Here is a 115,343-nt window from a genome sequence, read left to right on the forward strand (position 1 = left end):
ACCATCATGCTAATTATAATAGTGGCATACGTGATCGTGTAGGTGTTGGTCAGTGGGAAATTGAGTTTAGAGATAACAATTGGATTTACATTAAAGATAAAGGTTGGGTAGAATTTGACGAAAAAATTATCCGTTGGATTCGATAATAAAAGAGACGGCTCTTATTGAAGTGACGCCCAAAAGTTAGACAGTTTATTACATTAGGCAGCTTCTTGGGCATGGGTCCGATATTGTAAAGGACTCATGCCTTTTTTAATTTTACCGTAATTCTTAGGGAGTGCTTTTTATTATGCGTGCCCAGCTAAGCTGGGCACTGCTTACTGATGAAAGTCCAGTCTAGGTAAGAACCAAGTCGCCTAGTAGCTGACAGGCAACTGGTGGAGAAATCCTAAGGTTGAAGCCCTGTGACAAAGTAACTTCTAATAGAAGTGCGAGCGAATCAGCAGACCGTAATATAAAGTGAACCTTGCCGCCTCGTCAAAAACAAACTAGGAATAGGACAAGGGGAAGTCGAGCTTGGAGAATATAGGTGAAGACCATGGAAGCGCAGCATCGAGGAATCCCTCGGGGTACGGAGGACGGTATGTTGAGAAAGTAGTTGAAAGCCAAAGAAAGAAGAACATCGGAAAGCCGTATGAGGGAAAACCTCACGTACGGTTTGATGAGGGGAAGCTGGAACAGAAAAGAGATGGCAAAGCCATCTCCAAAGAAATCTGTTTCAGTTTTCTACTCTACGAAAGGAGATGAGAACTATAGGTGAGGAATATATGAAATTAGTTAATAAATCGATAGCCGATTTGAGTTAGAAAAAAATCAACAGTATTAGAACCGAAACTATTATGGGAGGTGGCATTATGCCATTGGAATCATTATCAAATATTTTAAATAAAAAATTCGAGAATTTCTTAGAGCATCAAAAAGTTTTGTATTCTACTAATATCTTGCTTGATGGCCAGTTAGATTTTCCTCAAGGATTCGCTATAAATCAGGAAAAAAATGAGTTGTATATATCCCGGCAGATAAACGGTGGAACAGATGTTAAAATCAGTAGATATTCCCTGCCAAATTGTGATTTGATAGACACAAAGTCATTCGCAAAATCAAAGGGTGCTTTTCAAGAAGGATTACCATTCTATTATGATATTAACAACAAGTTATGTTTCCTAGTTCGGACTACTTATGATAAGAATCTAGCCATCTTTAATTACGATGATGGAGTATTAGGAGATAATATTCCTGTTTTAGGAGGTTCAAAACTAGGGAAAGATAAAGATAATAAGTATTTAGTTACTTCTTTTGGTAGTGCAGATCGAACAGAGGGTGTGTATATTTATGATTTTAAATCTGTTGTAAATAGTGAACCCATTTTAATTAAAACCATCTTTTTTAGCAACGTTATCGCTAATGGTGAAAAAACACAAGGTCTTACAATTATTGACGATAAAATTGTATTAGGACGTGGGAAAACATACCCTGTCTTAACGGTTATTGATTTTAATAACACTATATTAAGTACTATTGAACTTAACAAAAAAGAGTTAGGAGCGTTAGTTAGAAGATTTGATAACCAAAATATAGACATTAATAATTTTAGGTATGAAAACGAAGGTGTGACATTCTATGAATACAATGGCAGCTTCGTCCCTGTTGTATGTCATATTATTGGTAGTAAAATGTATTTCTCGTTATGTGGATTACTGGAGTTCGAAAAAATTAACACTTCTTTGAATACAGAAATTTCGGTTTCTAATTCAATTAAATGGATTGATGCAACTCTAGAACCAGGCGTAACTAACTATGGTGTTGACGTTTCTGTAAGGTACGGAAAAGATAGTAATGGAATTGTATATTTCGAAGGAGTATGTACCCATTCTTATACAAGTCAAGATCCTAATTTAGTATTGTTTAAATTGCCTTTTCCATATGCTCCTAAACGTAATAAGTTTCACAATACCCAAGCTTCTGGTGGAGCAGACAAGCGAAATAGAATTGAAATAAAAACGAATGGGGATGTGATTTTAGTTACTACCACATCAACAACAACAAAACCATTCACTGCTTTAGATGGTATATTTTTTAATGTGGAGTGAGGAATTGTTTTTAAGCAAAGAGGGACAAATCGTCTCTCTTTTTATTTTGAAAGGAGATGCAAACAATTGGATCGTATCGATGTATTAACTAAATCATTTATAGCTGCCTTCGGTGGCTTTTGCGGTTATTTTTTAGGGGGGTGGGATGTGTCGCTGAAAATTCTAATTACGATGGCTGCAATTGACTATATTACTGGAATGATTGCTGCAGGATATAACGGGGAGTTAAAAAGTAAAATCGGATTTCGAGGCATTGCCAAAAAGGTAGTGCTTTTTTTATTGGTCGGAGCTGCTGCTCAAGTAGATGCCATGTTTGGAAGTAACAGTGCAATTCGTGAGGCAACTATTTTTTTCTTTGCAGGAAATGAATTGTTATCAATCTTAGAAAATGCAGGTCGTATGGGTATTAAGTTACCAGCAGCACTAACAAACGCTGTTGAGATTTTAAATAACAAAAACAAAGGAGAGAATAAATAATGACTAAACGTATTATTGATATTTCATACCACAACGAAAATCCAGATTGGGATGTATTAGCACCACAATTAGATTTAGCTATTTGTCGTGTGCAATATGGTTCAAGTAAGAAAGATATTAAATACAACGAATATGTGGAGGCATTAGAATCATATGGCATTCCACATGCTGCATATGCTTATGGTTGCTATGTGTCTGTAAATGATGCAATTGTGGAAGCAAAAGACTTTTTAGCGCGTGTAAATCCAAATGCCAAATTCCTAGTGTTAGATTGTGAGAAAGATACATTAGCTGCATGTGGTGGTGCAAATTTAGCAGCGGCTTCTCAAGCATTTATTGACACTTTAAAAGTGGCTGGTTGGAAAGTAGGGTTCTATGTATCTCATGAATTGTATCCTCTTTACAATTTACAAAGCGTAAAAGCAGATTTCTTATGGATTCCACGATACAGTACAAATCCACCAAAATATGCTTGTGACATTTGGCAATATGCAGACGGTGAAACAGGCGGATGGCTTGATGGTATCGGAAAGGTAGACTTAAATTACTTAAATGGGGACAAGCCTTTATCTTGGTTTATTAGTAAGAAAAACAACCTTCCAGAAGAAAATGTTGTTCTTCCACCAGATTGGCAAGATAACAACCTTGGCGGTATCACTGTAACAGCAGATGTTGCAAATGTACGGGAAAATCCATCTACTGACGGAGTAATTAAGCGACAAGTATTAAAGGGTAGTAATCATGTATACTTAGCATGGCATCATGACGGATCTCATTTTTGGTATAAAATCGCAGAAGGTAACTGGATTCGTGATGATGTAGCTAAAATTAATAAGGATGGCAAATCACAAGGTGTCGTTTGGGTAAATGGTGTGGATATTAACTTACGTAAAGGTGCAAGTACTGGCGATGTTGTCATCAATAAAATTACAAAACGTTCTGCTTATGAAGTACATTATCGATATGTTGACTGGATTTATGTCGCAGGTGAAGGTGTTGAAGGTTGGATGTATTTTGATGAATCTTATGTAAATTGGCTTAGATAAGACGAGAGCCGGCTCTTATGAGTCGGATTTTTTATTTTTTCTGTATTTTTGTTTTTAAAATCACGTAGTGAGGGGAAATCTTTTATATTACGGCTAGTAATATAAGTATATAACAATGTAATAGTATATAACTTTAACTGTTTCTATAAAAAGGAGAGATAACATGATTCATCAAATAGATAATAATTCAAATAAATCCTTAGGTAACGAGAATATTGAAATGGAAACTAATGTGAAAACTGAGGACTCAACTTTTCCTTATGTTGATGTAAGAATGTATGGTGCAAAAGCAGACGGAACACAAGGTACATTAACAACCGAAGCTATACAAAAAGCATTAGATATTGCATTACATGAAGGAGGAGTTGATATTTTTATTCCTTCAGGTATTTATCGTATAACAAAATATTTAACTGTTTACAAAAATACGAAAATACGTCTAGGGAAAAATGCGATTTTATTAAGAGGGCATCCAGGAGGTATTGTGAAAAATGGAAATTCAGGAAATTTGTTTGAAGGTTATAATGGTAACGGCAACATAAGTATTGAAGGTGGAACGTTTGATGGTAATGTCCTTGAGTTCCCCCAAGGATTTAACATGACAGGATGGGCTCGGGGGGAAAATCTAACGTTTAGAGATATTACTTTCAAAGATGTTATTAATGCTCATATGATGGATATTAACGCTTGTCGTAATGTTGTAATTGAGAGATGTAAGTTTTTAGGATACAAAGATGCAACCACGGATAAATCAAGAGGGTATGCAGAATCTATTCAAATCTCTAACCATACTAAGTTAGGATTTTCTGATTTTGGAGCATGGGATGGAGAACATTGTGATAATATAACTATTCGTGACTGTTATTTTGGTAGTAGTGATACGAAAGGGATGAATCCGATAGCTACGGGAATAGGAAATCATTCTTCTGTAATGTTCCTTTTCAATAGAAATATTAAAGTTATCAATAATACATTTGAGAATGCAACTTATGCAGGTGTTCGTGCTTTGAAATTTGGCGATATGACTATACAAGGAAATACATTCTTAAATTGTGAGAGAGCTATAGCACATTCGAATCCTGATGGAAGTCCTGGTGAGGGGCAAAAAGACCGCGAAGGTAATGACACAGGAATGCCAGAATCAGGTTATAACTTTGTTGTAAAAGAAAATACATTCTCAGGAACAAGACGAGAGGATATCTATATTGTTGGATGGCAAAATGATAAGAAAGCAGCTTTCTTTGATAGCGTTAAAATTATTGATAATGAATTTAAAGAGAGGAATTCACCCGAAGATTTTGCTACTATCGTACTTTCGTATGTTGACAGATGTAAAATTAGAGGCAATACATTCAAGAAATCATTTAGACATATTTTTTTCAAACAATGTAGAAAGTTAGAAATTAAATATAATTCTTTTGAAGATTCACGAAATGAATTCATCTATAATACAGCATTAACTTCTTCAGATAACACTGATTTTTTAGAGGATGTTGATATTTCTAATAATATTATGATTAACTCAGGTCGTGTAGGAATCTTCCTCCAATCTATTACAAGATTCTTTATTGATAAGAATAACATTCGCAATACTTCGCTTGAAGCTGACAATCAACGTAGTGCTATTTTAGTTGGTAGTGCTTCTAAAGAAGGGTACATTCGTGATAATAGAGTGAGGATGTCAACTACCGAAAATAAAAATAAATATGGGATTGAAGTTACTCCTACATGTTCTAATGTACAAGTATTTAATAATGATGTGGAAGGGAAAACAGGTTGTGTTTTAGTATCCTCATCTGCAGGATTTGTTGGTTTCTTCGCTTATGATACGAATGGTGTAAAAAGAAAAGTAACCATTGACAATAATGGTACTTTAGTTTCTAGCCCTGTATAAGTAGAGGACGAGATGGAAAAAAACCGGCTCTTATTGAGTCGGCTTTTTTACTATGTATTAAACTTTAGCATTCATAAGTAACTCTTTTAATTCTTCTGTAGATAATTTACTTTCTAACGCTTTACTTAAGTCAAGTATAGGAGTTTTATAATCTACTGCTACTTGTAAATTATCAGTCTTCTTTTTTTCTGCATTGTCTTTAGAACAACCTACCCCACTAATTAACATGATTGGAAGTGCTAACGTTACAAGTTTCTTTGCTTTCATATTTCTATTACCCCTTATTAGTTGAATGATTGTATGTATAATTACAAGTTACTCTATTACTTTGTACGTTCTTCCATTTTCTTATCAAGTGCTTTGGCGTAGGCATCTTTGGTTTCCTGATTTAACTTATAAATTGCTTCTCTCCACTGTTCTCCATCTACACCTGACATATGTGGAGAACTTTTTAATACAGCTTCTTGAATCTTCAGTCCATCGTCTTTATCAGCGTCTTTTATTAACTTTGTTCCTTTTCTTGCATCTGTTATCCCTTCTTGTACGAGTTTATGAATGTCTTTGTATTTATCAGGTACTATTATGTTCTCCATACGGTCTAAGGCTTCATCCATATCGTTTGCTGTTTTAAATACATCTTTATATTTCTTATTATCTTTTGAAGCTTCTCCTAGTTTTAACAATATTTCATCCTTCTTGAATTGAAACTCTACCAGTTGCTCACAAATATAATACGGATACTGTTTTTCAGATATTACTGTTTTCGACATTGCTTTACTAGTTTCCTCAGTCTTAGGGATAGAATCTTTATCTCCTACCCCACAACCTACTAATAATAGAACAGGTATTGCTAATGATACGAGTTTCGTTGCTTTCATTATGCATTCTCCTTAAAATATAAATTAATGAAAAGATAACCTATTAAATAAGAGGTTTCTGAAAAAGTTTCAATCTTTAGTAAACAACAGAAATTTTATCAATATAGGGGTAATTCAAAATATTAGCTTGATGAGCATGGGGTCACCATATTAAAAAAAGAAAATTATACGTTTAGAAACAATTTAACCGATTCCCTGTACGTTAAGGAATTAGTTATATATTTTACTCCTTTTAAAGAATTTTTATCTTGTAATTAAGGTTTCTATAGAAGACATATGAAGTGTTCAGCCAATTGCAATTACAAAACAAATTCCTTTATTCATTTATAATTCCAATAATCATATTTTTCAACTTATTTTATAAGATTTAACCTCCTTAAATTTACCATAAAATGGTATTTAAATTATGCTGTTGAATATTTTTTAAAGGGGGAGGCGATCTTCATGAATCTATAGAAGAAACCATTCCCGCATGATAACAACTTCTAAAAGGAGGAAGGTTTATGCAAAGAATTTTTAAATTCCTGTTCACGTCTGTTTTTTCTTTGATTTGTGTTTTGTACTTTCAAACGAACGCTTTTGCCGCACCAGCATACGAAGGAGTTGTCAAAATGGAGCAACCGTCAGGCGAATCGTTTCAAGCCACGGTACATGGAGATGAATGGTTCCATTGGGCAAGCACAAAGGATGGCGACGTACTTTTACAAGATGAGAAGGGGTATTGGAATTACGCTGAACTTACATCAGACGAACTGAAATCGACGGGGAAAAAATATAAAATTGACAAGAAGCCTGCAAAAGCGGTAAATGAGAACAATTTGAACAAATGGATAAAGAAATACAACCCTCAAGCAAAGAAAAAACAGGAGCTCATGAAAGAATTTACGGGATCACCAGAAAATGTTGACGGAACTGTCACTCCAGTTTTAGGAACCAAAAAATTACTTGTTTTGTCAATTGGGTTTACAGATGTTGATATCGCATATAACGACAACGATTGGAGTAACAAATTCTTTTCTGCAAATCAAAAGTCAGTAAAGAATTACTATAATGAAGTCAGTAATGGAAAATTACAGATCACTCCGGCATCCGAAACATATGGTACGCAAAATGATGGGGTGGTTAAAGTGAAATTAGATTACGCTCATCCGGATACATCGGGAAAAGACATTAGAACGGTTATAACAGATGCACTGGCTAAAGCTGATCCTACGGTGAATTTTGCTAGTTTTGATACTAATAATGATCAAGTCATCGACTCTAAAGATGGCTTCTACATTGTAACTGTTCTTGCTGGCAATGAAGAGGCTAGTGGTGGTTCAGCGCCAAATATTTGGGCACATCAGTGGTATGCTCCTAACACAAATCACGATGGTGTTACAGTATCAGGTATGTATACGACGCAGGGTGAAAAACAATATGGTCATATGGCAACGATTGGTGTTACTGCTCATGAATTGGGTCATTCCTTTGGCCTTCCAGATTTATATGGCGTTAATAATCATGTGGGTGGTCTAAGTATAATGGCTAATGGAGCTTGGAATAGTCTTCAAGGAGAAGATTATGGAGCTACACCCGATCATATGGATGCCTGGTCAAAAGTAAAATTAGGATTTGTAACACCAACTGTAGTAAATACCACCAACAATTTTACTCTAAATACGATCCCTAATAACTATAATGTTTTAAAGATTCCTTTAAAGGATAATACGTATTTTTTAGTTGAGAATCGCCAAAAGGTTGGGTATGATGCAAGCTTGCCAACAAATTCTGGTGGCATCGCGGTTTGGCATATTGATGAATCCATGAATAATATTGATAATGACCCTCATCCTTTCATTGATATAGAGCAATCTATCAGTGAATATCAAGACCCATTCTATTACACGAATCAAAATCATGCTGCTTCCTTTGGTCCAGACACCAATCCGAATAGTAATACCTACACTGGAGAAAAATCGGGAGTAACGATTACGACGACAAGCACAAGTGGTTCTGCCATGAATGTAGCAGTCACAACAAAAGAAGCTAATTGGATTCCGCAAACAAATTGGACACTAAAATATGTAGACAGCTATAATTCGTACAATTTGGGTACGTATGCCTTTGATGGAAACAAAAACACGTTTTGGCATACGAACTGGAGCCCCGTAGCTCCAATGCCGCACGAGATTCAAATTGATTTAGGTGCAACCTATAGCCTCTCCAAATTCAACTACCTGCCAAGACAAGACGGCCAAGTGAACGGAACGATTAAGGGCTATGAGTTCTACGTCAGTAGTGATGGAGTGAATTGGGGAACAGCTGTAGCCACAGGTACCTTTACAAATGATACCACTTTGAAAGAAGTCAGCTTTGCAACCAAGACAGGTCGCTATATTAAATTGCGTGCCTTAAGCGAGATAAACAATAATCCATGGACAAGTGCGGCTGAAATCAATGTATTTGGAACGGCGCAATAAGGTATTTGTAAAGGTAGCTATTGAAATCATTGATAAGCTATCACAAAAGTACCCACAAAATGCCCACAAAATATTGAAACGATATTCTTTATTTTGAGTTTGTGATTTTAAAGAATTTTGATAAATATAGGTTTCATAGTTATTTCGATTTTATGGTGTGAAGCTTGTTCCGTACGCAAGTTCACCAATGGGAACTCGATCAATATATGACTCTTTATTAAGAGTGAGAGGCCTTGATACTACTGGTATCGGGGCTTTTTTCTTTTTGTGGATAAAACATTTTTCAATGAGTTAGAACACATTCATCCACAAAAAATGCAAAGATAAACATCACCTCAAAACGTTATTCATGTATGCTTCAAATTCAGCGATAGATCTTTTATCAATTTTATCGCTAATATGGGAATAGACATTTGGTGTAAATACATTATCGATATGCTGACTGGATTTACATTGCAGGTGAAGGCGTTGAAGGTTGGATGTATTTTGATGAGGAATATGTACATTGGCTTAGATAATAAAATAGTCAGCTCTAATTAAAGTGCATCTCCAATTGTTAGACTGTGTCTAGCAATTGGGATGCACTTCAGTGTACGGTGACCCCATTTAGCTACTTTTGCTTTACTTGTATGTCTAACGCTCCATCTTGATGAATAGACTTAATAACGATATCTATTGTACCTTTACCTTTGCCTTCAAAATAACCAAAGATAACCACTTTTTGCATTTTTTTATTATTATCTTGATAATTTAAAGTTAAACTATTTTCTCCTACGTCTTTTAAATCGATTTTAGTTTTATATTGTTTATTAGAATCAATAGTAGGTATTGTAATTTGTTTAGTTTTACGACCATCAATAATTATAAGATTTTTAATATCTTGATCTGTTTTGTTAGTAATTGTAATATCAAAACCATGATAAAAAAATACAATATACAATATCCCTATAGTTGAGACACTTAATATTGCTAAAATTGTATAAAACCATTTGTTTTTTTTCATCATTTAAACTCTTTTCTTGTTTATAATTTTTTTGTTTAAAAGATAAAATAGAATTTAATACCAAGTAGGTCTTAAGTCTCCATTCCCATCAAATACTCTAAACTAACCCCATCTTGCTAATTCTCTTAATTTATCATGTCCTTGACCAGCATGCGCTCTTCCGACAGCATTATTGTGTAAATCCATCGCTTTATCCCGCATTAACGGGCAGTAAGACCCCCACCTCAAGATTCAGAGAGAAACAAAGAAGATAGGTGGGGGATAAAGAAAACCCCCACTGACGGAAGTTTCACTTTATCATTTCCACTACTAGTTGATTCATGGGCAGTAGCAAATTCAGCAGCTAAACCTTGTCCAATTCGATGCGCCATGTGTTCGTTCCAGTGAGCATGTCTAAAAGCATCTTGTTTTGCCTCAAACTGTATTTGTTGTTCACTTAAAGACGGTTCATTAGTTTCAGCATAAACATTATTAGTAACTGCTCCTAATGATAAAAACATAGATATTGCTTCTACTGTTATTCCTACTTTTTTTACATATGTATCCCGCTTGATATTTTATAACTTGAAAAAATTTTATATTCTGAATATATTTTTTTCAAGTAAAATTTTCCTTTTTTTTTTAAAAAGTATTTTTTAACATCTTCGAAAACATTCCTTTTCTACAGATGGAAGAAATAAAGAACGGTCGCTTATTTAGTTGTCACCCTATTGGGCGGGCTTTCCGTCAGTGGGGGATGAAGAAAACCCCCACTGACGGAAGTTTCACTTTACTAAGCTAATAAAACAAAGTGCCTTCTAAAGTGAAAAAATACGCTATTCTTTCTATAGAATCATAGGAAAGGATAGTGTTTTTTTAACACTTGGAGGTAGTTGATATTTTTAAGTTCATGGGCATGTGATGTGATTCTAAGTAATTTAAACTATATTTGAGTAAAACTTATTAATTATTAGGAGCTTGTCCATTTCACTTTCTTCCTTTTTTCATAGTTTATATAGAGTTTGATAGAAAGGGGGAAGTGAAATGGTAGTAACTTGTATTGCACAAGTCACTGATCAATTTTTCCTAGTTACCGAAGTTGATGGAGTTGAAATTAGAATTCATATTTCAGCTCAATTGGCAGCAATTTTGAAGGCATTAGGTGTACCATCATGCGAATAGTAAGTGATAAGTGACATTTCTTCATATTGAATGAAATGTAATAAAGAAAGCCGCTCATTTTTAGGTGGGCGGCTTGTTCTTTAACTCTATTAAAGTGTTACGCTTGTGGTGTAGGAAGATCAGCATGACTATAAGAAGGTGCGGGCGTATCGCCTTCAGCATTAGCTAGCATTGGCGGTCTCCCATGATCATAAGCTGGAGACCAAGTTGTATAAGCTAAATCAGGTTTTTTGGGCGCAGGTGGTCTACCGTGGTCAGCTTGTTATGAATATGAAACTGAAACTGAAACATTACCTATAGTTAGAACTGCAGCAAAACCAACAAAACCAATTAATAATTTTTTCATTTTAATGCACTCCTTTGTGTAAGCGTCTGCTTTGCTTCATAGGCAATATTAAAATATTTACTAGCCTTTTCAGAATTACCTTCTTTATAGAAATGTCTTGCAAGATGTCCTGCGTACTCTTCAATAAAACCGTAAAGTTGTTGTGTTTCAAAGTAATTAATGCCTGCTACAATAGAAGATTCTAGGTTTTGCTTATATTCTACGTCATATAAAGCTTGTACTATGCGGAAATGATGTATATATTCTGTATCAGCCAACTGCATACCTTCTTTTAAAAGAGTATTAGCTTTTTCAATCTGTTTTAGCTTATAGTATTCCTGTGCTAACAAGAATAATGTCTTATGATATGGTTTTTCATTGTTATAAACATCTGTTAGATAACGTATAGCGGTTTCCGATATATTTTGTTTTGCATATAGAAAACCTAAATTGTAACGAATTAACATAACTAAATTTTCATGATTTTGCTTTTGAGCAGATTCTAAGCTTTTTACAAAATATTCTTCAGAAGGTAAGTATTCTAAAAATAGACAGTATGTAATACTAGACGATAACAATAATGAAAAAATAAAGTTTAATGATATAGAAAAATTGAAGAGTTATATGTACAGCTGCTGGATGGGAATGATCAGCGGTGTAATCATTGTGAAAGAAGCATAGGAGGAAGTGAAAGCTCTATAAAGAAAATCAGCTGTATCCAATGGGGATAGCTGATTTTAAAAATATTTAGAAAATCCAGTTGACACCCCCTGCTACTTGGTGTTACGATGTACCTGTAATAAGCAATACTGAATAGCGTGTTTTCCCAAAAGCTATTCAGTAAAAATTTCCCTCAGTACTCTGTTATACTGAATATAAGTCAGACAAAATAGAGGAGGTAGAGGAGGATCTGAACATGGAAAATTTAACTGAAATGTTGAAGGGTTCGCTGGAAGGTTGCGTGCTGGAAATCATCAGCCGTCATGAAACCTATGGCTACGAGATTACCCGCCGCCTGAACGAGCTTGGGTTTACCGAAGTCGTGGAAGGGACGGTCTATACCATCCTCGTGCGATTAGAAAAGAAAAAACTTGTGAACATGGAAAAGAAACCGTCAGATATGGGACCGCCCCGTAAGTTTTACTCACTTAATGAGGCTGGCCGCCAGGAGCTTGAATTGTTTTGGAAAAAATGGGATTTTGTATCATCAAAAATCAACGTCTTAAAGTCAATCTAGCTTCATAAGATATTCCGTCCGATATTTTTGGAGTGTCTTGCTCAGCTTTATAAAAAAGGAGGAAAAATAACATGATGGAAATGTTCAAAAAAATAATTGGTGATAAAAAAGAATACAAGATGATGATGGCACGGGTTGAAGCCCTGCCAGAGGACTACCAGTTTGTATTTAAGAAAATTCAAAACTACATGTGGAATTTCTCAGCGGGCAACGGGATGGATATGCTACACATACAGTATGAATTAATCGAGTTGTTCGAAACCGGTGCGGCGGAAGGTAGACAAGTGCTGGAAATCACTGGAGACGACGTAGCGTCCTTTGCCGACGAACTAGTGGCAAACGCTAAAACCTATGTCGCCAAGTATCGTGAAGATTTGAATCAGAGTATCATGAAGCGATTGGGGAAAAAATAAATTCAATAGATAATACCGACTGATTAGCTGGTTACAAATGTGAATTGCAACCTTCGCTATTCAGTTATATTTTTAACTCGGTACTAAGTTATACAGATTATCAGTCAGACTAAATAGAAGAGTATAGGCAATCTAGCTCCGCAAGGTGCTTTTTATAAGGAGGAAAAAAGTATGAGCAATGCAGCGATTTCTGTAAAAGGGTTAAAAAAATCCTTTAAAGACAAGGAAGTCTTAAAGGGGGTGGATTTTGAGGTGCGGCGTGGCGAAATTTTTGCACTGCTGGGCTCAAATGGAGCGGGTAAGACAACGACGGTCAACATCCTCTCGACGCTGATGAAGCCCGATGGCGGCGAAGTAGGTATCTGCGGCTTTGACGTCCAACGTCAACCGGATCATGTTCGCCAGAGCATCAGTCTGACAGGGCAGTTCGCAGCTTTAGACGGCATGCTCACCGGACGGGAAAACCTGATGATGATCGCTAAGTTGCGTGGAGTTTCCAATCCCACGCAAATCGTCGACAATCTGCTTGCAAGATTCAGCCTGACCGATGCGGCCAACCGCCGGGCAGACAAATATTCCGGCGGGATGAAGCGCCGGCTTGACATCGCCATGAGCCTGATCGGGACGCCAGCAGTCATTTTTCTCGACGAGCCAACGACAGGGCTTGACCCCGAAGCGCGGATTGAAGTCTGGGATACCGTCAAGGAACTTGCCGGCGGTGGCACAACCATCTTGCTGACAACCCAGTACCTGGAGGAAGCCGAACAATTGGCGGACCGTATCGCCATCCTACATGGCGGAAAAATCATCACGACCGGTACCCTTACCGAACTCAAAGAGATGTTCCCGCCAGCGAAAGTGGAGTACATCGAGAAGCAACCGACATTGGAGGAAATTTTCCTCGCGATTATCGGCAAAAAGGAGGAGATGTAAATGAAAAGTAAAACAGGGGTATTACTAGGGCGTTTAATGCGCAACATCATGCGTAGCCCGGATACGATTATCACGGTGGCGATTACGCCGATTATGATGCTGCTGCTGTTTGTCTACGTATTTGGCGGCGCCATAGAGACAGGTACGGACAACTATGTAAATTATTTATTGCCGGGAATCTTACTGATGGCTATCGCATCCGGCGTCGCTTACACTTCCGTGCGGCTGTTTACGGATGTAAAGAGCGGGCTAATGGCGCGTTTCATTACCATGCCCATCAAGCGCTCGTCGGTATTGTGGGCTCACGTATTGACCTCGCTTGTTTCCAATGCGCTTACTATCGTGGTGGTTATCCTCGTTGCGCTCTTGATGGGCTTCCGTTCCAGCGCTGATATCCTGGATTGGCTCGCGGTAGCTGGGATACTCGGGGTGTTTACACTGGCGCTGACATGGCTGGCTATCATTCCCGGATTGACAGCGGGATCTATGGAAGGGGCGACAGCCTACTCGTACCCGCTGATTTTCCTGCCGTTTATCAGTTCGGCCTTTGTCCCGACCGAAACCATGCCTAAAATTGTCCGTGCATTCGCTGAGAACCAGCCCGTGACTTCAATCGTGAATGCTATTCGTGCCCTCTTGTATGAAGGGTCTGTTGGCAACGATATCTGGATCGCGCTTGCTTGGTGCGTCGGCATCATGGTCATCGCTTACTTCTTCGCCAGTAAAGCATTTAAACGCCAGTTAGGATAAGTACACTATCGGTTCGGTTACGTTATGTTAATTATTGATGTATGGGGTATACAAAAAGAAAATTCATGTCCTTCTTTAACAGTCGAATTGCGCTCTGGAGTTTGAATATTGCAAAAATAATGTATTTGAACCTCTTCTTCTTTCCGAGGTTCAAATACATAAAAAGGCTATCAATAATAGACAAGCGTAGATTTATTTGCCAACACTCATCAATATATATTGTTAATGTAACCACATTTAATGTTCAGAGCGATTTGCTTTGTTACATGTGTAGGAGACTGTAATAAAAATTTCATTTTGTAGTGAAGTGAGGGGGAAGTACTGGACAAATAAATGAAGACACTCGAATTGAGTGCCTTTTCTTAGCCTTAGCAGCCAAATCCACCTCCAAAACAACTACAACCGATTATGATTAATAAGATAAATAACACAATCAGTAAGGCGAATCCGCCGCCGAAGCCACCACAACCAGCAAAACCCATGATCTATTCCTCCTTTTAGTGAGGAAAAAAACTATGTGGGCTGTCGTTATAGGTATTCCAGCGGATTTACATTACATTATGTGACGTGGATCTAAAGAGTGCATGTATGTAAAGAAATTTAATTTAGCAGTTCTAATTATAATTTGAAGAAGATGCATTGAAAAGAGCAGCCAGCAAAAGCTAACTGCTCGTCCTCGAGGGGGAGGAAAGTAAAACTACAAATGGAGTACAGCTATGAGTGGCCTGTTTGTAATATGTGCAGATTTTGAAAAGTTATGCATAAGGGGAGTTAAAAAAATAAAAAAGGCTATTGGGATTTTCAAACGACACGTTTCGGCATCTTGTTTTCTCCTCTCTTAATCAAGTTTATAGATTACACTGATTAATTATATCGTCTATTTTAAAGAGCAACGCTGATGCGTTGTTAGGTTATATAACTGTTATGATAGTAGTATGGATATTTTAACGAAAGGTCAACTGATACATGGTTGTCCTTTTTTATAGGTATTTCTTTTTTGACTTATACAGTTACTCATAATTTTCGTATTGTGTAACGCAAAAAAGAAATGCTTATAAATTCACTTGTATAAATGGGTGTGACGTTTAGGGCAGTTACACAAAATATAAGATATGGGTAAGTGAAGCAACGGTATAAAAAAGAAGCTTAGTTTGTCAAATGGACGTACCGCTCTATTATTATCAAGTTAAGGAATTAATTGTTTCCGAATAGTATCCGTTTTTATATGAATTATTATTGGATTTGAAAAATTAAAAAATCGCCTTATTAAAGGCGATTCATAGTTTATCTATGTTTCATTCGTTTGATAAATAAGTATCTTTTAAAGTTAAATACAATGTTCTACATTAACGTGTTTCTTTTTCTTTTCTTCTAAGACCGAATAAACCTAATAATCCTAATAAACCAAGCCATGCCCAATTATTATCATTATCACGATCATTATTCAAATCATTTGTTGTATTCACATTTCGAGTTCTAGTATCATCATTAACTCTATTCATGTTATTGTCATTAACTCGAGTTGTAATATCATTATTGTTAACTCTATCCCTATTATTACTATCGTATTCAGCGTGGACACTTGTACCAAAAAACATAATAGTTAGTAATAGAGCACTTAAAATAGATGAGAATTTTTTCTTCATAGTTGTCCCTCCTTTCATATTTAGTAATGTCTCCAGTTCCTTTAGATAATATTCTTTTAAAAATATATAAATCCATTTGAGTTGAAATTAGGATAAACATCTTTAATTTCTATTATTAAAAATACTGGTAATAATGGATTATGTTAATTGAAATATATGTGTTATTTATAAGAATAAATTTTTTGTAACAGTATATTCTATGAGAGATAATTACTGTATTTGGTAAAGTGTTCCTTATAAGTTATAGGAACTTATTTTCTTTAATCCAGAACATGATTGGGAAAATTTTTTCTATCACTTGATGTCGTATCGATTGACGTGCAGCGGAATATATCAACATTAAATGATTGAGAGAAGGATAAAACTTCACGTACCGTATTTATAGTAATAGTATAAAGATTTAATGAAAGGGCAACTGTGTATAGTTACTTTTTCACATTTTGAGAAGGGTGAGCATATATTGAAGTATAGGGAAGAGATAATGTAATCACCTTTTCTATTCAATATCAACACTTCTTAACACATTGAGAGCATCCACTAGATGGATTGCTCTTTTTATTATGTGAAAAAGGATGAATACGGGCTTCGGCTTTCTTTAGCTTCTCATCAGATGATAATGATTTTGTAGAAGGACGCCCTGTACTTCCTTTTCCACGACGCTCTGTATAAAAACCTTCTTCACCACAAATTGTTCATATGTCTTTCTCCAACGTTTTAAACATTGATTCGGTTTTTTCTCACCGATAATGTCCAAATCGAATCCATTCTCTAAAAAGATTTGATTTGGACCTTTTCCTTTTTGATTTTCTTTCACAGCTTTTATCTTAAAATCTAGACAATAGCTAATAGAACGTTCTGATACTTTTAATACATTTTCATTCTTCTCTAGTTGTTTCATTTAGCTTTCGTTAAAAATAATTTTACTCATTTTCTGTACCTCACTTTTATCATTATCTTCATTATAACGAGGAATGCTTATCAAAATACATAAAAACCCCGAATCATGGACTTTTTTTAAGTGTCCACGATTCGGGGTACAGTTCAATAAGTGCTCTTATAAGAATTTGCATAATTTTGTCTAATGTTAATAGTAGTTAACAAAAAGAAATTGGAATTTTCTCGTTTTTATATAAGATAAAGAAAACTTACTATTTCTTATGTTGCTAGCAGAAATCTTAATGAAATTGTTGTTGAGTGCTCATTTGTTGCCCTTGTTGGTTACCCATTTGTTGCCCTTGTTGGTTACCCATTTGTTGCCCTTGTTGGTTACCCATTTGTTGCCCTTGTTGGTTACCCATTTGTTGTCCTTGTTGGTTACCCATTTGTTGCCCTTGTTGGCCGCCCATTTGCTGTCCAGGTTGACCACCTATTTGTGATTGAGCCTGAGAAATAGCTTGATTTACTTGGCTTAGTGTTTGATTAGCCTGTAGATACTGTAATCCTTGATTTAGTGTTTGAATAGCTTGTTGAATAGTTTGCTGTAATTGTTGATCAGCTTGTTGCATTTGTTGTTGAGATTGTTGACTAAACTGCTGAAGTTGTTGCATTAGTTGATTAGCCTGTTGTAACCCTTGCTGTGGTTGCTGCCCTTGTTGTTGTCCTTGAGAAGCTTGAGATAAAGAATGTTGTAACTGTTGAATTTGATTTTTAAGGTTAGTTAATTCTTGTGAAACTTCTAAATCAGCAGCTTTACGTGCCACGGCTTCAACTTTTTTCTCTGTTCGTTTGTCCATTTTAAAATCCTCCTTTTGTGCTCACATATTAGTGAGGAACATCTTTATAATGTTACAAACTTTTGTATTTAATACAAAAAAAATAAATTTTAAATATAGAGAATAGGAAAATAAAAAATATAGATTCAAATGCAAACAGGATAAGTTAAATCGCTTGTCCTATGAGGAGTAAAATAACTTAGGAAGATTTTCAAAACGCTCAAATGACTTGTATTGGTAAACTGGTTCATGAATAGTATGATTCAAATCAAAAAAGCTATACAAAAAATAGCAGGCAAAGATTCCTTGCCTGCCTGTGGGTTCAATGGGTTTCCCAATTAAATAAGTTGGTTTCCTCATTGCAAAAAAGAGTGAAGCCGCTAGTTCGAACGGCCTATAGATAACATGTGCATTCTCTTTAGAAAATATGTAAGAAAGATTAAAGGTCTTGTTTTCTTAATAAAAGAGCAGCTAGCAAAAGCCAACTGCTTGGTTGAAGAGAGGATTCAAGAATGGCTGTCGCTACGGGGTAGCTTATGTGTAGTATGTGTTGATGATGAAACGTTATACGAAAAAAGGCAGTCAGCAAAAGCTAACTGCTCATCCTCGAGGGGGAGGACAGATAGGCAAATAAAGTTGCAATACAAGGAGTTGCCTGTTTGTAGCATGTGCATATTTTGTAAAGTTATACATGATGTGAGTTCAATAAATGGAACAAGCTGTTTGGATTATAAAATGACATATTTCGACATTGAAATAGCTGTTAGAAATACAGTGAATTGACGTTATTTTTATATTTGAATGCCAATGGTCTAGGAAGTAATAAAACGTCTTAAAACGAAAAATAAACGTATTTTACGAGATTTACTGTTTTGAGTAAAAGTGAGGTTGATAAGTCATAAGCTGTCTGACATCCTAAGTTCATACCTTTGGAATAGTATTAAAACAATATGTATTAGATGTGGAAGAACAGGGAATATGTATGGATCAAATTTCTACAAAAAGCAAGATCCCAAATACCTTACTTTTTTTATTAGATTGTTGTAAGTATACACTTTAGTTGTAATATAATTTTTCACACAAAAAAACGAGGTCAGGCATATATATAATAAGATGAAAAACATACAAATAAATTCATAAGAAAGGATTTTTATGTGTAAAAAACTATCCATTATTATTCCTGTTTACAATGAAGAAAAAACATTACAAGACGTTTTACAAACATATCAACAACTAAACCCTTTTGAAATTATTGTTGTTGCTAATGGATGTAATGACAAATCTGTTGAAATTGCAAAGGATAATCATTGTAGGGTATTAATTTATGATGAACCACTTGGACATAATGTAGGTCGTGCAATAGGTGCAAAGGAAGCAAAAGGTGATATTTTATTATTTGTCGATGCCGACTTTACAATTGATCCTGCTACATTAGAACAATTTCTTAAACCATTAATGGAGAGAAAAACAGATGTAGTATTAAACAACTTAAACTATATATTCTATAAAAGACAAATACCTCATTCAACGACTATTTGGCGACAAGTTACTAATCGTTTTTTTCATCGTTCTGATTTAGGAATCGATTCATTAGTGTCTGTTCCCAATGCAATGACAAAAGAGGTGATTGATAAAATTGGAGTTGATAGTTTAGCAAACCCAACTTTAGCTCATTTAAGAATTATTCAACAAAAATTCCGAATTTTTAATGATATGCAAATAGACGTTATTTCAGTTAATCGTTTTAGTACTCAGCAACATTTAAATACTGCTAAAACTCTTTCTGTTTCAGAAAAACGGATTATAGGTAACCATATTGAAGCAATGGCTGCATGGTTTAAGGATGTTCAACATCCAAGGGCTAATTATTCAGATGGAGATAGAAAACGAGATATTGTAGAAGGTTTAAAATTAAAAAAGCAAGAGTATATGCCTAAAATCATTGGCGGTTGGGGAAAACGATCTCAGAACTATGGAGGAAAACAAGTATCTATTATTATTCCCGTACAAAATGAAGAAAATGTAATAGGAGCTATCATTAAAGAAGTTCGAAAGATAGATCCTTTTGAAATTATTATTGTAGTGAATGGAACAACAGATAAAACAGCAGAGGTTGCCAAAAGCTATGGAGCGACTATTATTGTTTATGAAGAAGAACTTGGGAATGATACTGGTCGCGCTGTTGGTGCATATTTTGCTAAAGGAGATATTTTGCTTTTTATTGATGGAGATTTTGTTATTCCTGCAACTGATTTATTACCATTTATTTATGAGGTCCAACATGGTGTTGACTTGGCATTAAATAATTTAGAACATTATTTGGCTTATCGTTTTCCGTTTCATATTGTTACAGCTTGCAAGTATGCAATTAATTTGGCATGTGATCGTAAGGATTTAGGAATTGGTTCAACAACAGCTATACCTCATGCATTTAGTAAAAAATGTATTGATGAAATTGGTTTTGAGACACTTGTTTCACCCGTGTATAGTCAAATGAAAACAATTCTAGACGGATACAATGTTAAAAATGTTCACCGTGTAGAAGTAGATCAAATGAATAAAATTCGGCCAGATAAACATTTTGCTAAAAATAAAGGAGAATTACCTCCATCTACAACAAGAATAGTAGGTGATCACATAGAAGGTATCTCATATTTAATTAAAAGGATGGGAAAGCGCGGCTTATTCTAATAGAAGTATCAAGAAGCATATAAAATTTTTCCCTAGATATAAAATAGTTCCAGTACCTTTTGATGCGTTAATAGATATAAAAATGTATAGGGTTATTCTTCTTCCAGTTACTGAACGCTGAGTGCGTAGCTAATAGTCTATTGTGCAGTGATTGAGAAAAGCTCGAAATCATACAGGGAGATTGAACCAGGTGTCTCATTGATATGAAAATGACAATAGCAAAAAAGTGAAACAGAAACAGTATCCCAAACGGGTGCTTTTGTCACATTTTGAGAAGGACGAGCATATATTAGAGTATAGGACAAGCTAATCGCTTGTTCTATTCAATACTCACACTCCTTGTCACATTGAGAGCATCCACTGGTTCGGGTGCTCTTGTTTATTATGTAGAAATTACACAATGAACGAGAATAGGACAAAATTAGTATTTGAAATAAAAAGATTGTGGTTTGTTATATGGAAATAAATTACTTATAATAATTTGAAGATAAAAGTTTAAAATTGTCTCATAATGTATTTTGGGGGTGGAGAATCTCTGAATAAGAAAAAGGGGTTAGTTAAAGATTGGCTTGTATTGTCAGGAATACTATTTACAATAATAATGTTTTTTACAGCTTGGTATTATGATATAGACTCTAAAATAGCGGCTAGTGTATCTTCAATTGTTATAGCGTGTATTTCAATATTTATCACATTAAAAATAGGTTGGAATGATGAAGAGGAAAGTGAATAAACCAAAAGTAATTATTTTAGGCGCTGCCATTATTGGTACAGCGCCTTATTTGTTGTTAAGGGAAGATAAGGGGTGAGTGTCTTACAACAATGTAAGGTGGATGTAAGGGAAATGAATGTTTACATTGAAGCATAATAGCTAAACTAACAATATATGAATCGACTAAAAGATAGTAAGTGATAAGGAGTAAGCGCATGATCTTGTTAGTGTTAATCATCGTATATGGATTGTTTTTGTTATATTGTGTTCGCACGGCCGAGGAAGTAGATGAATGGTTGGATATTTAGCGAAACAAGCTAAATATAGTGGTTATGTTTACCTTGCTTGGCACCATGACCACTCTCATTTCTGGTATAAAATTGCGGAAAACAACTGAGTTCGTGATGATGTAGAAAAAATTAATAAAGACGGGAAAGACAAAGGTATCGTTTGAATAAATGGTATTGATATCAACCTTAGAAAAGGTGCAAGTACTGGTGATGCTGTTATAAATAAAATTACAAAACGTTCTGCTTATGAAGTGCATTATCGATACGCTGACTGGATTTATGTTGTGGGTGAAGGCGTTGAAGGCTGGATGTATTTTGATGAGTTTTATGTGAATTGGCTTAGATAATAAACAGAACGTATTTTAATGAAGACAAGTTAGAAATATTATGTTATAGAAACAAAGAAATAGGGAGGAGTGACTTAAATTCCGCCCTAATAGAAATAAAATTAGATTATGCTTTTAATACTTTAAATGCTTCTCTTATTTTTCTAGCAAATTCTAATGGTGGTTCAATGGATTCAAAATGCATATACATAGCTCGTGGCTCTTCAAATAACCAATGATTATGAAGTGCCGTAACTATAATGTTTCTTTTTCGAAGTTCAGTTAATAACGGGTTAACCTCTTCTTGTAAAAGAACGGTTTCGCCTAAGTTCAAAGCATTGCCATTACGATCGACATCTTCAAACGAGAAAAATTGAGGGTTAACTAGCGGAGATTTTGTTCTACGTCCAAGAATAGTAAATCTGATATTACGAAATTTTTGTACTAAGCATACCCCTTCTGGAGTAACCATTCCAGATCCATTTAAGATCCTCGCAAATTCGTTACATAAGTTGCTTTTGGAGTCATTTGAGTGGCAACTATTTGAAGACATAAAAAAAACCTTCTTTCCATATATAATTATGACTTATATAACTAGTTCTCTCTAGTAAAATATTCATATTACGGAGAAAAGGCTTGGACTAAGTACTTATTCTTAAACAAGATGTACTAAAGAATTTTTGAAGCCTAAAGCCTTTAATTCAATTATGACCAACAATTTTTAAGATATAAGATAGTTTATACGTAAAAATATCATTTCGATATGGTCAGGCTAAATATTCAATTGTATTTTTTCTGGGGACAAGTTGATACATTTTAATTCAGACATGCATATCGTATATTGAAATCTAAAAGAGAAGAGGTGAAAAACATGTGCAAAAAACATAAATGTGGTTGCAAAAACAAAAAGAAACGTTGCCACTGTAAAAAATAATATTAGGAATCACTTTATTGAATGAGTATTTTGTTAAGTCAGAAATACAATTTTCTTATTTTGCGTAGGGCTTATTTTTTGATAAGGTAACCTCTTCTAAAAACTCATTTTCGCATAGAAAAATGAGTTTTTATCTATTTGCGCCAATTTATTCCGTATACAAGTCCATCAATGGGAACGCGATCAATATATGACTCTTTACTAAGAGTGAGAGACCTTGATACTATTGGTATCGGGGCTTTTTTCTTTTTGTGGCTAAAACACTTTTCCATGCAATAAAGCTCATCCACCCACAAAAACATCATATTTACCCCAATATGTTATTCATATAAGCTTCAAACCCTAAAATAGAATTTTTATTAATTTTATCGCTCATATGAGAGTAAATGTTAGAAATGATTTCAATGCTTTTATGTCCTACTAGATCAATTGAATTTATATATACGACCACGTTGTATTAGTGTCGTGGTCTTTATGTTTCTAAATGGATTAAGAAAGCCCTCTTAGCTCACAAGACACATAAAACATTTAAAATGGTTTTGTCATGTATTATTGGCGAAGATTTGAATGAAATGTATGAAAGAGTAAAGAAAGATGATTTAAGAATATAGCATCCAAAACCGTTGCTTTTTTTCACATTTAGAAAAGGACAAGCATATATTGGAGTATAGGATAAGCTAACCGCTATCCTATTCAATACTCACACTCTCTTTCACATTGAGGGCATCCACTTAATTGGGTGCTCTTTTTTATTCGTTTTTATAAGTCCGCAAATTTGTTCATCTCTTTCTGTTTTTAGTAAAGAAGGATCGACTTCGTAAAGTATCAGTCTATCAAAATCTAAACCATTTACAGTTTAAGGGGAACATAATTTTTTGTTGATTAAGTCAGGAAGGTTAAAAAAAGAAGCCCCGTGGTATACGGGACTTCTAAGGGTAATGTGTCAAGTAATGGCGTACTTGACTAAGTAAATTTAACATGAATTTTCGAAAAATAATATTGGTAAATGTGTCCAAATGCAGGTAAATAAGGGGATTTTAGATTTTATACAAGTTGAACTTTATTAAAAAGTGACGGTTGGAAATGAAGGTTTTAGAATGTGGAGGGTATTTTGATTATATAAGATTTATAAGTATATAGACATAATGTAAAAAATTATAATTAAAGATTTCCATTGAATCCATTTTGCTTATCCGTTCATATAATACAACTATATGAAAATGAAATAAAAGATGGAAGGAGAAATAAAACTAGATGAGTGTACAGGAATTATGGATATCTAGGACCAATACGGCTGTAGTAATGAAATCAGGAAATGATTCAACAGCTTTCATTGGAGGAAATCCTTTTAAAACAATTAATGGTGCTATAACAGCAATTAACGCAATAGGGGCTACAGGAATTACAATTCTTGTATTTCCTGGAGTTTATGATGAAACAGTAGTTATTCCCAATGGAAATTCATTACGAGGGATTAGTTTATTAACGGTAATAATTCGTCAGCAGAATGTAATATCGAATACCACTGTACTCACAATGGGTGAAAATACAAGGGTAGAGGATGTTACCGTACTATTAACTTCGTCTAACCATGTGAATTTAACAGGAGTTGCTTTTCCTGGAACAACATCACAAAACGCTAGATTAAGAACGGCAGTAATCACTGTAGATAATTCGACAGCCTCAACAAGTGGAACTTCCAATGTTTATGCGATTCATTCTTTTGGGACAGGCACTCCAGATGATAGCATAAGTGCTGTAAGAGCAACGACTATCACAACAAGATCAGTTGGTTTAGGGAATAAAAGAGCAATATTAGTTGATACGAATCCACATAATTTTCATTGTCGGGATGTTAATTTGACCACTACTAGTTTAGGGGGAGCAGGATCTTGTATTGGGGCAGAAGTGAATCGGGCGGGGGCAGAATTAAGTTTGCGTTTAGTATCGGTTCAAGGGACTACAGCGGATGTATCTCAAACAGCTGGAACGATGATTTTAAGTTCAGCGAATCTTATAAATTCCAATGCTAACAATTTAAGTTTTTCTACAGTTTTACAGCCTACTACTATTCTTTGGGCAGATCCTGCTGGTTTACCAACTGGTGGAACTCGTTTTTACAGGCCAGGTACAGCATCTGTTTCAGCTACAGAGGTCTTTGTAAGATTGAGTCAAAAAGCCGTTATCAAATCATTAGCAATACGAGCTCGAGTTGCTCCTGGAGGGACAAGCACAGATACTTGGACTATTCGAAAAAATGGGGTAGATACACCTCTTACAGTTTCATTAACTGGTGCTCAGACGTCTAATATAAATAATAATGTTTCTGTAACATTTCAAGCAGGAGATAGCATTTCGTTAAAATTAACAGCTTCTACAGGAAGTAATATAACAGATACTGTCATACAAGTGGATGTTTTCTAAGATTTAAGTAATAAAATTCCGTGGATTTTTAAAACGAGCTTGGTATTAAGTTTTTCATAGGGCGAGCCCTGAGAGGAGTATCCACATCTTTTATCAAAAATTGAAAGAAGAGTACGATATGGAACTATATATAATCAAATTAGGCAGTTAAGCATCTATTCGGATGCTTTTGTCACATTTTGAGAAGGATGAGCATATATTAGAGTATAGGACAAGCTAATCACTTGTTCTATTCAATACTCACACTCCTTGTCACATTGAGAGCATCCACTAGATCGGGTGCTCTTTTTCACATTTTTACAAGAACGAGCATATACTGCTTGTACCTCTTAACTTTCGTTAAAAGGAATATCGTAATCCAAATCCCAAAGAAGAGCGCTTGCGGAAACAGGTGCTCTTTTTATTTGTAGGATTTAGTGGATTTTTGTCGAATAAACTAATTAAGTGACGAAAAATATGGGAAATGAGGAATGATATCATGATGTGGTTAAGTTTCTTTATCGGATATATTGTAGGTACAATTATTTGTTTAATCATTATGATTCAGTTTCTTAAAGCGAAAGAAGTTAAGGACTTGGATTATGATATTGATTCTTCAATTAAGAAAGAAATGGAACAGTTGAAAGAGATAAAGAATGATAATGACATAGAAAATAAGACGAGAATTAGAATTACTTATTGTAAAAAGTGTGGAAGGCCAGTATGAAATCGAAGGGTCTTTTTATTATTTCAGTTTGCTGTGGAATAGAGTATCGATAAGGAAAGATAAGGAGTGACCATTGACCCTATAAATAAAAACTCTACTCTCTATATAATGAGAGTAGAGTTCATGGATGCAGTTGCTGACTTCTCGGGATGGTGTCAGCAACTAAATAATATCATGAGTATTCAGAAAAAACATTAAATAAATATTTCCTATTTTTCGAATAATAGTTAAATTAAGTGAAATGTACAAAAGCGTTATTTGAAGAGGCAAATAGGAAAAAGCTCTAACTTTAATACAGCTAGAGCTTTTTATTTTTTAACAAAATATGGCTTTGGCGCGGAAGTAATCAGAATATATTCACAATAAAAAAACCGCCTCATAATATATAGAGATTGCAATGTCTTAAGTTCTAAAGGATGTGAATACATGGAAGACATAGAAGATTTAAATGGAAAATTAGAGAACCTAAGAATAGAACAAAAAGAAATTATGAGAGATATTCGTAATCTAGAAACTCGTGTAACTATTAGTGAAAAAGATATTACTACAATCAATAAACAATTAGAGAAAATTAGCGTAAATACGACTTGGATTTTAAGAATCATAATCAGTGCTATTGTCATGGGGGTATTAGGACTGTTAATGAAAGTCGGATTATGAGATATTGATTGTATTTAAAAGAGGGACAAGTGTCTCTCTTTGGATACTTTTGTCACATTTTGATAAGGACAAGCTAACCGCTTATTCTATTCAATACTCACCTCCTTAACACATTGAGGGCATCCACTAGTTCGGGTGCTCCTTTTTTATTAAATAAAATGGACATTAGAAATAAAAAGGGTGTTATTTCTAATCCTGCTGCGGGAAAATGGTTTATAGATGCTAAAGAAGAAGAAAAACGCTGTATGAGGCAAAGAACACTGTAAAAAAGCATTGCTTTTTTATTTTCACTAAATTATAATGGCACTGATGGATACCATTCCACATTTCAATACTGGGCAATATCAAGGATATGTAGATATCAAACTAGTAATTTTAGTCGCTACAGGTGTTATTTCTAATCCTGATGCGGGAAAACGATTTGTTGAAAAGGTGCTAAAGAAGAATAAAAACGCTGTATGAGGCAAAGAGCACTGTCCAAAGGCATTGCTTTTTTATTTTTATTATTATCTAAATATAGGGAGATAACGAATAATGAATAAAAACATCGTAGACATATCAAAATACAATGACAAAATTAATTGGAACGTAGCTGCTCCGAATCTTGATTTAGCAATTTGTCGTGTGCAATATGGTTCAAATAAAGTAGATAATCTATATAAACAGCATGTAGCGAATCTAGAAGCGCGCGGAATTCCTCATGCTGCTTATGCATATGGTTGCTATGTATCTGTGGAAGATGCAATTGTAGAAGCAAAGGACTTTATGGCTCGTGTTAGCCCTAACGCTAAATTTCTAGTGCTAGATGTTGAAGATGACACTTTAGCTAGTTGCGGTTCTACTAACCTAGCAAAAGCGTCACAAGTGTTCATCGATACTTGTAAAGCGGCAGGATGGAAAGTAGGTTTCTACGTATCTCATCATATGTACAGCTCTTATGGATTACAAAATGTAAAAGCTGATTTCCTTTGGATTCCTCGCTATGGAGCAAAACCGGTATATGCATGTGATTTGTGGCAATATGCTGATAATGCAACAGGTGGTTACGTTGAAGGAATTGGGAATTGTGATGTAAACCGTTTAAATAGTGATAAAACCTTAGAATGGTTTATTGGTAAGGGAAGTAACAACATTGCAGGAGATAATGAAAATGTTGTTTTACCTCCAGATTGGAAAACAAATAATTTGGGCGGTATCACTGTAACAGCAGATATTGCAAATGTACGAGAAAATCCATCTACTGATGCAAAAGCTATGCGTCAAGTAAAAAAGGGAAGCGGTCACGTTTACCTTGATTGGCATTACGATGGCTCTTATTTCTGGTACAAAATTGCGGAGAAGAACTGGTTACGTGCTGATGTTTGTAAAATCAATAAAGACGGAAAAAATAAAGGTGTCGTTTGGGTAAATGGTACTGATATCAATCTCAGAAAAGGTGCAAGTACAGGTGATGCTGTTGTTGAGCAGATTAATAATGCTGGAGCATATGATGTACACTATCGTTACGAAAATTGGATTTTCGTAAATGGCGGCGGATTGAAAACTGGTGGTTGGATGTATTTTGATGAATCTTATGTAAACTGGATTAGATAATGAAGAAAGCCGCTCCTTTTTCGGGAGCGGCTTTCTCTTTACATATTTTACTTTTTTCTTTCTTGTAGTTCCAAACAATCTCTACTACTTCTTTGGGCGTCAAATCTCTAAAATCCCAGAAAATTAGGTCTGAAACAGCAGGGTGAATTTGCTTATTTCTATATTCACCAAGTTCTCTTAGGGTTGTAAAAATTATACAATATCGTTAGTTGAAACAATAAATGGAATTTTTGTTTTAAATATCTCGTTGTTATCAATAGATGCGGATATACCCATTTCATCGTGGTGTTTACCAGTATAACTAATGTGTAAATAGTAATAGTTATTAACGAAATCTATGTTAGAAAAATCATCATCTATAGGAATTTGGAATTCAATATGATCAATATCTTTGCTAGTGTAGCCTTGTTCTGGATCATATTCAACGATATATCTTTTAACAATAGTTGTTTCTTTTCCTCCAAGTTGGTGATATAAGGTGAACCATATTGCTACATAATCAGGAGTTTCATGAATGTAAGGGAGTGTTCTTTGAGTAAGCCCTCCAATTGTACATGAAACACTAAGAGCATTATCTTTTCCTTTATATAATATTAATTCTGAGGAATCTTTTTTTGTGTGTAAATGAATAGATGTTATTGCCGGAGAAAAATTACTCGAACTCATATATAAAGCCCTCCTTTAATTATTTAAAAGTAACTATTTTTCTGGAGAAATATCACAGTATGTTCCGAACTTCTTTTTCTTTCATCAAATTCTTTTTTATATCTCTTAAATTCAGCCTTATCGACTTTTGGTTTTTTTACCAGTAGTCATATTTTTTCCTAAATATGTTTTGGATGCAAATTCTTTTATTAAAAAATAAATTGCACATAATACAAGAAATAATCCGAGTGTTAGAATGGATGAAAAAACTACAGTTAGAATGAATAGGGCAGCTAAAATTGTAACTACTCTCTTTAAGACTAATCTATTACTTACAGTAGCTTCTGCTTGCTGTAGTTGTTGCGTACGTTACAGCGAAGCGACTGTATCATAATTCATAAAATCCCCTCCCCGATATAATAAATCTATTGTATCAAAATTTTGGAAATTTCACTGTTCATGCAGCAGATTTTAGAAATTTGTAAAAGAGAAGAGCTTCCAATGATAGCGCAATTTTATTTCGCAGAAGAATCACCATATGTTGAAGAAGATGGTTCGCCAGTTGTATGGTCTTTTATTATTTGGAAGGTTGATTAAAAACAGCAGCTAGCAAATGCTAACTGCTGTTTCTTAGAGTACTTTTAATCTATTGTTTTTTATCCCGCATTAACGGGCAGTAAGACCCCCACTTCAAGATTCGGTGAGAAACGAGGAAGATAGGTGGTGGATAACTGCCCGTAAAAGCCCGATTGGTTCAACTAACCATCAGTGGGAGATGAAAAAACTTTCCACTGATGGAAGTTTCATTTTATTAGTATTCAATAATGGAGGTGATAATTTTGGTGATAAAAAAAGACACTCCTATGAGTGTCGTCATCCATCTTATTGCTTTCGAGGTTTGAAAAGGGAAGTAATGAAAAAGAAACCTTTTACAAATCAAATTTATCATGTATGGAATATATAGTAAATTGAGAAAAAATATACGGAAAATTTAGTATAGATACTTTTCACTATTAATATGAAGAAAATCAGCTATTCTTCACATTTTTTAAAGCCTCAGGTAAATCTTACATCTTATAATTTTAATTTATAAAAATATAAATATTTCATTAGTAGAGGGGGTTTTGTTCCTCATCCATCAGGTTCAGTGTAGTATGAAATTGTTGAGAAAAGGCTGTGTAACAAGTCAGGATGCCCAAATTTATAGAAAAAGAATCTGTATAAGAGAGAAAAGTATTTATAGAATATTTATGTTGACTTGTTCTGTATAAAGAACTAAAATTTATTTTAAATAGAACACTTGTATTTTATTAAGTCATCGTTTTATGCATGGATAAATTATACATCAAAATGTTTTATGAGTGAGGTCGGTTTAAAAAGTTCGATTCATTTGTAAAAAATGTAGGGGGAAATTATGGAAAAGGAAATAAATCTTAAAAATTTATTTGCTGTGATAAGAAGACGACTATGGATAATTGTCGTAGTTACACTAACGATTACGTTAGTAGGAGCGATTTATAGTATCTTCTTAAAAACTCCATTATACGCATCTTCTGCGAGAATACTTATTCAAGCAAATAGTGAAAGTATGAACACGCTTAAAGTAATGATAAATGAACCGGTTGTGATGGAGAAAGTCGCTGCAGAATTAAATAATAGTAGACCAGCAGGTGCGTTAAGTGGACAAATAAGCGCTGAAATTGTTCAAGGTTCACAGATTGTGAAAATCAATGTGGTTGATCCAAATCCTGTAATGGCGGCTAAAATTGCAAATGTTACAGCAGCTGTTTATAAGAAAGAGGCTGCAAGAATATTAAATTTTAATAGTGTTAACATTTTAACAGAAGCAAAAGCTCAGAAATACGCTGTACCAATAAACATAAAGCATATCAATACGATAATGACTGCTTTCATTGTTGGTTTGGTGTTAAGCGTTGGTTTCGTATTTTTACTAGATTCTTTGGATGATACGATTAAATCAGAGCGAGCTATTGAAAAATTATTAGATATCCCTACTTTAGGAAGTATTTCTAAAATGGATGAGAGAAGTATGGTAGATAAATACAGTGAAAAGAAATCTATATCATTAAGGGGGATAGGCAAGTGGTTTTCAAAAACAGAAGAAAAAGAGACAAAGGAAAGAATGAAAGCCTAGTTACTCATACTGTGCCAAATTCCAAAGTTGCTGAAGAATATCGTACGATTCGTACCAATCTTCAGTTTTCATCTGTCAATAGTAAAGACAAGACGATAGTTATTACTTCTCCGAGATTTGGGGAAGGAAAATCAACAGTTGCAGCGAATCTTGCTGTTTCTATAGCTCAACAAGGTGAGAAAGTATTACTAATTGATGCTGACCTACGGAAGCCGGCCATTCACGAAATATTCCAACTTGAAAATACAATTGGGTTAACAAATGTTTTAAGTGGCGAAAAAGTAATGGAGGGGGCTGTAAAGAAAACAGGAATTGGAAGACTGCACGTATTAACAAGTGGTCCAGTTCCGTTTAACCCCGCTGAGCTACTTAGTTCGGTAGTAATGGAGACCTTAATTCAAAAAGTAATGGAGCAGTATGATATCATATTAATCGACTCTCCGCCGATTTTAGAGGTAGCAGATACAAGTATTTTAGCTGATCGATGTGATGGAGCATTATTAGTAATAAACTATAATCATACTATGAATGAGGATGCGATCGAAGCTAAAAGAATATTAAGTTTTACAAAAGGAAAATTAGTAGGAGCTATATTAAACAATAAGGTATAATGATTTTTGTTTAATATAGCTATATAAATCCAAATTTGAAAAACGACATAAAACCATTCTTTTTTAGGGGGAAAGAGCATCTGGCCATGCATTGAAGTGGTCGGAGCCTTTTTCTGCCACATGCGCAGTGAGAACCGGAGAGAAAGCAGGTGCAGGTCACTTTTTCTACATAGCAGCGATCGACTTCTATATTGAAAAATTAAAGTGAATTTATATAAATTGAACTAAATATTTTTTTATAAGTCCTCTCATCGCCAAGTTCCTTAAAACACATTGTCTTATAAAGGGAATTTGAATGGTGATTGGTTACTCAATTGAGAAGTGTAAAAATTAAGTTCAATTTATCTATAGGAGTATTCGGGAAATATAAAGGTTATCTATTTAACGGGATAAAAGGATTTTAAACTAACTCGTTCTTTATAAAGTACATAAATAGTTCTTTTAGAAGATTCAATATGGTGATGCCTCTTTACCAATATCAATGGAGGCACTCGGCTATACTGTGGGTTGAAATAAACCTTAGATGCTAGTCGTCAAGAGTGTGGTGTGAGGTTGGGTTAGATGCCCAAATTTTATTAAAGCTTTTAACTATGGGTTTTTGGAAAGATCTCATAGTTAAAAGTTTTAATTTTTTCAAAGTCATGATTAAAAAGGTGGGAATTTTATGACGTACCGGCAAAGGTTGTCGTTATTGCTTTTAATGGATTCACTTATAGTATTGGGTGCAATTTATTTTAGTTATTTTTTTGTAAATGGTAGTTTTCGAGTTATTACATTAACATCTGTAATTAGCTCTATAACTTTACTACTTAGCCATCATTTTTTTGCTTTTCTTTATAAGTTGTATAAAAAGGCATGGGAATATGCAAGTATAGGGGAATTATTAATTATTTTTAAAGCTATTACATTGACTATCGTTACTACAGCTTTTGTACAAAAAATAGTGATACACGAAGTTTACTTTCGTTTACTTGCTGTAACTTGGATGATACACATTTTGTTAATTGGAGGGTCCCGTTTTATTTGGCGGATGTTCCGGGATGCGTATTTTAAAAATGATGATACGAAAAAGAGAACTTTAATTATTGGGGCTGGTTCTGCGGGGACAATGGTCGTAAGACAATTGCTACAGAACAATGATACAGAATTATTACCTGTTGCATTTATTGATGATAATGTGAAGAAGCATAATCTTGATATTCTGGGAATTCCAGTAATTGGAGGAGTAAATCAGATTGAGCGTGTTGTTGAAGAATTTAATATTGAGAGTATTATAATTGCCATCCCTTCTCTTAGAAAAAAAAGATTGAATGCCATTTTTAAAGAGTGCTCAAAAACAAAAGCAAAGACGCAAATTCTTCCTATGTTAGAAGATTTAGTAACAGGGAAAGTTTCAGTTAATGAATTCCGCGATGTTCAAGTAGAAGACTTGCTAGGACGCAGTCCGGTTGAGCTGGATATGAATAGCATTTCAGAATATATAACTGATAAAGTCATTTTAGTGACTGGTGCTGGTGGTTCAATCGGTTCAGAGATTTGTAGACAAGTCGCAAAGTTCAATCCAAAACAGTTAATTTTATTAGGCCATGGGGAAAATAGCATTTACTCCATTGAAATGGAATTGAGAGAGTTATATGGTAATACAGAGATTATATTTATTCCAGAAATTGCAGACATACAAGACAGTCAGAAAATGATGTCAGTGATGAATAAATATCACCCGCACGTTGTCTATCATGCTGCTGCACATAAACATGTCCCATTAATGGAATATAATCCGGAAGAAGCTGTGAAAAATAACTTGATGGGAACGATGAATGTTGCAAAAGCAGCAAGTTGGCACGATGTTGAAACGTTTGTTATGATTTCTTCTGATAAAGCAGTAAATCCAACAAATGTTATGGGAGCAACGAAAAGATTGGCTGAAATGATTGTTCAATATACAAATAAAACAAGTCATACAAAGTTCGTTGCGGTTCGTTTTGGAAATGTATTAGGAAGTAGAGGTAGTGTAATTCCGTTATTCAAGAAGCAAATTCAAAAAGGCGGACCAGTTACAGTTACTCATCCAGATATGGTTCGTTACTTTATGACTATTCCGGAAGCATCAAGGCTAGTTATGCAGGCCGGGGCTTTAGCTAAGGGCGGAGAAATTTTTGTATTAGATATGGGAGAACCAGTGAAAATTGTCGACCTGGCTAAAAATTTAATTAAACTATCAGGAAATTCTGTTGAAGAAATTGGTATAGAATTTACTGGGACGAGACCGGGAGAAAAGCTTTTTGAAGAGCTATTAAAAGATGATGAAATGATTGAACAACAAATTTATCCGAGAATTTATGTAGGAAAAGAAACTAATATTTATATAGAAGAAATTGAAAAAATTATTTCTACACACTCTGATTTGGATAAAGAAGAGTTACGAAACATATTATTAGATTTGGCTAATAAACATAACGCTTCAAAAATATTAACACCAACATTGGGTTAACGGTTTGTGGAAGCTGTACTTGAATCAAAAATATAGTTGAATGGGTGTGTGATTTAATTGCCTAAGAAAGTGTTGTTTTGTGCAACAGTAGATTACCATTTTAAAGCATTTCACTTACCGTATATGAAATGGTTTGCGGAGCAGGGATGGGAGGTACATGTTGCTGCAAGTGGTAATATGCACCTTCCATATGTACATGAAAAATATGATATTCCTATTCAGAGATCACCTTTTAAAAAGCAAAACTTCCAGGCATATAAGAAGCTTACATCAATTATCAATAAAAATAAGTACAGCATTATTCATTGTCATACACCTATGGGAGGAGTGCTTGCCCGCTTAGCTGCAAGAAAAGCGAGAAGACAAGGAACTAAGGTGATTTACACAGCTCATGGATTTCATTTTTGTAAGGGTGCACCTCTTATAAATTGGCTTGCATATTATCCAATTGAAAGAGGATTAGCTTCTTATACAGATTGTCTCATAACAATCAATACAGAAGATTACAATCTTGCAGCGAAACATCGATTTAAAGCAAAGTGTATTGAACACGTTCATGGAATAGGTGTAGATACGGAACAATTCAAATTGGTAAAAGAAGAAGATAAACGAGATTTAAAGATGAAATTTGGATACAAACCAGATGATTTCCTAATGTTCTATGCTGCTGAATTTAACAAAAATAAAAATCAGCAATTTTTGCTTCGTTCGTTAGCCCTACTAAAGGATGAAGCTCCTAACGCAAAGCTTTTACTCGCAGGAAAAGGTCCATTAATGGAAGATTGTAAGAGCTTGGCTATTGAGCTTGGAATTGCCGATATGGTTCATTTTCTTGGATATCGAACGGATATTGCTTCATTAGTACCAATGTGTGATATTGCCGTTGCATCTAGCCTTCGAGAAGGTTTGCCAGTTAACATTATGGAAGCTATGGCTTGTGGTCTTCCAGTTGTAGCTACTGATAATAGAGGACACAGGGAGCTTATAAAGGATACAATAAATGGTTATATTGTATCGCCAAAAGAGGAAGAACTTTTGGCCACGCGAATACTGGAGTGTATTCAGTCAAGAACACTGCGTGAAAAAATTGGGATTGAAAATGTAAATAGAGTAAAAAAATACTCAATTGCCCAAGTAGGTGCAGAATTGAATAATATTTATACACAATATATGTTGAGGGATGTAGATGAAACCAAAAGTCAGTGTGATAGTGCCTATATATAATGTTGAACAATACGTAAGTAGATGCTTGGATAGTTTGTTATCACAAAATTTTAGTGATATCGAAATTATAGCTGTAAATGATGGTTCAACAGATGGAAGTGCAAAAATACTTAATGATTATGCAAAAAAAGATAGTCGTATTATGGTGATAGAAAAGGAAAATGGTGGTGTTTCTTCAGCTAGGAATGAGGGGATACGCGCGGCAAACGGGGAATATATTGGTTTTGTTGACCCAGATGATTGGGTCGATAAAGATATGTATGAGTCAATGTATAATAGTGCAGTTGATGAAAAAGCCGATATTGTTATGTGTACGTATACTCGAGAGTTTGGCAGTCATTCAAAGATAAAAGAATTCAACCTTCCTGAAAAAGTTTGTTATCACAATGAAGAAGTCCAATTAAAAGTTATGAGACGCTTGGTTGGTCCTTTAAATGAAGAAATAGCAAATCCAGAACTTCTCGATGCATGGGGGACGGTATGGTCAAAGTTATATCGCTCAGATATTCTTAAAGAAAATAATATTGAATTTGTGGACCTTAGTACTATAGGGACTAATGAAGATTCTCTTTTTAATATTTATGCTTTTTATTATGCAAAAACTTTTGTTTTTATCAATAAACCTTATTATCATTATTGGAGGGTAAACACTACATCAGTTACATCGTCTTATAAGCCTAGTTTAATGAATCAGTGGTTTCATCTTTACAGTGTAATTGAAAATTTCTTAGATGATAAAAACATGGGAAAAGATTTTTATATAGCCTTAAATAATCGCATATGTCTTAGTACATTAGGGCTCGGCTTAAACACAATAAGCAAAGAAAATAAAGTATCTGCTTTGATGAAAATCAGCAAGTTACATTCGATTTTAAAGGATAAACGTATCAAACAATCCTTTAGGCAATTTGAAATGAAATATTTTTCAGTTGCTTGGAGGGCATTTTATTTTTGTGCGAAGTTTCGATTCACACTAGGATTTTATTTCATTTTAGTAGCAATTGATAAACTCAGAAAAATAGTTAGATAGGAGGGGGAATATTGGAACCTAATCGTATATTGCAAGTAGTGACGATCATGAATCGTGGCGGGCTTGAAACGATGTTAATGAATTATTACCGAAAGCTGGATCGTAATAAGATACAGTTTGACTTCATGGTACATAGAGAAGAAAAAGGGCATTATGATGATGAGATATTGAGTCTTGGCGGAAGAATTTATCGAATGCCGCAAATAAGACCTGGTAATTATCGTTCATATTTCAAACTACTTGATAAATTCTTTACTGCTCATCCTGAATATAAAGTAGTACATTCCCATATTAACGAAAATAGCAGTTTTGTACTTGGAGCAGCCAAACGTGCGGGTGTTCCTTGCCGTATTGCGCATAGTCATTTAAGCGATTTGGGTATAGATATAAAGCTACCTTTTCGTTTGTATGCGAGATTTTCGATGAAGGATAATCCAAGCAAGTATTTTGCATGTTCAAAAAATGCAGGACAATGGTTATTTGGACGGAAAACATGTGAGGCTAAGGGAGTAACTGTTCTTAACAATGCAGTTAATGTAGAAGAATTTCAATATGATGAAGAAATTAGGAAGCAAATAAGGAAAGAAATAGGTGCAGAAGATAAATTAGTATTAGGACATATCGGAAGATTTAACAAGCAAAAAAATCATGATTTTCTAATTGATGTGTTTAAAGCTGTACATGATAAGAATCCTAATTCCCTGCTTGTTATGGTAGGGGATGGTCAATTACGACCATTGATAGAAAAGAAGGTAGCTACCTTAGGGTTATCGTCACATGTGAGGTTCTTAGGGGTTAGAGGAGATATATCATCCCTTATGCAAGGGTTCGATTTATTTCTGTTTCCTTCGCTTTTTGAAGGGTTGCCGGTTGTGTTGGTTGAAGCGCAGGCTGCCGGTTTAAAATGTGTTATATCCGACACTATAACAGATGAAACGGATGTGTCCGGTCGAATGGAGTTTGTGAGCTTAAAGGAAACGCCGGAGGTCTGGGCAGAAAAAATTCTTACTTCATCATATGACCATGAAGATACGTCTGATTTATTACGTAAAAACGGATATGATACTGCTACGATGGCAAAATGGCTAACGGATTATTATTTAGATCATAGTTACATATAAAACAAACTTAGATTTCTGGAGGTTTTGTGATGGGTCCTACTTTAACTGTCTTTACACCTGCGTTTAATCGTGCGTACACATTACATCTATGCTACGACAGTTTGAAAAGACAAACTTCTAAAGACTTTATTTGGTTAATTATTGATGATGGATCTACAGATAACACAAAGGAACTTGTGGAAAAGTGGATTTCAGAGGGTTTCGTTCCAATTCGTTATTATTATCAGGAAAATCAAGGAATGCATGGGGCCCACAATACTGCTTATGAATTAATTGATACAGAACTAAATGTTTGTATAGACTCTGATGATTATATGGCTGATGACGCTGTGGAGAAAATCCTTTCATTTTGGAAACAAAATGGAAGTGATCGTTATGCTGGTATAGTTGGATTGGATGCAAATCAGAATGGAAACATTATCGGAACTAAAATGCCGTCTGATTTAAGAGAATCTAAACTTTCAGATTTATATGTAAAACATAAAGTGAAAGGGGATAAAAAACTTGTATATCGATCCGAACTTACACGTAACTCCCCGCCCTATCCAATATTTCCAGGGGAAAAGTATTGTCCACTTAGTTATAAGTATATTCTGATTGATCAAGAATGTCCCTTACTTATTATGAATGAAGTGCTGTGTTTTGTAGAATATTTAGATGATGGGTCAAGTATGAACATTATTAAGCAGTATAAGAAAAATCCACGTGGTTTTTCTTTTTTTAGGAAAATAGCCATGCAATATGCACCTTCATTTAAAGACAGATTTAGAGAAGCCATGCATTATGTGTCCAGTAATTTCATGATAAAAAACTATAAATTTTTAAAAGAGTCTCCATGTAAATGGACTACTTTCGTGGCAACGCCTTTGGGGTTTTTGCTTTATTGTTATATTCTGAATACACATAGAACTACTGTTTTGAAAAAAAATAAAACGAGTAGAGGTACAGGTAAAGAAGAATAGGGATGGAGTTATATACACTTAAGATATGGAAGTGATTGGTGAATGACTGTATTATGGGTGAATCTTGCTTTAGTTTATTGTTTTTCTTTTTTTGCAAGGTATTTTTCTAAACCGATTATTATGAGGGGATCTTTTATCCGACCAAATAAATTTTTAGTGTTTTGTGCTATGACCACATTAATATTAGTATCGGGCCTTCGTAATAATATTGGAGATACTTTTGCCTATATGCATTCATATGCCACTCTCAATTTTAGCTGGGAAATGATTAAGTCGGAAAAGGACATTGGATTTAATATTTATCAAATGTTTTTACAAAATTTTTCCCATGATCCGCAACTGCTGATTTTTGTAACAGCATTGATTACAAACCTATTGATAGTGCTTGTTTTATATAAATATGCAAGAATGTTTGAGTTAAGTTTATTTGTATATATAACAGGTGGCATGTTTTTAACTTCGATGAATGGAATAAGGCAATTTTTGGCAGCTGCAATTGTATTTGCGGCAACAAAATATATATTTGAAGGTAATTGGAAAAAGTATATTTTAATTATCCTACTTGCATCAACTGTACACCAGACAGCGCTTATCCTCATTCCTATTTATTTTATAGTTAGGAAAGAGGCTTGGTCAAAGCAAACGTATATTCTTCTTGTTTGCGCGGTACTTATCGTTATAGGATTTAACCAATTTATGGATGCTTTATTTGCAGTTATAGAGAATAGTCAATATAGTGAGTACAAAAACTTTTCTGAGGGCGGTGCAAATATACTCAGGGTTATTGTTTATGCCGTACCGATTATTCTCGCTTACTTAGGGAAAGATAGATTAAGGGAGTTGTTTCCTAAAAGTGATCCTGTTGTAAATATGTCTATATTAGGGCTTGTCTTTATGATTATCTCAACCCAAAACTGGATATTTGCTAGATTTTCTATTTATTTTGGATTGTATCAACTCATATTAATTTCTTGGGTTGTAAAATTATTTACTGAAAAAGATCGAAAGCTTATTTATTATGGGATTTTAATATTCTATCTTGTGTATTACTACTATGAATGTGTAGTAAGCCTTGCAGGCGTTGGATATGGAAGTAACTTTATAAAACTTTAGAGTTATATATAAATCCGAATTAAAAACCTGACATAAACCCCTTTTCTTTTTAGGTGGTCGGGAGCATCTGGCCATGCGTAGAAGCGGTCAGTACCTATTTCTGTCACATGCGAAGTTCAAACAAAGAGAGACAGAAAGTAGCGGGTTATGTTTTGCTTGGCATGGCGGCGACTTGTGTGTTGGAAAGCCAAGTTGGATTTATATATGAATAAGTATAACGAATAGAGCATAAAAAAAGGGACTTCCTACTTTAAAGAGGAGGCTTTAAAGTGAAAAAACTTAAAAAAATACCCAGGACTATACATTACTGCTGGTTTGGAGGAAAAGACAAACCTGACATTGTCAAAAAATGCATAGAGAGTTGGAAAAAGAATCTACCAGAATATGAAATACTAGAATGGAATGAAGATAATTTTGATATAAATTGTAATTCATATGTAAAAGAGGCATACAAAGCTGGCAAATTTGCATTTGTAAGTGATTATGTTAGGGTACATGCTTTATATTATTATGGCGGTATTTATTTGGATACTGATGTGGAGGTATTTAAATCTTTTAATAATCTATTGCATCATGATTCATTTTGGGGATTTGAACAAGAAAATTACATAGCTACAAGCACAATAGGAGCGGCTAAAGAAAATAAGCTTATAAAAACATTTCTAGATTCATATGAAGAGAAGGGTTTCATTAAAGAGGATGGAAGCTATGATGATTTGACGAATGTAGCTATTGTGACAGAGATATTAAAAAATATAGGATTAAAAACAAACGGAGAGTATCAGGAAATAGAGGGAATAGGAACTTTCTATCCCCAAACATATTTCTCACCATATGACTATATTAATTGCAGAAAATTTATAACAGAAAATACACATGCTATGCATCATTTTTATAAGAGCTGGTTACCACCTAAAGCGCGGATAAAGGGTAAAATAAAATTAATTTTAGCCAAAATCATAGGTGGGGATAATATTGCTAAGTTGAGACAACATGCGGGGCGAAAAGAAGCTTTTAAGGAGAAAATGCATGATTAATATATTAAAAAAAATATTCCAAACGCTAGTTACAGAAAGTCGTAACAGAGGGTTATATTTTGCAGTGTTGATGAATCTTTCACACTTAATCGGTGTATTAAGAGGTGTTTTCTATAAGTTAATATACTTCCGTAATATAAATTGCTCAATTTTTGCACTCCAAACAAAAAGTAGGATAGAGGTTTTTAATAAGCATTCAAAAATCAATATTGGAAAATTTGTGTTTGTCAGAAGAAATACGAGTATTCGAATTGATTTTAATGGGGTACTAGATATAGGTGAGAAAGTGTTCATTAATGATAACTGTAACATTAACTGTATAAATAAAATATCAATTGGAAAAAACACAAAGATAGCTCCTAATGTAAGTATTAACGATCATGACCATAATTATAAGAACATTGAAGATGAGCACTTAATAAAGGGTGAAGTAAAGATAGGAGAGAATGTTTGGATTGGTTCTAATGTAGTTATATTGAGGGATACGTTTATAGGTGATAATACTGTGATAGCTGCTGGAAGTGTTGTAAAAGGAAATATTCCTTCAAATACACTGTTTGTAAATAAACGAGAAAACGTATGTATCAATCGCACGAGTTGAAGCAGTTCATGTGAAAGTGTCGTCTATATAATTTCATAATGTATAATGATTTCACTCATATCAAGAACAAAATATGAACGCGGGGAATTACATGAAGAAAAATATTTTAATTTCTATGTATGATATGGAAATTGGCGGTGCGGAAAGAAGCTTAATTAATATGCTAGAAACCTTTGACTACAACACATATAACGTAGATTTACTAATATTAAATCACACAGGAGATTTCATGCATTTAATCCCTGATAAAGTTAATGTGTTACCTCAAATAGGTAAATACACCGTATTTAGAAAATCCATTAGGCAATGCATACGGGAAGGCTATTTTTTAGCATCAATTATAAGAATAGTAAGCAAGTATATCGCAGGTAGAAAATCAAAACAACGGCAATTAAAAGAAGGATCAGGATATATTCAGATGCAACTTGTTTCAAAATATGTATCATACTTCTTGCCTAAACAGAAAAAAAAGTATGACTTTGCAATTAGTTATGCATGGCCACACGATATTTTAGCTGATAATGTAAATGCTGATAAAAAAATAGCTTGGATCCATACAGATTACAGTACGTTAGAAATTGATAATGAATTAGATCTTACTATGTGGAATAAGTTTGATTATATTGCATCTATATCAGATGAATGCACAAAAGCGTTCTTGACTGTATATCCATCATTGAAAGAGAAAATCTTGCTTATAGAGAATATTACTTCACCAGAGTTTATTCGGAAAATGGCTGCTAATGTTGTAGATTTTAATAAGCAAGATAATGGTACTTTTAATATCGTATCGGTTGGAAGATTGTCGTATGCCAAAGGGTTTGATCGTGCTATAAAAGCACTTAGAATGTTGCACGACAAAGGATTTAATAATATAAAGTGGTATGTGATAGGATATGGCTCAGATGAATCTATTCTTAGAGAACTAATAGCAGAGAACAATTTAGAAAATAGTTTTATATTATTAGGCAAACAAACCAATCCATATCCATATATGAAAGCATGCGATTTATACGTGCAGCCGTCTCGATATGAAGGAAAAGCAGTTACAGTGACAGAGGCTAAAATACTTGAGAGTCCTATATTGATTACGAATTATCCTACTGCAGCTAGTCAGTTGGAAGATGGATTTGAAGGTATAATATGCGATTCAAGTATTGAGGGGTTAGTTAAAGGGATTGAAACTCTATATAAAGATGATAAGCTCAGAAATACATTGATTCATCATCTGAAAAGTAGGGAATATAGTAATAGTTATGAGTTAGATAAGTTATATAAAATTATTGAAACCTAAAACAAAAGGAGCAAGCAAGTAGCGGTTATGTTGTATTCTACATAGCAGCGACTTATAAAGAAAAGCGGAGCTGACTGTTTAGGCCTGTTGGCTAAGGTTCTTCACCGTAACATGGGGTTGATTTTTTCGAAAATGAAACATTTTTCATACACGGAACGGAGAGTGGCAACTCCTGCGGGAATAGCGAGGAAAGTGAGATCCCGCAGGCTTGCCGAGGAGGCTCGCTCTCGCCCGCGGAAAGCGTCCACTCGGAGTGGAGTGTACATCTATCTATATGTTACCCCCGTCTTTTGGTGATGAACCGATCATAATAAAAATGTATGGATTATTATAATGCAGGGTTTCCTGGTAGAGGCGGGATTTAGGCATGAGCATAAAAGTAAGTGTAATAATACCGGTTTATAATGCAGGAAAATATATTACACAGTGTGTAGAATCACTTTTAAATCAAACACTTCAACAATGTGAATTTATATTTATTAATGATGGTTCGACGGACAATAGTAGAGAAGTTATTGAGCGTTATAAAGAATTAGATAATAGGATAATACTTATAAATCAAGAAAATCAGGGCGTAAGCATTGCCAGGAACAAAGGGTTATGTTTAGCGACTGGGGAATATGTTGGATTTGTTGATGCTGATGATTACATAGAGAGAGCAATGTATGAAGTATTATATAACTCTGCAAAGCAAGATGATTGTGATGTAGTTATATCAAATATTAACGGTGAAATGGAAGGACATAAGGTAGCAATAAGGTATCCATTTCCAGTAGATACTGTTCTTAAAAAAGAATATATAGATCAAGAACTATTGCCTTATTTTCTTAAGACAGATCATTTAAATACTGCTGTGAATAAAATTTATAAAAATAATATAATAAATGAAAATGATGTGAAATTTCCAGAAAAAGTTGCATTAGGAGAAGACGGAATGTTTAACATCGAATTCTTTAGTAATGCAACTAGTATGAAATATATAAATTATGCTGGATACCACTATAGAGAGGTAACTGGCAGTGCTACTAGAAATATAGTAGAAAAAGATTATTTTAAGAGAGCCGTAGAAGTGTATAACATGGAATTGCCACAAATATATACTGATAAGGTCGACAAAGTAAAGGCGCACCAGTTAAAATCAATAAAATTTATAAATAGTGTAATGTCATATATATATATTTATTTTACCCCATCTAAAGATGTAAGTTTTAGTACGAGGTATAGATATGTAAAAAATATGATTCGAAATAAATATGTTAGAGAAGCGTTACCTGTTTATTGCAGTGAAAATTACAGTAAATTAGGAAGATATGAGAAAGCTGTGATAGACATGATAAGGAAAAAGTCGGCAATTGGACTATATTGTGCTGTTGCTTACAGTAGATTTCGAAGTAAATAGTTATTGGGAGAGGCTAATATGAAAATTATGATGTTTGCCCATGGAGGCAGTTTAAATAGAGGATGCGAAGCAATAGTTCGTTCTTCTACGAATATTATCAAAGAAAAAACAGATGACACAAAGGTGTACTTAGTATCAAGTAAACCAGAAACGGACAAGATAATTCCTCAGTTGGATGAAATATATGAGGGTTCTAGCAGTAGTATAAAGAAGTATTCATATGATTGGTGGATGGCTTTACTTAAGGTAAAGTTTTTTAATGATGAATCTTATGCATTAGCTAAAATGGAAAATAACATCATTAAACGTATAAAAGATGTAGATGTATGCTTATCTATAGGAGGAGATAACTATTGCTATGGAGAGCAGCCTGCATTGTATGAGATAGATAGAAGAGTAAAGGCACAAGGGAAAAAATTGGTTTTATGGGGATGTTCTATCGGTGACGAGGACATGTCTGAGAAAAAATTAGAAGACTTAAAGCTGTTTGATGCAATACTAGCTCGTGAAAGCCTTACTTATAATATGTTAAAAAGTAAGGGGCTCAATAATGTTAAATTATGTGCTGATCCAGCATTTACTATGGAAAAAGAAGAGCTGGAATTGCCTAAGGGATGGCAAGAAGGAAATACAGTTGGATTAAACTTTAGCCCACTTGTCTGGGAGAGAAATAAAGACTCCCAAGCGGCAGTAAGAGAATTAATAAATCATATATTAAATACTACAGATTTAACAATTGCTCTCACACCTCATGTAATAATGGATGGAAATAACGATTATGAAGTTTTATATAAATATTATGAGGAATTTAAAAATACTGGGAGAGTAATCATACTGCCAAATGACTTAAATGCAATACAATATAAGGGGTATATTGCTAGAATGAGATTTTTCATAGGAGCTAGAACACATGCGACTATAGCAGCTTATTCGAATTGTGTTCCAACTATGGTATTAGGGTATAGCATAAAGTCAAAAGGAATATCGAAAGATATATTCGGAGAAGAAAAATTAGTTTTAGGGTTAGAAGAGATATCAAGCAGTGAGAAGCTAAAGGCTAAATTTGATGAGATGGTAAGCGAAGAAACAGAATTGAGACAAACATTACAGAAATCTATCCCTAATATAAAGAAAATGTCGTATAAAGCGGTAGAATATTTAGCTGAACTAGTTAAGTGAGGTGTATCAATGAAAAAGAATTTATTATTTGTTATACCTAGTTTAACAGCTGCTGGTGGAGAAAAGAGTTTAGTAAATTTATTATCTCAAATAGACTACAACTTATATAATGTAGATTTGTTTTTATTAAAACATGATGGAATGTTTATGGAATTTGTACCAAAAGAGGTACAAATTCTATCACTTCCAGAAACTTACCACTTATTTGCTTTACCACTATTTAAATCTATTAAGCAGCTCATATTAAAGCGTGAAATGACACTAGCATATAATCGAGTGATGTTTGCTATAAGAAATAGAAATGCTAGAAATATATCAATAAGGGAACAATATAACTGGAAATATGTCTCCAAGTCTTTGGAAAAATTACCCAAAAAATATGATGTAGCTATAGGATTTTTAGAAAAAACATCTACATATTTTTGTGTAGACAAAGTAAATGCTTTTAAAAAAATAGGATGGGTTCATATTGATTATGACAAATTAGGTATGGATCCAAATTTTGATATTGATTACTTTAAAGAGTTAGACCATATCGTTACTGTTTCGGAAGAATGCGCAAATAAACTAAAAAATAGATTTCCGAGCCAAAAGAATAAAGTAAGAGTTATATATAATATCGTTTCACCGACAATGATAAATAAAATGGCCAATCAAAATAATATCGATGTGTATGATAGAAAGGATAATGAAATTGTACTACTTTCTATTGGGAGATTACATTATCAGAAGGCTTTTGAATTGGCTATAGAATCTTGTAAGAAACTAATTGATAGAGGATATAACATAAAGTGGAATATTATTGGCGAAGGGGAAGAGAGAGAGAAATTAACGAATTTAATTAAAGAAAATAAATTAGAAGGAACGTTTCGTTTATTGGGCTTAAAGTCCAATCCATATCCATATATAAAGCAAGCCGATATATATATACAGACATCTAGATTTGAAGGAAAGTCTATAGCTATAGATGAAGCAAAAATATTAAACAAACCTATAATTGTAACTAATTTCAGTACAGCAAAAGATCAGATAAATGATGGCATAGATGGCCTAATTGTAGATATGGATGCAGATGCTGTTGCAAATGGGGTTGAAAAGCTTGTAAAAGATATAAGTTTAAGAGAACGTTTAGCATATAATTTATCCCAATTGAAATTAGGGACAGAAGGAGAAATAAATAAGCTGTATGAGACTTTTTAGTGGGTGGGACTCATGAAAAAAAAATTATTATTTGTAATGAATAATCTAACTTGTGGCGGGGCTGAGAAATCGCTAATATCCTTATTGGAAACGATAGATTATTCTTTGTACAGTGTAGATTTGTTTTTATTCAAGCATGAAGGGATATTTATAAATAAGCTACCAAAAGAAGTTCATTTACTACCTGAGCCTATGAACTATAAATATTTTGATATGCCTATAAAGAAATCATTAATAGAGTTAATTAAAAAAAGAGATTTTAAAACATCTTTTAATAGGATTGTATTAGGATATTTAGCTAAGACAGAAAATAATGGCGCTATTATTGAACAAAAGTTATGGAAATATATGTCAAATTCAATAAGTGAAATCAATAAAGAGTATGATGCAGCTATAGGGTTCCAAGAAAAAAACCCTATATATTTTTGTGTAGATAAGGTAAAAGCAAAAAGAAAAATTGGATGGATACATACAGATTATAATAAGTTAGGGATTGATTATAAAAAAGAGAAAGTTTATTTTGGTAAATTAGATTACGTAGTTACTGTATCAGAAGAATTAGTTAATATTCTAAAAAAGAACTTTCCTGAATATGAAAAAAAATTTGTATGTATACACAATATCGTTTCTTCAAAAATGATAAGGAAAATGTCATTAGAGAAGGTAGAATTTAAAACAGAAGGTGACAAAAGCATATCGTTAATTTCTGTAGGTAGATTGGCTAAAGAAAAGGGATTAGATATTTCCTTAGAAGCAGTCGATAGGCTTGTTAAAAAAGGGTATGACATTAAGTGGTATATCATTGGAGAAGGTAATGTAAGAAAAGAATTACAAAGAGGTATAAAAGAAAGAAATTTAGAAGAAAGAATAATACTATTAGGTTTAAAAGAAAATCCATACCCGTATATAAGGCAATCAGATATATACATACAAACTTCGAGATATGAAGGAAAATCAATTTCTATAGATGAAGCAAAAATATTAGCAAAACCAATAGTAATTACTAATTTCGAAACAGCTGATAATCATATAAAAAATAATATCGATGGGTTGATTGCAGAAATGGATTCCATCTCAGTAGCTGATAATCTTGAGATATTAATAAGTGATGAAATGTTAAGAGCGAAGTTTATTAATAATCTTGCAGAAGAAGACTTGGGAACAGAAGGTGAAATTGATAATTTATATAAATTAATAAACAGTAAAATATAATATGAAAAAAATTATGGGGGGTAACAATGTTTAATCGCATAAAAAAGTCGTTAATGATAAGATTAGGAATGCTATCCCGTGAAGAACTAACAGTAGAAGCGTGTTTGCAACGAGGTATGAAGGTAGGGAAAAATTGTTCCGGGTTAGCTGGGAGTACAATTGATTATGCACATTGCTGGTTAATAGAAATTGGTGATAATGTTACGTTTGCGCCCCAAGTGTATCTTCTTGCACATGACGCTAGTACGAAACGATATTTAGATTATACAAAAATAGCAAAAATAAAAATAGAAGACAATTCATTTATAGGAGCAAGGGTCTTAATTATGCCTGGGGTTACAATAGGGAAGAATGCTATTGTAGCTGCAGGAAGTATCGTAACTAAATCGGTACCTGAAGGGTCTATAGTTGGCGGTAACCCAGCAAGAATAATCGGGAAAACTGAGGATTATATTAACAAGCATAGATTAAATATGGAAACTGCTCATGTTTATGATAAAAATTGGACAATAGGCGGGAATATAACGCTAGACATGTGTAATAAGATGGCCGAAGAGTTGGAGAATACTGTAGGATATGTTAAGTAAACTAAACTATTTCTATATCGAAAGGGCTTTATAGAGATGATATTTCAAATTTTGAGTTGTACGATAATTATTATTCTTTTAATAACGATAGCAATAGACTTAGTACCTTTAATAAAAGACTGGACACTAAGAATTCATATGGGAAGATACGATGATAAATCGTTATGGAATAAAGCTATTACTAATAAAGGATCTAAATTTTTATTGAATGTACCAAAAATAAAGGTAACAGATAATACAAGATTAGTCGTAATAGATATGCTGAAGAAAAATTATACAAAAAGTACTATACAACATTGGCAAGAAGCATCTTTAGTTTTAGGGTTATCTGAGTACTTAAAATATAATGATGATCAGGAAGTAAAAAAAGCAGTTGTAAAATTTTTGGATGCGAAATTTGATAGTAATGGTCAATGGAGAGAAAAACCAAAGTATGTAGATGGAGCTATACTAGCATATTCTATTATGAAGATAGATTTTATAGAGACAGATAAGTATAGGAAAGCATTGGACTATACTTGGGAAATGATAAAAGAGCATATAGGTGAAGATGGATCAGTAGAGTATAGAAAGTATATGAAAAGTTATAGGTATGTAGATACTATAGGCTTTATATGTCCATTTTTAGTAGCTTACGGTACGAAATATAACAAAGACGAGTGTGTAGATTTAGCAGTGAAGCAAATTAAAGAGTATGAGCAGTATGGAATGTTAGACGAACATTATATTCCAAGTCATGTATACAAGTTAGAAAATAAAGTACCCCTTGGATTATATGGATGGGGAAGAGGTCTTGGTTGGTTTGCTATAGGCCTTATAGATGCATGGGGTGAATTACCACAAGACAATCAATATAAACTTGTTTTAGAAGAATGTGTAAAGAGATTTGCAAAAGCTGCTATGAACTTTCAACAAGATAATGGAAGCTGGAACTGGACGGTAACTAGAAGTGAATGTAGGCCGGATTCTTCTGCTACAGCTACATTAGGCTGGTTTCTGTTAAACGCATCAAAAATAGATGAGATTTCTAAAGAATGTTTAAATAGTACAGATAAAGCTATAAGTTATTTGATGAAGGTTACGAGGAAAAATGGGGCAGTTGACTTTTCACAAGGAGATACAAAAGACATAGGAGTATATTCGATGTTGTTCAATATATTGCCGTTTACGCAAGGATTTTGTATGAGATTAATCAATTTATATGTAAGTAAGAGATAAACTTTTGCTTATATTTGTATAAGGAATATCCATTAACAAAGGTAATAGCTAGTTTGAGAATTCAAATAAATTGTTTTTGGAGAAGTCAAAAAGGAGGAATTTATTTGCTAAATTCTTTAACGTCATTTAGATTTATTGCTGCATTAATGGTGTTCTTATTCCATATGCGGGTGTTCAGTCAATATCAATTAGGTTCAGCGGGCGTTCAGTTTTTCTTTGTTTTATCTGGTTTTATATTAGCCTATAACTATCATTCTAAGTTTATAGAAATCAATAAAAATAATATCAAAAAGTTTTATAAAGCAAGATTTTCAAGAATATATCCCGTTCATGTATTAACTTTTTTGCTCTCTGTACCATTGGTTATTTTGTACTTTCACCCCAATAGTTTATATTTTGTAAAACTTACTTTTATGTCAATGATCAATTTGCTATTGTTACAAAGTTTTTTTCCGAGTCAAGGAACTTATTTTAATTTTAATGGTGTTTCATGGACGTTATCAGTTGAAACGTTCTTTTATTTTATGTTTCCTTTTCTGCTATGGATATTTATAAAACTTAAAGTTAACAAAAATATAGTTAAATCTGTATTGATATTTTGGATAGTGTGGGGCGTTTTATTTCTATTAAATAAAAATTTGGATGGAGATAATCCATTTTATATTTGGTTACTACATATCTTCCCAGGAGTTAGATTGTTTGAATTTTCAACAGGGATGCTTTTAGGATTGATTTATATTGAAAAATCCAATAAAGAAAATTTAAACAAGGCTATATTTACTGTTTTAGAACTACTAAGTTTATTGTTATTCATTGTCTTATTATTGTATTCGGCAAACTTAGACGTAGGAATCGTTCGCGGTGTGTATTTTGTTCCACTATGGTGTTTGTTAATTTTCACCTTTGCATTTCAAGGTGGTATGATTTCAAAAATATTATCACAAAGGTTTTTTGTTTATTTGGGTGAAATTAGTTTCTCATTCTATATGATCCATCAATTGGTGATTCGATACTTAGATTTTCTTCATTTAGCGAATACGTATCGCTTTTTGATTTGTTTAGTAATTTCTTTATTATTTAGTTCAATCATTTATCAATTTTACGAAGAGCCATTACGTAAGAAAATTCGTTTTGGTTTTCGAAAACAAACGCATAAAATGCAAGTACCTTTATCAAAAGAAATCCTTAAATAAGGGCTTATTTTTAAATAATTACTGTAAATAGGTGAAAAGAAAAAATTATGGTCAGTAACAATGGGAGGATTAAATGAGAATAACAGTATTCACTCCAACATACAACAGAGGCTATATTATAGAAAAACTGTACAGATCATTACAAGAGCAAACATATACAGATTTTGAATGGTTAGTTATTGATGATGGTTCAAGCGATAACACAGAAGAGTTATTTAGATTATGGACAGTAGAAAAAAATCCATTCCCCATAAGGTATTATAAAGTTGAAAATGGTGGGAAACATAGAGCAATTAATAAAGCTACTGACTTAGCAGAGGGGGAATTGTTCTTCATTGTCGATTCTGATGATTATCTGACGAAAGATGCATTAGAAAACATAGAAAATTGGGAACGAAACTTGGAAAATAAAGAATTATTTTGTGGTGTTTCCGGTAATAGAGGAAGGCAGGTTAATGACTTTTTAGGAACAACATTTGAAGGGGAATATGTAGACGCAACTTCACTTGAACGTACAAAATATAATATAACCGGTGATAAAGCAGAAGTCTTTTATACGAATATCCTTAGAAAATATAAGTTTTGTGAATTTGAAGGAGAGAAATTTATAACAGAGGCGACAGTGTGGGAGAAAATGGCCCATGATGGCTATAAAATAAGGTGGTTTAATAAAACCACTTATATATGCGATTATCTTGAGGATGGCTTAACGAAAAATATGAAAGAGATATTTGCTAAAAGTCCTAAAGGTACAGCGTATTATATAAAACAGCAAATTAAGTTTTATAAATGTAATGTAAAAGGCAGATTGTCTTATTATAATTTATACTATGATTTTGTGAAGTCTAATTTAAAATTAGGACAGGCTGCAAAATATTTGGAAATTCAACCTGTTACTTTAATCTTTTCTATATTTTTAGTTAAATGTAAGAAAATCATGATGAAGTAGGTTTTAAATATGAGAGTAAAAAATTCGATAATTAATATATCCGCTGGTCTTGGTAATCAAATTATTATTACGTCATTAAGTTTTATTTCAAGAACTGTATTCATTAATAGCTTAGGCGTTGAGTACCTAGGAATAAACGGACTACTTACCAACATACTGTCTATGCTGTCTTTAGCAGAAGCAGGAATAGGTTCTAGTATAATGTACAGTCTTTACAAACCGGTAGCCGAGAATGATCAGCAGAAAATAAAAGTGCTTATGCGCTTGTATCGAAATGCATACATGGTAATCGCCTTAGTAGTATTGTTACTAGGGCTCGCATTAATGCCTTTTCTAGGTTATTTTGTTAAAGATTCAAATGTTGAAAATGTCCATCTCATTTATGCCATATTTTTACTGAACACAGTTGCACCGTATTTATACTCACATAGAAGTTCGTTTTTAAATGTTTGTCAGAAAGGTTATGTTGTAACAGGGGTATATTCTATATCTTCCATTATATCTACTTGTCTTAAGATAGGAGTATTGCACTATACAAAAAATTATATTTTATATCTAATTATAGATAGTGTTATTACCATAACTACGAGTATCCTTTTAGCAGCTATAGTGAGTAAATTGTATCCATTTTTAAAAGATAAAGTATCTAGTAAATTAGATAGTGAAACGAAAAATAGCATTATAAAAAATGTAAAAGCGATTGTTCTACAAAATATAGGAAACTACCTAGTGTTAGGTACAGATAATATTATCATTTCATCATTTGTGAGTGTAGCAGCAGTTGGATTGTACTCCAATTACAATATGTTAATTGATATTTGTAGAACTTTTACTTATCAAGTGTTTAATAATATTTATCATAGTGTAGGAAATTTAGTAGCAAAAGAGAGTGCAGAAAAAATTTACAGTATATATAAAATCTATACACTCCTCAATTTTTGGTTATATTCATTTTTTAGCATACTGTTATGTATTACTATAGAGCCCTTTATTACTTTATGGATAGGCCCGAAATTCTTAATGAGTGAAGGGATATTATTTGTATTAATGGCTATCTTCTATGAAAGAGGAATGAGAAATGCGATAACAACTGTGAAGACTACAGCAGGAATTTTTCAAGAGGATAAATACGCTCCTTTGTTTCAAGCTGCTGTAAACCTTATTGTATCTATTATTTTAGTTCAGTATATAGGTATAGTAGGTGTTTTTATTGGAACATTTATAAGTGTATTAACTGTTCCATTCTGGGTTACGCCTTATCTAGTGTATAAGAAGGTGTTCGAAAAACCTATTATTCATTATTATAAAACATACATGTATTATGTAGTTATATGTATAGGAACATATCTAATAACAAAAGTGATAAGTAACTTTATATTGTTAGATGGTTGGTTAGGTTTAATATTAAAAGGCACCGTTTGTCTAATAGTGCCAAATATAATTTATGTATTCATTTTTCGTAAAACAGATGAGTTTAAGTATTTATTTGGTGTTTTTAAAAGAATTGCGGGCAAGTTATTGAAGCGTTTTAAATTAGGAAAAGGAATCTCATATTAACTTCAGTCAGCTGGTATATATTTTAAACATTGCCATCATGAAGCGGAGTTGAAAAAATAAAGTGTTCTGAAATTAGAAATTCCAGATATATACAAAAGCTAGCTGGACTACCGTGTTTTCGCAATTCAAACAATCATAAGTTAAAATGATGAACATATGTAGTGAGATTTCTTAGTTTATAATAAATTTGTTGAAAAGAGGAAAGAAAAAACTATTCATAGAATAGTTTTTTCTTTTTTTCATCCTAACTCATACACCCAATCTATTTAATCTATAGAAGCATAATATATAAAAAAGAAAAAGGGTGTAAACATATGACAAGTTATTTAAACGCTAATCTTGGAGATATGAGTGATGTTGATTTAACAAATATGTCTCCTGCCCATGGTGATGTATTAACTTATGATGATGTTAAATCAAAGTGGATTCCTAAAAAGCTTTCAATTTCAAGTACAGAAAATGCCTCAAGTGTTGTATATGTAATAGAACTAGATAGATGGAATATTAAAAATGATGGGACGAATGCTGCTGCTACTACACTAGGTATAAATCAAGCATTAATTTGGGCAAAATCTCAAGGGTATAATCATGTTATATTGCCAGGAGGGACCTATAAGTTAAAGATTGACAGTACATCATTTTCATGCATTGTTATGCCAAGCAATATACATTTTGAAATGGCTGATGGATGCGTATTACAGCTAGAAGCCAATTCATCACCTTGGTATAGAATATTTGAGGTTAAAGGGGTTAGAAATGTTAGGGTTTCTGGTGGGAAAATAGTCGGAGACAAAAAGGGGCATATATATGAAATAGGTGTAAAGTTTGTTAGGGGAGGTGTAAATCCTGACGGGTCATTAAATAGTAATCCGAATTTTATCCGTAGTGAGGTAGTAGATAGGTATGTAAATCCTGGACTACTAAAATCTTTTAGACTATGGTCTATTTCAGGAGTAACTGCTGCGAGATATAGTTTTTATCAATATAATGGCACGGTTTCTTCTAGTACGTTAGTTGGATTTAAAACCGATGGACAGTTTGCCCCAACATCTCCGTCAGGAAGAAATTGGGTTGCTCCAATAGACAAGGCTAATAAGATGATATTTGTTATTGATATTACGTCTTCACCTTTGAGTGATGACCAAATTGCAAAAATTAATGCGAAAGTCGACGCTCAGAACTATACACACGAATGGGGACAAGGGATAGAAATAAGCGGTTCAAATTATGTTGAAATAGATCATGTAGAAATAAGTGATTGTACTGGCGATGCTGTTTCCACGGGCTGGTTAGAATATAAATTGAATCCAGCTGACTATACGCAAGAACAGATGGGATCGCATATTTACATCCATAACTGCGATATTCACAACTGCAGAAGACAAGGTATTACTCTTGGTAGTGCAAACGATACCTACATCTTTGATAACAAAATCTACTTTATTGGTAAGGCTGATGATGGCATTACAGTAGATGGAACTGCTCCTATGTTTGGAATAGATATTGAGTCTATGTGGACTCAAAGTAATATACCAACATGGCGGCCTGAACTAAATCAATCAGGGCTTGAATTGAACACTAGAATTTATATTTATAATAATTACATTTATAGCAATGCACGTGGGCATTTTGTAAACGTTGATGGTATTCATGTAGTTTTAGAAAATAACATATTTGAAGGTTTTAATGTTGGAGGAGTTAGTTCTTATCAGAATAACTGGTATATTAAATATCTAAATAATACTTTTATTGGATGTGAACTCACTGTTAAAGGAGATAACTTTGTCAATGGAGCAGTATGTAATAACGGGAATATAAAGTTACAAGATATTAGAGGAGCAGTCGTTACAAATTGTCAAATAAAGAATGGCTCATTTTCCGTTTCGAGTACTTATGGTTACTTTGGAACTCCTGCTGTAAATGTCACTACTAAGACATTTACTTATAGCTCACCGCATGGAATGGGAAATGGCGCAAAGATATGTTTCGAACAATGGATTGGAAAAGTTCCTGCTGGAATTAGTGTAGATAAACTGTATTATACAGTAAATGTAACACCAACAAGTTTCCAAGTGGCTGAAACATTAAATGGACCGCCGGTAGTCATAACGGATGCAGGAACAGCAGGATTCAATATAAGCAGATGTGATTATGGGAGATGCTACATCTCAGATATTACTATTGAAAGAGAGTGGAGAAGCGATAATGCTGTAGCACAAAACCTTTCAGTAATTATGACAGGAGGGGTTCTTAAGAACATTAATGTCAAGAACTATGACATTAGCATCAAGCCACCTGCTAATTATGCTGGACGACCTATCACAGTAGAAGGATTAACCTTGATTGAAGGCGCTGCAGATTTGGAATGTTGTAATTTAAGTAACGGTAAGTTCTTAAGAGCAAAAACTAGTCGAATGGGTGGAGATCTATCGCTAGGTTCTAATAATGCTCAATATACGAGGAAGATAAATACAGACAACTGCTTATTTCAAAACGTAGGCGTAAATTTTGAAGGAAACGTTGTGAATAATCGCAGTACATTTTTAAACTCCATTATCAAGAAAACAGATAGTTCTACCGTTTCCATCATTGCACATAGTTATTTGGAAAATACTGTGGTCAGCTTACGGTGGTTAACGAAGGAAAAAGCGGTGACGATAGCACAGTGTATATTTAATAATGTGTCTACTGATATAAACGCAAGTACTAGGTTGATAGATAATACTGTTATTAATTAAGTAGAGATTCATATTGTAAAGAAAGAATTACTATATAAATACAAATTAAAAAATCGACATAAAACCCTCTTTCTTTTTAGGCGGACGAGAGCATCTGGCCATGCACAGAAGCGTTCAGGGCCTTTTTCTGCCACATGCAAGGTTTAAAACAAAAGGAGAAAGTAAGTAGCGGTCATGTTGTATTCTGTATAGCAGCGATTTATATGTCGAAAAATTAAAATGGATATATATGTTTTTATAATCATATCCACTTTAATAGCGTATTTAGACTTCTAGAAATTTTGAGATAGCTATTGTTTCAGGTAACTTTTTTAACCAGCAAGGCACAAAACCATAAAAAATCATCTCAATTCGTTATTTTACAACAGCGAACTGGGATGTTTTTTTATACTTAATGTAAAAGTTAACCACGTTTCAATAAAAAAATGTATGAATAAGGATATGAATAACGAGGAGGAAAAAACATATGAAAATTCTAGTTACAGGCGGAGCAGGATACATCGGAACTCATACATGCGTAGAACTATTAAATGCCGGATATGAGATAATCGTAGTTGACAATTTTTCAAACAGTAAACCAGAAGCTTTAAAACGTGTTCGTGAAATTACAGGAAAAGATTTTACATTTTATCAGGCAGATATATTAGATAAAGAGATGCTAGATACTATTTTTGATGAAAATCAAATTGATGCCGTTATCCATTTTGCAGGATTGAAGGCGGTAGGAGAGTCGGTTACGTTACCACTTTGGTATTATCATAATAACATTACAGGTACTCTTGTATTATGTGAAGTCATGAAAAAGCATGGTGTAAAGAAAATGGTCTTCAGTTCTTCAGCAACAGTATATGGAATGGCAGAACAAGTACCGATTTCCGAAAATTTTTCACTTGGAGCGACGAATCCTTATGGGCGCACAAAACAGATAATCGAAGAAATATTACGTGATCTGTATGTGTCTGACCATGAGTGGAGCATTGCTCTTTTACGTTACTTTAATCCAATTGGAGCACATAAAAGCGGGCGAATTGGGGAAGATCCAAAAGGTATTCCAAATAATCTTATCCCGTACATTACACAAGTAGCTGTTGGAAAGCTAAATGAATTAAGCGTTTTTGGGAATGACTATCCAACACAAGATGGTACAGCTGTAAGAGATTATATACATGTTGTAGATCTTGCAATGGGACATTTGAAAGCGCTCGAAAAGATATCGAGATCTCAAGGGGTAGAAGCGTATAATTTAGGAACCGGATGTGGTTATAGTGTATTGGAAATGGCTACTGCCTTTGAAAAAGCATCAGGTAAGAAAGTTCCATATAGAATTGTAAATCGTCGTCCAGGTGATGTAGCTATTTGTTATGCGAATGCATCAAAGGCTAAACTAGAGTTGGGATGGGTTGCTCAAAAAGGAGTCGAAGAGATGTGCGAAGATTCATGGAGATGGCAGTTTAATAATCCAAATGGTTATGCCAAATAAAATTATATGCTATATATAAGTTAACAAGCCGACATAAAAACCTCCTTTCTTTTTAGAGGGGACGAGAGCATCTGGCCGCACATAGAAACGGTTAGAGCCTTTTCCTACCACATGCAATATTTAAAACAAAAGGAGGAAGCAAGTAGCGATCATGTTGTATTCTGCATAGCAGCGACTTATATGTCGAAAAATGAAAATGGCTATATATAAGGGATGTTAGAGAGTAAAAAATTGTTAGTAATAGAGTGAAAAATAAATACAAATCCCACTTGAAATAGCTAGAATTTGTATATGTAAACAGATTTTTCGAAAGAGGGGCTTAAACATGAACATTTCTGAGAGATTAACTCAGCAGGAATTTAAAGAGATACTCATGTATATATACAAAAGAGGTCAAGAATCAAAAAATGTGGAAGTAAAACGTTTAATCGAAGAAATTAAACAATACCTCATTTCGATTATGTATACATCAAAATAATTTATAAATCTTAAAAAATTGGTTCTAAGATTTATTGTGAAATGATATGTATATAAACACCAATTGAAAAGATCGACATAAAATCATTCATTTTAGGTGAGAGAGCGCGTCTGGTCATGCATACAAGCGATCAGGGCCTTTTTCTGCCATGTGCGAAGTGAAACAAGAGAGAAAGCAAGTGCAGGCTCCTTTTTCTGCATAGCAGCGACTTATATGTTGAAAAATGAAAATGGATGTATATATAACGAAAGCCTTTCATACTATTGATCTGTGAAAAGGCGCTTGCAAGAATCTTGGATAGGAGTATGATTATTGATGAAGCGAATTTTTGATTTACTGATTTCTTTGTTTTTATTATTGTGTTTATCTTCTGTTATCGTTGTAGTAGCCGTTTTGGTTAGATTAAAATTAGGATCACCTATAATATTTAAACAACAACGTCCAGGACTACATGGAAAACCGTTCTATCTTTACAAATTTCGCACAATGACTGATGAAAGAGATAATCAGGGTAAGTCCTTGCCTGATCAAGTGAGATTAACCACATTTGGTAAATTTCTTAGGAAATGTAGTTTAGATGAATTGCCGCAACTTATAAATGTTGTGAAAGGTGACCTAAGTTTAGTAGGACCGCGACCATTATTAATGGAATACTTATCTTTATATTCTAGTGAACAAGCTAAAAGACATGATGTAAAACCTGGGATTACTGGGTGGGCACAAGTGAATGGAAGAAATGCAATTACTTGGGAAGAAAAATTCAAATTAGATGTATGGTATGTAAATAATCAATCTTTTTTAATCGATATGAAGATATTATTTCTTACACTAATAAAAGTGTTTAAATCAGAAGGAGTAAATCAAGATGGTCATGTAACAATGGAACGTTTTACCGGTATGAAATAGACTGTGAGAGGAGGTAATGAATGGAAATTGTAATGATTGGACAAGGTGGTCACAGTAAAGTTATACAGGATATTATTTTATCAAACAAGGAATATGAAATCGTTGGATATTTAGATGATCGATATGAAGATATAACTAGAGTAGATAATATTTATTTCGGCCCGATTTCAACTGCCTATGAAATGATTAACGATGTTAATCAAATAAAATTTGTTATTGCAATAGGGAATAATAAAGTTAGAAAAAAAATTGCCGAGAAATTGAGTCTGCCTGACAATTGTTATGCCACGTTAATACATAAAACAGCCGTTATAAGTCCGAATGCTAAGATAGGAAACGGTACAGTTGTTATGCCGCATGCGGTGATTAATGCTGATACTCAAATTGGCAATCATTCTATTATAAATACGGGTTCTATTGTTGAACATGACAATATATTAGGTGATTTTGTGCATATTTCTCCTCATGCTACACTTACAGGTTCTATCATCATCGAAGAAGGGGCACATATAGGGGCAGCGGCTACTCTTATTCCAAGTGTTAAAATCGGAGAATGGTCTGTTATTGGAGCAGGGGCTGTTGTGATAAATGATATTCCCCCTAATTGTACAGCCGTTGGTATCCCTGCCAAAGTTATTAATGAATTGAGTTACTAGGAGTGATAAAAATGGTAATAACACAACAGAAAAACCGAATCTTTCTCTCTACTCCGCATATGAGCGGCAATGAACAAAAATATATTCAAGATGCCTTTGATACAAACTGGATTGCTCCTCTTGGGCCAAATGTGGATGCTTTTGAAGAAGAACTCGCATCTTTTGTTGGAACTAGAGATGCTGCAGCGGTTAGTTCAGGTACTGCCGCTATCCATTTAGCTCTGCGGTTATTAGATGTTCAAAAAGGGGATAAAGTGTTTTGTTCAAGTCTTACTTTTATAGCGAGTGCCAATCCAATTATGTATTTAGGGGCTGAACCAGTATTTATCGATTCAGAGCCAGAAACATGGAACATGTCGCCGCAAGCTTTAGAACGTGCGCTTTCTGATGCTCATAAAGAAGGTAAATTGCCAAAAGCTATTATCACTGTTAACTTATATGGGCAGAGCGCAAAAATGGATGAGATTTGTTCTTTATGTAATAAATATAATGTTCCTATTATTGAGGATGCAGCGGAATCTTTAGGTTCTACATATAAAGGAAAAGCCAGTGGTACATTTGGGAAATTTGGTATTTATTCTTTTAATGGCAACAAAATTATTACAACTTCTGGTGGAGGAATGCTTGTTTCTGATGACGTTGAGGCATTAAAGAAAGCGCGTTTTTTTGCAACCCAAGCAAGGGATGTAGCACCGCATTACCAGCATAGCGAGATGGGATATAATTATCGAATGAGTAATATATTAGCTGGTATTGGAAGAGCTCAATTAGAGGTGTTAGAAGATAGAGTGAAGGCTAGAAGATTAATATTTGCACGATATTACCAGGAATTATCTAGTATACCTGGATTTTACTTTATGCCTGAATTAGAAAATACTCAGTCGAATCGCTGGCTCACAGCTTTAACAATCGATGAAAAAGAAACAGGTATATCTATTCAATCATTATTGGAGGCTTTAGCTGAAGAGAATATTGAAGCTCGTCCTGTGTGGAAGCCGCTTCACATGCAACCGCTTTTTGAAGGGATGAAATATTATTCTCATAGCGAAAATGACCATGTGGCTGAACAATTATTTAAAACGGGTATTTGTCTTCCTTCTAGTTCCAACATGACAGAGATAGAGCAACAAAGGGTTATTCAATGTATTAAAAAATTTTTATAAAATAAAAGAACCTTCTGAATGAGGTGTGTAAATTCAGAAGGTTCTTTTTACCCGAAAGGGGGTTAAATACGAGAAAAAGCAGAGGGATCTATCTTCTTTTCGTGAAGGCCCTCCTTTTGGTGAATTTTTCTTTTAATTGAATATAAAGGAAATCCCTGTATAAAATATGGTTATAAGTATATATGAATATTATATTTATTGCTTTTTGTCTTTTTGTATGCAAATATTAAAAGTGAAAACATAATGCTGAACTGAATCTCCTGGCTAAATTGTATAAGTACAAGGAAGTGTATATTCAATGGTGTGCAACTTATGATCTATTTTACGTTACTACTTCTTAATAAGTTTACGTTTTTTACGAAATATATAAGTGCAAATTGAAAAATCGACATAAAACTTTTCTTATTTAGGTGGGAGAAAGCATCTGAACATGTATAGAAGCGGTCAGGTGCTGTTTCTGTCACATATGCAGGTGCCTCTTTTTTCTGCATAGCAGCAATCTATATGTCGAAAAATCAAAATGGATTTATATAGTTTCCCTTACATTATATGATATAGAAAAATAGGACTAAGGAGCATTTATAGAGGGAGGACTATAAACGGATGATTGGGAGAAATATTTATCAATTTCGAAAGAAAAGGGGACTTACTTTATCCGAATTAGCAGAAAGGGCTGGAATTTCAAAATCCTATTTAAGTAATATTGAAAGAAGTATAAATCAGAACCCATCTATTCAAGTGATGGAAAAGATAGCGTTGGTATTAGAAGCAGATCTCAATACATTACTCGAAACGAAAACAAATACGGAAACAAAACAGCAGATTGAAGAAGAGTGGGTTGATTTTGTGTATGAATTAAAAAAGGCAGGGATTAATAAAGAAAAGCTCGGGGATTATAAAATATTAATTGATTTTATTAAGTGGCAGAATTCAGCGATAGATAAGTAAAAAAATGGTTTATTCTTTTTTGTTATTTTGGTATGAAATGTGTTAAGTAGCTTATCTATATTTAAAAATTGCACATAAAAAGATTGATTTCCTTTCATTCTCTAATATTATCACTTAGTAGAACAATGAAGACTAATTCCTCTTATGATGACACGAATTTTTTATTCGTATATACATGTTCTGTACAGCTTGTTTATTATGTTGACAGTAACATTCTAATTATTTTTTTACCTAGGATTGTAAGCGCTTTTACGAAACATAACAGTATTACCCCATCTCAAAGTTTGAAAGAAAATAAAGAAGTTATGCGGGAGATAAACTACTGGTAAATATCTACTTAGATGTGATTGAGCTCCCGTTGATATAATTTTCAGTTTATTTTTATAATTCACCCTTCGTTTTATAGGGGTGGATTATAAAAATAATACGAAATATTCAAATAATTATACTAGTATTTAAATTGCAAAAAAGAAGGGGGATGAATAGTTCTGTAGTTACATTTATTTTGAATTATATAAAAAAAACATTTACAAATAGAATATCATTATATAAAATGAAAACAAGTTCGTTATACAGAACGAAGATAAACCAAAATGTTTACCTTCAGGAAAATATATTCGTTTAAACAAGAGAATGTACATTCTTAACCCAGTCTATATCCAAAGGGTTGAAGAAATGGATAAAATATACTTTTGAGACGAAAATTCTCTATAATGAACTTCAGCGATAAAAACTTTTTTGCTGAAAATATGGGATATGAATTGACATAACAAAAGGGAAATGATAATTTATATCTTGTAATTGTTCTTTTTACAGAACAAAAATAGTAATATAATAAAAAATTATATGTATAGAATCAGTTCGTAGATTTTATTTGTGATATTTATTGAACAAAACAGAATCGTTCTTTAAATAGAACGAATATAAGCAATAATAATATAGAGGATTAATTACATATTAGCGATTATTTATCCCATGTCAGTAATCCTTACCTTCAGATTCTGAGGAATCCATAAAAAATAGGTGGAGATGAAGAAAACCTCATTGATAGACGTCTCACATTATCCGATTGGATTTTACTTATTTGCTGCAAAACAGGAGGAAAAAATGAGTGCTATAACTGGAATTTTACATTTTAACAACGAGTCTATACCGATTGAATACGGCATTAGATTAATGAGGGATTTACAAAAATATCCCGCTGATGATGTTCAAATATGGCACAAAGAAAGCGTTTTCCTTGGCTGTCACGCACAATGGATCACACCGGAGTCTATTGGTGAACAATTGCCTTTTTATGATTACGAAAGGAAATTGGCGATTACAGCAGATGCTATAATCGATAATCGTGAGGAGTTATTCGAGAGGTTACAAGTGGATTATGCTGATAGAAAAAAGATAACAGATAGTCAGTTAATTTTGCTCTCCTATCAAAAGTGGGGGGAAGAAGCTCCTAAGTATTTGGTAGGCGATTTTGCTTTTATGATTTGGGATGAGCGAAATCGAAAAATGTTTGGAGCAAGAGACTTTTCTGGGAGCCGAACTCTGTATTATTGCTCCAATCAACAACAATTTGCTTTTTGTACGACAATACAGCCATTGCTGTCTTTACCTTACGTTCAAAAGCAATTAAATGAACAGTGGCTTGCTGAATATTTGGCTATATGTGGAATGGTTGATGTAGCCGATACCACTATAACGCCTTATAAAAATATAGAACAAGTACCACCATCTCATAGCATTATAGTAGTTGGGAATAAAGTAACGCTTTCGAGATATTGTACGCTAGTTCCAGAAAGAAAGCTTCGCTTAAAGTCAAATGAAGAGTATGTAGAAGCATTTCAAGAAGTTTTTCAAGAGGCTGTTACATCTCGAGTACGAACTCACCGACAAGTTGGAGCACAGTTAAGCGGAGGATTGGATTCGGGTTCTATTGCGAGCTTTGCTGCCAAAGTTTTACGTGAAGAAAACAAACCATTACATACATTTAGCTACATACCATCAAATGATTTTGAGGATTTTACACCTAAACATCTAATGCCGGATGAGCGACCGCTTATTAAAGAAACGGTACGATATGTAGGAGGTATAGAAGACAATTATTTAGATTTTAAGGGAAGGGATCCATTTTCTGAAATAACGGATTTCCTCGGAATAATGGAGATGCCATATAAATTCTTTGAGAATTCTTTTTGGATGAAAGGAATGTTTGAGGAAGGCTACAAGGAAGACGTTGGAGTCCTTTTAAATGGTGGAAGAGGAAATCTATCTATATCATGGGGATCAGCTCTGGATTATTATGCTCTTCTTTTAAAAAGGCTAAAGTGGATTCGCCTAGCCCAAGAATTGCATCAATATAGTAAAAATGTAGGTGGAGCTCGATTGCGGAGGTTACCATTCATTGCGAGGTTGGCATTTCCGTCTATTGATCGACTATTCTCATCAGATACGTCGTATATATTTCCGATGGTAATTAATCCGGATTTTGCAAAAAAGATGGATGTGTTTAATAAACTTAGGGAATATGGAATTGATGAAACGGGATGGTTTTCTGCAGCGAACATATATGAACAAAGAAAAAGTCACTTTGAAGAGTTGTTTCACTGGAATGCAAGTAATACAGTGGCAACAAAATTGTCATTGCACTATTCATTGTGGAAACGCGATCCAAGTAATGACATACGTGTGATTCGTTATTGTTTATCTGTACCAGAAGAACAATATGTACAAAATGGATTGGATCGTGCGTTGATTCGTAGATCTACCGAAAAGTATTTGCCTGATAAAGTACGATTAAATCAACACATTCGAGGTGTACAAGGAGCAGATTGGGTTCATCGAATGAGTCCGCACTGGAATATGTTTATAGAAGAATTAGAGCGAATGAGTACAGACCAAAAAGCTTTAGAATTTTTAGATGGTCAAGCAATAAAGAAAGCGCTATTAAAAGCTCAAGAGGGGCCTCTTTTAGAACGTGCAATCGATCCTGATTATAAGATTTTAATGCGTAGCTTAATTGTTTATCGATTTATTCAACAATTTACTTGAAAGGAGGTGAGAATATGAAAAAGGAATGGCAACAACCTGTATTAGAAGTACTTGATGTTAACATGACAATGGCTTCAACAGTTTATGGTCCATATACTGATGAAGCATATAACCCTGGTCACCCTGTTGATCCAAAAGATCCTAATACTTGGAACCGCTTTACTAGCTGAGTAAGGAGTAGCATATACAATTTATCTTGCTGAATGTGTATCTATGAAACTTCGTAAAATGTTCTTATTTTTAAGTTTGTATATGCTAAAAAGACCTTTATACTTTTTTATTGTATAAAGGTCTTTAATTTAACCATGGATATATTGGAGTGAAAATAATGCTAGAAACTGAAAAAAAGGTTATGTATAAAGCCTTTGATTTCAAAATTTTAAGTGATATTCCTTTGCCGGAATTACATCAAATAAATGAACAAGAGGTTTCAATAGACATTGAAATTCTAATTGATAATATATCGAGTTTTCCCTCTGAATTAGTAGATGCACCATTTAAACATGTTGTTAAAGATAATCAAGTGATGTTTTATGTTCCTGAGGTGGGCTTTTTTTCCGCTCAAGAGGGAAAAAGGATAACAGTTTGCCCACTTGATGGTGCAGATGATAGTTTGGTCCGTCTCTATATTCTTGGAACGTGTATGGGTGTGTTATTGATGCAAAACAAAATACTTCCTCTGCACGGCAGTGCTGTAGTAATTGATGGAAAAGCATATGCTTTTGTAGGTGAGTCAGGTGCTGGAAAGTCGACGTTGGCTTCAGCTTTTTTAAAGAGAGGATATAAACTTCTAAGTGATGATGTAATCGCTGTATCTCTTTCTCATGAGAATGTTCCTTTTGTCACACCATCTTATCCACAGCAAAAGCTGTGGCAAGAGAGTCTTGATAATTTTGGTATGGATAAAAGTCAATATAAATCAATATATGGTAGAGAAAATAAATATAGTGTCCCAGTTTCTTCTCATTACTTTTCTACCCCAGTACCACTTGCGGGTGTATTTGAACTAGTGAAGACAGAGAACGAAATAGTTGAAATACAACAAGTTGAAAAACTTGAACGTTTACATACCATTTTCCGTCAAACTTATCGTAATTTTATTATTCCACGTTTAGGATTAATGGACTGGCACTTTCACATCTCTACAAATATTGTAAATAAGCTTGCTGTTTATCGATTAAGTCGACCGTTGTCTGGATTTAGTGCTCCGCAACTAGTTGACCTAGTAATAAACACTGTAAATAAAGGAGAATAAGTGATGTCAAAAAAACTTTTATTAAATCAATTTGTTGCACAAGTCCCAGGGAATATAGTAAGTGATATGGATGGAGAAAAAGTGATGTTAAGTATTTCTAATGGGAAATACTACAATTTAGGTGAAGTAGGTGGAACTATATGGGAGCTTATAGAGAAACCAATATCGGTTACCAAAGTGATTACTGAATTAATGCAAGAGTATGAGATAGATCAATCTACATGTGAAAAGCAAGTTATTTCTTTTTTAGAGCTCTTGTTAGATGAAGCTTTGGTTGAAATCGTAGAAGATGCAGCCGAGTAGTCTAGTATTTTATCCTAGATAAGAAGTAGGGAAGTGTGTATGAATATAATAAAAAAGATACGAACGTTTCTTTCATTAGATATGAAAACAATATTTTTATTTATAGAGGCTTATATTTATTTGGGATGGGCTCGTATTCTTAAAGGCATGCCATTCTCTAAGATTGCTCCTACATTAGGCGTTCCTATGGATGAAACATCTTTAAGTTATAATGAGTCTAATAAATTCGTATTGAGAGATATTTCCGAAGCAATACATATTATGAGCCGTCATACCTTTTGGGAAAGTAAGTGTCTTGTAAGGGCAATAGCTGGTATGAAAATGCTAGAGAGACGACAAATGGAGAGTACACTATATTTAGGAACTGCGAAGGATGAAAACGGAAATATGATTGCTCATGCATGGTTGCGTAGCGGTCCTTTTTATATTACTGGAGCAGAAGAAATGAAGAGGTTCACTGTAGTTAGTAAATTTGCTAGAAAAATTGGTTAAAAAATCTTGAAGGAGAATATCATGCATAATAGTTGTGGGCTTGATTTAAAATGTGTGCCTAAGGAGCTCAAATTGCAGCTGGAAATCATGAAAAGAGAAACTGCTGCGGAGCTGCAAGAAATCGATAAGGCTTGGTTTGCAAACATTGATTGGGATAAATTTCTCGAATTAACGATTCATCACCGTGTGTATTCGTTCATTTATCCAAAGATGAAAGAATTGGATGAAAATTTGGTTCCTGTACATGTCATACAAACTTTACATCAATATTTTAAGATGAATACATTTCAAATGCTTCATTTAAGTGCAGAAATGGAACATATGAGTAAATTGTTTGCTGAAAACGAAATTTGTCTCCTTGTTTTAAAAGGTCCTGTACTTGCTGATGATCTTTATGGTGATATTTCTCTACGTACCTCGAGCGATTTGGATGTTCTCATTTCTTTACATAATCTCGATAGAGCGGAAGAACTTTTATTGAACCTTGGCTATGTTAAAGATGATTATATTGTTAGCGTTTTAAATGATTGGAAATGGAGACATCATCATATAACATATATTCATCCTCAGAAGAACATTAAGATCGAAATTCATTGGAGATTAAATCCTGGTCCAGGAAAGGAACCACATTTTGAGGAACTATGGAATCGAAAGAGAATAAGTTCTCTTACTAGTACCCCTGTTTACATTTTAGGTAGAGAGGATCTATTTTTATTTCTAGTTTCTCATGGTGCACGTCATGGCTGGTCAAGGCTGCGTTGGTTAGTAGACATTAATCAAATTGTAAAGCAACAACTTGATTGGGAAAAAACTATTAAGTTATTGAAGAAAAATTATTACTTCCATGTAGGTGGTCAAGCATTGTTTTTAACTTCGCAGTTACTAAAAACTCCATTAATTGAAGAAGTGGAACCATTGTTATCTGGAAACCGTCCGAAGACGTTAGCGCAGGAAGCAGTATTTTATTTGGAAAGAATGGTGAACTTACATACAGATCCAGTTCCAGATGATGTAGCAATGTACCATAGTCGTCACTTATTTTCATTAATGTCTTATCAGCAAAAGTTTTTATATACTATGAGTTGTCTTTATCCCTATCCAATTGATGCTGAAACATTGCCGTTACCTAAGCAACTTCATATGTTGTACTTTCCTTTACGTCCTATTTTATGCATCTGGAGAAGAGTAAGAAAGCACGAATTATCATGAGGAGGACAAAATAGTGGAACATCTCTTATATTTTGCAAAGAAGTTACATTCTTTTTCTGGGAAAATATTGTATATAAATTTATTAGGGATGGCTTTAGTCAGTCTTTTGGAGGGAATAGGAATTCTTTTATTAATTCCTATGATAAGTATCAGTGGAGTTGTAAAGGTAAATAATGGTTCAACTCCAGTTCCAGAGATGTTTAAATTTCTGCACAATATTCCTGAAACAATAAGTTTGTTGCTTATTTTAGGCATTTATATCTTTTTGGTAATAGCTCAGTCCCTCTTACAGCAAAATCTTACCCTTCGCAATACAAAAATTCTTATAAATTTTACAAATCATATAAGATTGGAAATTTATCGTGCTTTATTACAGGCTAATTGGACTTTCTTTGTGAAAAAGAGGAAGTCTGATCTTATCAGTGCAATGACCGATGAATTAGGACGCGTTGTAAATGGAACAAATTTATTTTTTCAGATGTTAACTGCTCTTATTTTTACACTAATACAGTTTGGAATCGCCTTATGGTTATCTGTAAAGATTACAATTTTTGTACTATTCGCTGGTTTAGTACTTGCCTATTTTTCTAGACATTTTATAAAAAAATCAAGAGCGCTAGGAAATCGAACATCTGAGATAGCCAGAAGTTATCTTGGGGGTATAACAGACTATTTTAATGGAGTTAAAGATATTAAAAGTAATATGTTGGAAGAGTCTAGATATACATGGTTGCATACTTGGTGCCAAAAGATAGAGCAAGAGCAACTGGCATTTATTAAATTGAAAAATAGCTCACAACTTTTTTATAAAGTTACATCGTCTATTCTAATTGCATTTCTTGTTTTTGCATCTGTAAAACTATTCCAAGCTCAGCCAGCGCAATTAATATTAATTATCCTTATTTTTTCTAGATTATGGCCGCGATTTACAACTATTCAGTCTAACCTGGAACAACTTGCTGCAAGTGTTCCTGCTTTTAAGTCTTTAATCGAATTGCAGGAAGAATGCAACAAAGCCGCGGAACTGCAGGATATAGAACGACAATACAAAGATGTAAAACCGATGTCTATAGAACAAGGAATTGAATGCCGGAATATGTATTTCCGCTACAACTCGCAGGAATCCTTATATGCTCTTCGAAATATCAATTTCGAGATACCTTCCAACTGCATGACGGCTATTGTCGGTCCTTCGGGAGCTGGAAAAAGTACCTTAATTGATATTTTAATGGGACTCATGCAGCCAGAAAAAGGACAAATATTAATAGATGGTACTCCGCTCACAAGTGATAATTTATTGTCATTAAGAAAATCTATTAGTTATGTTCCGCAAGATCCATTTTTATTCAATGCAAGCATAAGAGAAAATTTGTTAATGATTGAACCAAATGCAAGTGAAGAACAAATTTGGGAGGCGCTGGAATTTTCGGCAGCTGCTGAATTTGTACGAAGACTTCCGCAAGGGCTTGATACATTCATTGGAGATCGCGGAGTTAGGCTTTCTGGAGGGGAACGACAACGGCTTGTACTAGCACGAGCTATTTTAAGAAAACCTTCGATTCTAGTGCTAGATGAAGCGACAAGTGCGTTAGATACGGAAAATGAAGCGAAAATTCAAACTGCTCTAGAAAGATTAAAAGGAAAGATGACTATTATCGTTATTGCCCACCGTTTATCAACGATACGCAATGCTGATCAAGTGCTTGTAATAGACAAGGGAGAAATCGTTCAAAAAGGAGCCTTTGTCCAATTGGCAAAAGAAGAAAGAGGTATGTTTAGTAAACTGTTAGGAAATCAGGTAGAAGTTAGCGTCTAGAGATAGTAGGTATTAGTAGCACGTCTTGACAGAACTAAATAAATACAAATTGAAAAACCGACATAAAAACCTCCTTTCTTTTTAAGGGAGGGACGAGAGCATTTGGCCGCGCATAGAAACGGTTAGGGCCTTTTCCTGCCACATGCAATGTTTAAAACAAAAGGAGTACATATTGTATTCTGCATAGCAGGTCGAGAAATTAAAATGAATATATATAGTTGATTTACGAGCTATATTAGTATAGGTATGAAATGAAAAACAGTAGGTGAAGTAAGTTGCGGTACGTTAGGTGTCCATTTACATTTCATTAAAGTGAAAGAAATTGAATGGGATATGTTCCGTACGCAAGTTCATCAATGGGAACGCGATTAATATATGACTCTTTACTAAGAGACCCGACCCCTCAACATGCAGCGTGTTGAGGGGTTTTTATTTTTGTGGGTAAACCACTTTTTCTTGATGGAAAGTTTACTTTATAGTCTTTGCTTTGAAGTATTAAACATTTTGGGGAGAGTCACGAACCGTGCTCCGTTAGATGTAAGGTCAGGAATAAATCGGTCGAGAGCGTCTACGGACCCCTGTAAATTCCCCCCTGGTGCAGTGTGTTGCAAGAGGATACTTCCAGGAAAAGCATTCCCTAATACTTTGTTAGTAACTTCTTTGGCATTTAAGCCTTTCCAATCTAATGTATCTACACTCCATTGAATAATCATAAAGTTTTGTTCGGTAGCCCACTTCACTTGATTTTCATTTATAATTCCATAAGGAGGCCGGAAGAATTTAGGGGAGTATCCGGTTAGCTTTTGTAATATTTTTTCTGTATTTAAAACCTGTTCATGATATTGTTTATCACCTACTTTTATTAAATTAGGATGATTATAAGTATGATTTCCCACGATATGCCCTTCGTTAACAATCCGTTCTACAACTTTAGGATATCTTTCAGCATTTTCACCTAATAGAAAAAACGTCGCTTTTACACCATGTTTTTTCAATTTATCTAATACTTGAGGAGTGTAGAGAGTATCTGGACCATCATCGAATGTGAGAGCAACTTCGGCCTTGTTATAAGGTCCTGCAAACGCATATGCATATTTTTCTACCCATGAAAAAGGAGTCCATGAGCCCCTGACTGTTGAACTCTTTTGTGAGATAGGAACGGTCTCCACGTAATTTAAAGGATAAAATGTATTTTGAACAAGTGGGTAAGGAATTTTTACAGAGGAAGTGTCGCATGGAATATTATAATAAGGAACATATTGAAAGGGAACTACTATTTGGTTTGGATAAAAATCGTACATCATTAAAATACCTCCTTAGAAAAGATAACAATCTCTTTAAAACTTTTATATGTCAATAATTGTAGTTTGGTTAGGAGAGAATGAAGAATTCCTCAATGAGAGGGATTTTCTCTATTTTGTAAAAAAACGGAATAGTACCTTGTGATGTTCAATACTGAATGATATATTATAATTAATAAGGTATCTTGCATTGAACAGTACTGGATGGAGAGGAGGATTACCTTTGAATGTTCAATTTAAAAAAGGGGTATTGGAGCTTTGTGTTCTTGCACTTGTAAGGAAACGAGATTGCTATGGCTATGAGTTAGTGCAGCAAATTTCAAATAAATTTTTAATATCTGAAGGCTCAGTGTATCCTTTGTTACGTCGTTTAACGAAAGAAGGATACTTTCAGACATATTTAAGAGAATCATCGGAAGGGCCTCCGCGTAAGTATTATCAGTTAACAAATCAAGGAGCAGATCAGCTCAATGCACTTGTGACAGAATGGCGTGATTTTGCAAGGGGAGTACAAGAAATTATTGAAGAGGTGTAAGGGATGACTAAAGAGAAATTTCTTCAAGAATTATCAGAACATCTTAGGAAGTTACCAGAAGAAGAGCGGAATGATATTTTATATGACTACGAGGAACATTTTCAATTTGGAATGGAAGAAGGGAAAACAGAGGAAGAAATTATAAAAGCACTTGGTTTCCCTAAGGCAATTGCTAAGGAAACGTTAGCGTCTCATCGTATAGAGCAGGTGAAGCATAATCCAACTTTTTCTAACTTGGCAAGAGCAATTGTAGCAATTATTGGACTCAGTTTTTTAAATTTGGTTGTTGTGTTAGGTCCGTTACTAGCGATTGGGAGTCTTATTTTAACGCTTTGGGCAGTTGGTGTTGTATTTGTTTTATCACCACTTCTTCTGTTAACAAAAATTGTTTTCGCTCAAATTTTTATTTTATCTGATGTATTTGCCATTATTATACTCTTCGGTGTTGGTTTACTTTTAGGGATTGCTGCGTATTATTGTACGATTTGGTTTAAAACACTTTTTGTTAAGTACGCATATTGGAATTTAAAAGTAATTAAAGGAGAGTAGATAAGATGAAAAAAATTGTGCTGATAGCAATTATTTGTATTGCAGTTGGGGGAATCGGTTTATTTTTTACAAGTTCAGCCTTTTTTATGAAAACTGCAAATGGATCAGCAGAAACAAAGAAATTGGAACAGAAACAATTTAAAAATGAGCAAATTAAAAACATTCATGTTGACACAGATGTTGGAGATGTTGTGATTGAAAAAGGTAAGACTGATTTGTTTGAGGTTCGGTATAGCGGCGATCAGGAAAAGCGAAAATTAGACGTAAACGAGAACGGTGAAATGCTACAAGTGGAAGTGAAAACGAAAAAGAGGCATATATTCGATTTTTCTTTTTTTTCATTTGATTTGAAAGATGAAAGCCTTACAGTTATTGTGCCTGAACGTGTATATAATAAAATTGAAGCAAAGACAGCAGCGGGAACGATTCATGTGCAAGATATTCAAGGCGAAGATATATCTGTGCATTCAGCAGCGGGCGATGTGGAAATGAAGGAAATGAAAGCGCAAAATGTAAAAGTGTCATCTAGTGCGGGAGAGGTTGTTCTTCATAAAGTGGAAGGGAAAGTGCATGCAGAGGCAGCGGCAGGAAGTGTAGAGATAACGCAGCATAATCCAGAGTATAGTGTTGAGGCGGATTCGGCAGCAGGAGATGTCAGTATTCAGCTGCAGGAAATGCCGAAAGATGCTGTTGTGAAAGGAGCTTCTCATGCAGGAGATGTTCAGATTTTCGGGAAAGAAAATAAAGAAATTACTTTAGGCAATGGAAAGATACAGATTAAAGGGAAAACAGCAGCCGGCTCTGTGACAATCGAAGCGAATTAAAAACAGACCAAATTTGGTCTGTTTTTAATGTAAATGACGATAGACACCAATTACTTTTCCAATAACAGAAACGTTATCTAAAATAATAGGTTCTAAAGAAGAGTTTTCTGGCTGTAAGCGGAAATGATCTTTTTCTTTGTAAAAACGTTTTACCGTAGCTTCGTTGTCTTCTGTTAAGGCGACAACGATTTCACCATTGTATGCAGATTGCTGCTGGCGAACAACAACTAAGTCTCCGTCAAAAATCCCTGCTTCAATCATACTGTCTCCAGAAATTCGTAACATAAATACTTGATCTGAGCCTGAAACGAGATTCGCTGGAAGTGGAAAATGTTCTTCTACACTTTCAACTGCTGTAATTGGTAAGCCGGCTGTAACTTTTCCGACAATCGGTACGTGAACGACTGGTTGCGTAGCTGATTGGATATTGTCGTTTCCTAAAATTTCAATCGCTCTCGGTTTTGTTGGATCGCGGCGAATGTATCCTTTTTCCTCTAAGCGAGATAAATGTCCGTGCACAGTAGAGCTAGAAGCAAGGCCGACTGCTTGACCGATTTCACGTACGGAAGGTGGATAACCTTTTTCTTGTACTTTTTGTTTAATGAAGTCAAGAATGTCTTGTTGCCGTTTCGTTAACTTCTCCATATTTTTCACACCTCGTTTTCTATAAATTTTCTTATTTGTATTATAACATGCAAGAAAACATTCTACAAACGTAAGTTCGAATAAAAGCTGCGTTTATGGTAAAATATGATGTAAAAGGCGAGATAGAGAAGAGGGTATGAAATGAATGCGATTATTTATGCACGTGTGAGCACAACGAAAGAAGCGCAAGAAACATCATTAGTACGTCAAAAAGATGAATTATTGCATTTAGCTAGGCAGTATGACATGAATGTTGTAAGAGTAGTAGAAGAGAAAGCGAGCGGATATAGTATCGAACGAGATGGGATTTTAGAAGTGCTAGATGTCATTCGTGATGAACATGTTGATGTACTCCTTATTCAAGATGAAACGCGTCTTGGAAGAGGGAATGCGAAAATTGCCTTAATGCATTGTTTGAATAAAGAAGGAGTAAAAGTATATACACATGCACATAATGGCGAATTGCAGCTTTCTGATTCAGATTCAATGGTGCTTGATATTATTGGTATAGTAGAAGAATACCAGAGAAAGATTCATAATTTAAAGATTAAACGAGGAATGAAACGAGCTGTAGAAAATGGATTTCGTCCCGAAAAAAACTTGAAGAATCGGCATTTAAGCACAGGTCGTGAGAAAAAAGAAGTACCTATTGAAGAGATTGTTCGTCTGCGCCGCAATGAGTTAACATTTGAAGAAATTGCAGCAACGCTCCGTGGTTTTGGTCATGATGTATCAAAAGCGACGGTACATCGCCGGTATGTGGAATATACGAAGCAATTGCTTGATAAACAAGAGTAACTATTGTATGATAATAATCAGTTTGTAGTAGAAAGGGGATTCGAGATGCTAAGTCACGAACTCATTGAACGCATTAATTTCTTAGCGAAAAAAGCAAAAGCAGAAGGTTTAACGGAAGAGGAGCAACGTGAGCGTCAATCACTCCGTGAACAATATTTAAAAGGCTTTCGTCAAAATATGTTAAACGAATTGAAATCAATCAAAGTCGTTAATGAAGAAGGTAAAGACGTTACGCCGAAGAAGTTAAAAGAATTAAAAAAACAAGATAAAGCAAAATTAAATTAAAAGATGGGCGCAGCCCATCTTTTTTTTAGTTTGATAGGAAAATTCGTTATGTAACAACTTTCCAATTATGATTCGTTGTCGCTTCGATTGTCTTTCGTTCTAATATGTAATTTGCAATGAGCTCAGACATATCAATTGGTATATCTTTTATAATGGGCTTATTTTGATACATAGCATAATTTCCGCCACCGCTTGCACGGTAATTGTTCATGACAACGTCATACTCTTGATGAAAGTGAATAGGAGCGCCTTTATATTGTAGGGAAACGACTCTTTCCCCTACTGGTTTTGAAATGTTTAATATGTATGAAATGCCTTCCCACATATCGTAATTATAATGCTGCGGTTTTGGTTCTATATATGCAGGGTTTACAATGATATTTCTATCTGTATCTAACGAGAAATATTCAGCAGTTAACTCAAGTGCCTCTTTTATATCTTTTCCTGTAACGCGAACAACTTTTAATGTATTTGGATAAATATAATTTGAAACAATATCTCTCATTGTAATCTGGTTTGGAAAGCCGGAAGATTCGTTATGAAACAGACTTGTACATGAAATATCTACTCCGGATACATCCATCTGTACTTTATTTATGAATTCGATAAAGGCGCAATCTTGTAAGCGAGTTTGCATCGCATCGTGAATCAACATATCACCAATAATGGAGCCAATAGGTTGGTCTAACCATTCTTGCGTTCGCTCTTCATATGTCGACACAAGTGAAAGCACCTTCTCATCTGCTGGAATACCTTCAATAGGTAATAATTCAGAATGACATTCTTCAATCATCCACTGGTTTTGATTCTTTGTTAAAGTGACATAGATTTTCCCTAATGAACGGCCATTGGATCCAGTTTGTAGAACAGTTACACCATTTACTTTTGTATGAGCAATATAGCGATGTTGATGCCCCGTTAATAAAATATCAATTTCTTCAATTTCTTGACACATTTCATATCCTTGATTTTCCCCTGTTAAAATCTCTGTTGGTTCTCCGGTTTGTAAGTCACGTTCAAAACCGCCGTGGTAGGCAGCAATGAGTAAATGTGGTTGCTCTTGCTCTTTAATATAGGAAACCCACTGTTTTGTTGTTTCGAGTGCATTTTCGAATATTACATCTTCAATATGATGAGGCTGTTCCCAATTTGGAATGTAATGCGTTGTTACTCCTAAAACAGCAATTTTTATATCTGGATGTATATGTTTAATTATATATGGATTTCCAAAATAAGGTTTCCTTGTTTGTTTATTCATAATATTAGCGGCTAAATAAGGCATATTTGCATGAGCAACAGCTTTGTTTAATACGTCCATTCCGTAGTTAAATTCATGATTTCCAATAATCGCTGCATCATAACCGATATGATTGGCGATAATCGACATTGGATGTTCTTCATTCTGCATATATTTGGTGTAGTAATAAGTAAACGGAGTTCCTTGTATGAAATCACCGTTATCAATTACGAGAACATGATCATTCTGGGTGCGTTCCTGTGCAATGCGCGTTGCAATCTTTGCTAGTCCTAGTTCTGCATTTTCGTTATTTTGATAGTGTATCGGGTAGACCGTACCATGAATATCACTCGTTAATAAAATACTTACATTTACAATGTTGTTTTGATTCAATGTTATCAACCTTCTTTTATATAATCCATTCGCAGGCAATATCACAGTTAGTTTTCATATGTATTATCTACATTTGAAGTAAACATATATGCAACTGCGACTTTAGAAATTTTTTATCCTTTCGTGTTGACTCTTACGTTACGTTATACTTTATTGTATGTACTAAGGGAGGGCAAAACAATGACAATGAAAGTGAAAGAAGTAGCAGATTTAGTTGGTATTAGTGTGCGCACACTGCATCATTATGATGAAATTGGGTTATTAACCCCAGAGGAGACGACCGAATCTGGTTATCGCCTTTATTCCGATGATAATCTGGAGACATTGCAACAAATTCTATTTTTTAAAGAACTTGGCTTCCCTTTAAAGAAAATTAAAGAAATTATCGATAATCCTTCATTTGATCGACAAGAGGCACTTGTTTTGCATCGTAAAATGTTGCTTGAGAAGCGCTCTAGATTAGACAAAGTGATTTCGACGATTGATAAGACGATTCAACACTCGAAAGGAGAAATTCAAATGACAAACAAAGAAAAATTTGAGGGCTTTGATTTTAGTCAAAATCCATATGAGCAAGAAGCACGTGAAAGATGGGGAAATGAAGCGGTTGATAAGGCTAATAAAGCAGCGAGCAGTATGACGAAAGAGAAACAAGAAGAATATAATGCGATTTATAGGAAGCTTGCAATACTTCGTAATGATTCACCTGAATCAGAACAGGCTCAAGAAGCAATTCAAGAATGGTATAACTATTTGCAGAATTTTGGTCATTACTCATTGGATGCGTTTAAAGGTTTAGGACAAATGTATGTCGATGATGAACGATTTACAAAAAATATTGATCAATTCGGTGAAGGATTAGCGAAGTTTATGCAGGTTGCAATGGCTGTGTATGCTGATCGTAATAAGAAGTAAAATGTACACTTATAAGGTGAAAGGTCTTATTCTCCAAATGGAGGATAGGACCTTTTTTACGGTTATTAATTGCTAGATAAAATATTGCGTTCGAAACGATAAGAAAAGAAAGCAGGTGTTATATAATTAAGAAGAGAGGAGGAATGTTATGGCAATGCAACATGAATTTATCTTTGTTTCATATGAAAAGGGAGAGTTAAGTTCTGAAGATTTTTCTTGGAATAATAGGGGATTTTCTTATAAAGATGGTACAGCTGTTGAAGAATACGTCATTTTAAGTGATGAGTTTATTTTATATATAATAGATTTCTTGCGTTGGATTCCAACTTATAACCCTTCTAGAAGAGAGAATGGATTTGGTCTTCATTATCATGGCATCACTAAAATTGAGAAAGAAGGAGCAAATATAGCAGTAAATTTATTTTGTTCACTAATTCATTTGTTTTCATTAGCACCTGAAACAATGGAACTTACAGGATCATTTCAATGGACTGATGGTGATGATGGCGAATATGAAAAGCTATTTTTCAATCGAGATACTCTGTGTGCAGAATTACAATCTTTGGTTAAGTTATGTTATAAAGTGAAATGTGAAGAAGGATATATTTTACATTTTGGAATTTAATTTTGGAAGGGATAATAAACAACCGATTCCAATACGGCTTTACTTGTCAGTCGAACAAACATTTATCCCAGAAGATGTTGTGCAGTATTTATGAGATTACACAAAATAAAAAAGCCGAGATTACTCTCGACTTACTCCGATAAAGTAATTATAGTATACGGGAGTGGTTTCAGTGGGGATTATTAAAGGAAATATTGCAGAAATGAAAGCTGAAATAGATTTAAAAGAAAACAAGATTTATGTAGTGAAAGATGGACAAATCCATGAGATAGATCCACCAAACAGCGGACACGGTGAACAATCATTTGTATATAAAAATGGAAAAGTAACTCGTGTTGATGAGCGGAAAACACAGTTACTTTGATACCAATTTTGAATTTTGTAGGAAAGGAGAATAAGCAATGTTAAAAAAGGTGACAAAGTAGTAATGCATACATGTGGTGAAGCGGAACACTGTAATGGGCGAGTTTGGACTTGTAGTGCCGATGAATTTGTAAGAGGTGAAGGTATGTACAAACAAAACCTCGTTTTCTTAGAAGGATTCTGTAGGTGTTTCCTAACCGAATATCTTCAAAAGGTGAATTTGTAACAAAATCGTTATTTGAATTTAAAAGTCATTTCTCAATAATTCACTAAAAATCTGGTAAATATTGAAAAAGAAACGGAACTAATAATATAAGAATAAAGCCTACAACAGTTATGGATATAACTTTAATTAGACCTTTCTTTACCTCTTTTTCCAAATATAAACACCTCCGTATCGTTTGCATTTAATACTATCACTGTTTTTAAAATTTATAAAATGTTTTGATCAAATTTTATTTTAAAACTACAGTTGAATGTATCGAGGGAGAGTTCAGTATCGCCGTTTGTAAAGATGCAGTAAATCTATTTAGAGAAAACTAAACAAAAACGCTATTTTGTCAGGAAAGGAGAATGGATATGAAACGAATTGAAGCTAATGATTTTAATATCGTATCTTGGCTGATTGAAGAAGTAAAGCGTAAGTCTGAATAAAAACTTTATTAGTATGAATCATTAACTTCTTTTATATTCGTGGAAGAGGCATCTAATAGAAGAAAGATCGCTGCTATAATATGCAAAACAATTTCTATGTAAGGAAAGAATGCAACTAGAGCCGTAAGAATGCCTATATAATTAGCATAGGTTTTCATGCCTTCTTTTTTTGCTAATAAGATTGTAATGATATGCAAGGTGATTATTGCAAGTAGTGGTATCCCGTATAGGTAAATAAGTCCCTGAAGCAAATAGCAATGGATTAATAAAAGATGGAAGATACCTGTAGTCCATTTTAAAGCTTTTACGACTGCTTTCAAAACGAAACCTCCTAAAATAATTTCTATATATATTACCAAATATATGTGAATCACGATAGATATTTTAACAAATTACTTAACTATTGTTCTGTTATGAGAAGATGTTTAAACATAGCGGAAATTAATGAAAATTTCATTTTGTAGAGGAATGGGGTGACTAGATTGAGAGTCGATAAAATATTATCAGAGTTATGGCACTTAAGAGGTAATTTAGATGGTGGAATGATGACTCGTGAAGAGTACGAAAAAGAAGCTCAAGATATTGCTTTTATGGCAATAAACGCAATTAAAAAGTTACAGGAAGAAATAAGCCTTCTAAAGATACATGAATATCGCCAATTGTTTAATGAAAAAATGAAGTTAAAAGAGGAAAATGAATTTTTAAGAGATGACGTCCAAATTAGGGATGAGCGCATTGAGGAGCTTAAGAAGGAATTATATGCATTAAAAAGAGCAGCTAGCAAAGAAGGCTAACTGCTCAGGTTCAGAAATGGGTTGTCTACAGTATTGACGGAATATTTATTTTAAATCAAATTTACTTAAAGTAAACATCCCAGTAGATAAAATGGCTGCGCCTACTGCAGAACCTAGCCAGTCTCTCCAGCCTAATGTATTTAAAGGTGTGCCTGTTAAATTCATAATTATGAAGATAGCAAACATTAATACACCGAATGCTAAGCATCCCCAAAATGTTTGTAAAGATTTAATCATCTTCTTTCGGAACTTGTCCATATAAATCACCCTTACTAATACCTTTTATTTTTATAAATAAATTATCGCATGTATAAAGATTGAAAGTACAGAATATGCAATATTGCATATTGAAACTCAACAAAATAATCCTTTGAAACAAAAGGAAATAGCATTTTGACAGCCATTTAGTGTAAGTGGTATTCAACATTTGTTATTATGAATGGTATAATAATGAAAAATTTTTAGTCCTACTGGAAGAACCAGCGGACATCAAACTATAAAGAGCAGCAATCATGCTCTTTGGTTTGGTGTCCGCTTTTTGTTTGTTATCAAATAGACAAGGAGTGTTTTATATATGGAACAGTTAACATTCTTACCGAAAATTAATCGTAAAGCTACACAAGATCGTATAGAAGCAGTTCTTGAAAGTATTCGGATTTATAGACAATTTGGCATGATTAGAAATGAAATGAAAGTGACAGCTTCTTGTGAAGTGAGATATCACGGGCCAACAAATGTGGCAGGTAATCCAGCTGAAGATGTTGCTCTTGAAAATGTAGAATTGAGTAAGCGAGAAGAAAGGCTACAACGCCTATCTTTTCAAGTGGATAAGACATTAAGTCGTTTTAGCAAGAATCAACGGGACATAATTGTAAAACGTTACTTGGAAGATGAAGAAATCTTTGATTATATGGTTTATAACGAGATTGGAATGAATGAACGGAAGTGCTTTTTATAAATAGTTTGAGAAGAAGTCTATTGGATTGATAATCTGTGTTTCTACCCATACCGCAAGTGTTCCATAGATAAAATAAAAAGGGCTTTTCCAACAAAGAATGTACGTCTACAGTAGGACAAGTACTCAGTCATCCAAACGCTTGTTACATAAAATGAAGAGAATAACTCATACATTCTTTGTTCATGAACTTGCAGGTTTATGAACGTTTAAATCACAAAAATAGGAGACCTATCTATGCATAGAATCAGATGATTTGAAGGTTTCCTAGAAAGGATGAGTATATTGTCTTTTCCTAACATCCCCAATATAACACCTACTATTTCTATTACTACTGCACAGACCATTCCATTGCTTTTAAGTTCCATTGCCCTAGAAGAATTAGCTCTGGCTCATATTGTCAATGCTGAGGCTGAAAAGCTTCAATTTGTTTTAGGAACATTACCGGAGGGGAAAACTACTCTTTCCCCTCCGATAGTTACGATATCCAATCTTCTTGCTATCGACTCCAGTGTGCAAAGAACCCTTCGTGACGTTATCAAAAAGGAAATGTTACTAGAGTTCAAGTTTGAAAACGTTCTGGATTTATTAGCTACTCTTCCTCCTGTGTTTCTTTTTGTATCAAGTCGTGACAATAACACGGTATCCATTTTTGATATCTCCAATCCTTCGAGTCCTGTACTTGTAGGGGAGTTTGGTGGTGCAGGGGAGTTAAATGGTCCTACCGAATTGGCGATTACCGGTAACACGCTTTACGTCTCAAATCAATTCGATAACACGATATCCATTTATGATATTTTCGTTCCTCCGGCTCCTATCGTCCCTCCAGCTCCTGTGCATTTTGTAAAGAAGTTTGGTATGGGAGAGTTAACTGGCCTTGCCGGATTGGCGATTACCGGTAATACTCTCTATGTCGCCAACCAATTCGCTAACACGGTATCCATTTATGATATTTCCGTTCCTTCGGATCCTATACATGTAGAGGGTGGGGATTTTGGTGAAGGATTAAATGGTCCTTTTGGATTGGCGATTACCGGTAACACTCTCTATGTCGCAAATCAATTCGCTAATTCGGGATCAATTTTTGATATTTCCGATCCTTCGTTTCCTGTACATGTAATTGAATTTAGTGGTGAAGGGGAGTTACATGACCCTACTGGATTAGCGATTAATGGTAATACACTTTTTGTCTCAAATTTTAGCAATAGTACGGTAGAACGGTATAATGTTTTCACTCCTACTGATCCTGTACATGTAGATGAATTTGGCGCTGGAGAGCTAAATGGTCCTATGGGATTGGTGATTGCCCCTCCTGTCCCTGTTTTCCCTCCTAATCCTTGTTATATCGCAAATCAATTGGCTAACACGGTATCGATTTATTCCCTTCCTTCAGATCCTATTGTTCCTCCGATTCCTATACGTGTTTTTGGTTCAGGCTTTTTACATGCTCCTACTGGATTAGCTGTTTTTACTCCGCCTTCTCCAGTCTAAAACGTTTTTAAAATAAAACAATTAGTTTTGGTAATAATTACAAATTCCCGATATATAATTATCATTGTGACATACGAATTAGTTCGCATGAACTATGTTTAAAAAGGAGGAGAATTACGTGGGGAAAATCAAAAAAATGATATCAATTGTGGGAATTATAGGAATGATGGTATTAGGTTTTTTGTTTATTTCACCACTACAAAACGCATCAGCAGCGGACATGGGGAGATTTACTACACAGTGGGGAACAAAAACAATTGGTACTGTTTGGGCATCAGGAGACAAAACAATTTGGATTAATGGTGTTAATAGATATCATAAAGATGGAACTGGACCTATAAAACCAGCGAATGTAGGAGCAATACAAGTAAGATTATGCACTGCTGGTACAAATAGCTGTACTAGTTGGAAATCATTCACTGAGACTTATAGTTGGCCATATTATAATGGAAATGCAAGATTTACTGGTATGAGAGGCGCGTATTATAACGTACAAATTACGGATGCTTGGGAAAATTATTATTTCACATATACTTGGTCTATTTAATCTTTTATATTTATAAAAAATTTTGATTAAAACTCATAAAGAATTCTTTAATGAAAAAGAAACTAAACTGTATAACTTTTTTCAAAACATCGCTATCAGGTTAACAAAAGTATACTGCCCCAAAACGATAAAATTGAGTAATTTACAAAAAAATTGTTTTAGGGTAATTCTAAATTCTTAAGTTGATGGCAATGCAAGGTGACCCCTTCTAAAATATCATTTTCGCATAGGGAAATGAGTTTTTATCTATTTGCGCCAATTTATCTCACGTCATATACTCAAATTGCATATTTTTCGACTTGATGTAGGAGATGGCGATAAAAAGCTACTCCTATTTTTTATACACATATATATTTATTAATAGAAGAAAACAAAATAGCATAGGATAAAGTCTAGTAGGGAATGAGATTTTATCTAAAATTTGTAAGTTAAAGTTTGCAAAGCGAAGGCACTTAATGCTTGTACATGATATGGTTGGCATTAGAAATGCAAATCGAATACTAAAAGAATTAGAACGATACGTAGATGTAACGGTTGTATTGTAATTGTCCAGATATTTGGTATATTGAAAAGCCTATAAAATTTCATTGTGATGGAGAAAATATTTGTATTATTCCAGGTGTAATGTTTAAAGATAATAATGGCTTACATGTAAGGATTATTTGCAGTAAAACATGATTTGTTTGTTAGAGTTTTTGTTATGCAGGACATATTTTAATTTGACCACATTTTTGACCACATTCTTTTTAAAAAAGCGTGAAAATCTAAAAAAGTATAGCAGATTGGAACCCTATACATTGTGGAAAATAGTACGTTTTTTTGAACAAATACGAAAAAACATCAACATATTTGTCGATACATGTTGTATAATCTTGCAAGGAAAGATATCATATAAATGTGTAAAACGTTTACTTTAATATAAGCGAAGGGAAGAATAGCATGACACATTCAATCGAACAACTTTCTATCAACACGATTCGCACATTATCCATTGATGCGATTGAAAAATCAAACTCTGGTCATCCAGGAATGCCAATGGGGGCAGCTCCAATGGCGTATACATTATGGACGAAATTTATGAAACATAATCCAAAAAACCCAACGTGGTTTAACCGTGATCGTTTCGTATTATCTGCAGGTCATGGTTCAATGTTACTATATAGCTTACTGCATTTAGCTGGTTATGACGTAACAATGGATGATTTAAAGAATTTCCGTCAATGGGGAAGTAAAACACCAGGTCACCCTGAGTTCGGTCACACACCAGGTGTAGACGCAACAACAGGTCCACTTGGACAAGGTATTGCAACAGCTGTAGGTATGGCGATGGCTGAAAGACATTTAGCAGCGAAATACAATCGTGATGAGTATAATCTTGTTGATCACAATACATATGCAATTTGCGGTGACGGAGACTTAATGGAAGGCGTTTCTGCTGAAGCATCTTCATTAGCAGCTCATTTAGGATTAGGTCGTCTAGTTGTGCTATATGATTCTAATGATATTTCATTAGATGGCGATTTAAATCGTTCTTTCTCTGAAAGTGTAGAAGATCGTTATAAAGCATACGGCTGGCAAGTAATCCGTGTTGAAGATGGAAACGATATCGAGGCAATTGCGAAAGCGCTTGAAGAAGCAAAAGCTGACGAAAAACGTCCAACATTAATCGAAGTAAGAACAACAATCGGATTTGGTTCACCAAACAAATCTGGAAAATCAGCTTCACATGGTTCTCCGCTTGGCGTAGAAGAAACGAAGTTAACAAAAGAAACATATGCTTGGGCATTTGAGCAAGACTTCCATGTACCAGAAGAAGTGTATGAAAACTTCCGTAAAACAGTACAAGATGCTGGTGAATCAGCACAAGCTGAGTGGAATAAAATGCTTGATGATTATGCGAAAGCATACCCAGAATTAGCAGCTGAACTGCAAGCAGCAATGAAAGGTCTTCTTCCAGAAGGTTGGGATAAGAACTTACCAACATACGAAATCGGTTCAAAAACAGCAACTCGTTCATCTTCTGGACAAATTATTAATGCAATTGCTGAATCTGTACCGTCATTCTTTGGTGGATCTGCAGACCTTGCTGGTTCTAACAAAACATATATGAACAAAGAAAAAGACTTCACAAGAGAAGATTATAGCGGCAAAAACATTTGGTATGGTGTACGTGAGTTCGCAATGGGTGCAGCAATGAATGGTATCGCACTTCACGGCGGTTTAAAAACTTACGGTGGTACGTTCTTCGTATTCTCTGACTACTTACGTCCAGCAATTCGTCTTGCTGCATTAATGCAACTGCCAGTAACATATGTGTTCACGCATGATAGTATCGCAGTTGGAGAAGACGGACCAACGCATGAGCCAATTGAACAGCTTGCAGCTCTTCGTGCAATGCCAAATGTAGATGTTATTCGTCCTGCTGACGGTAACGAATCTGTTGCAGCTTGGAAACTAGCGTTAGAATCTACAAAAACACCAACTGCATTAATCTTAACTCGTCAAGATCTTCCAACATTAGAAGGCGCAAAAGACGATACGTATGAAAAAGTTGCAAAAGGTGCATATGTAATTTCTCCAAGCAAGAAAGAAACTGCTGATGTAATCTTACTTGCAGCAGGATCTGAAGTAAGCTTAGCAATTGAAGCGCAAACAGCATTAGCAAAAGACGGTATTGATGCAACTGTTGTTAGCATGCCATCTATGGATCGCTATGAAGCGCAATCAGCTGAATATAAAGAATCTGTATTACCAAAAGCAGTAACGAAACGTTTCGCGATTGAAATGGGTGCTACTTTCGGATGGCATCGTTACGTTGGCCTTGATGGAGACGTATTAGGAATCGATACATTCGGTGCTTCTGCTCCTGGTGAAAAGATTATGGAAGAATACGGATTCACTGTAGAAAACGTTGTTCGCAAAGTAAAAGAAATGCTATAATGATTTTAGAAAAATCTCTCCAGCATGGAGGGATTTTTCTATGTAAAAGAAGTTATTTCGTTGTTTTTTTGCAGTAAAACCTACTGATGGAAGTTTTGCTTTATTCGACAGAAAAAGTTTTTTCTTTCTCCGCAGTCAGACAATCATTGCATATTTACTTCTATATAATGAAGGGAATAAGTTGTCCAATGCGGGAGGGAAAGTATGAGAACGTATGAACTATACTTAATTCAAGAAGATATTACGAAGACGTATTTCGGTCGTGAATTTTTATTGTTTGATTTGTTTACTCGTTTTGCACAGTCTCGTTCCCTTTCAGAAAAGAAAGTGCTGTATAAACAAATGAAGTATATAACGTTGCCTTTACAAGTAATGAAATTACATCATAAAATGGAACAAGCACTGCGGACATATGAGAAATATGAAAGAAATGATTATATGCATATAGTGTCTAATGGAAATGTATACGGTGAAGTGAGTATTAAATCGCAGTATATCCGAATGTACACTTCTGGAAATGTTGAGTTAGAAACAGCTATTTTTGAAGTGCTTAGAAAATGTGAAATGACATTTCTGGCGATGGATTATGAGAGTAAACAGTATGGATGGTTAAATCCTCTCAAACAAGTACGTACTTATATATAAAAAATGTCGAATACAATCTTGTCTTATTGAAAAGGTTTTAGTACACTGTAAGGTAGACAACATGAAGGAGGAAAATATATGTCAACTTGGGTAATTGTTCTATTGAGCGTATTAGCAGGACTAGCTGCAGGCGTGGCGTTAGGATTTTTTATCGCACGCAAATATATGATGAACTATTTACAAAAAAATCCACCAATTAATGAACAAATGTTAAAAATGATGATGATGCAAATGGGACAAAAACCATCCCAAAAGAAAATCAATCAAATGATGAGCGCGATGAACAAGCAACAACTGAAATAAGCGCTAGAAAGGGCACTCGAAGAGGAGTGCCCTTTTATTTTGTCTTCTAAAAATGTTTTAAACTTTAAAACATTCAGTATTTTTGATAAACTAAAAACATCGCTCATTTGGGATAGGAGGTATATAATGAAGGTTTTTTTAGACTTGGCATGGTTTTTTAAACAAGAGAAGCGAGCATACATAATTGGTATTTTTTTATTGTTTGGCGTTGCTCTTCTTGAGCTCGTACCACCAAAAATAATTGGTATCATTGTTGATGAAATTAACAATCATTCATTAACGACTCAGAAGTTATTGCAATGGGCAGGAATTTTAGTTGGTGCTGGGGTGATGATGTATATTTTGCGTTATTTGTGGCGCATGATGATTTTTGGTTCTTCTTTAAAGTTAGCCCGTCAATTACGCCGAGAGCTGTATGAACATTTTACGAATATGAGTCCATCATTTTACCAAAAACATCGTACCGGTGATTTAATGGCACATGCAACGAATGATATTCAAGCAGTGCAGCAAACAGCAGGTTCCGGAGTATTAACGTTTGTAGATTCATTAGCAGTAGGCGGGTGTGTTCTCGTTGCGATGGGGTTTACAATTAGCTGGAAATTAACGTTACTCAGTTTAATTCCAATGCCAATCGTAGCGATTGCAACGAACTACTACGGAACTTTGTTACATCGTCGTTTTCATAAAGCGCAACAGGCTTTTTCAGAAATCAATGATAAAGTTCAGGAAAGTATGAGTGGAATGAAGGTAATTCGTTCACTTGGTCAAGAAAAAGAAGATTTACAATCATTTCGTAATAAATCAGAAGAGGTGGTACAGAAAAATATTCTCGTTGCTCGCATTGATTCATTATTTGATCCGACAATTACTTTAATTGTAGGTTTTTCGTTTTTAATTGCAGTGTGTTATGGCTCTGTATTGGTTGTTCGTGGGGAGATTACGATTGGGGAACTTATTACATTTACTGCTTACTTAGGGACACTCGTATGGCCGATGTTAGCGTTCGGTTGGTTATTTAATATTATGGAGCGTGGCCGTGCTTCTTATGATCGTATTCAAAATTTATTTATGCAAGTGTCTGATGTGGTAAATAGAGAAGGAGCAAGTGAAGAAATAGCAAGTGGTGATATCAATTTTGATATTGACACATTCTCGTATAAGAAAAATGAAGTAACAAATCTACAAGACATTCATTTTTCTTTACAAAAAGGGGAAACTTTAGGGATTGTAGGTCGTACTGGAGCAGGGAAAACGACATTATTAAAATGTTTAATTCGAGAATATGATCATTTTGATGGGGGCGTGCGAATTGGAGAAACTGATATTCGAGATATGACACTACATGCTATTCGTTCCGCAATTTCATATGTACCACAGGATCATTTTTTATTTTCTGCGAGTATAGGAGAAAATATCGCATTTGGAAAACCTAGTGCTACATATAAAGATATTGCACATGCTGCTACTATAGCATGTATTCATGAGGATATTACAAAATTTCCAGAAGGATATGAAACCGTAGTTGGTGAACGAGGTGTTTCTTTATCAGGTGGTCAAAAGCAGCGTATTTCGATTGCACGTGCATTATTAACCAATGCTGAAATTTTAATTTTAGATGACTGTTTATCAGCAGTAGATGCAAAGACAGAAGAAACGATTTTGGCGTCATTAAAACGTGAACGACAAAATAAAACGACTATTATTACAGCGCACCGCTTAAGTGCGATTCAACATGCAAATTTAATTCTTGTTATTGATGATGGAAAGATTGTACAGCGTGGTACGCATGAAAGTTTAATGCAACAAGATGGCTGGTATAAAGACATGTATGAAAGTCAGCAATTAGAATCGTTAGTTGAGAAGGGAGGAGTATGATGCAGGGGAAAAAACGAAGTGATCTATGGCGTCTATTATCATATATGAAGCCATATAAAAAACTGCTGACATTCGCGTTTCTATTTTTAGTGGGTGCAACTATAGCGGAAATGATGGGTCCTTTTTTAATTAAGAAATTTATTGATGAGCATTTAGTTCCGAAGAATTTTGAGCAAAATGTATTAGTAACGTTATTTATTGTTTATATCGTATTTCATTTATTAAAGGTCCTCTTTACGTATTTGAACTTATTGTATTTCCAAAATATTGCCTTCAAAATTGTGCAAGATATGCGTGTGGAAGTGTATGAGCATGTACAAAGTTTATCGCTTAGCTTCTTTGATCGTACACCGATTGGAACGCTCGTTTCGCGAATAACAAACGATACAGAAGCAATTAAAGATTTCTTTGTGAGTGTATTATCCACCTTTGTAAAAAATATTGTATTTTTAATCGGTATTTTAATATCTATGTTTTTATTGAATGTGAAACTTGCGCTGTTTTCGTTACTTCTTATCCCAATAATGATTACGATTATGGCTCTTTATCGTCGGAAAAGTTCAGTTTTTTATTTAGAACTCCGCAATCAATTAAGTGTTTTAAATGCAAAATTGAATGAATCGATTCAAGGCATGAATATTATTCAAGTATTCCGCCAAGAAAAACGAATGCGTAAAGAATTTGAAGAAGTGAATGAAAAACATTACGGAGCAGGGCGCCGTAATTTGAAGTTAGATGCACTCTTTTTACGCCCAGCAACCGATCTTGTTCATATTTTGGCAATCGTATTGGTGCTCACGTTGTTTGGGATTGATGCAATGCATAGTCCAGTTGAAGTAGGTGTATTATATGCCTTTGTGAACTACATTCATCGTTTCTTTGATCCAGTAAATGAAATGATGATGAAATTGTCTTTCTTTCAACAAGCGGTTGTATCATCATCACGTGTGTTTCTTTTAATGGATGAAAAAGATTTAGCACCAGTCCAACAAGGGAATGGAACTCCTTTCATGACGGAAGGGGAAATTGAGTTTAAAAATGTTACTTTCTCTTATGATGGAAAACGCGATGTGCTGAAAAATGTGTCTTTTCATGTGAAACCTGGGCAGACCGTTGCATTTGTTGGGCATACAGGTAGTGGGAAAAGTACAATTATGAACTTATTGATGCGTTTTTATCATGTTAATGAAGGGGAAATTGTAGTTGATGGAGTTCGACTAGAGAACTTTCAAGAAAAGGAGATAAGGAAACGCATTGGTCTTGTATTGCAAGATGCTTTCTTATTTGCTGGAACAGTGAAGCAAAACATTCGTATGTACGATGAAAATATTACAGATGAAGAAGTCGAAACAGCTGCAAAATTTGTGCAGGCAAATACATTTATTGAACAGCTACCAAATCAATATGATACAGAAGTAGTTGAGAGAGGGACGGCGTTTTCAAGTGGTCAAAGACAACTTGTAGCATTTGCGAGAACTGTTGCAACAAATCCAAAAGTATTAGTGTTAGATGAAGCAACGGCAAATATTGATACAGAAACAGAAGAAGCTATTCAAACAGCACTGCAGCATATGCGAAAAGGGAGAACAACTATCGCAATTGCACATCGCTTATCTACAATTCAAGATGCAGACCAAATTTTTGTGATGCATGACGGCCAAATTGCGGAAAAAGGAACACATCAGGAATTGCTGACGCAACAAGGATTATATTACAATATGTATTTGTTGCAGAATAAAGGAAGTTTTCAGAAAGCCTTGTGAGAACAAGGTTTGGAAGGCTTTCTTAAAAAATAGTATAAATAACTTGATTATAGTAGGAGAGAGTATTGCGATTCATTGCTTACAAATGCTGCTCGTTATTATATAAATTCATTTTATTTTTTAGACATATAAGTCACTGCTATGCAGAATACACCATGACCGCTACTTGCTTTCTTTTTTTGTTTTAAACCTCGCCTGTGGCAGAAAAAGGCCCTGACCGCCTCTATGCACGGCCAGATGCTCTCTCCCTCCTTAAAAAGAGAGGGGTTTGTTAATCCTAGGAATAAGAGATTAATATGTATTACATATTAATTATATATGTAATACATATTTCCGATATGAAGAAGATTACTATATTATAATAGATGTAACGTTCGAATGTTTGAAGTATTACCGGTAATATCCCTATCCCTTTTTTAAGAATGCGAACTAATCTTCCCTTTTTTCTGGATAATTTGTTGTAGATTATACAGAAAATATTGTTCGATATCCATTATGGAACGCACATAATGGAAAAATTCCGATTTCATAGAGGATGCCCCTAATCTTCATGTGATAATATGTACGGAAAGAAAACGCAAATGTTTTCCCTGTGTACGATCGGAAATAGAAAGCTGACCATTGTGGTCAGCTTTTCGTTGTTTCTGCAATGAATTCTTCTTTTATAATTTCCGTTTTTAATAATAATGTTTTCCCGAAACGTCGCTGACATTCTTCTGTTATTTTTTGAATTGCTAATAGGTTAGAAGAGGCAGAAACAGTCACAGTTGCTTGTCTTGTTCTTCGATTTTTCTCACAAAATACACAATCCACAACATACTTAGAAATTTTCACAGAATCATTCCTTTCTGTTTTTTGGAATGCGCTGTCAATGAAGTTGTTGGAAATATTCGATAGATTATAAGTTTTTTCCTCTTTTTTCGAGGGGAAAATAAGTAGAATACAGAATAATATGCAAGGGAGGGATAAGTGTGGAACGTTGGATTGGAGCAGCTGCAATTTGTATGAACGAAAAATTTGTGCATTTTGCTCTTGGGATAACTCGTTCTTGTTAGCTTGATAGCAATGGGTCTATAGCCCTTATAGTATATAGACAAGATAATATTAGCCATCAAAAAAAACACGCATATTCAGCGTGTTCAAGTATTCTTGTCGTTATCTTTAAATTTCAGAATAGCGATTACAAGCATACCAAAACTAAGCATCAGAGATAAAGCCTCATAGGTACTCATTCATAGATCGCCTCCTTACATTCAGCCTTCCCCGATTCAAGATTGTCCTATACAAAAGTAATTATTTTTATTTAACATATTTCCAAAAGAATAGATTCCAATAAAAGGATAAAAAGTACACTGTATAATTTTTTACTTTTGGTGACGTGACCCCATGTACTTACCTCTTATTTCCCCTTAAACTAAGGCTCCACATTAGTTTAAATATTTCAATGTGCCTCTAATGGTATTTTCCCGTATGATTTTTTAAAAAATATTTGTCTAATATATAATTCTTATGTTATTAATTTATTATATATATTAATAAAAAAGGATGTTCTATATGGAATTACGGCATTTACAATATTTTATTGTTGTAGCAGAAGAGCTTCACTTTGGTAGGGCAGCTGCTCGCTTGCAGATGACACAGCCGCCGCTAAGTCAACAGATTCAACAATTAGAGCAAGAGATGGGAGTAACATTATTTTCAAGAACGAAACGAAGAGTAGAATTAACAGAAGCAGGGGATTTGTTTTTAAAAGAAGTGAAAAAAGCTTTTATACAAATTGATAAGGCGGTCGAAGTTGCCCAGAGAGCGCAAAGGGGAGAAATCGGAGAGCTGTCTATTGGGTTTGTTGGTTCAGCGATGTACGATATTTTGCCGCCTATTGTTCGGGAATATCGAAAGAAATTTCCGAATGTATCTGTTGTACTACATGAATTGTCTACACCAGAACAAGTAGATGCACTTCATGATAATCGAATTGATGTTGGGATGTTGCGTCCACCTATTACAAGTCAGTTATTACAGCTAGAAACAGTTCAACACATTTCTTGTACACTTTGCTTACCGAAAGCACACCCACTTGCGAATAAGCAAGCAATATATATTGAAGACTTGCAAAAAGAATCTTTTGTTTTCATTACTCGAAATGTTTGGCCGACTTTATATGATAATATTCTTTCATTATGCCGTGCTGCGGGGTTTAGTCCGCAAATTGTACAAGAGGCAACAGAATATCAAACAGTTATAGGGCTTGTGGCTGCTGGGATTGGGATAACGGTAATACCAGTGTCTGCAAATAAATTATATCAATCAGAAGTTGTCTACAAAGAAATACATGATTCTAAAATTGTTGCAGAACTAGCTGTTGCATATCGAAAAGCAAATATAAATCCAGAATTACAAGAGTTTTTGAAAATAGCGAAAGACAAGACAATGAACAAACTTATAAAATGACGAGAAAAATGACAAAACTGTAAGAATGTACTCTTGTATGTAAGAAAGTTCGATGTTTTCCTTTTTCTTTTTTTATTATAGTGAAAAAAGAGGAAAGAAGAAGGAGATGTTATACTCGTGATAATACCTATTTTTATGAAAGTACAAAAAACGTGGGAGGGGAAGGAAGATGACGTTTTCTCAACTCGCGTTTAAAAACGTAAGTCGAAACATACGTGCATATGCCGCTTATTTTTTAAGCAGTGCATTTTCAGTTATGATTTTCTTTTTATATGCTTTATTTATTTATCATCCTGATATAGATGGACAAGGTGCTATTCGGCAAGGGATGCTTGTTGCGGAATACATTATTTATTTCTTTTCGTTTTTCTTTATTTTCTACTCTGTTAGTTCATTTTTAAAAATAAGGAATAAAGAGTTTGGGATTTTTGTGATTCATGGTATTACAAATTGGCAATTAATACGGATGATTTTCTTTGAAAATATGCTCGTTGGCATAAGTGCTCTTATTAGCGGTATTGCTTGTGGATTTTTATTTGGAAAGTTATTTTTTCTGTCAGCAAGTACAGTAATGGGATTGAAAAGTTTGCCGCTTTATATGCCATGGAAAGCAATGAAATTAACAGCTGTTGTGTTTTCAGCATTGTTTTTTATTGTTGCTTTTACAACAAGTTTCTTTGTGAAAAGTAAAAAAGTAATCGCGTTATTAAAAGGGAATAAGAAGCCAAAACCTGAACCGAAAGCTTCTATTCTATTATCTATAGTAGCAGCAATTTTAATAGCAAGTGGATATATGTTATCTATAACAGCAAATCCTGGCAGTGTCCAGTTGTTGTTACTTCCCGTTACAACCATTGTAATGATTGGCACGTATTTTTTATATTCGCAGCTTAGTGTATTTATCATAAAGTTTTTAAAGAAATCAAAGCCTATCTATTGGAAGAAAACGAATTTATTATCATTTTCTATGTTAGCATATCGCATGAAGGATAATGCACGTATGTTTTTTATGGTAACGATTGTGTCGACAGTTGCTTTTTGTGCCATTGGAACGTTTGCTGCTTTTATAGAAACGCAAAAGGGCGAGTCGATAAAGAACATCCCATTTGCATTTAGTTTGATTACATATAATGAACATCAAGGACAGAAAGGGCAATATGAAAAGGAGATTGAAGATACTTTTCAAAAGGAAAATGTTATTTTCCAAAAAGTAAGTGCAAAGTTGAAGTTTCAATCTATTCCTAACCATTTGCAACCAGCTGTAATTATGAGTCAGGATGATTATAATAAGTTTGCAAAGCGGCTCGGATATGAAACTGTGACATTAACGGGAAATGAAGCGGCTCGCGTTCCTTCTTTTGGAATAGAAGGTAATATTATTGATCATTCTAAAGAACCAGATGTAACATTGCAAGAAGGTGGGAAACAAATTCATGTTTCTTCTATGTTGAAACAAAATATTTTTTCAGGCGGTGTATTTCCTGGGGGGATTTTTGTTGTTTCCAATGAAATGGAAAAGCAAATGACAGCAGTAGAGAAAACAGTGAGTTATACAGGATATACAGTAAAGAGTTGGGAAGGAACAACGCAAGTAGCAGAAGAATTAGAAAAACGACTGAATCAAAAAGGGCAGTATGAATTTTCATCACGTGTGATCACTTATAATAAGATTAAAGAATTGACAAGCATTATTCTATTTATCGGATTGTTTGTCGGAGCTATTTTTTATTTATCTGCTGTAAGCTTTTTATATTTCCGCTTGTTTACTGATTTAGAAACAGATAAACAATATTATCAATCACTATTGAAACTCGGCATGGATGAAGAAGAAATGAAACAAATAATGACGGTGCAAATGGGCGCGTTATTCTTTATCCCGATTGTTATAGCTGTTTTGCATACGAGTGTTGCTTTTACAACATTGCAAACATTATTTACAACACCGATTCTTCGCTCTTCACTGATCGTCATCGGGCTATTTTTACTCGTTCATATATGTTACTTTTTATTATTAAGAAGACACTATTTTAAACAATTGAAAAAGCAAATTATGCGATAAAAACGGCGATGTTACTGAGTAACATCGCCGTTTTTAACTTCAATATAATATGTGTATAAGACACTGCTATTTTGTTTGTGTTAAAAATTCGTGCAACAAGAATAATTTTCTTATTAATACATACACCGAATTCATATATGTATGTTTCTAAGACTTAAGTCTTAGAAACAATTCCTATTAGAGTTCCATGTGAAAACATGTGTTATGTTATACACTAATGTTGGGATAGGAAGTTGTACGGAGGAGTTGTTATGTCGTTATTTCAATTAGTAAGAAAAAATATACAGCAACATGCGGCAGAACGCTTACAACATTTTGTTTTTATTTCTTGTAGTGTGAGTGTATACTTTCTTTTAGTGTCTATTCAATATAATGAAGCTGTTGCAGGGACAATGAAGGATAAATCGTTATTAATGAATTTTTTATGTTATGGATCAACAATAACATTCAGTTTTTCATGTCTTTTCATACTGTATGTACATACTCATTTTATGAAAAAGCGTCAAAAAGAATTACAATCGTATCGATTAACTGGCATGAAACGAAAGCAAATAGGGCTTATATTATGCTATGAGCAACTTGTGATAGGGGGAGGAGCGCTTATAGTAGGGCTTCTTCATGGTATGTTATTTTTAAAGTTATTTACTATTGTTATTTTGAGAGTAACGGGTTGTCACGGAATAAGTAGTGCACCGATTACAATATATGGTCTTTTGTATACAGCTATTTTATTTCTTATTATAATTTCACTGACAATGGGACAATGTTACCGATGCACGTATCAGTTGACTGTTATAGATTTATATAACATGAAAGAGGAAGTATAAAGGGAAACTTCCGTCAGTGGGAGTCTTATTGCCCACGAATAGCGGGATAAATAAAAAACCGGGCTTCTTATAGAAGTCCGGTTTTTTATGCTGCCAATTTTTTATGTGTATGCTGTCTTGTATATCGTCCGCGCATTTTATAAGCAATTTGTGGAATGGTAATACCGATAAGGATAAGGGTAACTCCAAGCCATTGTGAAGTCACTACAGCTTCTTTTAAAAGAAGCACTGACATGATTGTTGTAACTGGAAGTTCGGCAGCACCTAAAATTGTTGCTAAACCAGAACCGATCTTAGGAATTCCAATTGTAAAAGTAATAGTTGGAATGACAATACTAAAAGTGCCTAGTGCTAATCCGTATTTCCATAGTCCATTTGTAAGTGCACCGTTATATATAAATGTGGGTGGGAAAGTAATCATTACTAATGTTAACGCACCGGCCATAAGCGTTACACCGCGAGGCAATGACGGAACTTCTACCGCTACTCTTCCGCTCACAAAAATATAAAAAGCAAATGCTACCGCTGATAATAATCCAAAGAAAATTCCTTTCATGTCAAAGGTTCCTGTAGATTGTTCAAGTAATCCACTTGAAAGAAACGTTCCAACAAGCAAGAATAGTACAGAAATCAATTTTTCTCTAGAAGGAAATGTTTTTGTTGCAACTGCTTCAATGATAATTCCGATCCAGACGAATTGAAATAGTAAAACAATAGCGATAGAAGCAGGTACAGTTTGTAATGCGCTGTAATAAAAAATACCTGTTAAACTTGCTGATGTTCCTGCAATAAATAAGATAATCATTTGTTTTAATGGTACACGATGTCTAGAAAATAATAATGTAATTGTAAGTAAAATGAGCCATCCGAACAAATATTGACTTCCAATTACTTCTCCAAGCGTAAATCCTTCGCTGTATGCAAATTTAACAAAGATTGCTAAAATACCGTAACTACATGCTCCTAATAAAACGAGTAATGAATAACGAAGCATCTATATCCCTCCGATCTTATCTATATAAATCCAAATTAAAAACCTGACATAAACCCCTCTTCTTTTTAGATGGTTGAGAGCATCTGGCTATGTGTAGAAGCGGTCAGTGCCTCTTTCTGCCACATGCGATGTTCAAACAAAGAGAAGAAGAAAGTATTAGGTTACTTTTTGTTCAGTATGGCGCGACTTGTGTATTAGAAAGTCGAGTTGGATTTATATATATGGTAATCCTGTTCAAAAACGAACAAACTTAGCTAGATGGAAGTATACAAAATTAAAAATGGAGGGTCAACTGAAAGAAAAGTGTGAAATTTTATAGAATAATAATAAAAGTATGATATTTATGCATAATGATGAAAAAAGGAGAACAAATTCCTTGAAAATATAAGGTGGATATGAATATAACTTTCATAGTAAAAAAATATTTTCTAATAATAAATGAAGTGAAATATAAAGTAACTATATAAATACAAATTGAAAAACTAATATAAAAACTTCTTTTCTTTAAGGTGGGCGAAAGCATCTGGTCATGCATAGAAGCGGTCAAGGCCTTTTCCTGCCACGTGCAAGGATGAAAACAAAGGGAGAAAGCGAGTCCAGGTCATGTTTTTTCTGTATGACAGTAATTTATATGTTGGGAAATCAAAAGGGTTTATACATAAATACGAAGAATAAGATTTTAATATTTTCATAGTGATAATAGTATGTTCACGAATTTTTCATGGTATTTGCTGTGAATTTTGCTACAATAAATTGAAGAAGAAAGGAGGCATAATATGCAAGACATTAATATCTTTTTAGCATTTGGAGCAGGTTTTTTATCGTTTATTTCTCCATGTTGTTTACCGCTCTATCCAGCATTTTTATCATACATAACAGGGATGTCTATTTCTGATTTGAAGGAAGAGAATGCAATGCTTCGTAAACGGAGTATGTTGCATACTGCATTTTTCTTAATTGGATTCTCGATTATTTTCATAGCAATCGGTTTTGGAACAAGCTATATAGGGAAGTTTTTTGTAGATTATCAAAATTTAATTCGTCAATTAGGAGCAATTTTTATCGTTGCTTTCGGTCTCGTTATAACAGGGGTGTTAAAACCAACATTTTTAATGCAAGATCGGAAAATTACATTTAAAAGTAGACCGAGTGGTTATTTTGGCTCTACTTTAATTGGAATTGCATTTGCTGCCGGGTGGACGCCTTGTACAGGTCCAATTTTAGTATCGGTTATTGCGCTTGCTGCAACAAAACCACAATCGGCGATGTTATATATGATTACCTACATACTCGGTTTTGCAATTCCATTCTTTATTTTATCATTCTTTATTACAAAGATGACGTGGATTAAAAAACATAGTGCATCGTTCGTTACAATTGGTGGTTATATTATGATTGCGATGGGTGTATTACTGTATTTTAATGGTCTTACAAAAATTACAATATTCTTTTCAAATTTATTTGGTGGATTTAAAGGGTTTTAGTTTTTTTTGTTGAAAATTTGGAAATGCTAACAAAAATACATATAATGATACTATATTTTTGATATTTCCAAAACAAAGGGTGAGTGCGAATGAATTTAGCTCTCTTATCAAGTATTCTTGCAGTTTGTATGGCTGTTGGAGTCATGTTTATTCGTTTGAAGGCGGCAAAGAAACCAGCAACTTTGAAAAAAATTGTGCTTCCACCAATCTTTATGAGTACAGGAGCTTGTATGTATCTGTTTCCTGAATTTCGCTTAACAACATCAGAAATATTAGAAGCAGTTGCTGTAGGATTAATTTTCTCAATTTTTCTTATTAAAACGTCAAAATTTGAAATACGTGGACAAGAGATTTATTTAAAACGCTCTAAAGCGTTTGTCTTTATTTTAATCGGTTTACTTGTTGTTCGTATTGTATTTAAATCATATTTAAGTCAGTCACTTGATATAGGACAACTGAGTGGCATGTTCTTTCTACTTGCGTTTGCCATGATTATATCTTGGCGCATTGCAATGTATCGTTCCTTTACGAAATTGCAAAAGGAAATGAAAAAACAAGAAGATTTTTATAATGAAAAAGATATGAAGTTAACGTAAAGATTAGAGATTTTCTATGTATAAACAGTGTCTAGTATAGACGCTGTTTTTTTTGAAATTTGAGGGTTTTTTGGAACATTAAATGTCCACAAGTATATAAGCTTCAGTAAATACCGATTTGAAAATGATTTTTCAGTTTATTCTATGGAATTTTATGCTAATATTGTAAAATGAATATTTAGAATTTTATATTTTTTAAAAAGCAAAGCGGGGTATTCTTCTGTATAAGTAGATTTAACATGAGAATGCATCTACTTTCGTTATGTAAAGGATGGGAAAAATGAACACGCATAAAAAAATAAATATGACTTTCTTTTGGAAGTATGTAAGCAAACAAAAACTTACAGTTTCATTTCTGTTATTGATATCAGCAGTTAATATTGGACTTCTGCTCATAAATCCTCAAATATCAAGATATTTTATAGATGAGGCCGCAAAAGGGAGTGAGGCTAAAAATTTAACATTTGCTGCTTTGCTGCTTTGCTGTTTATTTTATTTGCTTTTCTGGCACAAGGACTTAGTCTATTGATAACTTATATAGGAGAGAAGGTGGCTTGGAAAGCTACTAATGATATACGAACTGATTTAATTACGCATTGTATAAATTTAGATATGTCATTTCACAAAGAAAATAAACCAGGCGCATTATTAGAAAGAGTAGATGGAGATGTATCAAAATTATTTGATTTATTTTCAAAGATATTTTTAAATGTACTAAATAATTTCATCCTTTTATTAGGAACTTTAATTATTCTCTTTTATGAAAATGTTCTTATTGGTATAAGTCTTACCATTTTTGCCATAGTTCTTTTATGGAAGGTAAAGTCAAAGACTGAAAATCATTGGGTAAAATCGAGTGAAGTAAATGCAGAGTTAAGTGGATTTATAGGAGAGAATATCTCCAGTACAGAAGATATTGCTTCTAGTGGTGCGAGAGAGTATGTGATGGATAATTTTTATAAATTAAATAGGAGAATATTCCCTGTATTTCGGAAGGCTAGATTAACGTGGGCTACTATGTGGTCAGTAACAATCACAATATTTGCTGTTGGAACGATAATCGCTTTTTCAGTATCTACATATTTATGGACAAAAGGTGTTATAACAATTGGAACAGCTTACTTAATATTTAATTATACACAGATTTTAAGAAGACCAATTGAGTAAATTAGAGTGAATATTCAAGAATTGCAGGTGGCAGGGGCAAGTTTTGTGAGAGTAAATGATTTATTTATGACAAAGTCATCGCTGAAGTATGGAGAAGAAACATTAGATTCTTCAAAGCCATTACATATAAAATTCAATAATGTAGATTTTCAATATAAAGAAGGAATAGATGTATTAAAAGATGTTTCTATTCAAGTAGATGGCGGGAGAACTCTTGGTGTCTTAGGTCATACTGGAAGCGGTAAAACATCATTAGCTCGCCTCATTGTAAGAATGTATGACATAAAAAGCGGAGAAATATTATTAAATAATAAAAATATAACTTTAATAAGGGAAGAAGAGATTGCTAAAAATATAGCGTATATAACGCAGGACGTTCAAATATTAACAGCTACAGTTAGAGATAATATAACATTGTTTAATAAAGATATTAAAGATGAGGATATTATAAAAATCATATACGAATTAGGATTTCAAGATTGGTATGAAAGCTTATCGAATGGATTAGATACTTATTTAGAACTAGGTAGTAAGAGTTTATCATCTGGAGAAGCTCAATTATTATCATTTATTAGGGTGTTTCATAAGAAGCCAACACTTATTATTTTTGATGAAGCTACATCAAGGGTAGATTCTGCGACTGAGCAGCTCATTGATAGTGCCCTAGATAAACTTTTAAAGAATAGGACATGCATCATAATTGCGCACAGACTTTCAACTCTTAATAGGGCGCAAGATATCTTACTTCTTGAGAATGGTAAAGTAGTCGAATTTGGGGAAAGAAAAACACTTTTAGAAGACGAAAGTACGAAATATCATCAGTTGCTTCAACGTGGTGTAGAAGAGGTGCTTGTATAATGGAGCAGAACGTAAGAGAGAGTCAATTTTTATGGAGCTTGATCAAATATAAACCAATTCTTTACACAGTGATTATTTTGATGGAGTTTGTAATAGGGAGTATACCAATCATAGAAGGAATACTTATTAAAGAATTTTTTGATGTTATTGGTGGGAAAAGTACTTCTATATTTGGTGTATATGAGCTAATAGGGCTTATGGGAGTAGTCGCATGTGTTCATATATTCATTATGTGGGTATATTTTAGCAAAACGGCTACACATGGATTTTATATAAATACATTACTAAAAAGAAATATGTTAAGTTCTATATTAAAAAAACATGGTGGAAAAGCAATAGAAACCCCTGTAGGAGAAGTTTTAAATTCTTTTAGGGATGATGTGTCGCAGATTGGAACATGTATTTCTTGGTTACCTACAATAATAGGACAAAGCATTCGTGCGTTAGGTGCTATTGTTATCTTATTTTTAATTGATGATAAAATCACTGTATTCGTTTTTATACCTCTTGTGATCGTGATTCTATTGGCTCAAAAGTCTGAAAAAAATATCGAAAAAAATAGGGAAGAAGGTAGAAAAGCAACTGGAACTGTGAATGCAGCTATAGGAGAAATATTTGAATCTATATTGTTAATTAAATCATCGGGTGCTAAAAAGGATATTATGTTGAACTTAAGTGAATTAAATCAAAGAAGACATAAGGCAATGATTAAAGATTCTATGTTAACTCAATTAATAGATTCAATATATAATAATGTATCAAATATAGGGACAGGGGTAATTTTACTTTTGTGTGCAAGTTCTATTAGTACTGGTAAATTCACTGTTGGTGATTTTAGTATATTTGTTTACTATTTAGTTTTTATTACTGATAGTATTGAGTCATTAGGAAACTTTATTGTTTATTTTAAGCAAACGAAAGTTGGATATCGTAACATACTGAATCAAGTTAGTATGAGAGAAGCACCAGAAAATTTAGTAACACATAAGGAAATCTTCTTAAAGAATAATCAAGAGTATTTTTCTAATGAAAAGGATGGACAACGTCAGGTGACGAGATATGATGAAGGTCTAGAAAAGGATTTAAGAGTTTTAGAGGTAAAGGGATTAACATATCTATATAGTGGATTGGAAACTGGAATAAAGAACATAAATTTCACATTAAAAAAAGGAGAAATTTTAGTAATTTGTGGACGGACAGGATCAGGAAAAAGTACGCTTATTAAATCCTTAATTGGACTTTTACCGATGGACTCTGGAGAAGTATATTGGAATGGAGAGCAAGTTAATGATGTAAAGCACTTCTTTTCCCCGCCAATTAGTGCATATAACGCGCAAGTTCCCAATCTTTTTAGTGATACTGTGAAAAACAATATCCTTTTAGGATTGCGAGAAGAAGAGGTAGATTTAGAAGCAGCCATAAAATCTGCTGTTTTAGAAAAGGATATTGCTAAATTAGAGAATGGATTAGATACAATGATAGGATCAAAAGGAACTAAACTACAGGGGGCCAAATTCAAAGAGTCGCAGCTGCGCGTACGTTTGTGAGAGATCCACAGCTTCTAGTTTTTGATGATATTTCCAGTGCACTTGATATAAAAACGGAAACATTACTGTGGACAAGGTTAATTGCTAACAATAAGGCAAGTTGCGTCATTGTATCTAATAAGAGGATGATTCTTGAAAAGGCAGATCAGATTATTGTTTTAAAGGATGGGGTTATAGAAGCTCAAGGCATTTTAGATGAAGTACTACAAACTTCTAGTGAAATAAAATATATTATAGATTAAGCAGTTTAATGAAAAAAGATTGCCTGTAGAATTGGCAATCTTTTTTTATTAATAAAGTAAAGAATAGATTTATCCCGCTATTCGTGGGCAGTAAGACCCCAAACATCAAGATTGAGAGAGAAGCGAGGAAGATAGGTGGGGACAACTTATTTTGCAAGCAAAGATCTGTAATTAGAATAATCAATTTGCTTTTCTTTTAACTTTTTAATTAAAAATTTGTGATCTCGCTTTGGAGTTGCTATAATATATCCTTTAATAATTAAATCTTCAGTTATTTCCGATGCTTTCTCTTCTAAAGCTAACTCTCCGATTTTACCGGCAATTTTAGATTTTGCAACATCGCGGAAAAGTTCAGGAACTGGACTTACAAGTTCCTCTAATAATTGTTTTTGCTCTTCATCCCATAAGTGCCGTGTTTGATTAATGTAATGCTCTTCCCAATCTAAAATAGACATGCCATCTTCTTTTGGTAAACGTTTTAAGAATTTTCGGAACATAAAATATCCACCAATGGACATAAGTCCTAGTAAAATAACCGTCCATATGACAATAAACCAACTGAACCACCCTTCGAGCAAATAGAACCCTCCTTTATGATAGCAGTTTTCCTTTACTAGTATTATAAGCAGTGAAATTGATAGAAATCAAGAACGCTTGGTCATTGTGACCAAGCGTGGTGAGTTAAACGAAGTATAATTGTTCAACACATAATATGTCATTATCATCTTCTAAATATTCAATGATAAGCGTGCCAACTTTGCGATCTTTGTCATCGTTAGTGAAAATAGAGTAAGAAGTAAAGCGTGCTGCTGATAAGCCGCTAATATGTGTAGGAAGGGCAATATATTCGTTGTCTTGAAAGAAAGTCATTAGTTCCATGTCTTCAAACTGCTTGCGATTTTCAACTGCTGCTCCAGTATAATGCTTTTGTAATTGCTTCAATGTGTAGTTCCATGATTGTACTTTTGTGTCGTATACCATTGTTCAAACTCCTTACTGTATGTAGTAAAAAGAACATATGTTCCTTTTCAGTATACTCCTTTTAAAAGAAAAGGAAAAGCAAAAAATAATGTAAGCTTGGACTTCCAAGCTTACATAGTGGAAAAATACGTTCAATTTAATCTCTGTTTTTTATTATAAGACAGATAGAAAAAGGAAACAAGGTGATAAGTATATTGCTTATAATTTCGAAAATTATATATAATTAACAAGGAAGATTTTTGACAAGGAGGAAAATTATGAAAAATATTGGCCTTATTGGTGGGATGAGTTGGGAATCAACTGTAGAGTATTATCGGGTTATTAACGAAGAAGTAAAAAGAAAATTAGGAGGATTGCATTCAGCAAAATGCCTTTTATATAGCGTTGACTTTGAAGAAATTGAACGTTATCAATCAAAGGGTAACTGGAAACAAGCTGGTGAAATATTGGGTGAAGCTGCATGTTCATTAGAAAAAGGTGGAGCTAATTTTATTGTCATATGCACAAATACGATGCACAAGGTTGTAGATGACATAAAAGAAAAAATCAATATCCCTATTTTACATATTGCTGATGCTACAGCTAATCAAGTAAAAAAGGAAGGAATTAGTACGGTAGGTTTACTTGGAACAAAATATACGATGGAGCAGGAATTTTATAAATCCAGATTAGAATCAAATGGTATAAACGTGATTGTTCCAAATGAAAATGATAGAGAAATTGTAAATAAAGTGATTTATGAGGAATTATGTTTAGGAAAAGTGTCTCAAAAATCAAGAGATTACTACAAAAAAGTAATTGAGCGTTTAGTTTATAACGGAGCTGAAGGAATTATATTAGGTTGCACAGAAATCGGGTTATTAGTTAAACAAGAGGATTCTAGCGTTCCATTATTTGATACGACTTTCATACATGCTGTTGAAGCTGTTAATAAATCTTTAGAAGGTTGAGTGCATTCGACCCATATGAAAGGAGGGAGTGGCTCAAAGAGTGAACAAAAAGTGAGGATTAGGTTAAAAGCTTTAAAGAATGATAAGAAGCTTTTGGATAAAAAGGATGAGGGAAATGAAACGTATTATTTCATTACAAGGGCCTATGGCGAGTGGGAAAACAACATTAGCAAAAAGATTGGAACAAAGAGGGATGAGGGTTATATATGAAAATCCATATCCGATTGTTGAAAAGAGAAAAGCAATGCATTTAGATATTGGTACGAAAGAAGGTTTTATCACAAATCAGAAACTTTTTATCGAAGCGAAAATAGAAGAGTTTCGGCAGCTATCTAATGGCACTACTATTTTTGATCGTGGACCAGAAGATATTGAGTTTTATACATTGTACTATCCAAAATTAATAGGGAAAGATTGGGACATTGAAAAAGAAATGTCAAATGAATTAAGAGAACTACGAAAATGTCGCTCACAGGCCATTTTCTATTTAACAGCTTCAACAGAAGTACTACAAAAAAGAAAAGAATCTGATATAAGACAACGAAGCACATTTGAAGAGCAAATGAAATTAATAGAAATAGAGAAAAGCTGGTATGAACAATTTCCAGTTACATATTTGAATGTAGATGTAAAGTCAGTAGAGGAAGTAGAATACGATTTTATAAAATGGTTAGGGAAGACTATAAGATGATGAACAAAATATTGGTTTTGATTTATCCTACTTTCGCGGAATTTGAAATTACAGTTGCTACTGCTGTCTTGAAAGATTTTTATATAGTGGAAACAGTTGGGTTAACGAAAGATATGGTTGTAAGTGAAACAGGATTACAAGTGCAACCACATTATGAATTAAGTGAAATATGTGTAGATGATTATGAAGGAATTATTATTCCTGGTGGCGATGTAGTGCACGTAAAAGATTCAGAAGTATTATTTGAGCTCATACGTCAAATGTATAAACAAGAGAAGCTAATTGCTGCGATATGCGGAGGACCATTTGTATTAGCAGCTGCTGGTATTCTACAGTATGTTCCGTATACGGTCACATTAGATTATAGAAAGTTAGATTGTTTTTCTAAAACTCATTTTACATATGAAGGTATAGTTCATCATAAAAATATTATTACAGCACAAGGACATGCATTTGTTGACTTTGGACTTGCCATAGCTAAATATTGCGGGGTATATACAGAACATAAATCCGACTTTTATCGCGGGAAAAGAAATATCGTGATAGAAAATGTGTTGAAAGAATAATAGAGTGACAAGAGAAGGAGCTTTTTTATAAAAGAAAGCTGTCTTTAGAAGAGACAGCTTTACTAGCATATATACAAATTCAATTATTTTCTACAACGATAAATCGCCACAGCTTTCGGATCACGCCATATACCGTTATGATGTGATAAGACCTGTTCTATTTCAATTTGTAACCATTTTTTCATCTCTGTATGTAAGTTCAAATCATCTGGTATATTTAGTGATGGGAACATGCTTGCTATATAATTTACAATAGGCGCTGCTTCATGGAAAAGAAGTGCATTGTGAATAACGGTTTCCTCAACATCGGGAAAAACCGAACTTAATATCTCTTTACCGTTTTCTAAACAAAATGGACTAGTTGTAGGTGATTTTTCAGGTAATTCAAATGCTAGTAACATTCGGTTACACATCTCTTCTATGCGTGGTAATGAGTTATTGGAATTTGTTGTAGCGAGAAAGCTACCATTTGGCCGAATAATGTTTCTAAACCCTTGAACTGTTTTTTCGACATCGGTTACATGATAGAGCATGTGACGGGCAACAATCCAGTCGTAAAAATGATCGGGAAAAGGTAGTTTTGTTGCGTTTCCAACTATCCATTCAATAGGTTTCTTTGTGTTTTTGCTGTTCCTTTTTGCTTCTTGAATCATAGTCGAGGATTGATCTAGTCCTGTAAGCGGGCCTTGATGTCCCTGTTGTTGTAATGCTATAAGAAATTCTCCAGTCGCACAGCCAATATCTAATATTTTCTCAGTTCCAGTTAATTGTAAATGAGAAATTACATTTTGGTCTAAGTCTACTTGTTTTTCTTCATACCTCCGATGTGTATCGATTCGCACTCGTAAATGGTCATTCACTGAATATTGACGTTTTACATCATTCAATTTTTGAGATTCCGCTTGTATGCAAAAATTTTGAATGGCATGCGTTAATACCTCTGTTTTGTTAAGATCTTCATATGTTAAAGCTGCATCAAATCTTTCTAATAATTTTTCACAGATTCTAAAGTGAATATCTTTTCTTTTGACCATTTGTCTCCTCCTCTAAACTGTTAGTGTGACTATAGCACGCTTGAAATTTTTCTGTAAATAAATTGTGTACACAGTTGATAATGTTACAGGTCAAATTTTATTCAACTATATGAAACTATTTTGATCTTTCGACATATAGATTGCTGCTATGCAGAAAAAAGGAGCCTGCTACTTTCTTTCTCCCTTTGTTTGAACCTCGCACGTGGCAGAAAAAGGCCCTGACCGCTTTTATGCACGGCCAGATGCTCTCGCCCACCGAAAAAGAATGGTTTTATGCTGTTTTTTAATTTCGATTTATCTAAATCATTATAATTTAACCATTGACGATTTAAGCGTTTTCATATATTCTTAAATTAAGAAATATTTAAACAATTCAAAAGAAAAGAGAGAGTCACATGCTTCTTCATGGAACACAACGAATTGGTCGCATGGCGATGCTGCTTGCACTTGCGGAGGAACACGAGAGCCCGATTTTATCTCTTCCTAAGGGCTGGAAATATTGTACGGGCAAAGTCGGTTCAATGAATTCGCAAAAAGTTGTTGCTGCAATGGAAACAGCTGCACGTAGTAACCATGTTATTGAAACAGACGTTTACAGAGAAACACATGCGCTTTACCATGCAATTATGGAAGCGTTGTACGGAGTAACGAGAGGACAAATTCAGTTAGCAGACGTTCTTCGTACAGTAGGGCTTCGATTTGCGATTGTGCGCGGCACGCCATACGACGGTGAGAAAGAAGGCGAATGGATTGCTGTTGCACTATATGGTACGATAGGTGCGCCTGTGAAGGGATCAGAGCATGAGGCGATTGGATTAGGTATTAATCACATATAAAAAACTGCCCATAGTTAATTAGTTAAAAGGGGGCCTTACAACTTTTTAGGACATTAGTCTGTCTTAAAAAGGTAAGGTCCCCTTGTGCTGTTTAAAGGAGGAAAATCATGATTACATTAACTGGACATTCATTAACACTACAAGAAATGAAACGAATACTGTTTGAAGGAGAGCAGGTAACTGCTTGTCCAAATAGTATGCAAAAAGTTACAGAATGCAGGCAAGCAGTAGAACAAATTGTTGAAGAAGGTAAAGTCGTTTATGGCATTACAACAGGTTTTGGAAAATTTAGCGATGTCCTTATTCAAAAAGAAGATGTAAAAGCACTTCAACATAACTTAATTCTATCTCATGCATGTGGTGTTGGTGAACCTTTCTCTGAAGAAGTGTCACGCGCTATGCTTGTGCTGCGTGCGAACACAATGCTGAAGGGAGTTTCTGGTGTTAGACCACTTGTTGTAAATATGCTTCTTGAACTAGTAAATCGTCAAATTCATCCCGTTGTTCCGCAGCAAGGTTCACTTGGAGCAAGCGGAGATTTAGCACCGCTTTCGCATCTTGCGCTTGCTTTATTAGGAGAAGGAGAAGTGTTTTATAAAGGTGAGCGTGTCCATACGATGATCGCTCTAACAAAAGAAGGATTAGAACCAATTACATTAGAAGCAAAAGAAGGTTTGGCGCTTATTAACGGAACACAAGCAATGACAGCACAAGGTATTGTTGCCTATTTAGAAGCAGAGGCAATTGCTTATCAAGCAGAATTAATTGCTTCCATGACAATTGAAGGGTTACAAGGCATTATTGATGCATTTGATGAAGACGTTCATCTTGCGCGTGGATATAAAGAGCAAGTAGAAGTTGCCAATCGTATTCGTAATGTGCTTCATGATAGCAAACTTGTTACAAAGCAGGGAGAACTTCGTGTACAAGATGCGTATTCACTTCGCTGCATCCCGCAAGTGCACGGAGCATCTTGGCAAGTGTTGAATTATGTGAAAGAAAAATTAGAAATTGAAATGAATGCTGCAACAGACAATCCGCTTATTTTTGAGGGCGGTCAAAAAGTAATTTCTGGAGGTAATTTCCACGGACAGCCAATTGCATTTGCGATGGACTTCCTAAAAATAGGAATGGCAGAGCTTGCGAATATTTCTGAACGCCGCATTGAGAGACTTGTCAATCCGCAGTTAAACGATTTACCACCATTTTTAAGTCCAGAACCAGGTCTTCAATCTGGTGCGATGATTATGCAATATGCAGCAGCATCACTTGTTTCGGAAAATAAAACGTTAGCTCATCCAGCGAGCGTAGATTCGATTCCATCATCAGCAAATCAAGAAGATCACGTAAGTATGGGAACAATTGCGTCGCGTCATGCACATCAAATTATTCAAAATGTACGCCGCGTATTAGCGATTGAAACAATTTGTGCGATGCAAGCAGCTGAGTATCGCGGTGTTGAACAAATGAGTACGTCAACGAGAGCGTTTTATCATCAAGTTCGCCAAATTGTACCATCTATTACAAACGATCGTATTTTTTCAACAGATATTGAAAACACGGCTCATTGGTTAAAAACAACAAATTGGACAATGGACCGTTTAAATGTAAATACAACACTATAATAGGGGAGAGATTACAATGGAAAACGTAAAACAAACAATCCGCGCGCCAAGAGGTACTGAATTACATGCAAAAGGTTGGGTACAAGAAGCGGCACTTCGTATGCTTATGAATAACCTTGATCCTGAAGTAGCAGAAAAGCCAGAAGAGCTTGTTGTATATGGTGGTATCGGCCGTGCTGCTCGTAATTGGGATAGCTATCATGCAATTGTAGAATCTCTTAAAAATTTAGAAAGCGATGAAACGTTATTAGTTCAATCTGGGAAACCAGTGGCAATTTTTAAATCTCATGAAGATGCACCGCGCGTTCTTCTAGCAAACTCAAACTTAGTGCCAAAATGGGCAAATTGGGAGCATTTCCGTGAGCTTGAGCAAAAAGGTTTAATGATGTACGGGCAAATGACAGCTGGTAGCTGGATTTATATTGGTACGCAAGGAATTCTACAAGGAACTTACGAAACATTTGGTGAGGCAGCACGTCAGCATTTTGGCGGTTCATTAAAAGGAACATTAACAATTACTGCTGGTCTTGGTGGAATGGGCGGAGCACAGCCGCTTGCTGTTACAATGAACGGTGGGGTTGTTATTGCAATCGACATTGATAAGCGCAGCATCGATCGCCGCATTGAAAAAAGGTATTGTGATATGTATACAGAATCTCTTGAAGAAGCATTAACGGTTGCAAAGGAGTATAAAGAAAAGAAAGAGCCAATCTCGATTGGATTATTAGGGAATGCAGCTGAAATTTTACCGCATCTTGTAAAACGCGGCATTACACCAGACTTAGTAACAGACCAAACATCTGCACATGATCCGTTAAATGGTTATGTTCCAGTTGGATATTCATTAGAAGAAGCGGCAGTACTTCGTCAAGAGGATCCAGATCGTTATGTTCAATTATCAAAAGAAAGTATGAAAAAGCATGTAGAAGCAATACTTGATATGCAAAAGAACGGTGCAATTGCATTTGATTATGGAAATAATATTCGCCAAGTTGCATACGATGAAGGCTTAAAAAATGCGTTCGATTTCCCGGGATTCGTTCCAGCATTTATTCGTCCACTATTCTGTGAAGGAAAAGGACCATTCCGCTGGGTAGCACTTTCTGGTGATCCAGAAGATATTTATAAAACAGATGAAGTTATTTTACGTGAATTTGCTGATAATGAGCATTTATGTAATTGGATTCGTATGGCACGTGACCAAGTTGAATTCCAAGGGCTTCCATCACGTATTTGTTGGTTAGGATACGGAGAGCGTGCGAAATTTGGCCGTATTATTAATGAAATGGTAGCAAATGGTGAATTATCTGCACCAATCGTTATCGGTCGCGATCATTTAGATTGCGGATCTGTTGCTTCACCAAACCGTGAAACAGAAGCAATGAAAGATGGCAGTGATGCGGTAGCTGACTGGCCAATTTTAAATGCGTTAATTAACAGTGTAAACGGCGCAAGCTGGGTGTCTGTTCACCACGGCGGCGGTGTTGGTATGGGATATTCTCTTCATGCTGGAATGGTTATTGTTGCAGACGGAACAGAAGCAGCAGCAAAACGAATTGAGCGCGTCTTAACTTCTGATCCTGGAATGGGTGTAGTTCGTCACGTTGATGCTGGATATGATCTTGCGGTGCAAACGGCAAAAGAAAAAGGTGTTAACATTCCGATGATGAAGTAAGGAGGAGAAACTATGTTAGACATTTTACTAACAAATATTGGCCAATTATTAACAATGGATCAAGAAGATGGATTACTGCGACAGGAAGCGATGAATACGCTTCCTGTCATTGAAAACGGTGCGGTAGGTATTGAAAATGGTGTGATCACTTTTGTAGGAACAATGGAAGAAGCAAAAGAATTATATGCAAAAGAAGTTGTGGATTGCAAAGGGAAAATGGTTTCACCAGGTCTTGTTGATCCGCATACACATCTTGTATTTGGTGGTTCTCGTGAAAATGAAATTGCTCTTAAATTACAAGGCGTTCCGTACTTAGAAATTTTAGAACAAGGCGGCGGCATTCTTTCTACTGTAAATGCTACAAAACAAGCGACGAAAGAAGAACTTGTTGAAAAAGCAAAATTCCATTTAGATCGCATGTTATCTTTTGGTGTAACAACAATGGAAGCGAAGAGCGGATATGGATTAGATGATGTAACAGAGTGGAAACAATTAGAAGCTGCAGCAGAGGTTCAGAAGCAGCATCCAATTGATGTTGTGTCAACATTTTTAGGAGCTCATGCAGTGCCAAAAGAGTATAAGGGAAAATCGAAAGAATTTTTACAGTGGATGCTCGATTTATTACCAGAAATCAAAGAAAAACAATTAGCAGAGTTTGTTGATATTTTCTGTGAAACAGGAGTATTCTCTGTTGAAGAATCAAAAGAATTTTTACGTAAAGCGAAAGAACTTGGTTTTGATGTGAAAATTCATGCAGATGAAATTGATCCGCTTGGCGGTGCAGAAGCGGCTGCAGAAATTGGTGCAGCATCAGCTGATCATTTAGTCGGGGCATCTGATAAAGGGATTGAAATGTTAGCAAATTCGAATACAGTTGCTGTATTACTTCCAGGGACAACATTCTATTTAAATAAAGAAAGTTTTGCTAGAGGGCGTAAAATGATTGATGATGGTGTAGCGGTAGCTTTAGCGACTGATTTTAATCCTGGTAGTTGCCCGACCGAAAATATTCAACTTATTATGAGCATTGCAATGTTAAAACTAAAAATGACACCAGAAGAGGTGTGGAACGCTGTAACAGTAAACTCAGCGTATGCGATTAATCGCGGTGATGTTGCTGGGAAAATCCGTGTTGGGCGTAAGGCAGATATCGTATTGTGGGATGCATACAATTATGCCTATGTACCGTACCATTATGGTGTCAGCCATGTAAATACAGTATGGAAACAAGGGAATATTGCATATACACGAGGTGAAGAAGCGTGGAGCAAGACCACTATTTAAAGAAAAATGCAAAGTTTATTGATCGTGAAGTAACGAAATGGAGCGATATCATTAAGAACTGGGATGAGAGTGAAAAAATCTTCGGCGGGGCATTAATTGGTGCTCCGCTTTCCAAACCATCAATTAGTCACTCAGGTGCATGCTTTGCACCAAAAACAATTCGAGCAATGTTAGATGCGTATAGTACGTATGCAATTACAGAAGAGCATGATATGAAAAAAAGTGTCCTATATGATTGCGGTGATATTACAATGCACGTTACGGATATAAAAGAAAGTCATGTTCGCATTGCGAAAACGCTAGAAAGTCTTACAAAATCAAACCCACAGATGGTACCGATTGTTCTTGGCGGAGATCACTCGATTAGTTTTCCAAGTATAAGTGGGTTTGCAAGCAGTAAAGGAAAAGTTGGGATTATTCAATTTGATGCTCATCATGATTTACGTAACCTAGAAGATGGCGGGCCGTCAAACGGGACACCGTTTCGTAGTTTACTAGAGAATGATGTCATTACAGGAAAGCAATTAGTACAAATAGGAATTCGAAACTTTTCTAATGCTCATACGTATCATGAATATGCAAAAGAGCATGGAGTAACGGTATATACGATGCAACATGTGAGAGAGCGTCATATAAAAGATATCATTACAGAAAGTATTGAATTATTGCGTCGTCAAGGGGTAACATCTATTTATGTTTCTGTTGATATGGACGTATTAGATCAAGCATTTGCGCCGGGCTGTCCAGCAATCGGTCCAGGTGGTATGGATAGCACGACATTACTGGATGCAATGACAGTGCTTGGGCAAGAACCACTTGTAACAGGTATGGATATTGTGGAAATCGACCCAACTCTTGATTTCCGTGATATGACAAGCCGCGTTGCAGCACAGGTCATTATGAGTTTTTTACTGTCACGTGAAACGGTACGTAAGCAAGTAAATATATGAGAAAAAAGAGCCAATTCGAAATTTCGTTTTAACGGAATAACGAGTTAGCTCTTTTTCATTCTATATACAAGTTAAAAAAACCTTTCTTTTTAGGGAGGAGACTAGAGTATCTGGCCGCATATAGGAGCGGTCAGGGCCTTTTCCTGCTACATGCGAGGTTTAAAACAAAGGGAGCAAACAAGTACAGGTTATGTTGTATTCTGCATAGCGGCGATTTATATGTTGAAAAATTAAAATGAATTTATATAGTTACGCCATTTTTTTATTTGGAGCCTAACACATAGTTCTTTTTTATATGGAAATAATAAGAATTATATTTGAAGTGAAATTGAAGGAGATACTCTTATGGACTACAAAATATTTAGAGCTATTAACCGATTGGTTGGCCGTTATCCATCTGTAGATGCCATTATGATAATGATTTCTCAAAAGGCGCGTTATGTATATGTTCTTTTATTAATCTTAATGTGGTTTCGTAGTGGTTTCTATAAAAAAATTACGATACAGGCAATAATCTCTGCATGTACAACGTTACTTATTCATTTTTTTATAAAACAATTTTATTTTAGACCTCGCCCTTTTGTAAATCATAATGTGCATATATTACCTCCAATTCCATCAGGAATGAATTCTTCATTTCCAAGCAAACATACGATGCTCTCGTTTGCCGTGGCAACTTCTATTTTGTTTTATAATCGTTTGTTAGGATGGTTTATGTGGTTATTAGCGTTTTTAACAGGATTCTCCCGCATTTGGAGCGGGCAGCATTATCCATCTGATATTATAGGAAGCGCATTAATTGGAAGTATAACTAGTATTGTGGTGAACGTTATTCGCTGGTTATGGAATTGTTTTGTTTCATGTGTTATGCATAGCTACAACCGAATTTGTGCTTTTGTAAGAATGCGTTAACCATGAGTAGAATATGAAATATGTATCATCTTATTAGAGTAAATTCCAATTATAGAAAGTTAGTGGAGGGTTGTTTATAAAAAAAGAAGAGCAAACAGGAAAGTGAATTTTCTGTTTGCTCTTCTTTTTTATGTCGTTTTTCGGAATATAGGTAACCGAATATCTACAGTTGTCCCTTTATTTACTTCACTTGTAATTTGTAATTTCCCATTATGCTCTTCAATGATTTTATAGCACATCATTAAACCTAATCCAGTTCCTTTTTCCTTCAAACTATAGAAAGGTTCACCTAAGCGTGAAATGCGATCTTGTGGAATTCCACAACCTTCATCTGTAATGCTAATTACTATAGAATGATTTTCTATGTTCATTGTTTGAATGGAAATAGTCCCTCCGTTCGGCATTGCTTCCATTGCGTTTTTTAATATGTTAATGAATACTTGCTTGAGCTGATTTCCATCACATTGAATTGCTGGTAAAGAAGACGTGTGATTCATGGTGATATGTGTATTATGCATCATTGCTGTTGGTGAAATAAATGTTACCACTTCCTCGATTAATGTTTGGATTTGATAAGGTTGTATGGATATAGCTTGTGGTTTAGACATTGCCATAAATTGATTTGTAATAGATTCCATTTGAGCAATTTCGCTTAGCATAATATCAACATACCATTTGTTGTTTTCGTTTATATCAGGTTCTAGCAATTTTAAAAAACCTTTTAAAGAGGTTAAGGGGTTTCGTATTTCATGGGCAATACCAGCAGTTAGCTGTCCAACAACTGCGAGCTTTTCGGATTTTTTTAATAATTCTTCGGTTTTCTTTAAATTTGTAATATCTTGTCCCATAATGACAATCCCTTTTCGCGATCCATCAGGATGAAAAAGAGGAACTTTTATAATGTTAAGAATGATAGGAGTGGAGTCAGCATGAATAATAATTTCTTCACGACACATGCTCTCTTGTTTCTGCCATGCATATTGATCGGATTTTTCACAGTATAAGAAGGAGTTACGATAGGATTCATTATATTGGATGAGCTCACTATCTTTTTTACCACGATACGGTACATTTTCAAATTTTAAACTAGAAATTGCATAATCGTTAGCCTCAAGCCATCTTCCTTCTTCATCTTTCAAAAGAATAAACGCTGGCATTGCATTTATAAGAGTCCGTAAGCGTTTTTCACTTTCTTTTAATGCAAGTTCCATTTTCTTTTTTTCTGTGATATCTCTTAAGCTACTTACAAACGCTACTACTTCTCCATATGTGTTTACAATAGGGGAGATAAAATTAGTGACGTGTATTAAATTCCCATTTTTTTGTTGTCTAATTGTTTCTTTCGACGTAAACAGTTTATTATGTGCTAGATCTTGATATAGTTTGTTGTATTTATCTTTTGAGAAATCCGGAATAGTAGGTATGATTTCTCCAAGTATTTCTTGTTCAGTCCAGCCGAAAAGAATTTCAAAAGCTTTGTTTACTTTCATCACACGAAGCTCTAAATCAAGAACAACAATAGCATCTATTGTGTCTTTAAG

Annotated in this window: 110 protein-coding genes and 4 pseudogenes (1 of these 114 running past the window's edge); 90 read left to right on the top strand and 24 right to left on the bottom strand. The window is 34.3% G+C overall.

Features of this window, described 5'->3' with window-relative positions:
- Positions 1-516: 516 nt before the first annotated feature.
- The 5 genes from WAZ07_RS10350 (at position 517) to WAZ07_RS10370 (ending at position 5,507) form a co-directional block, all read left to right on the top strand.
- Positions 517-747 (top strand): hypothetical protein, encoded by a 231-nt coding sequence (locus WAZ07_RS10350; protein ID WP_336472376.1) that lies wholly within the window; start codon positions 517-519, stop codon positions 745-747.
- 107 nt (positions 748-854) lie between these two features.
- Positions 855-2,090, top strand: a complete 1,236-nt coding sequence (locus tag WAZ07_RS10355; protein WP_336472377.1) for a hypothetical protein — start codon at positions 855-857, stop codon at positions 2,088-2,090.
- A 66-nt stretch (positions 2,091-2,156) separates the two neighbouring features.
- A complete protein-coding gene (locus tag WAZ07_RS10360; RefSeq protein WP_336472378.1) occupies positions 2,157-2,567 on the top strand; it encodes a phage holin family protein in 411 nt (136 codons plus the stop codon).
- Entirely contained in the window at positions 2,567-3,613 is a 1,047-nt protein-coding gene (locus tag WAZ07_RS10365) for a GH25 family lysozyme (protein WP_336472379.1), read from the top strand. Before WAZ07_RS10360 ends, WAZ07_RS10365 begins: the two co-directional genes overlap by 1 nt.
- A 163-nt stretch (positions 3,614-3,776) precedes the next feature.
- The gene (locus WAZ07_RS10370) at positions 3,777-5,507 is read left to right on the top strand and encodes a right-handed parallel beta-helix repeat-containing protein (protein WP_336472380.1); all 1,731 of its coding nucleotides are present in this window, start codon (positions 3,777-3,779) and stop codon (positions 5,505-5,507) included.
- 57 nt (positions 5,508-5,564) lie between these two features.
- On the opposite strand, the gene WAZ07_RS10375 is transcribed toward WAZ07_RS10370, so the two are convergent.
- Positions 5,565-5,774: a hypothetical protein gene (locus tag WAZ07_RS10375; RefSeq protein ID WP_336472381.1), complete on the bottom strand. Its 210-nt coding sequence runs from the start codon at positions 5,772-5,774 to the stop codon at positions 5,565-5,567.
- 56 nt (positions 5,775-5,830) lie between these two features.
- The gene (locus WAZ07_RS10380) at positions 5,831-6,385 is read right to left on the bottom strand and encodes a hypothetical protein (RefSeq protein ID WP_336472382.1); all 555 of its coding nucleotides are present in this window, start codon (positions 6,383-6,385) and stop codon (positions 5,831-5,833) included.
- Between the two features lie 503 nt (positions 6,386-6,888).
- Here WAZ07_RS10380 and WAZ07_RS10385 point away from each other — a divergent pair.
- Positions 6,889-8,847 carry a M6 family metalloprotease domain-containing protein gene (locus WAZ07_RS10385; protein WP_336472383.1) on the top strand — a complete coding sequence of 653 codons (1,959 nt, stop codon included), beginning with the start codon at positions 6,889-6,891 and terminating at the stop codon, positions 8,845-8,847.
- A gap of 610 nt (positions 8,848-9,457) precedes the next feature.
- Here WAZ07_RS10385 and WAZ07_RS10390 read toward each other — a convergent pair.
- Positions 9,458-9,853: a hypothetical protein gene (locus tag WAZ07_RS10390; protein WP_336472384.1), complete on the bottom strand. Its 396-nt coding sequence runs from the start codon at positions 9,851-9,853 to the stop codon at positions 9,458-9,460.
- Between the two features lie 221 nt (positions 9,854-10,074).
- Positions 10,075-10,350: a DUF6973 domain-containing protein gene (locus WAZ07_RS10395; RefSeq protein ID WP_336472385.1), complete on the bottom strand. Its 276-nt coding sequence runs from the start codon at positions 10,348-10,350 to the stop codon at positions 10,075-10,077.
- A gap of 523 nt (positions 10,351-10,873) precedes the next feature.
- Here WAZ07_RS10395 and WAZ07_RS10400 point away from each other — a divergent pair.
- A complete protein-coding gene (locus WAZ07_RS10400) occupies positions 10,874-11,011 on the top strand; it encodes a DUF3956 family protein (RefSeq protein WP_336472386.1) in 138 nt (45 codons plus the stop codon).
- Positions 11,012-11,353: 342 nt separating this feature from the next.
- Here the strand turns inward: WAZ07_RS10400 and WAZ07_RS10405 are convergent, their stop codons facing one another.
- Entirely contained in the window at positions 11,354-11,803 is a 450-nt protein-coding gene (locus WAZ07_RS10405; protein ID WP_396547528.1) for a tetratricopeptide repeat protein, read from the bottom strand.
- A gap of 449 nt (positions 11,804-12,252) precedes the next feature.
- Between WAZ07_RS10405 and WAZ07_RS10410 the strand changes: the two genes are divergently transcribed.
- The 4 genes from WAZ07_RS10410 to WAZ07_RS10425 all read left to right on the top strand — a co-directional run bounded on the left by WAZ07_RS10410 (position 12,253) and on the right by WAZ07_RS10425 (position 14,669).
- Positions 12,253-12,573: a PadR family transcriptional regulator gene (locus WAZ07_RS10410; protein WP_018768018.1), complete on the top strand. Its 321-nt coding sequence runs from the start codon at positions 12,253-12,255 to the stop codon at positions 12,571-12,573.
- A gap of 71 nt (positions 12,574-12,644) precedes the next feature.
- Positions 12,645-12,986: a DUF1048 domain-containing protein gene (locus WAZ07_RS10415; protein WP_090912991.1), complete on the top strand. Its 342-nt coding sequence runs from the start codon at positions 12,645-12,647 to the stop codon at positions 12,984-12,986.
- Between the two features lie 171 nt (positions 12,987-13,157).
- The gene (locus WAZ07_RS10420) at positions 13,158-13,919 is read left to right on the top strand and encodes an ABC transporter ATP-binding protein (protein WP_090912993.1); all 762 of its coding nucleotides are present in this window, start codon (positions 13,158-13,160) and stop codon (positions 13,917-13,919) included.
- Positions 13,920-14,669 carry an ABC transporter permease gene (locus WAZ07_RS10425; protein ID WP_336472387.1) on the top strand — a complete coding sequence of 250 codons (750 nt, stop codon included), beginning with the start codon at positions 13,920-13,922 and terminating at the stop codon, positions 14,667-14,669.
- 368 nt (positions 14,670-15,037) lie between these two features.
- Here the strand turns inward: WAZ07_RS10425 and WAZ07_RS10430 are convergent, their stop codons facing one another.
- The 4 genes from WAZ07_RS10430 to WAZ07_RS10445 form a co-directional block, all read right to left on the bottom strand.
- A complete protein-coding gene (locus tag WAZ07_RS10430) occupies positions 15,038-15,151 on the bottom strand; it encodes a YjcZ family sporulation protein (RefSeq protein WP_090913000.1) in 114 nt (37 codons plus the stop codon).
- Positions 15,152-16,015: 864 nt separating this feature from the next.
- Positions 16,016-16,315, bottom strand: a complete 300-nt coding sequence (locus WAZ07_RS10435) for a WGxxGxxG family protein (RefSeq protein ID WP_336472388.1) — start codon at positions 16,313-16,315, stop codon at positions 16,016-16,018.
- A 595-nt stretch (positions 16,316-16,910) separates the two neighbouring features.
- On the bottom strand, positions 16,911-17,213 hold the full coding sequence (locus tag WAZ07_RS10440) for an HTH domain-containing protein (RefSeq protein ID WP_336472389.1): 303 nt from the start codon (positions 17,211-17,213) through the stop codon (positions 16,911-16,913).
- 277 nt (positions 17,214-17,490) lie between these two features.
- On the bottom strand, positions 17,491-18,048 hold the full coding sequence (locus WAZ07_RS10445; protein WP_336472390.1) for a hypothetical protein: 558 nt from the start codon (positions 18,046-18,048) through the stop codon (positions 17,491-17,493).
- 1,131 nt (positions 18,049-19,179) lie between these two features.
- On the opposite strand from WAZ07_RS10445, the gene WAZ07_RS10450 reads away from it, so the two are divergent.
- Positions 19,180-20,718, top strand: coding sequence for a glycosyltransferase family 2 protein (locus tag WAZ07_RS10450; RefSeq protein WP_336472391.1), 1,539 nt, complete (start codon positions 19,180-19,182; stop codon positions 20,716-20,718).
- 1,181 nt (positions 20,719-21,899) lie between these two features.
- Positions 21,900-22,067 carry an SH3 domain-containing protein gene (locus WAZ07_RS10455; RefSeq protein WP_336472579.1) on the top strand — a complete coding sequence of 56 codons (168 nt, stop codon included), beginning with the start codon at positions 21,900-21,902 and terminating at the stop codon, positions 22,065-22,067.
- Between the two features lie 106 nt (positions 22,068-22,173).
- Here WAZ07_RS10455 and WAZ07_RS10460 read toward each other — a convergent pair whose 3' ends face one another.
- Positions 22,174-22,599 carry a DUF1259 domain-containing protein gene (locus WAZ07_RS10460; RefSeq protein ID WP_090913010.1) on the bottom strand — a complete coding sequence of 142 codons (426 nt, stop codon included), beginning with the start codon at positions 22,597-22,599 and terminating at the stop codon, positions 22,174-22,176.
- A 1,635-nt stretch (positions 22,600-24,234) separates the two neighbouring features.
- Between WAZ07_RS10460 and WAZ07_RS10470 the strand changes: the two genes are divergently transcribed.
- The 5 genes from WAZ07_RS10470 (at position 24,235) to WAZ07_RS10490 (ending at position 28,363) form a co-directional block, all read left to right on the top strand.
- A complete protein-coding gene (locus WAZ07_RS10470) occupies positions 24,235-25,404 on the top strand; it encodes a hypothetical protein (RefSeq protein WP_336472392.1) in 1,170 nt (389 codons plus the stop codon).
- A 478-nt stretch (positions 25,405-25,882) separates the two neighbouring features.
- The gene (locus WAZ07_RS10475) at positions 25,883-26,110 is read left to right on the top strand and encodes a Z-ring associated ZapG family protein (RefSeq protein WP_336472393.1); all 228 of its coding nucleotides are present in this window, start codon (positions 25,883-25,885) and stop codon (positions 26,108-26,110) included.
- A gap of 426 nt (positions 26,111-26,536) precedes the next feature.
- Positions 26,537-26,770 (top strand): hemolysin XhlA family protein, encoded by a 234-nt coding sequence (locus tag WAZ07_RS10480; protein ID WP_336472394.1) that lies wholly within the window; start codon positions 26,537-26,539, stop codon positions 26,768-26,770.
- A 309-nt stretch (positions 26,771-27,079) separates the two neighbouring features.
- Positions 27,080-27,232, top strand: a complete 153-nt coding sequence (locus WAZ07_RS10485) for a hypothetical protein (RefSeq protein WP_336472395.1) — start codon at positions 27,080-27,082, stop codon at positions 27,230-27,232.
- Between the two features lie 72 nt (positions 27,233-27,304).
- A complete protein-coding gene (locus WAZ07_RS10490; RefSeq protein WP_336472396.1) occupies positions 27,305-28,363 on the top strand; it encodes a GH25 family lysozyme in 1,059 nt (352 codons plus the stop codon).
- 49 nt (positions 28,364-28,412) lie between these two features.
- Here WAZ07_RS10490 and WAZ07_RS26395 read toward each other — a convergent pair.
- Together WAZ07_RS26395 and WAZ07_RS10495 are read right to left on the bottom strand one after the other, a co-directional pair.
- Positions 28,413-28,508: pseudogene (locus WAZ07_RS26395) on the bottom strand (bacteriocin immunity protein); the annotation flags it as partial.
- A 47-nt stretch (positions 28,509-28,555) separates the two neighbouring features.
- Positions 28,556-29,029, bottom strand: a complete 474-nt coding sequence (locus tag WAZ07_RS10495) for a hypothetical protein (RefSeq protein ID WP_336472397.1) — start codon at positions 29,027-29,029, stop codon at positions 28,556-28,558.
- Positions 29,030-29,467: 438 nt separating this feature from the next.
- Between WAZ07_RS10495 and WAZ07_RS10500 the strand changes: the two genes are divergently transcribed.
- The 36 genes and pseudogenes from WAZ07_RS10500 to WAZ07_RS26220 form a co-directional block, all read left to right on the top strand.
- Positions 29,468-29,605 carry a hypothetical protein gene (locus WAZ07_RS10500; protein WP_336472398.1) on the top strand — a complete coding sequence of 46 codons (138 nt, stop codon included), beginning with the start codon at positions 29,468-29,470 and terminating at the stop codon, positions 29,603-29,605.
- Positions 29,606-30,422: 817 nt separating this feature from the next.
- Entirely contained in the window at positions 30,423-31,163 is a 741-nt protein-coding gene (locus WAZ07_RS10505) for a YveK family protein (protein WP_336472399.1), read from the top strand.
- Positions 31,112-31,774, top strand: a complete 663-nt coding sequence (locus tag WAZ07_RS10510) for a CpsD/CapB family tyrosine-protein kinase (RefSeq protein WP_336472400.1) — start codon at positions 31,112-31,114, stop codon at positions 31,772-31,774. The genes WAZ07_RS10505 and WAZ07_RS10510 overlap by 52 nt, the downstream gene beginning before the upstream one ends.
- 664 nt (positions 31,775-32,438) lie before the next feature.
- The gene (locus tag WAZ07_RS10515; RefSeq protein WP_336472401.1) at positions 32,439-34,265 is read left to right on the top strand and encodes a polysaccharide biosynthesis protein; all 1,827 of its coding nucleotides are present in this window, start codon (positions 32,439-32,441) and stop codon (positions 34,263-34,265) included.
- Between the two features lie 57 nt (positions 34,266-34,322).
- Positions 34,323-35,489 carry a glycosyltransferase family 4 protein gene (locus WAZ07_RS10520; protein WP_336472402.1) on the top strand — a complete coding sequence of 389 codons (1,167 nt, stop codon included), beginning with the start codon at positions 34,323-34,325 and terminating at the stop codon, positions 35,487-35,489.
- Positions 35,452-36,519 carry a glycosyltransferase family 2 protein gene (locus WAZ07_RS10525; protein WP_336472403.1) on the top strand — a complete coding sequence of 356 codons (1,068 nt, stop codon included), beginning with the start codon at positions 35,452-35,454 and terminating at the stop codon, positions 36,517-36,519. The genes WAZ07_RS10520 and WAZ07_RS10525 overlap by 38 nt, the downstream gene beginning before the upstream one ends.
- Before the next feature lie 11 nt (positions 36,520-36,530).
- Positions 36,531-37,640, top strand: a complete 1,110-nt coding sequence (locus WAZ07_RS10530) for a glycosyltransferase family 1 protein (RefSeq protein ID WP_336472404.1) — start codon at positions 36,531-36,533, stop codon at positions 37,638-37,640.
- Between the two features lie 29 nt (positions 37,641-37,669).
- Positions 37,670-38,602 (top strand): glycosyltransferase family 2 protein, encoded by a 933-nt coding sequence (locus tag WAZ07_RS10535; protein WP_336472405.1) that lies wholly within the window; start codon positions 37,670-37,672, stop codon positions 38,600-38,602.
- A 42-nt stretch (positions 38,603-38,644) separates the two neighbouring features.
- The gene (locus tag WAZ07_RS10540; RefSeq protein ID WP_336472406.1) at positions 38,645-39,715 is read left to right on the top strand and encodes an EpsG family protein; all 1,071 of its coding nucleotides are present in this window, start codon (positions 38,645-38,647) and stop codon (positions 39,713-39,715) included.
- A 269-nt stretch (positions 39,716-39,984) separates the two neighbouring features.
- Positions 39,985-40,752, top strand: a complete 768-nt coding sequence (locus WAZ07_RS10545; protein WP_336472407.1) for a glycosyltransferase family 32 protein — start codon at positions 39,985-39,987, stop codon at positions 40,750-40,752.
- The gene (locus WAZ07_RS10550) at positions 40,745-41,353 is read left to right on the top strand and encodes an acyltransferase (RefSeq protein WP_336472408.1); all 609 of its coding nucleotides are present in this window, start codon (positions 40,745-40,747) and stop codon (positions 41,351-41,353) included. The genes WAZ07_RS10545 and WAZ07_RS10550 overlap by 8 nt, the downstream gene beginning before the upstream one ends.
- Before the next feature lie 91 nt (positions 41,354-41,444).
- Positions 41,445-42,647 (top strand): glycosyltransferase, encoded by a 1,203-nt coding sequence (locus WAZ07_RS10555; protein ID WP_336472409.1) that lies wholly within the window; start codon positions 41,445-41,447, stop codon positions 42,645-42,647.
- 367 nt (positions 42,648-43,014) lie between these two features.
- A complete protein-coding gene (locus WAZ07_RS10560) occupies positions 43,015-44,046 on the top strand; it encodes a glycosyltransferase (protein ID WP_336472410.1) in 1,032 nt (343 codons plus the stop codon).
- Between the two features lie 18 nt (positions 44,047-44,064).
- Positions 44,065-45,225: a polysaccharide pyruvyl transferase family protein gene (locus WAZ07_RS10565; protein WP_336472411.1), complete on the top strand. Its 1,161-nt coding sequence runs from the start codon at positions 44,065-44,067 to the stop codon at positions 45,223-45,225.
- Between the two features lie 9 nt (positions 45,226-45,234).
- The gene (locus WAZ07_RS10570; protein ID WP_336472412.1) at positions 45,235-46,425 is read left to right on the top strand and encodes a glycosyltransferase; all 1,191 of its coding nucleotides are present in this window, start codon (positions 45,235-45,237) and stop codon (positions 46,423-46,425) included.
- Between the two features lie 12 nt (positions 46,426-46,437).
- Positions 46,438-47,637 carry a glycosyltransferase gene (locus WAZ07_RS10575; RefSeq protein ID WP_336472413.1) on the top strand — a complete coding sequence of 400 codons (1,200 nt, stop codon included), beginning with the start codon at positions 46,438-46,440 and terminating at the stop codon, positions 47,635-47,637.
- Positions 47,638-47,663: 26 nt separating this feature from the next.
- Positions 47,664-48,224, top strand: coding sequence for an acyltransferase (locus WAZ07_RS10580; RefSeq protein WP_336472414.1), 561 nt, complete (start codon positions 47,664-47,666; stop codon positions 48,222-48,224).
- Between the two features lie 36 nt (positions 48,225-48,260).
- The gene (locus WAZ07_RS10585) at positions 48,261-49,442 is read left to right on the top strand and encodes a glycoside hydrolase family 88 protein (RefSeq protein WP_336472415.1); all 1,182 of its coding nucleotides are present in this window, start codon (positions 48,261-48,263) and stop codon (positions 49,440-49,442) included.
- A 104-nt stretch (positions 49,443-49,546) separates the two neighbouring features.
- Positions 49,547-50,635: an acyltransferase family protein gene (locus WAZ07_RS10590; RefSeq protein ID WP_336472416.1), complete on the top strand. Its 1,089-nt coding sequence runs from the start codon at positions 49,547-49,549 to the stop codon at positions 50,633-50,635.
- A gap of 73 nt (positions 50,636-50,708) precedes the next feature.
- Positions 50,709-51,584, top strand: coding sequence for a glycosyltransferase family A protein (locus tag WAZ07_RS10595; RefSeq protein WP_090913061.1), 876 nt, complete (start codon positions 50,709-50,711; stop codon positions 51,582-51,584).
- 9 nt (positions 51,585-51,593) lie between these two features.
- Entirely contained in the window at positions 51,594-53,141 is a 1,548-nt protein-coding gene (locus WAZ07_RS10600) for a lipopolysaccharide biosynthesis protein (RefSeq protein WP_336472417.1), read from the top strand.
- A gap of 314 nt (positions 53,142-53,455) precedes the next feature.
- The gene (locus WAZ07_RS10605; RefSeq protein WP_336472418.1) at positions 53,456-55,879 is read left to right on the top strand and encodes a right-handed parallel beta-helix repeat-containing protein; all 2,424 of its coding nucleotides are present in this window, start codon (positions 53,456-53,458) and stop codon (positions 55,877-55,879) included.
- Positions 55,880-56,345: 466 nt separating this feature from the next.
- The gene (galE, locus tag WAZ07_RS10610) at positions 56,346-57,359 is read left to right on the top strand and encodes a UDP-glucose 4-epimerase GalE (protein ID WP_336472419.1); all 1,014 of its coding nucleotides are present in this window, start codon (positions 56,346-56,348) and stop codon (positions 57,357-57,359) included.
- 325 nt (positions 57,360-57,684) lie between these two features.
- Positions 57,685-57,837, top strand: coding sequence for a hypothetical protein (locus WAZ07_RS10615; protein WP_170857631.1), 153 nt, complete (start codon positions 57,685-57,687; stop codon positions 57,835-57,837).
- A gap of 315 nt (positions 57,838-58,152) precedes the next feature.
- Complete coding sequence (locus WAZ07_RS10620) at positions 58,153-58,743, top strand: sugar transferase (protein ID WP_336472580.1); 591 nt, start codon at positions 58,153-58,155, stop codon at positions 58,741-58,743.
- A gap of 20 nt (positions 58,744-58,763) precedes the next feature.
- Complete coding sequence (locus WAZ07_RS10625; protein WP_336472420.1) at positions 58,764-59,399, top strand: acetyltransferase; 636 nt, start codon at positions 58,764-58,766, stop codon at positions 59,397-59,399.
- An 11-nt stretch (positions 59,400-59,410) separates the two neighbouring features.
- Positions 59,411-60,562 (top strand): DegT/DnrJ/EryC1/StrS family aminotransferase, encoded by a 1,152-nt coding sequence (locus WAZ07_RS10630; RefSeq protein ID WP_336472421.1) that lies wholly within the window; start codon positions 59,411-59,413, stop codon positions 60,560-60,562.
- 603 nt (positions 60,563-61,165) lie between these two features.
- Entirely contained in the window at positions 61,166-61,510 is a 345-nt protein-coding gene (locus tag WAZ07_RS10635) for a helix-turn-helix domain-containing protein (protein WP_090913074.1), read from the top strand.
- Between the two features lie 1,107 nt (positions 61,511-62,617).
- The gene (locus WAZ07_RS10640; protein WP_336472422.1) at positions 62,618-64,558 is read left to right on the top strand and encodes a lasso peptide isopeptide bond-forming cyclase; all 1,941 of its coding nucleotides are present in this window, start codon (positions 62,618-62,620) and stop codon (positions 64,556-64,558) included.
- Between the two features lie 14 nt (positions 64,559-64,572).
- The gene (locus tag WAZ07_RS10645) at positions 64,573-64,728 is read left to right on the top strand and encodes a paeninodin family lasso peptide (RefSeq protein WP_139207593.1); all 156 of its coding nucleotides are present in this window, start codon (positions 64,573-64,575) and stop codon (positions 64,726-64,728) included.
- Between the two features lie 158 nt (positions 64,729-64,886).
- Positions 64,887-65,813 (top strand): HPr kinase/phosphorylase, encoded by a 927-nt coding sequence (locus tag WAZ07_RS10650; RefSeq protein ID WP_336472423.1) that lies wholly within the window; start codon positions 64,887-64,889, stop codon positions 65,811-65,813.
- A gap of 3 nt (positions 65,814-65,816) precedes the next feature.
- Positions 65,817-66,116, top strand: a complete 300-nt coding sequence (locus WAZ07_RS10655; protein WP_336472424.1) for a lasso peptide biosynthesis PqqD family chaperone — start codon at positions 65,817-65,819, stop codon at positions 66,114-66,116.
- A 39-nt stretch (positions 66,117-66,155) separates the two neighbouring features.
- Positions 66,156-66,608 carry a lasso peptide biosynthesis B2 protein gene (locus tag WAZ07_RS10660; RefSeq protein ID WP_336472425.1) on the top strand — a complete coding sequence of 151 codons (453 nt, stop codon included), beginning with the start codon at positions 66,156-66,158 and terminating at the stop codon, positions 66,606-66,608.
- 21 nt (positions 66,609-66,629) lie between these two features.
- Positions 66,630-67,817: a nucleotidyltransferase domain-containing protein gene (locus tag WAZ07_RS10665; RefSeq protein ID WP_336472426.1), complete on the top strand. Its 1,188-nt coding sequence runs from the start codon at positions 66,630-66,632 to the stop codon at positions 67,815-67,817.
- A 13-nt stretch (positions 67,818-67,830) separates the two neighbouring features.
- A complete protein-coding gene (locus WAZ07_RS10670; RefSeq protein WP_336472427.1) occupies positions 67,831-69,633 on the top strand; it encodes an ABC transporter ATP-binding protein in 1,803 nt (600 codons plus the stop codon).
- 285 nt (positions 69,634-69,918) lie between these two features.
- Positions 69,919-70,005: pseudogene (locus tag WAZ07_RS26220) on the top strand (hypothetical protein); the annotation flags it as partial.
- A gap of 101 nt (positions 70,006-70,106) precedes the next feature.
- Here the strand turns inward: WAZ07_RS26220 and WAZ07_RS10675 are convergent.
- Complete coding sequence (locus tag WAZ07_RS10675; RefSeq protein ID WP_336472581.1) at positions 70,107-70,934, bottom strand: peptidoglycan-N-acetylglucosamine deacetylase; 828 nt, start codon at positions 70,932-70,934, stop codon at positions 70,107-70,109.
- 223 nt (positions 70,935-71,157) lie between these two features.
- Between WAZ07_RS10675 and WAZ07_RS10680 the strand changes: the two genes are divergently transcribed.
- From WAZ07_RS10680 to WAZ07_RS10690, 3 genes are read left to right on the top strand one after another with little or no spacing between them, the layout of a single operon-like run.
- Positions 71,158-71,469, top strand: a complete 312-nt coding sequence (locus WAZ07_RS10680; protein ID WP_336472428.1) for a PadR family transcriptional regulator — start codon at positions 71,158-71,160, stop codon at positions 71,467-71,469.
- A 3-nt stretch (positions 71,470-71,472) separates the two neighbouring features.
- Positions 71,473-72,018, top strand: coding sequence for an HAAS signaling domain-containing protein (locus WAZ07_RS10685; protein WP_336472429.1), 546 nt, complete (start codon positions 71,473-71,475; stop codon positions 72,016-72,018).
- Positions 72,019-72,023: 5 nt separating this feature from the next.
- Positions 72,024-72,842 (top strand): DUF4097 family beta strand repeat-containing protein, encoded by an 819-nt coding sequence (locus WAZ07_RS10690; protein WP_336472430.1) that lies wholly within the window; start codon positions 72,024-72,026, stop codon positions 72,840-72,842.
- A 24-nt stretch (positions 72,843-72,866) separates the two neighbouring features.
- Here the strand turns inward: WAZ07_RS10690 and lexA are convergent, their stop codons facing one another.
- Positions 72,867-73,487, bottom strand: a complete 621-nt coding sequence (lexA, locus tag WAZ07_RS10695; RefSeq protein ID WP_336472431.1) for a transcriptional repressor LexA — start codon at positions 73,485-73,487, stop codon at positions 72,867-72,869.
- Between the two features lie 141 nt (positions 73,488-73,628).
- Here lexA and WAZ07_RS10700 point away from each other — a divergent pair, with 141 nt between their 5' ends.
- Together WAZ07_RS10700 and WAZ07_RS10705 are read left to right on the top strand one after the other, a co-directional pair.
- On the top strand, positions 73,629-74,285 hold the full coding sequence (locus tag WAZ07_RS10700; RefSeq protein ID WP_242221528.1) for a YneB family resolvase-like protein: 657 nt from the start codon (positions 73,629-73,631) through the stop codon (positions 74,283-74,285).
- A gap of 45 nt (positions 74,286-74,330) precedes the next feature.
- On the top strand, positions 74,331-74,570 hold the full coding sequence (locus tag WAZ07_RS10705) for a DUF896 domain-containing protein (RefSeq protein ID WP_154709338.1): 240 nt from the start codon (positions 74,331-74,333) through the stop codon (positions 74,568-74,570).
- Between the two features lie 46 nt (positions 74,571-74,616).
- Here WAZ07_RS10705 and WAZ07_RS10710 read toward each other — a convergent pair whose 3' ends face one another.
- Positions 74,617-76,200 (bottom strand): bifunctional metallophosphatase/5'-nucleotidase, encoded by a 1,584-nt coding sequence (locus tag WAZ07_RS10710; protein ID WP_336472432.1) that lies wholly within the window; start codon positions 76,198-76,200, stop codon positions 74,617-74,619.
- Positions 76,201-76,380: 180 nt separating this feature from the next.
- Between WAZ07_RS10710 and WAZ07_RS10715 the strand changes: the two genes are divergently transcribed.
- The 4 genes and pseudogenes from WAZ07_RS10715 (at position 76,381) to WAZ07_RS10730 (ending at position 78,104) form a co-directional block, all read left to right on the top strand.
- On the top strand, positions 76,381-77,115 hold the full coding sequence (locus tag WAZ07_RS10715; protein WP_336472433.1) for a MerR family transcriptional regulator: 735 nt from the start codon (positions 76,381-76,383) through the stop codon (positions 77,113-77,115).
- A gap of 148 nt (positions 77,116-77,263) precedes the next feature.
- Positions 77,264-77,740: a coproporphyrinogen III oxidase gene (locus WAZ07_RS10720; RefSeq protein ID WP_336472434.1), complete on the top strand. Its 477-nt coding sequence runs from the start codon at positions 77,264-77,266 to the stop codon at positions 77,738-77,740.
- A 7-nt stretch (positions 77,741-77,747) separates the two neighbouring features.
- A pseudogene (locus WAZ07_RS10725) lies at positions 77,748-77,834 on the top strand (cell division protein SepF); the annotation flags it as partial.
- Positions 77,835-77,912: 78 nt separating this feature from the next.
- Positions 77,913-78,104 carry a DUF3954 domain-containing protein gene (locus WAZ07_RS10730; protein WP_336472435.1) on the top strand — a complete coding sequence of 64 codons (192 nt, stop codon included), beginning with the start codon at positions 77,913-77,915 and terminating at the stop codon, positions 78,102-78,104.
- A gap of 661 nt (positions 78,105-78,765) precedes the next feature.
- On the opposite strand, the gene WAZ07_RS10735 is transcribed toward WAZ07_RS10730, so the two are convergent.
- Positions 78,766-79,077 (bottom strand): hypothetical protein, encoded by a 312-nt coding sequence (locus WAZ07_RS10735; RefSeq protein WP_336472436.1) that lies wholly within the window; start codon positions 79,075-79,077, stop codon positions 78,766-78,768.
- A 162-nt stretch (positions 79,078-79,239) separates the two neighbouring features.
- On the opposite strand from WAZ07_RS10735, the gene WAZ07_RS10740 reads away from it, so the two are divergent.
- Positions 79,240-79,551 carry a hypothetical protein gene (locus tag WAZ07_RS10740; protein ID WP_396547581.1) on the top strand — a complete coding sequence of 104 codons (312 nt, stop codon included), beginning with the start codon at positions 79,240-79,242 and terminating at the stop codon, positions 79,549-79,551.
- Between the two features lie 45 nt (positions 79,552-79,596).
- Here WAZ07_RS10740 and WAZ07_RS10745 read toward each other — a convergent pair whose 3' ends face one another.
- A complete protein-coding gene (locus WAZ07_RS10745; protein WP_336472437.1) occupies positions 79,597-79,809 on the bottom strand; it encodes a hypothetical protein in 213 nt (70 codons plus the stop codon).
- A 316-nt stretch (positions 79,810-80,125) separates the two neighbouring features.
- On the opposite strand from WAZ07_RS10745, the pseudogene WAZ07_RS10750 reads away from it, so the two are divergent.
- The 8 genes and pseudogenes from WAZ07_RS10750 to WAZ07_RS10785 form a co-directional block, all read left to right on the top strand.
- Positions 80,126-80,494, top strand: a pseudogene (locus WAZ07_RS10750) (ArpU family phage packaging/lysis transcriptional regulator); the annotation flags it as partial.
- A 297-nt stretch (positions 80,495-80,791) separates the two neighbouring features.
- Positions 80,792-81,997 carry an LVIVD repeat-containing protein gene (locus WAZ07_RS10755; protein ID WP_336472438.1) on the top strand — a complete coding sequence of 402 codons (1,206 nt, stop codon included), beginning with the start codon at positions 80,792-80,794 and terminating at the stop codon, positions 81,995-81,997.
- A 118-nt stretch (positions 81,998-82,115) separates the two neighbouring features.
- The gene (locus tag WAZ07_RS10760; RefSeq protein WP_336472439.1) at positions 82,116-82,544 is read left to right on the top strand and encodes a hypothetical protein; all 429 of its coding nucleotides are present in this window, start codon (positions 82,116-82,118) and stop codon (positions 82,542-82,544) included.
- Positions 82,545-83,483: 939 nt separating this feature from the next.
- Positions 83,484-85,484: a transketolase gene (tkt, locus tag WAZ07_RS10765; RefSeq protein ID WP_336472440.1), complete on the top strand. Its 2,001-nt coding sequence runs from the start codon at positions 83,484-83,486 to the stop codon at positions 85,482-85,484.
- 204 nt (positions 85,485-85,688) lie between these two features.
- A complete protein-coding gene (gene sirA, locus WAZ07_RS10770) occupies positions 85,689-86,129 on the top strand; it encodes a sporulation inhibitor of replication protein SirA (protein WP_336472441.1) in 441 nt (146 codons plus the stop codon).
- 78 nt (positions 86,130-86,207) lie between these two features.
- Positions 86,208-86,432 (top strand): YneF family protein, encoded by a 225-nt coding sequence (locus WAZ07_RS10775; RefSeq protein ID WP_035436970.1) that lies wholly within the window; start codon positions 86,208-86,210, stop codon positions 86,430-86,432.
- A gap of 126 nt (positions 86,433-86,558) precedes the next feature.
- The gene (locus tag WAZ07_RS10780) at positions 86,559-88,310 is read left to right on the top strand and encodes an ABC transporter transmembrane domain-containing protein (protein ID WP_090913127.1); all 1,752 of its coding nucleotides are present in this window, start codon (positions 86,559-86,561) and stop codon (positions 88,308-88,310) included.
- Entirely contained in the window at positions 88,310-90,073 is a 1,764-nt protein-coding gene (locus tag WAZ07_RS10785; protein WP_336472583.1) for an ABC transporter ATP-binding protein, read from the top strand. The genes WAZ07_RS10780 and WAZ07_RS10785 overlap by 1 nt, the downstream gene beginning before the upstream one ends.
- Positions 90,074-90,700: 627 nt before the next feature.
- Here WAZ07_RS10785 and WAZ07_RS10790 read toward each other — a convergent pair.
- Positions 90,701-90,907: a DUF3903 domain-containing protein gene (locus WAZ07_RS10790; RefSeq protein ID WP_336472442.1), complete on the bottom strand. Its 207-nt coding sequence runs from the start codon at positions 90,905-90,907 to the stop codon at positions 90,701-90,703.
- A gap of 305 nt (positions 90,908-91,212) precedes the next feature.
- Positions 91,213-91,305 carry a putative holin-like toxin gene (locus tag WAZ07_RS26225; protein WP_368087040.1) on the bottom strand — a complete coding sequence of 31 codons (93 nt, stop codon included), beginning with the start codon at positions 91,303-91,305 and terminating at the stop codon, positions 91,213-91,215.
- Between the two features lie 322 nt (positions 91,306-91,627).
- Here WAZ07_RS26225 and alsR point away from each other — a divergent pair, with 322 nt between their 5' ends.
- The 3 genes from alsR to WAZ07_RS10805 all read left to right on the top strand — a co-directional run bounded on the left by alsR (position 91,628) and on the right by WAZ07_RS10805 (position 95,410).
- On the top strand, positions 91,628-92,524 hold the full coding sequence (gene alsR, locus WAZ07_RS10795) for an acetoin biosynthesis transcriptional regulator AlsR (RefSeq protein WP_336472443.1): 897 nt from the start codon (positions 91,628-91,630) through the stop codon (positions 92,522-92,524).
- 169 nt (positions 92,525-92,693) lie between these two features.
- Complete coding sequence (locus WAZ07_RS10800) at positions 92,694-94,583, top strand: ABC transporter permease (protein ID WP_336472444.1); 1,890 nt, start codon at positions 92,694-92,696, stop codon at positions 94,581-94,583.
- 251 nt (positions 94,584-94,834) lie between these two features.
- Positions 94,835-95,410: an ABC transporter permease gene (locus WAZ07_RS10805; protein ID WP_336472445.1), complete on the top strand. Its 576-nt coding sequence runs from the start codon at positions 94,835-94,837 to the stop codon at positions 95,408-95,410.
- An 85-nt stretch (positions 95,411-95,495) separates the two neighbouring features.
- Here WAZ07_RS10805 and WAZ07_RS10810 read toward each other — a convergent pair whose 3' ends face one another.
- Positions 95,496-96,404 (bottom strand): EamA family transporter, encoded by a 909-nt coding sequence (locus tag WAZ07_RS10810; protein ID WP_336472446.1) that lies wholly within the window; start codon positions 96,402-96,404, stop codon positions 95,496-95,498.
- Positions 96,405-97,180: 776 nt separating this feature from the next.
- Between WAZ07_RS10810 and WAZ07_RS10815 the strand changes: the two genes are divergently transcribed.
- From WAZ07_RS10815 to WAZ07_RS10840, 6 genes are all read left to right on the top strand, one after another.
- Positions 97,181-97,888 carry a cytochrome c biogenesis CcdA family protein gene (locus WAZ07_RS10815; protein ID WP_336472447.1) on the top strand — a complete coding sequence of 236 codons (708 nt, stop codon included), beginning with the start codon at positions 97,181-97,183 and terminating at the stop codon, positions 97,886-97,888.
- 89 nt (positions 97,889-97,977) lie between these two features.
- Positions 97,978-98,484 carry a CcdC family protein gene (locus tag WAZ07_RS10820; protein ID WP_090913143.1) on the top strand — a complete coding sequence of 169 codons (507 nt, stop codon included), beginning with the start codon at positions 97,978-97,980 and terminating at the stop codon, positions 98,482-98,484.
- A 525-nt stretch (positions 98,485-99,009) separates the two neighbouring features.
- Complete coding sequence (locus tag WAZ07_RS10825; protein ID WP_336472448.1) at positions 99,010-99,651, top strand: ABC transporter ATP-binding protein; 642 nt, start codon at positions 99,010-99,012, stop codon at positions 99,649-99,651.
- 6 nt (positions 99,652-99,657) lie between these two features.
- Positions 99,658-100,509 (top strand): ATP-binding cassette domain-containing protein, encoded by an 852-nt coding sequence (locus WAZ07_RS10830; RefSeq protein WP_336472449.1) that lies wholly within the window; start codon positions 99,658-99,660, stop codon positions 100,507-100,509.
- Positions 100,509-102,056 carry an ABC transporter ATP-binding protein gene (locus WAZ07_RS10835; protein ID WP_336472450.1) on the top strand — a complete coding sequence of 516 codons (1,548 nt, stop codon included), beginning with the start codon at positions 100,509-100,511 and terminating at the stop codon, positions 102,054-102,056. The genes WAZ07_RS10830 and WAZ07_RS10835 overlap by 1 nt, the downstream gene beginning before the upstream one ends.
- Positions 102,053-102,298 (top strand): hypothetical protein, encoded by a 246-nt coding sequence (locus WAZ07_RS10840; RefSeq protein ID WP_336472451.1) that lies wholly within the window; start codon positions 102,053-102,055, stop codon positions 102,296-102,298. Before WAZ07_RS10835 ends, WAZ07_RS10840 begins: the two co-directional genes overlap by 4 nt.
- Positions 102,299-102,444: 146 nt before the next feature.
- Here the strand turns inward: WAZ07_RS10840 and WAZ07_RS10845 are convergent, their stop codons facing one another.
- Both WAZ07_RS10845 and WAZ07_RS10850 read right to left on the bottom strand, forming a co-directional pair.
- Positions 102,445-102,876, bottom strand: coding sequence for a DUF2621 domain-containing protein (locus WAZ07_RS10845; protein ID WP_336472452.1), 432 nt, complete (start codon positions 102,874-102,876; stop codon positions 102,445-102,447).
- A 103-nt stretch (positions 102,877-102,979) separates the two neighbouring features.
- A complete protein-coding gene (locus tag WAZ07_RS10850; protein WP_090913147.1) occupies positions 102,980-103,279 on the bottom strand; it encodes a hypothetical protein in 300 nt (99 codons plus the stop codon).
- Positions 103,280-103,536: 257 nt separating this feature from the next.
- Here WAZ07_RS10850 and WAZ07_RS10855 point away from each other — a divergent pair, with 257 nt between their 5' ends.
- The 3 genes from WAZ07_RS10855 to WAZ07_RS10865 all read left to right on the top strand — a co-directional run bounded on the left by WAZ07_RS10855 (position 103,537) and on the right by WAZ07_RS10865 (position 105,486).
- A complete protein-coding gene (locus WAZ07_RS10855; protein WP_336472453.1) occupies positions 103,537-104,229 on the top strand; it encodes an aspartate/glutamate racemase family protein in 693 nt (230 codons plus the stop codon).
- Positions 104,230-104,344: 115 nt separating this feature from the next.
- Positions 104,345-104,920: an AAA family ATPase gene (locus tag WAZ07_RS10860; RefSeq protein WP_336472454.1), complete on the top strand. Its 576-nt coding sequence runs from the start codon at positions 104,345-104,347 to the stop codon at positions 104,918-104,920.
- Positions 104,920-105,486: a DJ-1/PfpI family protein gene (locus tag WAZ07_RS10865; protein ID WP_336472584.1), complete on the top strand. Its 567-nt coding sequence runs from the start codon at positions 104,920-104,922 to the stop codon at positions 105,484-105,486. The genes WAZ07_RS10860 and WAZ07_RS10865 overlap by 1 nt, the downstream gene beginning before the upstream one ends.
- A gap of 83 nt (positions 105,487-105,569) precedes the next feature.
- On the opposite strand, the gene WAZ07_RS10870 is transcribed toward WAZ07_RS10865, so the two are convergent.
- On the bottom strand, positions 105,570-106,520 hold the full coding sequence (locus WAZ07_RS10870) for a class I SAM-dependent methyltransferase (RefSeq protein ID WP_336472455.1): 951 nt from the start codon (positions 106,518-106,520) through the stop codon (positions 105,570-105,572).
- A 395-nt stretch (positions 106,521-106,915) separates the two neighbouring features.
- Here WAZ07_RS10870 and hutP point away from each other — a divergent pair, with 395 nt between their 5' ends.
- The 6 genes from hutP to WAZ07_RS10900 all read left to right on the top strand — a co-directional run bounded on the left by hutP (position 106,916) and on the right by WAZ07_RS10900 (position 113,802).
- Positions 106,916-107,356, top strand: a complete 441-nt coding sequence (hutP, locus tag WAZ07_RS10875) for a hut operon transcriptional regulator HutP (protein ID WP_336472456.1) — start codon at positions 106,916-106,918, stop codon at positions 107,354-107,356.
- Between the two features lie 107 nt (positions 107,357-107,463).
- The gene (gene hutH / locus WAZ07_RS10880; RefSeq protein ID WP_336472457.1) at positions 107,464-108,981 is read left to right on the top strand and encodes a histidine ammonia-lyase; all 1,518 of its coding nucleotides are present in this window, start codon (positions 107,464-107,466) and stop codon (positions 108,979-108,981) included.
- A 16-nt stretch (positions 108,982-108,997) separates the two neighbouring features.
- Positions 108,998-110,656 carry a urocanate hydratase gene (hutU, locus tag WAZ07_RS10885; RefSeq protein WP_336472458.1) on the top strand — a complete coding sequence of 553 codons (1,659 nt, stop codon included), beginning with the start codon at positions 108,998-109,000 and terminating at the stop codon, positions 110,654-110,656.
- Between the two features lie 12 nt (positions 110,657-110,668).
- Positions 110,669-111,940 carry an imidazolonepropionase gene (gene hutI, locus WAZ07_RS10890; RefSeq protein ID WP_336472459.1) on the top strand — a complete coding sequence of 424 codons (1,272 nt, stop codon included), beginning with the start codon at positions 110,669-110,671 and terminating at the stop codon, positions 111,938-111,940.
- Positions 111,919-112,890, top strand: coding sequence for a formimidoylglutamase (hutG, locus tag WAZ07_RS10895; RefSeq protein WP_336472460.1), 972 nt, complete (start codon positions 111,919-111,921; stop codon positions 112,888-112,890). Before hutI ends, hutG begins: the two co-directional genes overlap by 22 nt.
- 345 nt (positions 112,891-113,235) lie before the next feature.
- Positions 113,236-113,802 carry an undecaprenyl-diphosphatase gene (locus tag WAZ07_RS10900; protein ID WP_336472461.1) on the top strand — a complete coding sequence of 189 codons (567 nt, stop codon included), beginning with the start codon at positions 113,236-113,238 and terminating at the stop codon, positions 113,800-113,802.
- A gap of 128 nt (positions 113,803-113,930) precedes the next feature.
- On the opposite strand, the gene WAZ07_RS10905 is transcribed toward WAZ07_RS10900, so the two are convergent.
- Positions 113,931-115,343, bottom strand: partial view of a PAS domain-containing sensor histidine kinase gene (locus WAZ07_RS10905; protein ID WP_336472462.1) — the 3' portion only. Its footprint extends 147 nt past the window's final position; only the last 1,413 of its 1,560 coding nucleotides appear in the window; its start codon lies off the right edge, out of view; its stop codon occupies positions 113,931-113,933.

Origin of the sequence: Bacillus bruguierae, from assembly GCF_037104725.1 — a bacterium.
Lineage (GTDB): Bacteria > Bacillota > Bacilli > Bacillales > Bacillaceae_G > Bacillus_A > Bacillus_A bruguierae.

Coding starts and splice junctions, on each gene's coding strand:
- WAZ07_RS10355 (WP_336472377.1), top strand. CDS start 855: ATGCCATTGGAATCATTATCAAATATTTTAAATAAAAAATTCGAGAAT.
- WAZ07_RS10365 (WP_336472379.1), top strand. CDS start 2,567: ATGACTAAACGTATTATTGATATTTCATACCACAACGAAAATCCAGAT.
- WAZ07_RS10370 (WP_336472380.1), top strand. CDS start 3,777: ATGATTCATCAAATAGATAATAATTCAAATAAATCCTTAGGTAACGAG.
- WAZ07_RS10375 (WP_336472381.1), bottom strand. CDS start 5,774: ATGAAAGCAAAGAAACTTGTAACGTTAGCACTTCCAATCATGTTAATT.
- WAZ07_RS10380 (WP_336472382.1), bottom strand. CDS start 6,385: ATGAAAGCAACGAAACTCGTATCATTAGCAATACCTGTTCTATTATTA.
- WAZ07_RS10385 (WP_336472383.1), top strand. CDS start 6,889: ATGCAAAGAATTTTTAAATTCCTGTTCACGTCTGTTTTTTCTTTGATT.
- WAZ07_RS10390 (WP_336472384.1), bottom strand. CDS start 9,853: ATGATGAAAAAAAACAAATGGTTTTATACAATTTTAGCAATATTAAGT.
- WAZ07_RS10395 (WP_336472385.1), bottom strand. CDS start 10,350: ATGTTTTTATCATTAGGAGCAGTTACTAATAATGTTTATGCTGAAACT.
- WAZ07_RS10400 (WP_336472386.1), top strand. CDS start 10,874: ATGGTAGTAACTTGTATTGCACAAGTCACTGATCAATTTTTCCTAGTT.
- WAZ07_RS10405 (WP_396547528.1), bottom strand. CDS start 11,803: ATGTTAATTCGTTACAATTTAGGTTTTCTATATGCAAAACAAAATATA.
- WAZ07_RS10410 (WP_018768018.1), top strand. CDS start 12,253: ATGGAAAATTTAACTGAAATGTTGAAGGGTTCGCTGGAAGGTTGCGTG.
- WAZ07_RS10415 (WP_090912991.1), top strand. CDS start 12,645: ATGATGGAAATGTTCAAAAAAATAATTGGTGATAAAAAAGAATACAAG.
- WAZ07_RS10420 (WP_090912993.1), top strand. CDS start 13,158: ATGAGCAATGCAGCGATTTCTGTAAAAGGGTTAAAAAAATCCTTTAAA.
- WAZ07_RS10425 (WP_336472387.1), top strand. CDS start 13,920: ATGAAAAGTAAAACAGGGGTATTACTAGGGCGTTTAATGCGCAACATC.
- WAZ07_RS10430 (WP_090913000.1), bottom strand. CDS start 15,151: ATGGGTTTTGCTGGTTGTGGTGGCTTCGGCGGCGGATTCGCCTTACTG.
- WAZ07_RS10435 (WP_336472388.1), bottom strand. CDS start 16,315: ATGAAGAAAAAATTCTCATCTATTTTAAGTGCTCTATTACTAACTATT.
- WAZ07_RS10440 (WP_336472389.1), bottom strand. CDS start 17,213: ATGAAACAACTAGAGAAGAATGAAAATGTATTAAAAGTATCAGAACGT.
- WAZ07_RS10445 (WP_336472390.1), bottom strand. CDS start 18,048: ATGGACAAACGAACAGAGAAAAAAGTTGAAGCCGTGGCACGTAAAGCT.
- WAZ07_RS10450 (WP_336472391.1), top strand. CDS start 19,180: ATGTGTAAAAAACTATCCATTATTATTCCTGTTTACAATGAAGAAAAA.
- WAZ07_RS10460 (WP_090913010.1), bottom strand. CDS start 22,599: ATGTCTTCAAATAGTTGCCACTCAAATGACTCCAAAAGCAACTTATGT.
- WAZ07_RS10470 (WP_336472392.1), top strand. CDS start 24,235: ATGAGTGTACAGGAATTATGGATATCTAGGACCAATACGGCTGTAGTA.
- WAZ07_RS10475 (WP_336472393.1), top strand. CDS start 25,883: ATGATGTGGTTAAGTTTCTTTATCGGATATATTGTAGGTACAATTATT.
- WAZ07_RS10480 (WP_336472394.1), top strand. CDS start 26,537: ATGGAAGACATAGAAGATTTAAATGGAAAATTAGAGAACCTAAGAATA.
- WAZ07_RS10485 (WP_336472395.1), top strand. CDS start 27,080: ATGGATACCATTCCACATTTCAATACTGGGCAATATCAAGGATATGTA.
- WAZ07_RS10490 (WP_336472396.1), top strand. CDS start 27,305: ATGAATAAAAACATCGTAGACATATCAAAATACAATGACAAAATTAAT.
- WAZ07_RS10495 (WP_336472397.1), bottom strand. CDS start 29,029: ATGAGTTCGAGTAATTTTTCTCCGGCAATAACATCTATTCATTTACAC.
- WAZ07_RS10500 (WP_336472398.1), top strand. CDS start 29,468: ATGCAGCAGATTTTAGAAATTTGTAAAAGAGAAGAGCTTCCAATGATA.
- WAZ07_RS10505 (WP_336472399.1), top strand. CDS start 30,423: ATGGAAAAGGAAATAAATCTTAAAAATTTATTTGCTGTGATAAGAAGA.
- WAZ07_RS10515 (WP_336472401.1), top strand. CDS start 32,439: ATGACGTACCGGCAAAGGTTGTCGTTATTGCTTTTAATGGATTCACTT.
- WAZ07_RS10525 (WP_336472403.1), top strand. CDS start 35,452: ATGAAACCAAAAGTCAGTGTGATAGTGCCTATATATAATGTTGAACAA.
- WAZ07_RS10535 (WP_336472405.1), top strand. CDS start 37,670: ATGGGTCCTACTTTAACTGTCTTTACACCTGCGTTTAATCGTGCGTAC.
- WAZ07_RS10540 (WP_336472406.1), top strand. CDS start 38,645: ATGACTGTATTATGGGTGAATCTTGCTTTAGTTTATTGTTTTTCTTTT.
- WAZ07_RS10550 (WP_336472408.1), top strand. CDS start 40,745: ATGATTAATATATTAAAAAAAATATTCCAAACGCTAGTTACAGAAAGT.
- WAZ07_RS10555 (WP_336472409.1), top strand. CDS start 41,445: ATGAAGAAAAATATTTTAATTTCTATGTATGATATGGAAATTGGCGGT.
- WAZ07_RS10560 (WP_336472410.1), top strand. CDS start 43,015: ATGAGCATAAAAGTAAGTGTAATAATACCGGTTTATAATGCAGGAAAA.
- WAZ07_RS10565 (WP_336472411.1), top strand. CDS start 44,065: ATGAAAATTATGATGTTTGCCCATGGAGGCAGTTTAAATAGAGGATGC.
- WAZ07_RS10570 (WP_336472412.1), top strand. CDS start 45,235: ATGAAAAAGAATTTATTATTTGTTATACCTAGTTTAACAGCTGCTGGT.
- WAZ07_RS10575 (WP_336472413.1), top strand. CDS start 46,438: ATGAAAAAAAAATTATTATTTGTAATGAATAATCTAACTTGTGGCGGG.
- WAZ07_RS10580 (WP_336472414.1), top strand. CDS start 47,664: ATGTTTAATCGCATAAAAAAGTCGTTAATGATAAGATTAGGAATGCTA.
- WAZ07_RS10585 (WP_336472415.1), top strand. CDS start 48,261: ATGATATTTCAAATTTTGAGTTGTACGATAATTATTATTCTTTTAATA.
- WAZ07_RS10595 (WP_090913061.1), top strand. CDS start 50,709: ATGAGAATAACAGTATTCACTCCAACATACAACAGAGGCTATATTATA.
- WAZ07_RS10600 (WP_336472417.1), top strand. CDS start 51,594: ATGAGAGTAAAAAATTCGATAATTAATATATCCGCTGGTCTTGGTAAT.
- WAZ07_RS10605 (WP_336472418.1), top strand. CDS start 53,456: ATGACAAGTTATTTAAACGCTAATCTTGGAGATATGAGTGATGTTGAT.
- galE (WP_336472419.1), top strand. CDS start 56,346: ATGAAAATTCTAGTTACAGGCGGAGCAGGATACATCGGAACTCATACA.
- WAZ07_RS10615 (WP_170857631.1), top strand. CDS start 57,685: ATGAACATTTCTGAGAGATTAACTCAGCAGGAATTTAAAGAGATACTC.
- WAZ07_RS10620 (WP_336472580.1), top strand. CDS start 58,153: ATGAAGCGAATTTTTGATTTACTGATTTCTTTGTTTTTATTATTGTGT.
- WAZ07_RS10625 (WP_336472420.1), top strand. CDS start 58,764: ATGGAAATTGTAATGATTGGACAAGGTGGTCACAGTAAAGTTATACAG.
- WAZ07_RS10630 (WP_336472421.1), top strand. CDS start 59,411: ATGGTAATAACACAACAGAAAAACCGAATCTTTCTCTCTACTCCGCAT.
- WAZ07_RS10635 (WP_090913074.1), top strand. CDS start 61,166: ATGATTGGGAGAAATATTTATCAATTTCGAAAGAAAAGGGGACTTACT.
- WAZ07_RS10640 (WP_336472422.1), top strand. CDS start 62,618: ATGAGTGCTATAACTGGAATTTTACATTTTAACAACGAGTCTATACCG.
- WAZ07_RS10645 (WP_139207593.1), top strand. CDS start 64,573: ATGAAAAAGGAATGGCAACAACCTGTATTAGAAGTACTTGATGTTAAC.
- WAZ07_RS10650 (WP_336472423.1), top strand. CDS start 64,887: ATGCTAGAAACTGAAAAAAAGGTTATGTATAAAGCCTTTGATTTCAAA.
- WAZ07_RS10655 (WP_336472424.1), top strand. CDS start 65,817: ATGTCAAAAAAACTTTTATTAAATCAATTTGTTGCACAAGTCCCAGGG.
- WAZ07_RS10660 (WP_336472425.1), top strand. CDS start 66,156: ATGAATATAATAAAAAAGATACGAACGTTTCTTTCATTAGATATGAAA.
- WAZ07_RS10665 (WP_336472426.1), top strand. CDS start 66,630: ATGCATAATAGTTGTGGGCTTGATTTAAAATGTGTGCCTAAGGAGCTC.
- WAZ07_RS10675 (WP_336472581.1), bottom strand. CDS start 70,934: ATGTACGATTTTTATCCAAACCAAATAGTAGTTCCCTTTCAATATGTT.
- WAZ07_RS10685 (WP_336472429.1), top strand. CDS start 71,473: ATGACTAAAGAGAAATTTCTTCAAGAATTATCAGAACATCTTAGGAAG.
- WAZ07_RS10690 (WP_336472430.1), top strand. CDS start 72,024: ATGAAAAAAATTGTGCTGATAGCAATTATTTGTATTGCAGTTGGGGGA.
- lexA (WP_336472431.1), bottom strand. CDS start 73,487: ATGGAGAAGTTAACGAAACGGCAACAAGACATTCTTGACTTCATTAAA.
- WAZ07_RS10700 (WP_242221528.1), top strand. CDS start 73,629: ATGAATGCGATTATTTATGCACGTGTGAGCACAACGAAAGAAGCGCAA.
- WAZ07_RS10705 (WP_154709338.1), top strand. CDS start 74,331: ATGCTAAGTCACGAACTCATTGAACGCATTAATTTCTTAGCGAAAAAA.
- WAZ07_RS10715 (WP_336472433.1), top strand. CDS start 76,381: ATGACAATGAAAGTGAAAGAAGTAGCAGATTTAGTTGGTATTAGTGTG.
- WAZ07_RS10720 (WP_336472434.1), top strand. CDS start 77,264: ATGGCAATGCAACATGAATTTATCTTTGTTTCATATGAAAAGGGAGAG.
- WAZ07_RS10745 (WP_336472437.1), bottom strand. CDS start 79,809: ATGGACAAGTTCCGAAAGAAGATGATTAAATCTTTACAAACATTTTGG.
- tkt (WP_336472440.1), top strand. CDS start 83,484: ATGACACATTCAATCGAACAACTTTCTATCAACACGATTCGCACATTA.
- sirA (WP_336472441.1), top strand. CDS start 85,689: ATGAGAACGTATGAACTATACTTAATTCAAGAAGATATTACGAAGACG.
- WAZ07_RS10775 (WP_035436970.1), top strand. CDS start 86,208: ATGTCAACTTGGGTAATTGTTCTATTGAGCGTATTAGCAGGACTAGCT.
- WAZ07_RS10780 (WP_090913127.1), top strand. CDS start 86,559: ATGAAGGTTTTTTTAGACTTGGCATGGTTTTTTAAACAAGAGAAGCGA.
- WAZ07_RS10785 (WP_336472583.1), top strand. CDS start 88,310: ATGCAGGGGAAAAAACGAAGTGATCTATGGCGTCTATTATCATATATG.
- WAZ07_RS26225 (WP_368087040.1), bottom strand. CDS start 91,305: ATGAGTACCTATGAGGCTTTATCTCTGATGCTTAGTTTTGGTATGCTT.
- alsR (WP_336472443.1), top strand. CDS start 91,628: ATGGAATTACGGCATTTACAATATTTTATTGTTGTAGCAGAAGAGCTT.
- WAZ07_RS10800 (WP_336472444.1), top strand. CDS start 92,694: ATGACGTTTTCTCAACTCGCGTTTAAAAACGTAAGTCGAAACATACGT.
- WAZ07_RS10805 (WP_336472445.1), top strand. CDS start 94,835: ATGTCGTTATTTCAATTAGTAAGAAAAAATATACAGCAACATGCGGCA.
- WAZ07_RS10810 (WP_336472446.1), bottom strand. CDS start 96,404: ATGCTTCGTTATTCATTACTCGTTTTATTAGGAGCATGTAGTTACGGT.
- WAZ07_RS10815 (WP_336472447.1), top strand. CDS start 97,181: ATGCAAGACATTAATATCTTTTTAGCATTTGGAGCAGGTTTTTTATCG.
- WAZ07_RS10820 (WP_090913143.1), top strand. CDS start 97,978: ATGAATTTAGCTCTCTTATCAAGTATTCTTGCAGTTTGTATGGCTGTT.
- WAZ07_RS10835 (WP_336472450.1), top strand. CDS start 100,509: ATGGAGCAGAACGTAAGAGAGAGTCAATTTTTATGGAGCTTGATCAAA.
- WAZ07_RS10850 (WP_090913147.1), bottom strand. CDS start 103,279: ATGGTATACGACACAAAAGTACAATCATGGAACTACACATTGAAGCAA.
- WAZ07_RS10855 (WP_336472453.1), top strand. CDS start 103,537: ATGAAAAATATTGGCCTTATTGGTGGGATGAGTTGGGAATCAACTGTA.
- WAZ07_RS10860 (WP_336472454.1), top strand. CDS start 104,345: ATGAAACGTATTATTTCATTACAAGGGCCTATGGCGAGTGGGAAAACA.
- WAZ07_RS10865 (WP_336472584.1), top strand. CDS start 104,920: ATGAACAAAATATTGGTTTTGATTTATCCTACTTTCGCGGAATTTGAA.
- WAZ07_RS10870 (WP_336472455.1), bottom strand. CDS start 106,520: ATGGTCAAAAGAAAAGATATTCACTTTAGAATCTGTGAAAAATTATTA.
- hutP (WP_336472456.1), top strand. CDS start 106,916: ATGCTTCTTCATGGAACACAACGAATTGGTCGCATGGCGATGCTGCTT.
- hutH (WP_336472457.1), top strand. CDS start 107,464: ATGATTACATTAACTGGACATTCATTAACACTACAAGAAATGAAACGA.
- hutU (WP_336472458.1), top strand. CDS start 108,998: ATGGAAAACGTAAAACAAACAATCCGCGCGCCAAGAGGTACTGAATTA.
- hutI (WP_336472459.1), top strand. CDS start 110,669: ATGTTAGACATTTTACTAACAAATATTGGCCAATTATTAACAATGGAT.
- WAZ07_RS10900 (WP_336472461.1), top strand. CDS start 113,236: ATGGACTACAAAATATTTAGAGCTATTAACCGATTGGTTGGCCGTTAT.